The sequence below is a fragment of the Streptomyces sp. NPDC127114 genome (assembly GCF_042677525.1).
Lineage (GTDB): Bacteria > Actinomycetota > Actinomycetes > Streptomycetales > Streptomycetaceae > Streptomyces.
The window spans coordinates 54,341-168,341 of sequence record NZ_JBHXTJ010000011.1 but is presented as its reverse complement, the minus strand read 5'-3'; the positions used below and the strand labels follow the sequence as shown (position 1 = coordinate 168,341).

Genomic DNA, 114,001 nt, shown 5'->3' with positions numbered 1-114,001 from the left:
CAATGCCGGTGGACCGAAGGGGCAGTGGAATGACGGTGCAGCAACTCCCGGCGGAAGTAGCGGCGTTCACCGGCTGGCTGAGCGAGCTGGCCGGCCGGCTCGAACCGGGCCGCGGCTGGTACGGCGTCTTCACCGACCGCGACCCGGAAGGCATGCGCGCCTGCTTCGACGGTGCGGACATCCTGCCCTGGGACGTCGTCGAGTCGCTGCTCCAGGACCTCGGCGAGCCGGCGGACGGGCCCCGGGGCCTGCGGGGCCGGGCACTGCACCGGGCCGCGGCCGCCGTCCACGACCGGGGCCCCGGCGGAACGGCGGCCCTGCGCGAGCGCCGGGACCTGATGGAGCGCGAGGCCCGCCACGCCGAGTCCCGCATCCGCGACCTCGCCCACACCCCCGGCCGTACCGCTGCCCTGTCCTGGGCCCACGACGACCTCGCCCGCGCGAGGGCGAGGATCACCGAGCTCACGGAGCGGCTGGACCGCCTGGGCGGCACCGCTCACCCGCCGCCCACCCCGCCCCCACCGACCGCACCTCCCGCCTCATCTCCCCGGCGGCGTCCGCGCGGGGCCCGCTACGCGTACGTGGAGGAGGCCGAGGCGCTGCCCGCGCCCGAGCCGCTTCCCCTGACCGGACTGCCCACCGGGCCCGCCCTCGCGCCGCGCGGCGCCCGCTTCGGCGGCGCCCCGGCCCCCGCCTCGCCCGCGCCCGCCGCCGGAGCGGCGGCGCCCGCCGGTGATCCCGCGCAGGCCGCCCGTGCCGCGGGCAACGCCGTCTACGCGCTGCGGAGGCTGCGCGCCCAGGGGCGCAGCGGCGAGGCGCACGCGCTGCTCTGCGAGGCCCTGGCCGGGCCGCCCGGGTGGCTTCCCGTGCTCGCCGCGGAGCTGCACGCCGCCGGGCTCGCCGCCGACTGGGCCACGCTGCTCTGGGAGGCGGCCACCCTGCCGCCCGCCCGGCTCGCCGCCGTCGCCGGAGCACTCGCCGACGCGGGGCGGCCGGACGACTGCGAGCAGCTGCTCCGCCAGGGCGTCGCACGCCCGGTCGAGGAGCTGGCCGGCGCGTGCGCGGCCCTGCACGCCGAGGGTCACCGGGCCGAGGCCCAGGCGCTGCTGACCGCCTTCCTCCGGGCCCGTACGCCCGAGGACGCGGCCCGGCTCGCCGCCGCCGACCCGGCCGTCCTCACTCCCGGACTGCTCGCCGCGGCCCGCGCCGTCTCCCCGGCCCGCGAACGGGACCTGGCACACGCGCTACGGGTCGCCGGCCTCGCGTGAGCCGGTCCCGAGGCCGGCCCCGAAGGCGGCCCCGAGGGCGCCCCGAACGCGGTTCCGGACGCACACGGACGTGTCGGTACGTGTCCGACGTGGACCACTCGGGTATGAAACATGATCGACTCCGCCACTTCACGGCGGTGGTCTTGCTCCGGGGTGTGACGGGGCTTACGTTCTCCTCCTACGCATCGCGTCTACGTGCGTAGAGGCTCTCCACGCCGCGCCGAAGGAGCAGCTCATGACCGACGTCGTACGCGCCGCGCTCGTCCAGGCCACCTGGACCGGCGACACCGAATCCATGATCGCCAAGCACGAGGAACACGCCCGTGAGGCGGCCCGGCAGGGGGCGAAGGTCATCGGGTTCCAGGAGGTGTTCAACGCCCCGTACTTCTGCCAGGTGCAGGAGCCCGAGCACTACCGCTGGGCCGAACCCGTACCCGACGGGCCCACCGTGCGCAGGATGCAGGCGCTCGCCCGGGAGACCGGGATGGTGGTCGTCGTGCCCGTCTTCGAGGTCGAGGGCACCGGCTTCTACTACAACACCGCCGCCGTCATCGACGCCGACGGCACCTACCTCGGCAAGTACCGCAAGCACCACATCCCCCAGGTGCGGGGCTTCTGGGAGAAGTACTACTTCCGGCCCGGCAACATCGGCTGGCCCGTCTTCGACACGGCCGTCGGCAAGGTCGGCGTCTACATCTGCTACGACCGGCACTTCCCGGAGGGCTGGCGTCAACTCGGCCTCAACGGAGCCCAGTTGGTATACAACCCCTCTGCCACCCACCGCGGCCTCTCCTCCTACCTCTGGCAGCTGGAACAGCCCGCCGCCGCCGTCGCCAACGAGTACTTCGTCGCCGCCATCAACCGGGTCGGCATCGAGGAGTACGGCGACAACGACTTCTACGGCACCAGCTACTTCGTCGACCCGCGCGGGCAGTTCGTCGGCGACGTCGCCTCCGACAAGGAGGAGGAACTCCTCGTCCGCGACCTCGACTTCGGTCTCATCGAGCAGGTCAGGCAGCAGTGGGCGTTCTACCGCGACCGCCGCCCCGACGCGTACGACGGGCTGGTGCAGCCGTGAGCAGCCTCTACGACCGCCACCGCGCCGTCATCCCCGACTGGGTCGCCCTCTACTACAAGGACCCGATCGAGATCACCCACGGCGAGGGCCGCCACGTCTGGGACGCCGACGGCCGGCGCTACCTCGACTTCTTCGGCGGCATCCTCACCACGATGACCGCCCACGCCCTGCCCGAGGTCACCAAGGCCGTCGCCGAGCAGGCCGGGCGGATCGTCCACTCCTCCACCCTCTACCTCAACCGCCCCATGGTGGAGCTGGCCGAACGGATCGCCTCCCTGTCCGGCATCCCGGACGCCCGCGTCTTCTTCACCACCTCCGGCACCGAGGCCAACGACGCCGCCCTCCTCCTCGCCACCACGTACACGGGCTCCAACCAGCTCCTGGCGATGCGGAACAGCTACCACGGCCGGTCCTTCTCCACCGTCGGCATCACCGGCAACCGCGCCTGGTCCCCGACCAGCCTCTCCCCGCTCCAGACCCTGTACGTGCACGGCGGCGTCCGCACCCGCGGCCCCTTCGCCCAGTACACCGACGAGCGGTTCACCGAGGCCTGCGTCGCCGACCTCGAAGACCTGCTCGGCCAGACCCGCTCGGGAGTCGCCGCCCTCATCGCCGAACCCATCCAGGGCGTCGGCGGCTTCACCTCCCCGCCCGACGGCCTCTACGCGGCCTTCCGCCGGGTCCTCGACCGGCACGGCATCCTCTGGATCGCCGACGAGGTGCAGACCGGCTGGGGCCGCACCGGCGAACACTTCTGGGGCTGGCAGGCCCACGGCCAGGCCGGACCGCCCGACATGCTCACCTTCGCCAAGGGCATCGGCAACGGCATGTCCATCGGCGGCGTCGTCGCCCGCGCCGAGATCATGAACTGCCTCGACGCCAACTCCATCTCCACCTTCGGCGGTTCGCCCGTCACCATGGCCGCCGGCCTCGCCAACCTCTCCTACCTCCTGGAACACGACCTCCAGGGCAACGCCCGCCGGGTCGGCGGCCTCCTCCTCGAACGCCTCCGGGGCATCACCGCGGGCATCGACGCCGTACGCGAGGTGCGCGGACGCGGCCTGATGATCGGCGTCGAGCTCACCGAACCGGGCACCGACCGGGCGAACCCCGACGCGGCGGGCGCCGTCCTGGAGGCCGCCCGCGAGGGAGGCCTGCTCATCGGCAAGGGCGGCGGGCACAACACCTCCGCCCTGCGCATCGCGCCGCCGCTCTCGCTCACCGTCGCCGAGGCCGAGGAAGGCGCGGCGATCCTCGAACAGGCCTTCCAGTCCATCTAGTCGGCAGGGAGAAGTCCCGTGAGCACCCGAACCCTGATCCGCGGCGGGCTCGTGATCACCGCCGCCGACGAACTGCACGCCGACGTGCTGATCGAGGACGGACGGATCGCCGCCCTCGCCGCCCACGGCTCCGACATCGCCGCCGGGTGGACCGCCGCACGGGTGGTCGACGCCACCGACCGCTACGTCATCCCGGGCGGCGTCGACGCCCACACCCACATGGAGCTGCCCTTCGGCGGCACCTCCGCCTCCGACACCTTCGAGACCGGCACCCGCGCCGCCGCCTGGGGCGGCACCACCACCATCGTCGACTTCGCCGTCCAGACCGTCGGGCACACCCTGCGCGAGGGCCTGGACACCTGGTACGCCAAGGCCGACGGCAACTGCGCCGTCGACTACGGCTTCCACATGATCCTCTCCGACGTCAACGAGCACACCCTGAAGGAGATGGACTGGCTCGTCCAGGAGGGAATCTCCTCGTTCAAGCTGTTCATGGCCTATCCGGGAGTCTTCTACAGCGACGACGGACAGATCCTGCGGGCCATGCAGCGCGGGGCCGCCAACGGCGGACTGATCATGATGCACGCGGAGAACGGCATCGCGATCGACGTCCTCGTGGAGCAGGCCCTGGCCCGGGGCGAGACGGACCCCCGCTATCACGGCGAGGTCCGCAAGACCCTGCTGGAGGCGGAGGCGACCCACCGCGCGATCCAGCTCTCCCGCGTGGCCGGCTCCCCGCTGTACGTCGTGCACGTGTCCGCCGAGGAGGCCGTCGCGGAGCTGGCCGCGGCCCGCGACAAGGGCCTGCCGGTCTTCGGCGAGACCTGCCCGCAGTACCTCTTCCTCTCCACCGACAACCTGGCCGAGCCGGACTTCGAGGGCGCCAAGTACGTCTGCTCGACCCCGCTGCGGCCGAAGGAACACCAGGCCGCGCTCTGGCGGGGCCTGCGGACGAACGACCTCCAGGTGGTCTCCACCGACCACTGCCCCTTCTGCTTCAAGGGCCAGAAGGAACTCGGCGTCGGCGACTTCTCCAAGATCCCCAACGGGCTGCCCGGCGTCGAGAACCGCATGGACCTGCTCCACCAGGCCGTCGTCGACGGACACATCAGCCGCCGCCGCTGGATCGAGATCGCCTGCGCGACTCCGGCCCGGATGTTCGGCCTCTACCCGCAGAAGGGCACCATCGCGCCGGGCGCGGACGCCGACGTCGTCATCTACGACCCGCACGCCACCCAGACCCTGTCCGCGGCCACCCACCACATGAACGTCGACTACTCCGCGTACGAGGGGAAGACCGTCACCGGACAGGTCGAGACCGTCCTCTCCCGCGGCGAACCCGTCATCGATCAGCGGAAGTTCACCGGGCGCGCCGGTCACGGCAGCTTCGTGCCCCGCTCCACCTGCCAGTACCTGAACTAGGAGGCCGCCCCTTGGACTTCGGACTCGTCCTGCAGACCGACCCGCCCGCCTCGCAGGTCGTCGGCCTGATGCGCCGGGCGGAGCGCAACGGCTTCCGCTACGGCTGGACCTTCGACTCCGCCGTGCTCTGGCAGGAACCCTTCGTCATCTACAGCCAGATCCTCGCCAACACCACGAAGCTGCACGTCGGCCCGATGGTCACCAACCCCGGCACCCGCACCTGGGAGGTCACCGCCTCCACCTTCGCCACCCTCAACGACATGTACGGCAACCGGACCGTCTGCGGCATCGGCCGCGGCGACTCCGCGATGCGCGTCGCCGGCCGCAGGCCCAACACGCTGGCCCGCCTCGGCGAGGCCATCGACGTCATCCGCGACCTGGCGGAGGGCCGCGAGGCGGTGGTCGACGGCAACCCCATCCGCATCCCGTGGATCAGGAACGGGAAACTGCCGGTCTGGATGGCCGCGTACGGCCCCAAGGCCCTGGCCCTGGCCGGCCGGAAGGCCGACGGCTTCATCCTCCAGCTCGCCGACCCGTTCCTGACCGAGTGGATGGTCAAGGCGGTCCGGCAGGCCGCCGCCGACGCGGGCCGCGACCCGGCCGGGATCACGATCTGCGTCGCCGCCCCGGCGTACGTGGGGGACGACCTGGCCCACGCCCGGGACCAGTGCCGCTGGTTCGGCGGCATGGTCGGCAACCACGTCGCCGACCTGGTCGCCAGGTACGGCGAGCACTCGGCCATGGTCCCGGACGAGCTCACCGCGTACATCAAGGACCGCCACGGCTACGACTACAGCCACCACGGCCGCGCCGGCAACCCGTCCACCGACTTCGTCCCCGACGAGATCGTCGACCGCTTCTGCCTCCTCGGCCCCGCCGAGGCCCACGTCGCGAAGCTGAGGCACCTGCGGGACCTGGGCGTCGACCAGTTCGCCGTGTACGCCATGCACGACAGCCGCGAGGGCACCATCGACGCCTACGGAACCGACATCATCCCCGCGATCAACTCCTGATCCCCGCTGCCGAACCTCCCACGCCCCGCACGGCCTCGTTCCGTCCCCGAACGAAGGGTTCCGCCGCCGCCATGACCGCCACCACCCCCTCCGACAGACCCGCCGACCCCGGCATACCCGCCGCCGGCCGCGTCGAGCTCCCGCCCGGTACGGCCGGCACCGATCCCCGCTTCGTCAACGACGACCTTCTCCCGGTCCCCGTCGCCCAGCGCCGCTGGACCACGTACAACTTCGCCGCGCTCTGGGTCGGCATGGCCCACAACATCCCCTCCTGGCTGCTCGCCTCCGGTCTCGTCACCCTCGGCATGGACGGGAAGCAGGCCGTCCTCACCATCGCGCTCGCCAACGTCATCGTCCTGCTCCCGATGCTGCTGACCGGGCACGCGGGACCCAAGTACGGCATCCCGTTCCCCGTCCTCGCACGAGCCTCCTTCGGACTGCGCGGCGCCAACCTGCCCGCGCTCATCCGCGCCGGCGTCGCCTGCGCCTGGTTCGGCATCCAGACCTGGATCGGCGGACAGGGCATTTTCCTTCTGCTCGACAAGATCTTCGGCGGCTGGGCCGAGGCGGCACGGGTCGGCGGCCAACCGTGGACGCTCTGGCTGAGCTTCGTCCTGTTCTGGATCCTCGAACTCGCCATCATCTACCGGGGCATGGAGGCGTTGCGCCGCTTCGAGAACTGGGCCGCGCCCTTCGTCATCGTCGGCGCCCTCGTGCTGCTCGTATGGATCGCGGTCAAAGCGGGCGGGTTCGGACCGCTGCTCGACCAGCCCTCGAAGCTGGGCTGGGGAGCCGACTTCTGGCCGGTCTTCTTCCCCTCGCTCATGGGGATGATCGCCTTCTGGTCGACGCTGTCGCTGAACATTCCGGACTTCACCCGCTTCGGGGCCGGCCAGCGGGCACAGATCTGGGGGCAGACCCTCGGGCTGCCGACGACGATGACCCTGTTCGCGCTGCTCTCCGTCCTCGTCACCTCCGGCTCCCAGGCCGTGTACGGCGCGCCCGTCTGGGACCCGGTCGCGCTCGCCGCGAAGACGGACAACGTCTTCGGTCTGCTCTTCGCGCTGGTGACCGTGCTCGTCGCCACGATCTCGGTGAACATCGCGGCGAACGTGGTCTCGCCCGCGTACGACCTCGCCAACCTCGCCCCGAAGGTCATCAACTTCCGTACGGGCGCGCTGATCACAGGCGTCGTGGGCGTCCTGATCATGCCGTGGAAGCTCACCGAGACCCCCGAGCTGTACATCTTCACCTGGCTCGGTCTGGTCGGCGGGCTGCTGGGTACGGTGGCGGGCATCCTCATCGCCGACTACTGGATCGTCCGCCGCACCCGGCTCGACCTGGCGGCGCTCTACCGCACGGACGGCCCCTACTGGTATCGGAGCGGATGGAACCCGGCAGCCGTGCTGGCCTTCGCCGTAGGCGGCATCCTGGCGATCGGTGGCTCCCACTCGGCACCCGGCACCGGACCCTTCCCCGAGGACGGACTCATCCCCTTCCTGAAGCCACTCGCCGACTACGGCTGGGCGGTCGGCCTCGCCGCCGCGCTGCTGCTCTACACAGCCCTCATGAAGGGACGGACGGCCATCCTGTCGTCTGACCGACCTCGGTGACGTAGGAACAGACCAGGTTCGCGAGCCGTCAAGGACTGCGCGGAGACCTACACGACCCCCGGTTGCGTCCGCCCCATGATGGTCCTGCCGAACCTCACGGCGGCGCATTGGCTAGCCGTCACGCCGCGCGGGTCGAGGACAGGGCTACGAGGCTGGAGCTGGGCGCGGCCATCGAGGACGGGCACTGACAGAGCTGTGCCAGCTCCTAGACTCCACCGCTCAGACCTAGGAGCGTGGGTCAGTAGACAACTCCTGGAATGCCGCGCCTCGTGGTGGAGCGGGGCTGTCGGGCGCTGCTGTGGAAAAGGCGTGGCTGCCGGGCAGTCGTGATGCGAAAATCGGTCCGCATCTTGATCCACATCCGCATCCCGGAGGTCCGCATGGACGTCGCCTCGCTGCTGCCGTTGACCACGGCCCGGTTGTCGCTGCGTCTGTTCACTCCCGGCGACGCCGACGACCTGTACGCCTACCAGAGCCTGCCGAGCGTGGCGCGCTACTTGTACCGGCCGCCGCACACGCGTGAGCGCAGTGAGCAGGTTGCCGCCGAGCGCGCGGCGCAGACGGTCTGGCGCGCCGACGGGGACAAGCTGTCGCTCGCCGTCTGCCGACGCGACGAGCCCGGCGTCCTTGGCGAGGTGAGCCTCGCCCTGGCCGACGCCCGCGCCGCCCAGGCCGAGATCGGCTGGACTCTCGACCCACGTCACCAGGGGCACGGCTACGCGACCGAGGCGGCCGCGGCGCTGGCCGGGTTTGCCTTCGACACGCTGGGCGTGCACCGGCTCTACGCACGGCTGGACGTGGAGAACGCCGGATCTGTGCGGGTCTGCGAGCGCCTGGGGATGCGTCGGGAGGCGCACCTGGTCGAGAACGACCTCGACGGGGATCGCTGGGGCAGCGAGTACATCTACGCGGCGCTGGCCGCGGACCTCCGCGGTCGGCCCGCGTCGACCTCGCGCGCAACGCCCCGGCAATCCGCGCCGCCCTCCACGAGGGCATCGACGACGCGGACCACGTCACTACGTTGAAGGTGCTTCAGCAGTTGATCCGCAACGCGGGCGGTACGGCCGCCTGACAGGCCCAGGGGCCGGGCAGCGGTCCGGCCCCTGGGGAGTCAGATACTGGCAGGTCAGCCGGCATGGTACGGCTACGCCTGTCCCCGCACCCGGTGCCGTTTCGCATACGACCAGGTCACCGCGGTCATCAGCACAGGTATGGCGAACAGCGGGGCGAAGGCGAGCCACCAGACGGTCAGCGCCGTATCGCTCGACATGTACGTCTGGCTTTCGACGGTGAAAGCGACCACGAGCTGCCACAGCGCGCCCAGGACCAGGGCGCCCGAGGTGATCCAGGCCAGCGTGGCGAGGGCCCGGGGGCGCAGCGGCTGCCACCGGTCGCTGACGAGCAGCAGCGGAAACAGAGCGGCCGCCTCGGCAAGGACGGAGAGGCCGACGACGTACGCGATGCCCCATCCCGGGATGTCGAACACGTCGCGCAGCACCTGGTCGCTGTACCCCACGTAGACACCGGAGGCCATGGCGATACGCCACAGACCGGAGGGGACCGCGCAGAGGGCTATCGCGTGGGCGGCGCGACGAGCCCAGACAGGCGCGGGTACGTAAGGCGGGAAGCGGAGCGGTCTGTGTCGTCATGACGTACATGCTGGGTCCGGACAGGCAGCCCACACATCGTCCGCTACGGCCGGCCGCCTCCCCCTGCCGGGGGATGGTCCGCCCACTGAGGGAGGACCTGACCGGATGGAAGGGCACGCCATGCCGGGGTCGCCGGAACCCGGTTTCGGGTGATCAGGTGCCGCCTCGGACGGACCTGCCGGTCGGCCGGGCCGGATCGTCGTTTTTCGACTTCCTTCTCATGGCACGCCACCGCCGCCGGCCGCCCTGGACCGGGACGGCGTGAATGCCCTAGCCTCGCAGACACCGAGAAGCGGAGCAGCGTCGCTCACATTCGGGTTCGCTCAACCTGCCCGGACGCGTTCGTGACCCCGTAACTCGCCCCCCACGGTGTCGTTTTGCGTTTACACAACGCAACGAAGGCGGTCGTCTAATGTCCGGCACGGAGTCCTCCGACTACACCCAGCGTCTCGCGCGCCTCGAGACCTCGGGAATCAAGCGGTTGCTCCCCACGCAAGCTCCCTACCGATGGAACCTGAAGAGGCTCGGCCTAGGGCGGGTGCTCGACGTCGGCTGCGGTCTCGGCCGGAACCTGCTGAACTGCGGCCCCGACAGCGTCGGCGTCGACCACAACGCCCACTCCGTCGCCACCTGCCGTGAGCGCGGGCTCAACGCCTACACGCCGGACGAGCTCGCCGAGGCCCCGGACTGCGGTCCGGGCTCCTTCGACAGCCTGCTCTGCGCGCACGTCCTGGAACACATGGACGAGACCCTCGGGAACTCGATCCTGGAGCAGTACCTGCCGCTGGTGAAGCGGGGCGGTTCGGTCGTCCTGATCTGTCCGCAGGAGGCCGGCTACAAGACCGACTCCACGCACGTGCGGTTCGTCGACTTCGACGGGATGCGCGCACACGCCGAGAAGGTCGGACTCGGCATCGAGCGCACCTACTCGTTCCCGTTCCCGCGGTCCGTGGGCAAGGTCTTCCCCTACAACGAGTTCGTCCTGGTCGCCCGGATCCCCGCGGAGGCCTGACCGGCCCGGCCCGCGGCCCCTCCCGCGTCAGGGAAGGGGCGGCGGCCGCCAGCCGGGCACGTGCGCCGCCGCGGAACGCTCCCAGGCGGCCACGCCCCCGGCCAGCGGCCAGGCGCGGGTGATCTCCGCGGCCCGTTCGACGGCCCGCAGGGCGGCCGCCAGGTGCCGGCTCGCCGCTCCTGCCTTCACCTGGGCGAAGGGACCGGGTTCCAGAGCGGCCATGCGCTCCTCGTACTCCCGGAGCGGACGCTCGGAGCACATCGCCACATACGCGGCGTCGACCGCCCTGGAGAGCAGCAGCTCGGATGGACGGCCGCCCTCGGCGAGCGCCGCGACCAGCCGGTCGTGGCCGTCGAGGACGACCGGGCAGTTGAGCCCGCTGATCCACCAGAGCAGGACGGGCGGCAGCAGGCCCTCGCGGTACTGCCGCCGGTACGCCTTCACGCGCGGCGCGTCCGGTGCGGACAGCGCCCGCAGCGGCAGCAGGTCGCGGGCGTCCTCGGCCGGGTCGCCGTAGCCGAACCAGGTGAGGTGGCCCCGGTCCGTGTCGTGGGGGAGGAGCCTGGCCCAGTGGGAGTCCACGAACCATCCCGGGGTCATCGGGCCCAGATGCCAGTCGCCCTCGTGCAGCGGCCCCTCGGCGGCCTCGCGCAGCTCCGCCTCCGCGTGCGCGGTCCAGCGGTCGGTCCACGCCTCGGAACCCGGCGGGGCGAAGTCCGCGAAGGCACGGGCGGTGGCGGCGCGCAGCGGTGCGAGCGGGGAGACGTACGTCCCGGTCCGGGCGTAGTGCACCCCGTGGTACGAGGCGCGCTGCCGCGCGAACAGCACCGGCCTGTTCCCCTGCAGCAGGACCAGCCGCCCGCCGTCCGCGCATTCCATACGCAGGCCGGGCATCACCGGGTGATCGATTTCGATCCGCATGCCGAGAGCGTACGAGGCGGAGCGGGACGTTCTCTGGGGACCCCGGCGGCTACGGGACCCGGGCCGTCCAGGCTCGGGTCGCGAACTTGGATTCCGCCAGGTCCTTCGCCAGTGCCAGCTCCTCCTCGGTCACCCGGTCCTCCGTGAGGCCGTAGCGGCCGCGGAAGGAGGCGATCATCCGCTCGATCACCGCCTCGCGCGGCAGACCGGTCTGCCGGCGCAGCGGGTCGACCCGCTTCTTCGCGCTCCTGGTGCCCTTGTCGGAGAGCTTCTCGCGCCCGATCCGCAGCACCTCGGTCATCTTGTCGGCGTCGATGTCGTACGCCATCGTCACGTGGTGCAGCACCGCGCCCTCGCCCGCGACCATGCGCTTCTGGGCGGCGCCCGCGATCTTGCCGGCGTCGGTGGCGATGTCGTTCAGCGGCTGGTACCAGGCCTTCACGCCCATGTCGCCGAGCGCGCCGAGCACCCAGTCGTCGAGGTAGGCGTAGCTGTCGGTGAAGGAGAGGCCCTGGACGAGGGCGTCGGGGACCGACAGCGAGTACGTGATCGTGTTGCCCGGTTCGATGAACATGGCGCCGCCGCCGCTGATCCGGCGGACCACCTCGATGCCGTGCCGCTCGGCCGCCTCCGGGTCCACCTCGTTGCGCAGCGACTGGAAGCTGCCGATCACCACGGCGGGCGAGCCCCACTCCCACACCCGCAGCGTCGGCGGGCGCCGGCCGGCGGCGACCTCGGCGGTCAGCACCTCGTCGAGGGCCATGTGCAGCGCGGGGGACCGGGGCGGCTCGTGGACCAGCTGCCAGTCGTAGTCCGTCCAGTCCGTGGCGTGCGCGAGCGCCCGGCGCACCGCGACCCCGATGCCCTCCGTGGTGAGGCCGAACATCTCCGTGCCCGGCGGCAGCGCCTGGTCGATGCGGGCCGCGAGACCGGCGGCGTCGGTGTCCGCGGGGGCGCCTTCGAGGGCCCGGTCGATGGCCAGGATCGCCTCGTCGGGTTCGAGGAAGAAGTCGCCCGCGACCCGGACCCGGCGCAGCACGCCGTCCTCCACGTCGAGGTCGACGACGACCAGCTTGCCGCCCGGGACCTTGTACTCGCCGTGCACGGGCCCTCCTGGATGGTGAGCACGGAGCCATGGGATGAACTCGACCAAAGCGTACTCGTGGCCGGCAGGTCGTCCGCCGGTTGTCCACAGGTCGTCCGGGAGCCCCCGCCTCGTCAGACGGGTGTGGTGGGATGGACACATGACGGAACACATCGTGACCGAGACCGGAGCCCACGACTTCCTCGCCCATGTCCTCGCCGGTGGCACCACCGAGGTGGAGGAGGCGGTGCGCAAGGCCGCCGCCGCGGAGATCATGCCGCGCTTCCGGCAGCTCGACGCGGACGAGATCGTCGAGAAGAACGGGCCGCACGACCTCGTGACCGTCGCCGACCGGGCCGCCGAGGCCCACCTCACCGCCTCCCTCACCGCGCTGCTGCCCGGCTCCGTAGTGGTCGGCGAGGAGGCCGTGCACGCCGATCCCGCGGTCTACGAGGCGCTGAAGGGCGACGCCCCGGTGTGGATCGTCGACCCGGTGGACGGCACCCGTCAGTTCGTGCGCGGCGAGGCCGGCTTCTGCACGCTCGTGGCCCTCGCCCGGCGCGGCGAGCTCCTCGCCTCCTGGACCTACGCCCCCGCCCTGGACGAGCTCGCCGTCGCGGTGCGCGGCCACGGCGCCACCCTGAACGGCGAGCCGATACGGTCGGGCGCGCCCGCGCCCGGTGCGGTCCTGGAGGTCGCCACCTCCCACCCCGACTACACCACGCCGGACCAGAAGCGCGCCCTGCTCGGACTGCGCACCGAGGGCGTCCGCCCCCGCCCGTGCGGCTCCGCGGGACTGGAGTACCTGGCCGTCGCCCGGGGCCGCCTCGACGCGGTCGCCTTCTCCTGGGAGTACGCCTGGGACCACGCCGCCGGGATGCTGCTGGTCGCGGAGGCCGGTGGCGCGGACCTCACCCTGACCGGCGAGCGCTTCCGGATCACCGGCGGCAACACGCTGCCGTTCACCGCGGCCCGCGACGCCGCCACCGCCGAACGGATCCGGTCACTCCTCGGGGCCCCGTAAGTCCCGTACGGGGCCGGGAATATGCTGGTTCCCCGGCCCGCCGACCGAAGGAGTCCAGGTGCCGTCGATGCTCGATGCCGTCGTCGTGGGGGCGGGACCCAACGGACTGACCGCTGCCGTGGAGCTGGCCCGGCGCGGCTTCTCGGTCGCCGTGTTCGAGGCGAAGCCCACCATCGGCGGCGGCGCCCGTACGGAGGAGCTCACCCTCCCCGGCTTCCGCCATGACCCGTGCTCGGCCGTGCACCCGCTCGGCATCGGCTCGCCCGTGTTCAAGACCATGCCGCTGGAGCGGCACGGCCTGGAGTGGCTGCACGCCGAGCTGCCCATGGCCCACCCCTGGGACGACGGCACCGCGGCCGTGCTCTCCCGCTCCGTCGCCGAGACCGCGGCCTCCTTCGGGCCGCGTGACGCCGGTACCTACCGGCGGCTCGTCGCGCCCTTCCTCGGCAGGTGGGACAGCCTGGTCGCGGACTTCATGCAGCTCCCGCTCACCGCGCTGCCCCGCGACCCGGTCACCCTGGCCCGCTTCGGCCTGGCCGGACTCCCGCCCTCCACGTGGCTGATGCGCCGCTTCCGCGACGAGAAGGCACGCGGCCTGTTCGCCGGACTCGTCGGCCATGTCATCGCCCCGCTCGACGGCTTCGCCACCGGCGCCGTCGGACTGGTCTTCGCGCTCGCCGCGCACGCGGGCGGCTGGCCGCTGCCCCGGGGCGGTTCCCAGTCGATCTCCGACGCGCTCGCCGCGTATCTGAAGGAGCTCGGCGGCGCCGTCCACACCGACTTCGAGGTCAAGCGGCTCGACGACCTGCCCCCGGCCCGCGCCTACGTCTTCGACACCTCGCCCACCGCCCTCGCGAGGATCGCCGGACTCGGCGCCGCCTACGACGGCTACCGCTACGGCGCCAGCTGCTTCAAGATCGACTATGCCCTGTCGGGCCCCGTACCGTGGACCGCCGAGGCCGCGCGCCGGGCCGGCACCGTCCAGATCGGCCCCACCATGGGCGAGATCGACACCGCCCTGAACCAGGCCTCCTCCGGCACCGCCCCGGACACCCCGTTCCTCATCACCGCGCAGCCCAGCCTCGTCGACCCGGGCCGCGCCCCCGAGGGCAAGCACGTCTTCTGGGCCTACGGCCACGTCCCCAACGGCTGGCGCGGTGACCTGACCGACGCCGTCGAGCGGCAGATCGAGCGCTTCGCCCCCGGCTTCCGCGACCTGGTCCTCGCCCGCGCCACCGCCGGACCGCCCGAGCTCGCCGAGCGCAACGCCAACTACGTCGGCGGCGACATCGCCTGCGGCGCCGCCCGCGGCCTGCAGCTCGTGCTCCGGCCGAAGCTCTCCCTCTTTCCTTACAGCACGCCGCACCCGGCGGTCTTCCTCTGCTCCTCCGCCACCCCGCCCGGCCCCGGAGTGCACGGCATGTCCGGCCACAACGCGGCCAAGGCGGTCTGGCGCCGGCTGCGCGTCCCCGCCGGGAGATGAGGCGACGGGAAATCCGGATGTCCGGACCGGCCGTCGACGGGAGGATGGGGACATGACCACCCGACCCGAGATCGTGCTCGTCCGCGGCGACATCACCCGGCAGGACACCGACGTCATCGTCAACGCCGCCAACTCCTCCCTCCTCGGTGGAGGCGGGGTCGACGGGGCGATCCACCGCCGGGGCGGCCCCGCCATCCTCGACGCGTGCCGCAGGCTCCGCGCCGGCCACTACGGCCGTGGCCTGCCCACCGGCCAGGCCGTCGCCACCACGGCCGGAAACCTCGCCGCCCGCTGGGTCGTCCACACCGTCGGCCCGGTCCACAGCGCCCAGGAGGACCGCTCCGAGCTGCTCGCCTCCTGCTACCGCGAGTCCCTGCGGGTCGCCGACGAACTGGGCGCGCGCTCCGTGGCGTTCCCGGCGGTCTCCACCGGCGTCTACGGCTGGCCCATGGACGACGGCGCCCGCATCGCCGTCGAGACGGTGCGGGCGGCGACCACGTCGGTGACCGAGGTCCGCTTCGTGCTCTTCGACGAGAACGCGTACGCGGCCTTCGAGGCCGCCCTGGGCTGACCTCTCCTCCGCCCGCCCACAGGCTGCCCGTCGCGATCCGGCCGCGGTGGCGCGTTTATCAGACATTCAGCGCGCCCTGTGATGCTGGGACGACGGCTCCGGACGGTGCCGTGACGAGAGCGTCGCACCCCCGGGAGAGCGCATGGGCAGAGGCCCCGACTGGCAGGCGGTCCACGGCCGTACGGTTCGTGCGGCCCGCCGGGCACAGGGCGCCGTGGCCGTCCTGGAGGCCGCCGCCACCTCGCTGACCGAGGCCGTGCCCTGCGAGTTCTGGGCCGGGGTGCTGCTCGACCCGGTGACCCTCCTCAACGTCGGCGGCTGCTACCACCACGGCGTCGGCGCCGAGTGGATGCCCCGGCTCCTCGACATCGAGTACCGCGAGGGCGATGCCAACCTCATGCCCGCCGTGGCCCGGCAGGCACAGCCCGTGGGCACCCTCTCCGGGGCGCTCGACGGCCGTCTCGAACGGAGCGTCCGCTACCAGGACGTCTACCGGCCGCTCGGACTCGCCGACGAGATGCGGCTGCTGCTGCGGGACGCCGGCCGCGTGTGGGGTGCGCTGGTGCTCGCGCGCTCCGAGGACCGGCCGGCGTTCTCCGCCGCCGAGACGGAGTTCGCCGCCCGGCTGTCGGCCCCGCTCGGCCGCGCCCTGCGGGACGCCCTGGCGGAACGGCCCGCCGCCCCCGGACCGGGCGCCCGTTCGCTCGTCGTCCTCGACTCCGCGTACGAGGTCGTCACCCGGTCCGCGACCGCCGGCGCCTGGTGCGCCGAGCTCGCCGAGACGTCCGCACGCGGCACGGGCCTCCCGGCCGCCGCGTACGGCGTCGCCGCGTCGGCCCTGAGCAGCCCCACCGGCGGCAGCCGGGTCTGCGTGCCGACCCGGTCGGGCGGCTGGGCCGCCATCGAGGGCTGGCGGCTCGACACGGGGGAGCGGCCCCAGGTGGCCCTTTCCCTGGGGCCCGCCTCGCCGCCCGACCGCATCGCCGCCCTGATGGAGACCTACGCCCTCAGCCCGCGCGAGTGCCAGGTCCTCACCGAGGTGGTCGGCGGCGCGCCGACCTCGGAGATCGCCACCCGGCTCAGGCTGTCCCCGTTCACCGTCCAGGACCACCTCAAGGCGGTCTTCGCCAAGACCGGGGTCCGGTCCCGCCGCGAACTCGTCGCCCAGGTCTTCTTCCCGCACTATCTGCCGGAGCTGCCCCTCCCGGGAGCGGAGGCCGGCCAGGTCGCCGGACGTTGATGTCGTTTTCTCGCCAGCCCGGCACGCTCGCGATCACCGATCCTTGAGGCATGCACACCGACACCGAGCGCTGCGTGCGGGCCGTCCGGTCGAAGGACGCCCGCTTCGACGGCGTCTTCTTCACCGCCGTCCGGACGACTCGGATCTACTGCCGGCCCAGCTGCCCGGCCGTGCCGCCCAAGCCCGAGAACATGGAGTTCCACCCCACGGCGGCCTCCTGCCAGCGCGCCGGCTTCCGCGCCTGCAAGCGCTGCCGGCCCGACACCAGCCCCGGCTCGCCCCACTGGCACGTACGGGCCGACGCCGTCGCCAGGGCCGTGCGGCTGATCCAGGACGGGGTCGTCGACCGCGAGGGCGTGCCCGGCCTCGCCGCGCGGCTCGGGTACTCGACCCGGCAGATCGAGCGGCAGCTGCTCACCGAGCTCGGCGCGAGTCCCCTCGCGCTCGCCCGCGCGCAGCGCGCCCAGACCGCCCGGCTGCTCATCGAGACCACCTCCATGCCCATGGCGCAGATCGCCTTCGCGGCCGGCTTCTCCTCCATCCGCACCTTCAACGACACCGTCCGCGAGGTCTTCGCGCTCACCCCCGGCGAGCTGCGCGCCCGCGCCGGCTCCCACGCCAACCGCTCCCGTGCAGACGGCTCCCACGCCAACCGCTCCCGCCTCAACGGCTCCCGTGCAGACGGCTCCCGCGTGGAAGGCGCCCGCCTCGACGGCTCCCACGCCGGCGGTTCCCCTGCCGACGGATCCCACCTGCCCGCCACACCCGGGACCATCACCCTCCGGCTGCCGTTCCGCGCCCCGCTCAACCCCTCCAACCTCTTCGGGCACCTGGTCGCGACCGCCGTCCCCGGCGTCGAGGAGTGGCGTGACGGCGCCTACCGCAGGACGCTCTCCCTCCCGTACGGCTACGGCATCGTCGCGCTCGCCCCGCGCCCCGACCACGTGCTCTGCCGGCTCTCGCTCACCGACCCCCGCGACCTCACGATCGCCATCAGCCGCTGCCGACGGCTCCTCGACCTCGACGCCGACCCCGTCGCCGTCGACGAGCAGCTGCGCGCCGACCCGCTGCTCGCGCCGCTCGTCGACGCCGGACCCGGCCGGCGGGTGCCCCGCACCGTCGACGCCGCCGAGTTCGCCGTACGGGCCGTGCTCGGCCAGCAGGTGTCCACCGCCGCCGCCCGCACCCACGCGGCCCGCCTTGTCGCCGCGCACGGCATCCCCGTCGACGACCCGGAAGGCGGCCTCACCCACCTCTTCCCGACGCCCGAGGCCCTCGCCGGCCTCGACCCGGAGACCCTCGCCCTGCCACGCAGCCGCCGCACGACCCTGACCACCCTGGTCGCGGCCCTCGCGGACGGAAGCCTGGCCCTCGGACCCGAGAGCGACTGGGCCGAGGCCCGGGCCAGGCTCCTCGCCCTGCCCGGCTTCGGCCCCTGGACCACCGAGGTCATCGCCATGCGGGCGCTCGGCGACCCCGACGCCTTCCTCCCAGGCGACCTCGGCGTCCGCCGCGCCGCCCAGGGCCTCGGGCTGCCCGCCACGCCCGCGGCGCTCACCGACCGCGCGGCCCGCTGGCGGCCCTGGCGGGCCTACGCCGTCCAGTACCTGTGGGCCACCGACGACCACCCGATCAACCACCTGCCCGCGTAAGGAAGTCGCGCCATGCCACCCACCGTCCGGCACACGGTCGTGGACAGCCCCTACGACGCGCTGACCCTGGTCGCCGTCGACGGCGTCCTCAGCCGCATCCACATGACCGGCCAGCGCCACCGCCCGCCGGAGGAGACCTTCGGCAGCCCCGACCCGCGGCCCTTCACCGAGGCGGTGCGGCAGCTCGACGCGTACTTCGCGGGCGAACTCACCGAGTTCGACCTGCCGTTGCACCTCGTCGGCACCGAGTTCCAGCTCCGCGTCTGGGAGCGGCTGCGCAGCATCCCGTTCGGCGAGACCCGGACGTACGGCGAACTCGCCGACGCCCTCGGCAATCCCGCCGCCTCCCGCGCGGTCGGCCTCGCCAACGGCAAGAACCCGGTGAGCATCGTCGTCCCCTGCCACCGTGTGATCGGCGCGGGCGGCGGACTCACCGGGTACGGCGGCGGCCTCGACCGCAAGCAGCGCCTGCTGGCCTTCGAATCGGGCGCGGCCGCCGACGCCCTGTTCTAGCGGAGCCGTTCGAGGAGTGCGGGCAGCGCCGTGCCGATCGGCTCGCGCACGATCTCGTCCGCGATCGGGTCGTACGGCGTCGGCTCGGCGTTCACGATGATCAGCCGGGCGCCGTGCTCGGCCGCGATCCCGGCGAGCGAGGCGGCGGGCTGCACCTGGAGGCTGCTGCCGACGGCGACGAACACCTCCGCGGCCTTCGCGATCGACATCGCGTCGCCCAGCACCTTCGGGTCGAGACGCTGCCCGAACATCACCGTCGCCGCCTTCAGGATCCCGCCGCACGTCCGGCACGCCGGGTCGTCCTCGCCGGCCTTCACCCGCTCCAGCGCCTCGTCCATGGACGAACGGGCGTGACAGGCCGTGCACACCACCGACCGCGCCGAGCCGTGGAGTTCGAGCACCTTCCGCTCGGACACCCCGGCGACCTGGTGCAGCCCGTCGACGTTCTGGGTGATCACCCGCAGCGCGTTGCCGCTCTTCTCGTACGCGGCGATGGCGTGGTGCGCGACGTTCGGCTCGGCGCGGAGGACCGGCGCGTCGAGCCGCATCAGCCACGAGCGGCGCCGGACCTCCGGGTCGGCCATGTACGGCCCGTAGGTGACGAGCCGCTCGGCCTCGGGGTCGCGCCGCCACAACCCGTCGGGCCCGCGGTAGTCGGGTATGCCCGAGTCCGTGGAGATACCGGCCCCGCTGAGAATCGCCACCATCGTCATGCGGCGAGCGTAGGTGGACCGGTGGACCTCCCGCGAGGCCATTTCCTGCTGCTAGGTTCGCCCCCATGGCCAAGGTCAGCATCTCCCTCGACGCCGAACTCGTGGTCGAGGTCATGGTCCTCGCCGGCATCGGCAGCCCGCAGGACGCCGTCGAGGCCGTCGTCCGCGACTACGTCGCCCGCGGCCACCGCACCGAGGCCCGCACCGCCTCGCGCGACGAGGCCGCGCGCACCGGCCGGCTCACCCCGCCCGAGCCCGAGCAGGGCTGACGCCCGTCCAGGTCCTCAGGCGCCAGGGCGTGTCCCGACCCGCACCGGGCGGCCGTTCTCCAGTTCCACCGGGCCGCCGCCGTCCAGTGCGGCCAGGGCCGCGGCCACGCGCAGGGCCAGGCCGCCCGGCAGATACGCGGGCAGCTCCGCCGGGTCCACCAGCTTCCAGGAGATCAGCTCCTCCTCCTGGAGCCGGATCGCCGCGAGCTGCTCGGCGGACAGCACGCCGCCGTCGTACAGGTACGCCACGAGCGGGGGCCGGTCCGGGCCCGGCACCCAGTCGACCGCGAGCAGCGCGCCCAGCTCCACGTCGAGGCCGATCTCCTCGGCCGTCTCGCGCCGGGCGCCCGCGCGGGGCGTCTCGCCCGCGTCGGACTCGATCGTTCCGCCCGGCAGCGCCCAGCCCTCGCGGTAGTTGGGCTCGACGATCAGGACACCGCCGCTCGCGTCCCGGAAGAGGGCCGCGGCGCCGGCCAGGATCCGGGGCAGGCCGGCGATGTACGTGGCGTAGTCGGAGGTCGTCATCCCGTCAGCGTAGCCAGCCGTACCGTCCGCTCCGCCAGCTCGCTGATCCGCGACCCGTCGAAACCCGCCACCGCGCTGCGCACCCGGTCCCGCAGCGGCTCCGACCACTGGGGCGGGATCGCCGCGGCGCCGCACAGCACCCCGGCGACCGAGCCGGCGGTGGCGCCGTTGGAGTCGGTGTCCAGGCCGCCGCGCACGGTCAGCGCGATCGTACGGGTGAAGTCGCCCTCGCCGTACAGGAGTCCGGCGGTCAGCACCGCCGCGTTCGGGATCGTGTGGATCCAGCCGAGCGAGCCGGTCTCCCGGGACAGTTCCGCCAGCGTCTCGGACCACTCCACGCCCGCCTCGTGCAGGGCCATGGTGTGCCGTACGGTCCTGGCGAGACGGCTGCTCGCCGGGACCCGTTCCAGGGCGACGGACAGCGCGGTGCGCGCGTCGGGCGCCGTGAACGCGGCGGCGATCAGGGCCGCCGCCCACATCGCGCCGTACACCCCGTTGCCCGTGTGGGAGAGCACCGCGTCGCGGCGGGCCAGCGAGGCCGCCCGGCGCGGGTCGCCCGGCGAGGTCCAGCCGTACACGTCCGCCCTGATCAGGGCGCCGATCCACTCCTGGTACGGGTTGTCGTAGGTGGCGGTCAGCGGAGGCTTCAGTCCGTTGGCGAGATTGCGGTAGGCCACCCGCTCCGCCGTGAACGTCTGCAGGTACGGCAGCCGCAGCAGCCAGTGCTCGCCGACCTGCTCGGTGCTGAAGGCGAAGCCGCGGGTCTCCAGCAGGTGCAGGCCCAGGATCGTGTAGTCGATGTCGTCGTCCCGGCAGCTGCCGTTGATCCGGCCGCGCACGCACTGCGGCCACTCGGGGCGCAGCTCGAAACCGTCGGCTCCGGCGGCGGGCGGCGGAGGCAGGTAGTCGGTGAGCGGCAGGGCGTCGGTCAGCCGCAGGTAGTCGTCGATCCGCTCGGTCGTCCAGTGGTCGCCTCGCTCGACCGGCTTGCCCAGCATGTTCCCGGCGATCCGGCCCGTCCAGCCGCCGAGGATCCGGTCGGCGAGTTCACTGTGCTTGAGCTGACCCATGACACCGGTCTAACCGACGGGACGCCGGGCCGCGCGCCGACCCGCCCGCGCGGCTCCCGCGATCACTCGTCCCCCGCCGGCCTTTCCCGCCCGCCGACGTGCCGTGCTCGCTCCTTCCCCTCACTCCTCCCCGCCCTCGCCCCTTCCCGCCCGCACCTCTCCCCGCTCCCGTTCCTCGTCACCCACGGCGCGCGACCGCGCCGCCGCACGGCGCAGCCGGTGGTGGCGGGCCGCGCCCGTCCCGGGGCCCTGCTCGCCGACCGCCTCGCCGACCATCGCCCGCACCGCGTCCCGTACGCCGTGCAGCGCGTGGTGCCGGGCCGGGCCCGCGCCCGGGTCCTCGCGCAGCTCCTTCAGGAGCGACCAGCACAGGCCCAGCATGACGAGCACGAAGGGCAGTGCCACCAGGATCGTCGCCGTCTGCAGCGAGTTCAGCCCGCCGGCGAGCAGCAGGACGGCGGCGACCGCGGCCATCAGGACGCCCCAGGTCACCACCAGCCAGGTGGGCGGGTGCAGCGCGCCGTGGCTGGTGAGCGAGCCCATCACCAGCGAGGCCGAGTCCGCGCTGGTGACGAAGTACGTCATGACCAGCAGCATCGCGATGTACGAGGTGACCGTGCCGATCGGCAGGGCGTCCAGCATCGCGAAGAGCGAGGCCTCCGCGCCGTCCTTCACCGCGCCCGCCAGGTCGGCGGCGCCCGTCGAGTCGAGCCGGATCGCCGTGCCGCCCATGACGCAGAACCAGATCACCGTGGCGCCGGAGGGCACGAGCAGCACCCCGAAGAGGAACTCGCGCACGGTACGGCCCCGGGAGATCCGCGCGATGAAGGTGCCCACGAACGGCGCCCAGGACAGCCACCACGCCCAGTAGAAGATCGTCCAGGCCCCGAGCCACGCGCGGTCCGAGAACGCGCCCGTACGGCTCGCCATCGGCAGCAGCTGGTGCAGATAGCCGCCCACCGAGGCGGGGATCGTGTCCAGGACGTACACGGTCGGGCCGAGCAGGAAGACGAACAGCATCAGCGCGGCGGCGAGCACGATGTTCAGCGTCGAGAGCCACTTCACGCCCTTGTGCAGGCCCGAGAAGGCCGACAGGACGAACGCCGCCGAGAGCGACACGATGATGACCAGCTCGGTGGCGGTGGAGTCCTTCACGCCCATGGTGAGGTTCAGGCCCTCCGCCACCTGGAGCGCGCCGAGGCCCAGGCTGGTCGCGGTGCCGAAGACCGTCGCGAACACCGCGAGCAGGTCGATCGCCTTGCCCGGCCAGGACCGCGCCCGGCGCTCGCCCATCAACGGCACGAACGCGGCGCTCAGCGTGTTGCCGCGGCCCTTGCGGAAGCCCGCGTAGGCGAGGGCGAGGCCCGCCATGCCGTAGATGGCCCACGGCGTGAGGGTCCAGTGGAAGAACGAGTACTCCATCGCCGTCCGGGCCGCGGCGCCGGTCCCCGGCTCGACGCCGGTCGCGGGCGGCGGGCTCAGATAGTGCTGGAGCGGTTCGCCCACCCCGTAGAACATCAGGCCGATGCCCATGCCCGCGCTGAACATCATCGCGATCCACGCCAGGTCGGTGAACTCCGGCTCGGAGTCGTCCGCGCCGAGCCGGATCCGGCCGAAGCGGCTCAGCGCGATCACCACGCACAGCACCAGGAAGACGTCCGCCGCGGTCACGAACAGCCAGGCGAAGTTGCCGAGGACCCAGCGGAGCGCGGTGGAGGAGGCGTCGTCGAAGGAGTCCTTGCCGAGCGCCGCCCAGCCGACCACCGCGACGACGGCCGCCATCCCGATGCCGATGACCTTCCGGTCCGGTCCGGGGTCCTGGACGGGGCGCGGTCCGGGGCTCTGATCGATCGGTTCCGTGCTCATGTCGCCCCACTATGGTGCGGAATATCGCCTTATCAGGGGGTGGCACGCCGTCTTCCCGTACGGATAGGGTCGGCCTCGGCGCGACTGCCTGTTCGAAAGCAAGGGATGCAAGGTGACGGACGGAGCAGTAACTGAGGTCGCACGCGTGCTCGTCGCGGCCGACAAGTTCAAGGGTTCGCTCACGGCCGTACAGGTCGCGGAGCGGGTCACAGCAGGACTGCGACGGGTCGTCCCGGAGCTCGAGGTGGAGACCCTGCCCGTCGCGGACGGCGGCGACGGCACCGTGGCGGCGGCCGTCGCGGCCGGGTTCGAGCGGCGCGAGGTCACCGTGACCGGGCCGGTCGGCGAGCCCGTCACGGCCGCTTTCGCGCTGCGCGGGACCACCGCGGTCGTGGAGATGGCGGAGGCCTCCGGCCTCCAGCTGCTCCCGGCCGGAGTCTTCGCCCCGCTCACCGCCACCACGTACGGCTCCGGAGAGCTGCTGCGTGCCGCGCTCGACGCGGGCGCCACCTCGATCGTCTTCGGTGTCGGCGGCAGCGCCACGACCGACGGCGGCGCGGGCATGCTCGCCGCGCTCGGCGCCCGCTTCCTCGACGCCGACGGCAAGCCGGTCGGCCCCGGGGGCGGAGCCCTCGCCGGGCTCGCGTCCGCCGACCTGTCGGACGTCGACCCGCGCTTCGCCGACGTCGACCTCGTCCTCGCCAGCGACGTGGACAACCCGCTGACCGGCCCGAAGGGCTGCGCCGCCGTGTACGGCCCGCAGAAGGGCGCCACCCCGGAGGACGTCGAGACCCTCGACGCGGCCCTCGCGCACTACGCGCGCATCCTGGAGAAGGCGATCGGCCCCAGGGCCGCCGAGCTCGCCGCCTCCCCGGGCGCGGGCGGCGCGGGCGGCATCGGCTACGGCGCGCTGCTGATCGGCGCGAGCTTCCGCCCCGGGATCGAGCTGATGCTGGACGTCCTGGGCTTCGCCCCGGCCCTGGAGCGCGCCACCCTGGTGATCACCGGCGAGGGCTCCCTCGACGAGCAGACCCTGCACGGCAAGGCCCCGGCGGGCGTCGCCGCGGCGGCGCGTGCGGCCGGCAAGGACGTCGTCGCGGTCTGCGGCCGCCTCGCGCTCGCCCCCGAGGCCCTGGGCGCCGCCGGCATCCGCCGCGCCTACCCGCTCTCCGCCCTGGAGCCCGACCCCGCGAAGTCCATCCCGAACGCGGGCCCGCTCCTGGAACAGGTCGCTTCGGACATCGCGCGGGACTTCCTGGCGTAGGCCGTCTCTTCCGGGTCTTGGCAAAATCCGCGGTGGCGGCACACGGGCGAGGACCGTCCGCCGCCCTGCGGACGGCCCGCCCCGCCAGGCCCTCCCGTCGTGTGACCCGCCTCACATCCCGATCCTGTCAGGAATCGCCTCGCTGTCCCGCTCAACCTCCGGGAAGCAAGCGAAACGACAGGAGAAGACGCATGAAGCACCGCATCGTCGTCCTGGGCGCCGGCTACGCCGGGGCCTACGCGGCAGGGAACCTCGGCCGTCGGCTGTCCCCGACGGACGCCGAGATCACTGTGGTCAACGCCGAACCGGACTTCGTGCAGCGGGTGCGGCTGCACCAGTTCGTGGCCGGCCAGGAGATCGACGCTCCGAAGCTCGCCGACATCTTCGCGGGAACCGGGGTACGGCTGCGCGTGGGCCGGGTCACCGCCGTCGACCCCGCACGCCGGGTGGTCGCGGTGACCGGCGCCGACGGAGGCGAGCTCGCCTACGACACGCTCGTCTACACCCTCGGCAGCCGCGTCGCCGACCACGGCGTCCCCGGCGTGGCCGAGCACGCCTTCGACGTCACCGGCCGGGCATCGGCGCTGCGCCTGCGGGAGCACCTGGACGAGCTGGAGCACCGGGCCGGGCGGGGCGAGGACCGGAACGTGCTGGTCGTCGGCGACGGGCTGACCGGCATCGAGACCGCCACCGAGGTCGCCGAGTCCCGGCCCGGCCTGTCGGTGACGCTCGTCGCCCGCGGCGAGCTGGGCGCCCGGCTGTCCGCCGGAGCCCGCGGCCACCTGCGCAGCGCCTGCGACCGACTGGGCATCACCGTCGTCGAGCACACCGTCGTCGAAGCCGTCGAGCCGACCCGGGTGCGCTGCGCCGACGGCACGGTCCTCGCGTCCGACGCGACCGTCTGGACGGCCGGCTTCGCCGTCGACCCCATCGCCGCGGCCGGCGGCCTCGAGGTCACCGACAACGGCCGGATCGTCGTCGACGGCAGCATGCGGTCGGTCTCGCACCCCGACGTCTACGCCGCCGGCGACGCCGCGTACGCCATCGGCGACAACGGCCTGCCGGTGCCGATGTCCTGCGCCTCGGCCGGCTACACCGGCATGAGGGCGACCGAGGCGATCCTCGGGCGCCTGACCGGCCGCAAGATCGGTCACACCAGCCTGACCTACCTCGGCAACCACATCAGCCTCGGACGGCGGGACGGGATCCTGCAGATGGTCGACGGGAAGGGAATCGCGAAGCCGACGTATCTCGGCGGTCGGAACGCCGCCCGGATCAAGGCGGGCATCCTCCGGATGTCGCTGTGGACCACCTCGCACCCCACCTTCGGCATCCCCAAGCGCCAACACCGTGTCGCGGCCCCTGCGTTGACCTCCGCCGAGCAGGCGGCGGCCGCGTAGCCACCCACTAAGGTGATCAACGTGGACAGCACCACCGCGGATCGCTTCGACACCAGCCGGTTCGAGGCCAGCCGGAACCGGCTGGCCTCGCTGGCGTACCGCCTCCTCGGCTCCGCCGTCGACGCGGAAGACGTCGTCCAGGACGCCTTCCTGCACTGGCAGGCCGCCGACCGGCAGCGGATCAAGGTGCCCGAGGCATGGCTGACCAAGGTCGTCACCAACCTGTGCCTCGACCGGCTCCGCTCGGCACAGGCCCGCCGTGAACGCACCGCCGGCGCCTGGCTGCCCGAACCGCTCCTCGACGGCGACCCGATGCTCGGCCCCGCCGAATCGTTCGAGCAGCGCGAATCGGTCTCCCTGGCCGTGCTGACGCTGATGGAGCGCCTGTCGCCCTTCGAGCGGGCCGTCTACGTCCTGCGCGAGGCGTTCTCGTACAGCCACGCCGAGATCGCCGACATCCTCGACGTCAGCGAGGCCGCGAGCCAGCAGCACCTCCACCGGGCCCGGCGGCACGTCGCCACCGCCCGCCGCCGTGGCGGCGACGGCGAGGTCGACCCCGCCGCCGCCCGCAGGATCGTCGAGGAGTTCCTCGCCGCGGCCACCTCGGGCCGTACCGAACGGCTCGTGGCGCTCCTCACCGACGACGTGACCGCGGTCTCCGACGGCGCGGGCCTGACCGCGAAGCTGGTGCGGTTCGACACCCCGGAGCGCGTCGCCGCCGTCGCACGGGCCGGCTTCACCCCCACCGCCGCGAAGCGGCGACTCGCCGGCGGCACGCCCGTCGTCCACTACGCGTTCGTCAACGGCGCGCCCGCCATGCTCTTCGTCGTCGGCGACCAGGTCATCGGTGCCGTCACCTTCGACATCGCCGACGGCAGGATCGCGACCGTACGGGGCATCGCCGCGCCGGCCCGCCTCACCCGCCTCAACGAGGCCTGGCGCCACCACGAACCGGACACGCCGCTCGTCGCCCGGTGGTGACCCGCACGCGGGGACGCGGCGACATACCGCCGTAACACGTGGGTGCGAGCCTCAGGCGCATGAACGACGTACACAGAGAAGAGAAGCGGCCCGGCGGCGAGGCGGAGATCCGGCGACTGACGCCCGCGGAGGTCCGTGAGCGGGCCTCCGACGGCCTGGGCGCGCTCCTGGTGGACGCGGTGGCCGGCGGAGCCTCCATCGGCTTCCTGGCGCCCCTGGACCCGGCCGAGGCCGCCGCCTGGTGGAACGAGGTGGCCGACACGCGCGAGATCTGGGCGGCGTACGGAGCCGAGGGCGGGGTTCTGGGCGTCGTGACCCTCGTGCGCGACGCCAAGGCGAACGGACGGCACCGCGGCGAGATCGCGCGGCTCGTGGTGCACCGCGACGCCCGCGGCCGGGGCATCGGCGCCCGGCTGCTCGCCACCGCCGAGGCGCACGCCGCCGCGACCGGCCTCAGCCTCCTGGTCCTGGACACCGAGACCGACAGCCCCGCGGAGCGGCTCTACCGCGCGGCCGGCTGGACCCCGGCGGGTGTCATCCCGGACTTCGCCGCCGACCCGGGCGGCACCCTCCGCCCCACGACCCTCTACTACAAGCGCCTGGGCCGCTGACGGCCTGCGCGCCGCCCACGGCACAGGAAAGGGCCCCGGACGCGATCCGCGTCCGGGGCCCTTCCCGTCAGTCCTTGCTACGGCAGCTGCGCCGCCTGCGCCTGCCGCGCCTCCCGGCTCTCACGCCGGTTGTCGCGGAAGGTGTTCACTCGCCGGGCCGTCGCGAAGAGGGGGATCACGGCGCCCAGCACCACCTGCAGCGCGCAGCCGGTCTGGAGCAGGAGCTGTCCGCCCGGGGCGTCGAACGCCCAGGCCGCCAGCATGCCCATCGCTCCGACGATCCAGCTGAGCATCGCCACCGCGAGGACACCCCGCGGCTTCGGGTACTCCACCCGGCTCACCATCAGCCACGCCGTGCCGATGATCGCGAGCAGGGTCGGGATGAACGGCAGCTCGAGCAGGATGATCGAGACGACCGTCAGCGCGCCGAAGGGGCTCGGCATGCCCTGGAACATGCCGTCCTTCATCGTCACGCAGGAGAACCGCGCGAGCCTCAGCACCACCGCGAGCAGCACCACGATCGCGGCCACCGCCGAGACCTTCTGGTGCGCGTCGTCCGCGACCATGCCGTACACGAGCACGAAGTAGGCCGGCGCCAGACCGAAGCTGATCAGGTCCGACAGGTTGTCGAGCTCGGCGCCCATCGGGGAGCTGCGCAGCTTGCGCGCGACGATCCCGTCGAACAGGTCGAAGATCGCCGCTCCCAGCATCAGGATCACGGCGGTCGCGGCCGAGTGCCGCGCCATGCCGGTCTCCACGCCGCTGCCCGTGAGGTGCGGGATGAGGATGCCGGTGGTGGTGAAGTACACCGCCATGAAGCCGCACGTGGCGTTACCGAGCGTGAGGGCGTCCGCTATGGACAGCCTCATCGACAGCGGCATCTCCTCGGCCTCGTCGACGCCCTCCGCCTCGGCGACCCATTCGGCCGCCCGTGTGTCGGGATCAATCACGGTCAATGCGAGTCACCCCCGCGGTCGTGGGCTGACCGACCTCGACCGCCACCTCGACACCCTCCGGCAGGTAGATGTCGACGCGCGAACCGAAGCGGATCAGTCCGATCCGGTCACCCTGCTCGACCTTCGTCCCCTGCGGGATGTACGGCACGATCCGCCGGGCCACGGCGCCCGCGATCTGGACCATCTCGATGTCACCGAGCTCGGTGTCGAAGTGCCAGACAACGCGCTCGTTGTTCTCGCTCTCCTTGTTGAACGCCGGCACGAAGCCGCCGGGGACGTGCTCCACGGACGTCACCGTGCCGGCCAGCGGCGCGCGGTTGACGTGGACGTTCAGCGGGCTCATGAAGATGGCGACGCGGGTGCGTCCGTCCTTCCACGGCATGATGCTCTGCACCACGCCGTCGGCGGGCGAGATGACCCGGCCCTGAGCGATCTCGCGCTCGGGGTCGCGGAAGAACCACAGCATGCCGGCCGCGAGAGCGGTGGCCGGCACGGCGATGGCCTTGGCGGCGGTCGACTTGCGCGCGCGCGCGAGGCTCAGCGCCGCGGTGGCGACGGTCGGCAGAAGCCACGGCGATGCTCCGCGTGCGATGCGTGCGCCCTTGAGGCTGTCGCGGTGTGCAGAGGTTTGGCTGTGGGGCATGGATGACCTTCGTAGCGGATGATGCCGCACTGGCAACGGGGGACGGCGGCTTTCCGGCGATGCTATCGGTTGCGGGCCGCAACTGGGCAAGCCAGAAGCCGAGTCGGAGGCCGGAAGCCGAACACAGGGTGTGATCTTCTTCGCGGCCATACCGACCCAAACGCGACAATCAACCCTGGAAGCGGTACTCCTCGAGCAGCCGACGACCAATGATCATTTTCTGGATCTCGGCGGTACCTTCGCCGATGAGCAGCATCGGTGCCTCACGGTAGAGGCGCTCGATCTCGTACTCCTTGGAGAACCCGTAGCCGCCGTGGATACGGAAGGCGTCCTCGACGACCTCCTTGCAGTACTCGGAGGCGAGGTACTTCGCCATCCCTGCTTCAAGGTCGTTTCGTTCCCCGGAGTCCTTTTTGCGTGCTGCGTTCACCATCATGGCATGAGCGGCCTCGACCTTGGTAGCCATCTCGGCCAGCTTGAACTGAATCGCCTGGTGCTGGGCGATCGGCTTTCCGAAAGTGTGACGCTGTTGGGCATACTGGACGCCCAGCTCGAAGGCACGCTGCGCGACGCCGCAACCACGGGCCGCCACGTTCACGCGGCCGACCTCGACGCCGTCCATCATTTGGTAAAACCCTCGGCCGGTGACCCCGCCGAGGACACGATTGGCCGGAATGCGCAGTCCGTCCATGATGAGTTCGGTCGTGTCGACGCCCTTGTAACCCATCTTCTCGATCTTGCCCGGGATGGTGAGGCCGGGACGGACCTCTCCGAAGCCGGGCTCCTTCTCGACGAGGAAGGTCGTCATCGACTTGTGCGGGGCGGTGCCCTCGGGGTGTCCTTCGTCACTTCGGACGAGAACGGCCACCAGCGTTGACGTGCCACCGTTCGTCAGCCACATCTTCTGGCCGTTCAGGACGTACTCGTCGCCGTCCTTCACCGCCTTCGACGTGATCGCCGACACGTCCGAGCCGAGACCCGGCTCCGACATCGAGAACGCGCCGCGCACCTCGCCGGCCGCCATCCGCGGAAGGAAGTACTCCTTCTGCTCCTGGGTGCCGTGCTGCTTCAGCATGTACGCCACGATGAAGTGGGTGTTGATGATGCCGGACACCGACATCCAGCCGCGCGCGATCTCCTCCACGCACAGCGCGTAGGTGAGCAGCGACTCACCCAGGCCCCCGTACTCCTCGGGGATCATCAGACCGAAGACGCCGAGCTCCTTGAGCCCGTCCACGATCTGCTGCGGGTACTCGTCACGGTGCTCGAGCTCCGTGGCGACCGGGATGATCTCCTTGTCCACGAAGTCCCGGACCGTGGAGAGGATCTCCTGCTGGACGTCGGTCAGACCGTGGGTCTGGGCGAGTCGCGCCATGACTACTTCCCCTGTTCCTTCAGCTCGGGGCGGCCGGGCTGCTCGCCGCCGCGCGCGTCGATGTACTCGGCCGTCGGGACCATCACCTTGCGGCGGAAGACGCACACCAGGGTGCCGTCCTGCTTGTAGCCCTTGGTCTCGACGTAGACGATGCCGCGGTCGCTCTTCGACTTCGACGGCGTCTTGTCGAGGACGGTCGTCTCGCCGTAGATGGTGTCGCCGTGGAAGGTCGGCGCCACGTGCCGCAGCGACTCGATCTCCAGGTTGGCGATCGCCTTGCCGGAGACGTCCGGCACGGACATGCCGAGCAGCAGCGAGTAGATGTAGTTGCCGACGACGACGTTCTTCTTGAAGTCCGTCGTGTTCTCCGCGTAATTCACGTCCATGTGCAGCGGATGGTGGTTCATCGTCAGCAGACAGAAGAGATGGTCGTCGTACTCGGTGACCGTCTTTCCGGGCCAGTGCTTGTAGACGGCGCCGATCTCGAACTCTTCGTAGGTGCGGCCGAACTGCATGGGTCTTACGCCTCCGGGATCTCGAACTTCGACGTGCGCTGCATGCCGGCGGCCCGGCCCTTGCCCGAGATGACCAGCGCCATCTTGCGGGAGGCCTCGTCGATCATCTCGTCGCCGAGCATCGCCGAGCCCTTCTTCCCGCCGGCCTCGGACGTGTAGTAGTCGTACGCGTCGAGGATCAGCTCGGCGTGGTCGAAGTCCTCCTGCGAGGGCGAGAAGATCTCGTTCGCCGCGGCGACCTGGTCCGGGTGCAGCACCCACTTGCCGTCGAAGCCCAGGGCGGCGGCGCGCTGCGCGACCGCGCGGTAGCCCTCCTGGTTGCGGATCTGGAGGTACGGGCCGTCGATCGCCTGGAGGTTGTTGGCGCGGGCGGCCATCAGGATGCTCATCAGGATGTGGTGGTACGCGTCCGCCGGGTAGCCGGGCGGCTGCTCGCCGACGACCAGGGACTTCATGTTGATGGAGGCCATGAAGTCGGCCGGGCCGAAGATGATCGTCTCCACGCGCTGCGAGGCCTGGGCGATCGCGTTGACGTTGGTCAGGCCCTGCGCGTTCTCGATCTGCGCCTCGATGCCGATCTTGCCGACCTCGAAGCCCATGGTCTTCTCGATCTGGGTGAGCAGCAGGTCGAGCGCGACGATCTGCTCGGCGCTCTGCACCTTCGGCAGCATGATGCAGTCGAGGTTCTGGCCGGCGCCCTCGACGACCGTGACGACGTCGCGGTACGTCCAGTGGGTCGTCCAGTCGTTGACGCGGACCACGCGGGTCTTGCCGGTCCAGTCACCCTCGTTGAGGAACTTCACGATGGTGTGCCGGGCCTCCGGCTTGGCCAGCGGCGCGCAGGCGTCCTCGAGGTCCAGGAAGACCTGGTCGGCGGCGAGGCCCTGGGCCTTCTCCAGGAACCGCGGGTTGGAGCCGGGCACCGCGAGGCACGAACGACGCGGGCGCAGGCGGTTCACGGGGCTGGTCATGCGGGGACCTCCGTACTTTCAAGGGGGCTGAGCTGGTTGGCTTTGCGGATCTCGTCGACGATACGGCCGATGATCCCGGTGATGCCGAAGTCCTTCGGGGTGAAGACGGCGGCCACGCCCGCCGCCCTGAGCTCCTCGGCGTCGGCGTTCGGGATGATCCCACCGACGACGACCGGGATGTCGGCCGCGCCGGCGGCCTTCAGCCGGTCGAGGACGTCCGGCACGAGCTGGGCGTGCGAGCCGGAGAGGATCGACAGGCCGACCGCGTGCACGTCCTCCTCCAGTGCCGCGTCCACGATCTGCTCCGGCGTCAGCCGGATGCCCTGGTAGACCACCTCGAACCCGGCGTCGCGGGCCCGCACGGCGATCTGCTCGGCGCCGTTGGAGTGCCCGTCGAGGCCCGGCTTGCCGACCAGGAAGCGCAGCTTGCCGACGCCCATGTCCTGGGCGGTGCGGTCCACCTTGCGGCGCACCTCGGCCAGCGGGGAGCCCGCCTCGGCCGGGACGGCCACCGGGGCGGAGGAGACACCGGTCGGGGCCCGGAACTCGCCGAAGACCTCGCGCAGCGCCCCGGCCCACTCGCCGGTGGTGACGCCGGCGCGGGCGCACTCCAGGGTGGCCTCCATGAGGTTGTCGGTCCCCTTGGCGGCCTCCTTCAGCCGCTCCAGGGCCTTGCAGGGCCGCGGATGGTTGAAGGGCGGCTGGTAGCGGGTGTCACGCCACGTCCGCAGGGCGGACACGACGCGGGCCTCGACGGCCGGGTCGACCGTCTGGATCGCGGTGTCCAGGTCGGCGGTGAGCGGGTTGGGCTCGGTCGTCTCGAAGATGTTGACGCCGACGATCTTCTCCTCGCCCGACTCGATGCGGGCACGGCGCTCGGCGTGCGAGGAGACCAGCTGCGCCTTCAGGTAGCCGGACTCGACGGCGGCCATGGCACCGCCCATCTCCTGGATCCGCTCGATCTCCGCCAGGCACTCGGTGACCAGGGCGTCCACCTTGGCCTCGATGACGTGCGAGCCGGCGAAGATGTCCTCGTACTCCAGGAGGTCGGACTCGTGCGCGAGCACCTGCTGGATGCGCAGCGACCACTGCTGGTCCCAGGGGCGCGGCAGTCCGAGCGCCTCGTTCCAGGCCGGCAGCTGGACGGCACGCGCGCGTGCGTCCTTCGACAGCGTCACGGCCAGCATCTCCAGGACGATCCGCTGGACGTTGTTCTCCGGCTGGGCCTCGGTCAGACCGAGCGAGTTGACCTGGACGCCGTAACGGAAGCGGCGCTGCTTGGCGTCCTCGATGCCGTAGCGCTCGCGGGTGATCGTGTCCCAGATGCGGCCGAAGGCGCGCATCTTGCACATCTCCTCGATGAAGCGGACGCCCGCGTTCACGAAGAACGAGATGCGGGCGACGACCTCGCCGAACCGCTCCTCGGGCACCTGGCCCGAGTCGCGGACGGCGTCGAGGACGGCGATCGCGGTGGACATCGCGTACGCGATTTCCTGGACCGGCGTGGCCCCCGCCTCCTGCAGGTGGTAGCTGCAGATGTTGATCGGGTTCCACTTCGGGATGTGGTTGACCGTGTACGCGATCATGTCCGTCGTGAGGCGGAGCGAGGGGCCGGGCGGGAAGACGTGCGTCCCGCGCGACAGGTACTCCTTCACGATGTCGTTCTGGGTGGTGCCCTGGAGCCGGGTGATGTCCGCACCCTGCTCCTCGGCGACCACCTGGTAGAGCGCCAGCAGCCACATGGCGGTGGCGTTGATGGTCATCGAGGTGTTCATCTGCTCCAGGGGGATGTCCTGGAACAGCCGCCGCATGTCACCGACGTGCGAGACGGGCACCCCGACGCGGCCGACCTCGCCGCGGGCGAGGATGTGGTCCGGGTCGTAGCCGGTCTGCGTGGGCAGGTCGAACGCGACCGAGAGGCCGGTCTGGCCCTTGGCGAGGTTCCGCCGGTAGAGCTCGTTCGACGCCTCGGCGGTCGAGTGGCCGGCGTAGGTCCGCATGAGCCACGGCCGATCCTTCTGACGCTCTGTCATCTATGGTCCCTGGGTCAGAGGTTGCGGTGTCAGATGTTGCGGAAGCGGTTGATGGCGTCGATGTGCTTCTCGCGCATCTCCGGGTTGCGGACGCCGAGGCCCTCCTCCGGGGCCAGCGCGAGCACGCCGACCTTGCCCTGGTGCAGGTTGCGGTGGACGTCGTAGGCGGCCTGGCCGGTCTCCTCCAGGGAGTAGACCTTCGACAGGGTGGGGTGGATCTTGCCCTTGGCGATCAGGCGGTTGGCCTCCCACGCCTCGCGGTAGTTGGCGAAGTGCGAGCCGATGATGCGCTTCAGCGACATCCACAGGTAGCGGTTGTCGTACTGGTGCATGTAGCCCGAGGTGGAGGCGCAGGTGGTGATGGTGCCGCCCTTGCGCGTGACGTAGACGCTCGCGCCGAAGGTCTCGCGGCCGGGGTGCTCGAAGACGATGTCGATGTCCTCGCCGCCGGTCAGCTCGCGGATCTTGGAGCCGAAGCGCTTCCACTCGCGCGGGTCCTGGGTCTGCTCGTCCTTCCAGAACTTGTAGCCCTCGGCGTTGCGGTCGATGACCGCCTCGGCGCCCATGGACCGGCAGATGTCGGCCTTCTCGGGGGAGGAGACGACACAGATCGGGTTGGCGCCGCCGGCCAGCGCGAACTGGGTGGCGTACGAGCCGAGGCCGCCGCTCGCGCCCCAGATCAGGACGTTGTCGCCCTGCTTCATGCCGGCGCCGTTGCGGGAGACCAGCTGGCGGTACGCGGTGGAGTTCACCAGGCCCGGGGCCGCGGCCTCCTCCCAGCTCAGGTGCTCCGGCTTCGGCATCAGCTGGTTGGACTTGACCAGGGCGACCTCGGCCAGGCCGCCGAAGTTGGTCTCGAAGCCCCAGATGCGCTGCTCGGGGTCGAGCATCGTGTCGTTGTGGCCGTCCGAGGACTCCAGCTCGACCGAGAGGCAGTGCGCGACGACCTCGTCGCCGGGCTGCCAGGCGTTGACGCCCGGGCCGGTGCGCAGGACGACGCCCGCGAGGTCGGAGCCGATGACGTGGTACGGCAGGTCGTGGCGCTTGGTGAGCTCGGAGAGGCGGCCGTAGCGCTCCAGGAAGCCGAAGGTCGACACGGGCTCGAAGATCGAGGTCCACACCGAGTTGTAGTTCACGGAGCTGGCCATGACGGCGACCAGGGCCTCGCCCGGGCCCAGCTCGGGCAGCGGGACCTCGTCCAGGTGGAGCGACTTGCGCGGGTCCTTGTCGCGGCTGGCCACTCCGGCGAACATCTCCGCCTCGTCCTTGTGGACGGTCACGGCGCGGTACGACTCGGGGAGCTTGATGTTGGCGAAGTCGGCCGAGGTGGACTCGGGCGACTGGATCGCGTCCAGGATGTCCTTCACGGGATGCCTCCGGCGGTGCGGCGTCTGAGGGGGACGCGCTGAGGGTTACGTCGGGGTTGCTGCTGTGGAGGTGTGCCGTCGGTTCGGCGTGGTGGTGCTGTGGCGGCGCCTGGTGGGGCGCGAGGGTGCCTGTGACGCAGGCGTCCGGGCGCACGAGCAGGATCGCTTGTGGGGACAGCCGGCGCACGAGGTGGTCTCTGCGCGCCGGCCGCCCGGACAGCATCAACGTATGGCACGCCGTGTCACCTGACAAGGCACTGCGTGCCAACAATTTCACTCAGATGCAATCTGGTGGTCACGGATGAGCGATGATCGATCGAAAATGCCCCTGAACTGGGCGTATGCGTCTCCGGACACGACGAGGGCCGCCCCCGGAAGCGGGGGCGGCCCTCGTCGTGGAGCGGTTGGCGGGCGGTTCAGCCCTTCTTCAGTGCCTCTTGGATGGTCCGCATGACCTCGTCGAGCGATGCGTCCGTCCGGGCGACGGCGACCACCACGTCGCCCGTGGTGGACGCGGTGGCGGCCGGTACGGGCGCGGCGGCCGGAGCGACCGGGGCGGCCGGCTCGGCGGTGGCCGGGCTGCCGGGCGTCGCCGGCCGCGCGCCTATGCCCGTGCCGAAGGTCTCGCGCACGATCGCGAAGGCATGGTCCAGCTGGGCCTCGACGTCGCCCTGGCCGCCCGCGCGCAGCCAGCGACGCAGCACGTGGTTGTGCGCGGTGACCACCGCGGAGGCGGCCACTTCCGCGAGCAGCGGGTCGTCGTTGCCGTCGTGGTGGTCGCGCTCGTCGAAGTGGCCGAGCAGATAGCGGGTGAAGAGGCGTTCGTAGCGGGCCACAGAAGCGATCTCGCGCTCCCGCAGCGTCGGCACCTCACGGGTGAGCCGGTACCGCGCCACGGAGACCGCGGGCGAGCCCGCGTACATCTTCATGACCTCCTTGATGCCCCGGCACACCGTGTCGAGCGGGTGCTCGTGCGGCGGGGCCGCGTTCAGCACCGCCTCGGCCCGCACCAGGGTGTCGTCGTGGTCCGGGAAGATCGCCTCTTCCTTGGAGCGGAAGTGCCGGAAGAAGGTGCGCCGCGCCACCCCGGCCGCGGCCGCGATCTCGTCGACGGTCGTGGCCTCGTAGCCCTTGGTGGCGAACAGCTCCATGGCCGCGGCGGCCAGCTCCCGGCGCATTTTCAGCCGCTGCGCGGCGGCACGGGTCCCCGCCGCGCTCTCCGGGGAGTCGGGCGTGGACGTGGCACGGGGTGTCTTCGCGGCCTTGGACATGTCCCGAACGTACTGCATCGGAGCGGGAGTGTGCCCAGGTGGGGGAGGGGAGCCCGGCCCGGCACCCGCGGTGCCCGGCGGGCTGAGCAGCCCTCCCCATCCCCCGTACGACCCGTCGGCGGCCTCAGCGGCGGGCATATTCGCGGAAGCCACGCCCCGTCTTCCGGCCCAGGCAGCCCGCGGCCACCAGGTGCTCGAGCAGCGGCGCCGGGGCCAGACCCGGGTCGCGGAACTCGCGGTGCAGCACCTTCTCGATGGCGAGCGAGACGTCCAGGCCGACCACGTCCAGGAGCTCGAACGGGCCCATCGGGTAGCCGCCGCCCAGCTTCATCGCGGCGTCGATGTCGTCCAGGCTCGCGTAGTGCTCCTGGACCATCTTGATCGCGTTGTTCAGGTACGGGAAGAGCAGCGCGTTGACGATGAAGCCGGCCCGGTCGCCGCAGTCCACGCCGTGCTTCTTGATCTTCGCCGTCACCTCGCGGACGGTCGCGTGGACGTCGTCCGAGGTCAGGACGGTACGGACGATCTCCACCAGCTTCATGGCCGGCGCCGGGTTGAAGAAGTGCATCCCGATGACGTCCTGCGGGCGCGAGGTGGCCTTCGCGCACGCGACGACCGGCAGCGAGGAGGTGGTGGTGGCGAGCACCGCGCCCGGCTTGCAGATCTTGTCCAGGCGGGCGAACAGGTCCTGCTTGATCTCCAGGTCCTCGGCGACCGCCTCGACCGCCAGGTCGACCTGGGCGAAGGCGTCGAGCGAGCCGGCCGGCAGGATCCGCGCCAGCGTCTCGTCGCGGGCCTCGCCGGTCATCCGGCCCTTGTCCACGGAGCGGGCCAGGGACTTGGCGATCCGGGCCTTGGCGGTGTCGGCCTTCTCCTGCGAGCGGGCCGCAAGGACGACCTCGTAACCGGCCTTCGCGAAGACCTCGGCGATGCCGGAAGCCATGGTGCCCGAGCCGGCCACGCCGACGGAGCGGACCTCACGGCCGCCGGCGGCGGCGACCGAGTCGAGCGGGGTGAGCGCGTCGCGCACCACGGTGGCCGAGCCGGGAGCCTCGTAGGTGTAGAAGCCGCGGCCGGACTTGCGGCCGGTCAGGCCCGCCTCGCTGAGCTGCTTGAGGATCGGGGCCGGGGCGTGCAGCCGGTCCCGCGAGGAGGCGTACATCGCCTCCAGGACGGTACGGGCGGTGTCGATGCCGATCAGGTCGAGCAGCGCCAGCGGGCCCATCGGCAGACCGCAGCCGAGCCGCATGGCCGCGTCGATGTCCTCGCGCGAGGCGTACTTGGCCTCGTACATGGCGGCGGCCTGGTTGAGGTAGCCGAAGAGCAGGCCGTCGGCGACGAAGCCGGGGCGGTCGCCGACCGCGACGGGCTCCTTGCCGAGCTCCTGCGCGAGGCGGGTGACGGCGTCGACGGCCCGGGGGTCGGTCAGCACCGAGGAGACGACCTCGACCAGCTTCATCGCCTGGACCGGCGTGAAGAAGTGGAGTCCGAGGACGCGCTCCGGGTGCGCGGAGTCGGCGGCGAGCCGGGTCACCGAGAGCGCGTTGGTGCCGGTGGCGAGGATGGTGCCGGGCCGGACGATGCCGTCCAGGGTCCGGAAGACCTCCTGCTTGGTCTCGTACGACTCGGGAACGACCTCGATCACGAGGTCGGCGTCCGCGGCGGCCTGGAGCTCGGAGTAGGTACGGAACCGGGCGAGGACGTCCTGCCGCTCCTCCTCCGTGATGCGCTCACGGGCCACCGCGCGGGCGGTGGAGGCCTCCAGGGCGGCGACGGCCTTGGCTGCCGCGGTCTCGTCGATGTCGATGCCGATGACCTCGCGGCCGGCCCGGGCCAGGACATCGGCGATGCCCGTGCCCATGGTGCCGAGACCGACGACGGCGATGGTGGAGAGAGGGGTGTCCATCAGGGGACTCCTGGGAGGAAGAGTGACGACTGAAGGCAGCGCGCGGAAAAAGAGGAAGGCGCGATGAGCCCGGAGGGCGGAAGAGAGCCCGGAGGGCGCGGGAAATCAGGAGACGGACCCTGTCCCGGAGTCACGTCGAAAACTGCCGAACCGAACGAACACCCACGGCGGCTGCGTCACCAGGCCGTCGTGAGAAGTGCGGGGGGTGGCCCGCTCACCCGAGATTAACTGCCCGGTAACGAGCACGCCAGTCCTGGCAAGTTGGGAAAGTGTGATCTGGATCGCGGATAGCCTCGGATTCATGGAAATCGCTGCGGAACTCCCCGAGGATCCCGAATTCTGCTCGATGATCGATCGTTTGCGTGAAGAGATCGGGAATGCCGAAGGGGCCGTTCCCGCCGCATTCGAAGAACTCGCCGGGCCACTCGGTGCGGAGGAACTCCACCGCGTGCTCACCGCGCCCGGGCAGCCGCTCTGGGCCCGCGAGATCGCTGCCTTCCGGCTCGGCCTGGCGGGTGACCCGCGCGCCTTCGAGGCGCTCGTGCTGCTCCTCAACCACCGCGACCCGGAACGCTGCGTCTCCGCCGCCCACGCCCTGACCCGCCTCGGCGACCCCCGCACCGCGCGGGCCGCCGCGGCACTCGCCACCAACGAACTCCGCGTCGCCTACGCCCTCCTGCCCGTCCGCCTCCTCGCCGGCCTGCGGGCTCCGGAGAGCGTCCCGGCCCTCGTCACGGTCCTCCGGCGCAGGCTCGCGCCCGGCGACCCGCACTGGCGGGTCGGCCTGGCCTGCGTCGAGGGCCTCGGCACGCTGGGCGACCCGGCCGCCCGCGAGGTCCTGGAGGCGGCTCTGCCGCACCCGAGGTTCGGGGGAGCGGCACGGGAGGCGCTGGGGCGTGTCGGCGGCAGGCCTTAAGTGGCCTGTCGGGCCGGATCATGGCCGGGACCCCGGCTATCCGGCCCTGATCCGCCGTCCAGGACCCTAGGCCGTCTCTTCCGGATCTTGGCCGGGTCCGCGGCGTCTGGCACGGCACCTCGCCGCGTTGCCGAAACGCCCCGATAGCTCCGCTATCGCGACGCTCCGGCGCCTTGCGATGCACCGCACCAGACGCCGCGGCCTATCCGGCCCTGATCCGGAAGAAACGGCCTAGACGGTCCGCCGGTCCTCGGGTATCAGCGCGAACGCCTCGATCTCGAGGAGCAGTTCCGGCCGCACCAGGGCGGTCACCTGGACCGCCGAGCTCGCCGGGAGGGGAAGAGTGCCGAAAGCGGCGTCGCGGGCCGCGCGGACCGCGGGCAGGTGCGCCATGTCGGTGACGAAGTACGTCAGCTTCACGACGTCCCCGAAGTGCGCGCCGGCAGCGGCCAGACAGCGGCCGAGGTTCGCGAACACCTGGCGGGCCTGAGCGGCCGCGTCCCCGGCGCCGACGACCGCGCCCTCCGTGTCGAGGGCGATCTGGCCGGACACGGCCACGAACCGGCCTGTGCCCCACACGACGTGGCTGTACTGCGGGCTGGGGGCGAGGCCGTCGGGGGCGGGGACATGGGTCAGGTGCGTGCTCATGGCGCACATCCTCACCCACGCCACTGACAATCCCGCTGCCGCCGGCCGTCGACGATTCCCGGGGGAGTCTCAGCGCACGTGCCCGAGCATCCCGTGCAGGGTGGCGCCGGCGTCCGCGGCGTTCCCACGGGCCGCCTTGGCCTTGGCCTTGGCGGGCTCCGGCTCCGGCAGGGTCTCGCAGACCGCGTCCGCCTCCGAGCCCTCCGTCCCGCGCGGCACCTTTCCGGTGGAGAGGTAGGCGGCGAGGTGCTCGTCCATGCAGTCGTTCCCGGCGAGCGTCACGCCGTGGTTGCCACCGCCCTCCTCGACGACCAGGCTGGAGCCGCGGACCATCCGGTGCAGGGCGACCCCGCCCTCGTACGGAGTGGCCGCGTCGTCGGTGGCCTGGAGGACGAGCACCGGCGGCAGCCGGTCGTTCGTGACGTCCGGCGGGGTCAGCGACTCGACCGGCCAGAACGCGCACGGCGCGTTGTACCAGGCGTTGTTCCAGGTGGAGAACGGCGCCTTGGCGTGGGTGTCCCAGTTGTCCTTGCGCCAGACGTTCCAGTCCCGCGGCCAGGCCGCGTCGCGGCACTGGACGCTCGCGTAGACCGAGTAGCCGTTCTCGGCGGCGGCGTCCGACGCGGCGAAGTCCTCGTAGGCCTTCACCAGCGGAGCGCCGTCCCGCTCGTTGACGTACGCCGAGAACGCGGCGGCGAGCTTCGGCCAGTAACCGTTGTAGTAGCCGCCCGGCAGGAACGTGTCCTCCAGCTCGCCGGGGCCGACCTTGCCGCTCGCGGGCCTGGTGCGCAGTTCCTCCCGCATCCCGTACCAGGCGGCCTCGACGGCGGCCGGGTCGGTCCCGAGCCGGTAGGCGTCGTCGTTGCGGGCCACCCAGGCGGCGAAGTCCTTGTGCCGGGTGTCGAAGGCGTAGTCCTGGGCGAGGTTGTCCTCGTACCAGACGCCGTGCGGGTTGACGACGGAGTCCAGCGCCATGCGCCGCACCCGCTCCGGGTGGAGCCGCGCGTACACGGCGCCGAGGTACGTGCCGTAGGAGTAGCCGAGGTAGTTGAGCCGCGGCGCGCCGAGCGCCGCGCGGATCGCGTCCATGTCGCGGGCGGTGGAGACGGTGTCGATGTACGGCAGGACGTCGGCGTACTTCTCGCCGCAGGCCTTGGCGAAGGCCTGGGCGCGCTCGACGCCCGCCCGCTCGCCGTCGGCGCCGCCGGGCACGGAGTCGGGGCGCACCGGGTCGAAGTGGCCGGGGAGGCAGTTCAGGGCGGGTTCGCTCTTGCCGACGCCACGCGGGTCGAAGCCGATGACGTCGTACTGCGCGGCCACCTTCGCGGGCAGCGCGGCGGCGACGTAACCCGCCAGGCCGCGCCCGCTGCCGCCGGGGCCGCCGGGATTGACCAGGAGCGGGCCCTGGAAGGTCTTCGCGGTGTGCGCGACGCGGGTCAGGGCGAGCGCGATGCTCCGCCCGGCCGGGTCGTCGTGGTTCAGCGGCACCTTCAGGGTGGCGCACTGGAGCTTCGGATAGGCCTTGGTCGGACAGTCCGTCCAGGTGAGCGGGGTCAGGGGGCGGGCGGCCGGCCCGGTTCCTGTCGCGGCGGTGGCCGTGGCGGTGGCGGGCAGGACGGTGACCGTCCCGGCGACCAGCGCCCCAGCGGCGATCAGCATTCCTGCGCGGGGTCTCATACGGCGTCCGTGCCCCGTGCGCGGCGCATCAGGACCTTTTCCGGCGAGAGTTGACCCGTTCGGCGGACGTGACGCACCGTCAAGGGGAGTGGCACTTACAGGAGGGTGAGCTGCTCCGGACCGGGGGAGGGTTCCGGCACGCGCGCGTGGTGGTCGGGCAGGGGCGTCCCGCGGTGCGACCTTGAGGCCTCCCGCCTGCCGGGCCCTATGCCGAACTCGTCGGCGAACTCGTGCACCTGACGGGTGATCCGGCGCTGGTACCAGGTCGGCGCGTAGGCCCCGCCCGCGTACATGCGCTCGTAGCGGCCGACCAGACCGGGGTGGTGACGGCCCAGCCAGGTCATGAACCACTCGCGGGCGCCGGGCCGCAGATGGAGCACCAGCGGGGTGACGGAGGTGGCGCCGGCTTCGGCGATGGCGCGCACGGTGGCGCGCAGCTGCTCGGGCCGGTCGCCGAGGAAGGGGATGACCGGGGCCATCAGGACCCCGCAGCCGATGCCGTGCCCGGCGAGGGTGCGCACGACGTCCAGGCGGCGCTCGGGGGCCGGGGTGCCGGGCTCGACCGTCCGCCACAGCTCGTGGTCGGTGAAGCCGACGGAGACGGAGACGCCGACCTCGGTGACGTCGGCGGCCTGCCGGATCAGCTCCAGGTCGCGCAGGATCAGCGTCCCCTTGGTGAGGATCGAGAACGGGTTGGCGTGGTCGCGCAGCGCCTCCAGGATGCCCGGCATGAGCCGGTAGCGGCCCTCCGCCCGCTGGTAGCAGTCGACGTTGGTGCCCATCGCGATGTGCGCGCCCTGCCAGCGCCGGGAGGCGAGCTGGGTGCGCAGCAGCTCGGGCGCGTTCACCTTGACGACGATCTGCGAGTCGAAGCCGATGCCGGTGTCGAGGTCCAGATAGCTGTGCGTCTTGCGGGCGAAGCAGTACACGCACGCGTGCGTGCAGCCGCGGTACGGGTTGACCGTCCACTCGAACGGCATGCGGGAGGCGCCGGGCACGCGGTTGACGATGGACCGGGCCCGCACCTCGTGGAACGTGATGCCGCGGAACTCGGGTGTGTCGAACGTACGGGTGGTGACCGCGTCCGTGCCGAACAGCGCGATGTCGGCGGGAGCGGCGGGGGCCGCGGGAGTGTCGGCCAGATGGTCCCAGCGCATGGACGCCTCCTCGGTGACGGGTGGTCCCAGATTAGAACACATGTTCCCTTGATCGCCGCAACCCGGATTTCGCGCCCCGGCCCCCAGGTGATTGGCTTGGGGCACATCCCCGAGATACCAAGCTGGAGGAAGTGCAATGGCGCAGGTCGAGGCCACGACGGAGCGGATCATCGCCGCCGACGCGGAGACGGTGTTCGACACCCTCGCCGACTACTCCGGGACGCGCGCGAAGCTGCTCCCCGAGCACTTCAGCGAGTACGAGGTGCGCGAGGGCGGCGACGGCGAGGGCACCCTCGTCCACTGGAAGCTCCAGGCCACCAGCAAGCGCGTCCGCGACTGCCTCCTGGAGGTCACCGAGCCCACCGACGGGCAGCTGGTCGAGAAGGACCGCAACTCCTCCATGGTCACCACCTGGACCGTCACGCCGGCCGGCGAGGGCAGGTCCAAGGCCGTCGTCAGCACCGTCTGGAACGGCGCCGGCGGCATCGGCGGCTTCTTCGAGAGGACCTTCGCCCCCAAGGGCCTCGGCCGCATCTACGACGCGGTGCTCGACAAGCTCGCCGCCGAAGTCGAGAAGTAGGCCGGGGAGACCCTCCCGGGAAGTGGCTCGGGAGCCCCTTCCGTGAAGCAGCCCGGGAGACCCTTCCGGCAAGTGGCCCGGGAGCCCCTTCCGCGAAGCAGCCCTGGCCTTCCGTGAAGCAGCCCGGGAAAACCTCCCGGGAAGTAGCCTCGGGAAACCGGAACCGGGAAGTAACGCCCGGATCCTCACCGATTCGAGTGGTTTCCGCGCGACCTCCGCAAGAGTGCCCGGCGCACTCGGGGGTCGCGCGCCACTCGGCAAATGCCCTGATGAGCGCCCCAAGTGCGCCTCTCCCCAGGCCTGTTCGGCCCAGGACGGCTCACCCTCCTCCCGTACCGTCCGACTTGCTCCCCCTTCGCGCCCAATGCGAAGAATGACGCGCGCAGACGCCGCGACGAGGGGAGCAGCACATGGGTGCGATCACGCTGGCCGAGCACACCGAGGGCACGGCGGCCGCAGAGGGCGCCGCTCCGCTCCTCGCCGACGACCTGCCCGGCCACCCGACGCCACCTCCCGAGGAGCCTCCGGCCGCCCTCGACCCGCGCCGCGTCCGCCTCGTCTTCTGCGGCCTCATGCTCGCCCTGCTGCTCGCCGCGCTCGAGCAGATGATCGTCGCCACCGCCCTGCCGAAGATCGTCGGCGAACTACAGGGCCTGGACCGGATGTCCTGGGCGATCACCGCCTACCTGCTCACCGCCACCATCGGCCTGCCCGTCTACGGCAAGCTCGGCGACCTCCTCGGCCGCAAGGGCGTCTTCCTCTTCGCGATCGTCGTCTTCGTCATCGGCTCCGGCCTCGCCGGCTGGTCGCGCACCATGGACGAGCTCATCGCCTTCCGCGCCGTCCAGGGCGTCGGCGCCGGCGGACTGATGATCGGCGTCCAGGCGATCATCGCCGACATCGTCCCGTCCCGCGAACGCGGCCGCTACATGGGTCTCATCGGTGCGGCGTTCGGACTCGCCTCCGTCGCCGGACCCCTGCTCGGCGGCTTCTTCACCGACCACGTCTCCTGGCGCTGGTGCTTCTACTTCAACGTGCCCTTCGGCCTCGTCACCCTCGCCGTCGTCGCCGCCGTCCTCAAGCTGCCCAAGCCCGTCACCCGCGCCCGCTTCGACGTGCTGGGCGCGCTGCTGCTCGCCGCCGCCTCGACCTGCCTGGTGCTGCTGACCAGTTGGGGCGGCACCGCGTACGCGTGGGACTCCCGGGTCGTCCTCGGACTCGGCGCGGGCGCCGCCGCGGCCGCCGTCCTCTTCCTCGTCGTCGAGCGCTTCGCACCCGAACCCCTCATCCCGCTACGGCTGTTCCGCGACTCCGTCTTCACCGTCACGAGCCTGGTCGGGGCCGTCGTCGGCATCGCGCTGTTCGGCGCGGCCAGTTATCTGCCCACCTTCCTGCAGATGGTCGAGGGCGCCACCGCCACCGAGTCCGGTCTGCTGATGCTCCCGCTCATGGGCGGCATCGTCGTCGCCTCCGTCGTCTCCGGCCGGCTCATCAGCCGTACCGGCCGCTACAAGGCCTATCCGATCGCCGGCGGCGCCGTCTCCACCCTGGGCATGTGGCTCCTCTCCCGCATGGACACCGACACCCCGCGCCTCCAGCACAGCCTCTGGCAGGCCGTCCTCGGCGTCGGCATCGGCCTGGTCATGCCCGTGCTCGTGCTCGCCGTGCAGAACTCCGTGCGCCCCTCCGACCTCGGCACCGCGACCAGCGCCCACAACTACTTCCGGCAGATCGGCGGCAGCGTCGGCGCCGCGGTCTTCGGCACCCTCTTCGCCGCCCGCCTCGACGACGCCCTCGCCGAACGGCTGCCCGCCGGCGGCGCCGCGGCGCTGCCGCCCGCCGACTCGATCACCCCGCAGACGGTCCACGCGCTGCCGCCGGCCCTGCGCGACGCCTTCGTCGAGGCCTACGCCGACGCGATGCCCCGGATCTTCCTCTACCTCGTGCCGGTCCTCGCGCTCGGTCTCGTCCTCGCCTTCCTTCTCAAGGAGAAACCGCTGGTGTCCCACCACACCCCCGCCACTGAGGCCCCCGCCCCTCCCGTCCCGCACGCCCGCGCCGCGACGACCACCGCCACCGGCCGGCCCGCCGCCCCGCCGACCGCCGGCGTCCCCGTCTGCGGCACCGTCCAGCACCACGACGGCAGCTGCGTCCCGCGCGCCGCGCTCACCCTCATCGACGTCCAGGGTCGCCAGATCGGCCGCGGCGGGAGCGGTGACGACGGGCGGTACGCGCTCAGCGCGCCGGGCCCCGGCCCGTACGTCCTGATCGCCGCCGCGGGCGGCCACCAGCCGCAGGCGGTCTCGGTCACCGTGGGGGAGCGCCCCGTCGAGCTCGACGTCGTCCTCGGCGGCGCGGGACGGCTCGCCGGCACCGTCGTCACCGCCGACGGCACACCCGTACGGGACGCGGCGGTCACCCTCACCGACGTGCGCGGCGAGGTCGTCGCCTCCACGCGCAGCGGGCGCGAGGGCGGCTACGTGATCGGCGACCTGGTCGCGGGCGAGTACACCCTGGCGGCCGGCGCCCCCGCCTTCTGGCCCGCCGCGCTCCCGGTCAGCGTGCAGTCCTCCCGCGAGACCCGCCAGGACATCGAACTGTCGGGCGGCGCGGTGCTCCGCGGCACGGTACGGGCGGGCGGCGGGCGCCCCGTCGAGGACGCCCGGGTCACCCTCCTCGACGCGGCGGGCAACGTCGTCGACACCCTCACCACCGGCGCCGACGGCACCTTCCGCTTCGTGGACCTCTCCTCCGGCGAGTACACGGTGATCGCCGCCGGCTACCCGCCCATGGCCACGGTCCTCCAGCTCGCGGGCGGCGGCCGCACCGAACGCGACCTCCAGCTCGGCCACGAGGACCAGGGCCTGTCCGGCGGATCATGGCCGGACAGGCCCTGAGCCCCTCGACGGGCGGGTCAGGAGGAGGCGGTCGCCTTGCGCAGCGCGCTGATGCACGCGCCGATCGCCTCCTGGAGGGCCTCCAGGCGCTGGAGCATGTCCTCCTCGACGACGTCCTCCTCCAGGACCTCGTCCAGGGTCAGCTCCTCGAAGACCTTCGTCGCCTTCTGCAGGCTGTTGTAGAACTTCGTCCGGCGCTCCTGGACGCGCAGCTCCGGATCCGCCTCGACGGCCCGGGCGACCATCGTCCGTACCGTGTCGTAGGCCTCGCCGGCCCACTCGCCGGCCTCCTCCGAGTCGTCCAGCTCGTCGATCAGCGACAGGTGCCGCTCGGCCTCGGCGCGCAGCTCCGCCGGCGCCGCCACGGTCTGCCCCGCGGGCGTCCTGATCTGCCCGCCCTCGGCGATCTGCCGGACGTACTCGATCCGGTCCGCCGCCTTCGCCTCCTGCGCCACCGCCTTCTTCAGGTCGCCGGTGCGGGCGATGGCCCGGGCCATCTCGGTCTGCAGCGCCGGGTCCTGCTTCATCCGGTCGAGCAGCGCGCCCCGCGCGGCCTCGGCGGTGCCCGGGTCGGCGAGGATCGCGGCGCGCAGCGCGGTCGGGTTCTCCGCCACCTCCAGCGCCTTGGTCGCCTTGATGCCCTCGGCCTCGGCGGCCGCGGTGATCGCGTGGCCCCGTACGGAGGTCGCGCTGTTGCGGGAGGAGTAGTACGACAGCCAGACGTCGGCGTCCGGCAGTTCGACGTCCTCGCCGGGCAGCAGCGCCTCGAACTGCGGCACCAGTCCGTCGTCCGCGGCCATGTCCCAGGCCTTGTAGTAGCGCATGACCCGCTCGGCGGAGCAGCCGGCGAGCTCGGCGAAGGCCTTCGCCGAGACCTTCTCGGAGCCCTCGGCCGGCTGGCCGCCGGGCCGCACGCTGCGGGCCACCTTGAGCGCGAAGGCCCAGCCGCCGGTCCGCGCGTACACCCCGAAGTCACGGGCGTCGCGCACCACGGCCTCGGCGACGGACTGCGCGGCGGGTTCGACCCATTCGCCGGTGTCGACGGGAGCGGGGATGCCGGACGGGGCGATCGAGGTGGTCACCGAGGGGTCTCCTGGGGTACGCGGGACGACGAAAACTGCGGCCGTCAGCCTATACGTACGTGATGAAAGGATTCGCCCGAATCACCGGCGTCCGTCACCGCCACCGGTCCACGCCTCCGACACTTTTCCACAGGGGTGGTGGGGGTCACGGCACGGCGCGTACGGTGCCAGGCATGAAGATCCTCATCAGCGCCGACATGGAAGGGGCCACGGGCGTGACGTGGCCCGCCGACGTGCTGCCCGGCACCCCGCAGTGGGAGCGGTGCCGCTCGATGTTCACCTCGGACGTGAACGCGGCGGTGCTCGGCTTCTTCGACGGCGGCGCGGACGAGGTGCTCATCAACGAGGCCCACTGGTCCATGCGCAACCTGCTCCTGGAACGGCTCGACGAGCGGGCCGAGATGCTCACCGGCCGCCACAAGTCGCTCTCCATGGTCGAGGGCGTGCAGCACGGTGACGTCGACGGCATCGCCTTCGTCGGCTACCACACCGGCGCGGGCGCCGAGGGCGTCCTCGCCCACACCTATCTCGCCAACTCCATCACCGGCGTCTGGCTCGACGGGGTGCGCGCAAGCGAGGGCCTGCTCAACGCGCGGGTGGTGGCCGAGTTCGGGGTCCCCGTCATCCTCGTCACCGGCGACGACCTGACCTGCGAGGACGCCCTCGGATACGCGCCGGAGGCACACAAGGTCGCCGTCAAGGACCACGTGTCGCGGTACGCGGCGGTGTGCCGCACACCCGCCAGGACCGCCGCCGACATCCGCGCCGCCGCCAAGGAGGCCACCGCGCTGGCCGTGCGGCACGAGCCGGTGCGGGGCGGGCCGTTCACGGTGGAGCTGGAGTTCGACGCCGAACACCTCGCCGCCGCCGCCACGGTGGTCCCCGGCGCCGAGCGGAGTGGCGAGCGGCGGGCGGCCTACACCAGCGAGACCATGTACGAGGCAATCCGCACGTTCAAGGCGGTGACCACCATCGTGTCCGCCGCCGTGGAGGAACAGTATGGCTGAGCAGCACCACGGCCCGGACGGGACGGCCCTCGACGAGGTCGTCACCTTCACCTCCGAGCTGATCCGGATCGACACCACCAACCGGGGCGGCGGCGACTGCCGCGAGCGGCCCGCCGCCGAGTACGTCGCGGAGCGGCTCGCCGACGCCGGGATCGAGCCCACCCTCCTGGAGCGCGCCCCGGGCCGCACCAACGTCGTCGCCCGCATCCCCGGCACCGACCCGACCGCCGACGCCCTCCTCGTCCACGGCCACCTCGACGTCGTGCCCGCCGAGCCCGCCGACTGGAGCGTGCACCCCTTCTCCGGGGAGGTCAGCGACGGGATCGTCTGGGGGCGTGGCGCCGTCGACATGAAGAACATGGACGCGATGGTGCTCGCCGTCGTCCGCTCCTGGGCCAGGCAGGGCCTCCGGCCGCGCCGTGACATCGTCCTCGCCTACACCGCGGACGAGGAGGCCAGCGCCGAGGACGGCTCCGGCTTCCTCGCCGACCGCCACGCGGCCCTCTTCGAGGGATGCACGGAAGGCATCAGCGAGTCCGGCGCCTTCAGCTTCCACCCCGACCCGGCCACCAGGCTCTACCCGATCGCCGCCGGCGAGCGCGGCACGGCCTGGGTCAAGCTGACCGCCCGCGGCCGGGCCGGCCACGGCTCCAAGGTCAACACGGCCAACGCGGTGACCCGCCTCGCCTCGGCCGTCGCCCGCATCGGCGCCCATGAATGGCCGGTCCGGATCACCCCGACCGTGCGGGCCGCGCTCACCCGACTGGCATCGCTGTACGGCATCGACGCCGACCTCGACGCCCCCGAGTTCGACGCCGACCGGCTCCTGGAGAAGCTCGGACCGGCCGCCGCGCTCGTCGAACCCACCCTGCGCAACAGCAGCAACCCGACGATGCTGGACGCCGGTTACAAGGTCAACGTCATCCCGGGCCAGGCCGTCGCCTACATCGACGGACGCATGGTGCCCGGCGGCGAGGAGGAGTTCGCCGAGACCATGGACCTGCTCACCGGACCGGACGTCGACTGGGAGTTCCACCACCGCGAAGTACCGCTGGAGGCCCCGGTGGACTCGCCGACCTTCGCCAGGCTGCGAGCGGCCGTCGAGCACTTCGACCCGGACGGACACGTCATCCCCTTCTCCATGTCCGGCGGCACCGACGCCAAGCAGTTCTCCCGCCTCGGCATCACCGGCTACGGCTTCTCGCCCCTGAAGCTCCCGCCCGGCCTCGACTACGGCGCGCTGTTCCACGGCGTCGACGAACGCGTCCCCGTCGACGCCCTGCACTTCGGCGTCCGCGTCCTCGACCACTACCTGAGGGACGCCTGACGGCACCCCGCCCCGCTCCACCCGTCACACCCGCACGACCCGTACAGGGGGGATCCTGATGGCACCCACGGCCACCTACGGCAGCTGGCCGTCACCCATCGGCGCCGCGCTCGCCGCCGCACACGACGGACGGCCCGAGTACGTCGGCTTCGTCGGCGACGAGGTGTGGTGGACCGCCCCGCGACCCGCCGAGGGCGGGCGGCGCGCGCTGGTGCGCCGCCGCCCCGACGGCACCGAGGAGTCGGTGCTGCCCGCCCCGTGGAACGTCCGCAGCCGCGTCATCGAGTACGGCGGACAGCCCTGGGCCGGCACGGTACGGGCCGACGGCACCCCGCTCGTCGTCTTCTGCCACCACCCCGACCAGCGGCTCTACGTCTGCGAGCCCGACGCGCCGGGCGGCCCGGTGCCGCGCCCGCTCACGCCCGTCTCCGCCACCGGCGAGGGACTGCGCTGGGCCGACCCCGTGCTGCTGCCCGAGCGCGGTGAGGTCTGGTGCGTCCTGGAGGAGTTCACCGGACCCGCCCCCACCGACGTGCGCCGCGTCATCGCCGCCGTGCCGCTCGACGGCTCCGCCGCCGACGACCGCTCGCGCGTCCGCGAACTCACCGACGACGCCCACCGGTTCGTCACCGCGCCACGCGTCTCGCCGGACGGCCGGCGGGCCGCGTGGATCGCCTGGGACCATCCGCGCATGCCCTGGGACGGCACCGAGGTCCTGCTCGCCGAGGTCACCGCCGAAGGCGCCTTCAAGGCACCGCGCGTCGTCGCCGGCGGCCCCGACGAGTCCGTGCCCCAGATCGCCTGGACCGCCGACGGACAGCTCCTCCACCTCGGCGACCGCACCGGCTGGTGGAACCTCTACCGCACCACCGGCGAGGACGGCGAGCCCGCCGCCGCACCGGTCCCGCTCTGTCCCCGGCCCGAGGAGTTCGGCGGGCCGCTGTGGAAGATCGGCCTCGCCTGGTTCCAGCCCCTGGACAGCGGACTCGTCGCCGTCGTCCACGGCAAGGGCACCACCGCCCTCGGCATACTCGACCCCGACAGCGGCGAACTCGTCGACGCCGCCGGACCCTGGACCGAATGGGCCGCCACCCTCGCCGTCCACGGCACCCGGATCGTCGGCGTCGCCGCGAGCCCGCGCAGCGCCTACGAAGTCGTCGAGCTGGACACCCGCACCGGCCGCGCCCGCGTCATCGGCTCCCCGCACCACGACCCGGTCGACCCCGCCTACTACCCCGAACCCCAGATCCGCACCTTCACCGGACCCGACGACCGCGAGATCCACGCCCACGTCTACCCGCCGCACAACCCCGACCGCACCCCGCCCGGCGACGAACTCCCGCCCTACGTCATCTGGGCCCACGGCGGCCCCACCGGCCACGCACCGCTCGTCCTCGACCTGGAGATCGCCTACTTCACCTCCCGGGGCATCGGCGTCGCCGAGGTCAACTACGGCGGCTCCACCGGCTACGGCCGGGAGTACCGCGAGCGACTGCGCGAGCAGTGGGGCGTGGTCGACGTCGAGGACTGCGCCGCCGTCGCCCGCGCCCTCGCCGACGAGGGCACCGCCGACCCCGCGCGGCTCGCCATCCGCGGCGGCAGCGCGGGCGGCTGGACCACCGCCGCCTCCCTCACCCACAACGACGTCTACGCCTGCGGCACCATCATCTACCCGATCCTCGACCCCACCGCCTGGGCCACCGACGAGACCCACGACTTCGAGTCGCAGTACATGCGCTCCCTCATCGGACCGCTCGACGAGGTCCCCGCCCGCTACCGGGACCGCTCCCCGCTGGAGCACGCCGAGAAGATCACCGCGCCGTTCCTCCTGCTCCAGGGACTCGACGACGTCATCTGCCCGCCCGCCCAGGCCGAGCGGTTCCTCGCCCGCATGGCCGGGCGCGGCGTCCCGCACGCGTACCTCGCCTTCGACGGCGAAGGCCACGGCTTCCGCCGGGCCGACACCATGACCCGCGCCCTCGAAGCCGAACTCGCCCTGTACGTACGGACCTTCGGCATCGACCGGGCCGACGTCGCCGAACTGGAGCTCAGGTCATGACCCGCGGACTTCCGCCCCACGGACTCGTCCGGCCGCCCCGGCTGCGCCCCGGCGCCCGCGTCGCCGTCGTGGCGCCCAGCGGACCCGTACCGGAGGACCGCCTCCAGGCCGGTCTCGACATCCTGCGCGGCTGGGACCTCGACCCGGTCGTGGCCCCACACGTCCTCGACACCCATCCCACCCTCGCCCACCTGGCCGGCACCGACGCCGACCGGGCCCGCGACCTCACCGAGGCCTGGTGCGACCCGGACGTCTCCGCCGTGCTCTGCGCCCGCGGCGGCTACGGAGCCCAGCGCATGGTCGACCTGCTCGACTGGACCGCGATACGGGCCGCCGGCCCCAAGGTGTTCGTCGGCTACAGCGACGTCACCGCCCTCCACGAGGCCTTCGCCGTCCGCCTCGGTCTCGCCACCCTGCACGGCCCGATGGTCGCCGCCGCGGCCTTCCTCAAGGACGCCCGCACCCAGGAGTCCCTGCGGGCCACCCTCTTCGAGCCCGAGTCGGTCCGCACCCTCGTCCTGGACACCGCCACCGCCCTGGCGCCGGGCCGCGCCCATGGCGTCACCCTCGGCGGCTGCCTCGCCCTGCTCGCCGCCGACATCGGCACCCCGCACGCCCGGCCCTCCGCGCGAGGCGGGCTGCTCCTCCTGGAGGACGTGGACGAGGAGCCGTACCGCCTGGACCGGATGCTCACCCAACTGCTGCGCTCCGGCCGGCTGGACGGGGTCGCCGGAATCGGCCTCGGCTCCTGGGAGGAGTGCGGGCCGTACGAGGAGGTCCGCGCGGTGCTCGCCGACCGCCTGGGCGGCCTCGGCGTCCCGGTCCTGGAGAACATGGGCTTCGGTCACCACGAGAGCGCGCCGACCGTGCCGCTGGGGATACCTGCGGTGCTCGACGCGTCCGCCGGGACGCTCACCCTGGACGTGCCGGCACTGACCTGATCCCGGGCCGTCCGGGCGGGGCGGACGACCACGCCCCAGGCCCAACTGCCGGGTGGAGGCACCTTCACTGAATCTCCGTCAACAACGTTCGTCCTGCGCGTTGACGGCTCCCTGACACGTGTCACACCATGAGCGCGGCCCATACCTACCAGTAGGTAGGTCGTTCGCGCGTCCTCGGTGTGGAGGTCTCCGTGTCCCGTACCCGTGCCCTGCCCAGAACCTGTGGATCCCGCAGATCCCGCAAGGTCCTCGCGCTCGCGGCCGGGGTCGCGCTCGCGGCACCGCTCGCCTTCGCCGCACCCGCGCAGGGCGCCGAACCCGCCCCGTACACCGTCACCCCGCTCCGCTTCACCGTGCAGGCGGGCGGCAGGACCTGCGCCGTCGACGCCGACCTCTACCGCCCGGCGGGGGTGGACGCCGGTCACCCGGCGCCCGCCGTCCTCGCCACCAACGGCTTCGGCGGCAGCAAGAACGACGGCTCCACCGACGCCATCGGCAAGGCCGTCGCCGCGCGCGGCTACGTCGGACTCGTCTACTCCGGGCTCGGCTTCGGCGGGAGCGGCTGCCTGATCTCCCTCGACGACCCGCGGATCGACGGCCAGGCCGCCGCCCGGCTCGTCGACTTCCTCGCCGGCACCCGCGCCGCCGACGACGGTACCCGCGCCGACTTCGTCATCAGCGACGGCGCCGGCGACCCCCGGGTCGGCATGATCGGCGGCTCCTACGGCGGAGCCGTCCAGCTCGCCACCGCCGCCACCGATCCCCGCCTGGACGCCCTCGTCCCCCTGATCACCTGGAACGACCTCGCCTACTCCCTCGCGCCGAACAGCGCCGACCGCGCCACGCCCGGCGTCTTCAAATGGCAGTGGGCGAACGGCTTCTACCTGATGGGCGAGGGACAGCCGCTGCTCGTGCCGTCCCTCGACCCCAGCCGCATCAACTCGCTCGGCTGTCTGCACTTCGTCACCGACGCCTGCGACACCGTCCGGCTGCTCAACTCCGGCCGCTACCCCCAGGCCGGCACCGAGAAGCTGCTCGCCTACGCCCGCAGCGTCTCGCCCGTCTCCTACCTCGACCGGGTCACGGCACCCACCCTCGTCGTCCAGGGCCAGTCCGACAGCCTGTTCAACCTCAACGAGGCCACGGACACCTACCGGCGGCTCCAGGCCCAGGGCACCGAGACCAAGATGATCTGGCAGTCCTGGGGCCACAGCGGCGGCTTCGTCCCGGGCGAACTGGACCTGGGCGGCGGCGACCTGGAGGCGAGCTACGTCGGCCGCCGCGTCCTCGCCTGGTTCGACCGGCACCTGCGCGGCGACACGACGGCCGACACCGGCCCCGAGTTCGCCTACTACCGCTCGTGGCAGAGCGGCTACGGCACCGCCGACGCCGTGCCCGCGCACCACCGGAAGCTCTACCTGTCCGGCGACGGCAAGCTCGTCGACAACCGCGCCAAGGTCGCCCGCGGCAGCCGCTCCTACGCCAACTGGCTGGTCCCCACGAGCCATTCGAGCAGCTCGCTCGCCGGCCTGATCGGCCTGCCCGACCCGCAGCCGTACGACACCCCCGGCACCTACGCCGCCTGGACCAGCGGCCCGCTGAGCGAGCCGGTCGACGTCGTCGGCGCGCCGAAGGCCCGGCTGCGGGTGGAGTCCCCCCGCACCGAGGCCGTCCAGGACTCCGGTGACGCCGCCGACAAGCTGGTCCTCTTCGCCAAGGTCTACGACGTCGCCCCGGACGGCACGAAGACCCTGGTCAACCGGCTCGTGGCACCGGTACGGGTGCCCGACGTCACCCGGCCGTTCACGGTCGAGCTGCCCGGCATCGTGCACCGGTACGAGACCGGCCACCGGCTCCAGCTCGTCATCGCCGGCAGCGACACCGCGTACTTCGGCAACCGCGGCATCAAGCCGGTGACCATCACCAGCGCCCCCGAGGACACGGGGACGCTGGAGCTGCCCGTCGTGGACTGACGCCGTCGTCAGAGCGCGGCGTAACCCGGGCGGACGACGTCGTCGATCAGTCGCTGCCGCTCCGGCAGCGGCAGGAACGCGGCCTCCAGGGCGGCGACCGTGAACTCCTCGAAGACCTCAGGGCCGTAACCGAAGGCGTCCGCCATGTGCTGGAACTCCTCGCTCATGGTGGTGCCGGAGACCAGCCGGTTGTCCGTGTTGAGCGTGATTCGGAAGCCGAGCCGGCGCAGCTCGTCGATCGGGTGCGAGGCGTAGTCCTTGGCCGCGCCCGTCTGGAGGTTGGAGGTCGGGCAGACCTCCAGGGCGATGCGGTTGTCACGGACGTACGAGGCGAGGCGGCCCAGCGTGCCGTCCTCGGCGATGTCGTCCGTGATCCGCACGCCGTGCCCGATCCGCTCGGTGCCGCAGACCTGCACCGCCTCGTGGATCGACTCCGCGCCGACGGCCTCGCCCGCGTGGATGGTGAAGTGGCAGTTCTCCCGCTTCAGGTGCTGGAAGGCGGGGAGGTGGCGGGCCGGCGGGTTGCCGATCTCGCCGCCGGCGATGTCGAAGCCGGCCACGCCGTTGTCCCGGTGGGCGACGGTCAGCTGCGCGATCTCGAGGGAGCGGTCGGTGTGCCGCATGCCGGTGAGCAGGGCGCGGACGGTGATCCGGCCGCCGGTGCGGCGCTCGCCCTCGCGGAAGCCCGCGTTCACGGCCTCGACGACCTCGTCGAGGGTGAGGCCGGCCTCGAGGTGCTGCTCGGGGGCGTAACGCACCTCGGCGTAGACGACCCCGTCGGCGGCCAGGTCCTCGGCGCACTCGGCCGCGATCCGCTCCAGCGCCTCGCGGGTCTGCATCACCGCGCAGGTGTGGGCGAAGGTCTCCAGGTACCGCTCGAGCGAGCCGGAGTCCGCGGCGTCCCGGAACCAGACGCCCAGTTCGGCCGGGTCCTCGGTGGGAAGCGCGGTGTAGCCGCACGCGCGGGCCAGCTCGATGATCGTGGCGGGGCGCAGCCCACCGTCGAGGTGGTCGTGCAGGACGGCCTTGGGAGCCTTGCGGATCCAGTCGGCGACGGCAGGGGAGGCAGGGTTGTCAGACAAGTGCATGGCGGGGAAGTGTACGCCACCGCGGGCACCCGATGGTGTGACGGTGGCGACAGGCCCTGCGGCCGGCGAGAGAGGCCACGCCTCCTGCCCGGCCGGCCCGACGGGACGGGGGCCCGATGAGGCGAGGCCGGGTCCCCGCGCCGCGGAGGCCGGGGTTCCCACGCCGCAGAGGCTTGGGCCCCCGTGCCGCGAGGCCCAGGTCCCCACGCCGTAGAGGATCCCCATGCCGCGGATGCCCGGCCCTCGGGGCCCCCGTGCTGCGGAGGTCCGGGCCCCCACGCCGTAGAGGGTCCCCATGCCGCGGATGCCCGGGCCTCGGGCATCGGGCATCGGGCATCGGGCCCGGGCCCCCCGCGCCGCCGGAGGCCCGATCCCCCGCGCCGCCCGTCGCCTGGATGCCCTCCCGGCTCAGTTGGACTGCAGCACCGCCAGTGCGGGCGCCCCCGTCGGGAGCATGTGCTTGGCCGCCAGGACCGGCGTCTCCTCGACCCGCACCACCTGCGTGACCAGCACCGCCGGCGTGTCCGCGGGCCGCCCCAGCTGCTCACCCCTGCGCCGCCCGAGCAACGTCGCCGTCACCGCGCTGTGGCCGGCCAGCGGCACGCCCCGCGACGCCGCCGCCAGGATGCCCAGCAGCGACGTCCGCTCGGGCGCGACCGTCGCCCGCAGGGCCTCCGCGAAGGCCGGATGCGCCCGCTCCAGGACCTCGTCGGCCGCCGCCCACTCGTGGCTCAGGGCCGCCGGACCCGCCTCGCCCACCAGCACGGATTCCCAGAAGCGCAGCTCCGCGCCGGCCGGGGCGAGCAGGTGCTGCGTCGTGAAGTCGGTGGGCTCCTCGACGGTGCGCAGCAGGCCCCGTACCCGCAGCGGGGCGGCGGTGCCCAGCAGCTCCTCCAGCGCCTGGATCTGCTCGAAGCCGCGTCGCGGCGGATGGGCGTTGACCGTGCGGCCCACCCCGCGCCGCACCGTCAGCAGCCCGTCCTCCTGGAGCAGCAGCAGCGCCTCGCGCAGCGCGGGCCGGCTCACGCCGAGTTCGCCCGCGAGCCTGGGCTCGGAGGGGAGTGTGGAGCCCGGGGGATAGGTGCCGTCGTGGATGGCGTCCGCGATCCGTTCGTAGAGTGCGACGACGGGCCGTCGTCGCTGTCCGCCGGCTGCCACGGATCGGTCCTCCTCGTGCTGGTGCGCGCACCCGCGAGGTGCGCGGTCACGTCCGCCGTGACTACGGTAGCCGCCCGTTCTTGTCTGACAAGTCACTCGTACGGCTGCCTTCGCCGCCGCCGAACCCGCGGAATCGGCCCATCCTGGGGGGACGCACGACGGAGGAGAGGGCCGGCCATGAGTCGCAGGGAGACATCGAGTACGGACGGGACCGGCGAGTGAGGCGGGCGGCGCTGCTCGGCGCGGGTGCCGTGCTCGCGCTCGCGGCGATGGCCGTGAGTTCGGCGGAGCCGGTGGCGGTCGAGGAGGAGGGCGCGGAGCGCACGGGCGGACGGCAGCCGATGCCCGACCTGCTGGGCCGGGGCCTGTGGCGGGTCTTCACCGTGCTGGCACCGCGCACGCGGCTGGACGTCCACGACGTCGGCGGGCAGGACCGGCGCGTGCTCTGGCCGCCGAACTGGTTCGTGTGCACCCAGTACCCGGCGCCGGGGGCGGAGCGTGCGGCGCGGGGACGGGTGGTGGTGGGCGTGGTGAAGAAGGGCGAGACCTGCCCGGCCCGCGTGACGGCGGCCCGACGCTGAGCCCCCGGGCCCGTGTGACGGCGTCCCGACGCTGAGCCCCCGGGCCCGCGCGATCGAGGCCCGACGCTGAGCCCCCCCGGCTCTCGCCCCGACCCGTCCGGGGCCTTCGACCGGTGGACCCGCCCGGGGCCGGGCCTTCGCTCGGTGGAGCTGCCCGGCCCGCGCGACGGAGGCCCGAGGCTGGGGCCCTGTCTTCTCCCGCCGCCGTCGTCTGCCGGCCCGGCCCGGTCTGGCCTGGGCCAGCCGGCGCGTGCCGAGGCTGAGGCCCTGTCTTCCCCCGCCGTCGCCGTCGCCGTCGCCGTCCGGCCCGGCCCGGCCTGGGCCGGCCGGCCCGTGCGGCGGTAGCCTGGCTCCATGTCCGACGATCTTGGTCCGTATCTCGTCAGCGGGGCCCGCGTCGGCCTGCGGCACTTCCGTTACGAGGACGCCGACGAGTTCACCGCTCGCGCCCGGGAGAGCCGCGCGCTGCACGCGCCCTGGCTGTTCCCGCCGCAGACGGCGGAGGCGTACGAGGCGTACGCGCGGCCGCTGATCGAGGATCCGGCCAGGGCCGGATTCCTGGTGTGCGAGCGGGACGGCGGCGGCATCGCCGGCTTCGTCAACATCAACAACATCGTCCGCGGCTCGTTCCTCTCCGGGGCCCTCGGCTACGGCGCCTTCGCGCACGCCGCGGGGCGCGGGCTGCTCTCCGAAGGGCTCGGACTCGTCCTCGCGTACGCCTTCGGGCCGCTCGGGCTGCACCGCCTGGAGGCGAACATCCAGCCCCGCAACACCGCGTCCCGCGCCCTGGTCCGGCGCGCCGGCTTCCGTCTGGAGGGCTTCTCGCCCGCGATGCTGTTCATCGACGGCGCCTGGCGCGACCACGAGCGGTGGGCCAGGACCGCCGATCGCCCGGGCCCGTCAGCCGGGGTTCAGCGCTTGTAGTTGATCTTCATGGTGTCCATGTCGGTGACCGAACTCCGCAGCCCGGCGAAGCCGTGGCCCTGCTCCTTCAGGGCCCGCTCCACCCGGTCCTCCGCGATCGCCCCGGCCATCTCCTCGCCGTCCTGCGCGTCGGACACGACGATCACGCGGTACGAGAAGTGCTTGAGGGTCCGGTCGTAGGCGAGCGAGCCCTCCTCCGTGAACCGCATCGCCGCCATGCCGTGCTCGTCGGCCTCGGCGAGCAGCCGGCTCCGGCTCTCCTCCGACAGTCCGTCGAACGTGCCCCGCACGATCACCCGGTACGTATGCTGCGTGCCCATCCCTGGCGCCCTTCCTCGATGACGACACCACCCTAGGGCGACCGGTGCAGGATGCAACGGAATTTCCCCGGTCCGCCCTCCACAGCTGTTGTCCACCCTCTGGCCAGGGATGGTTCCGGCGTGTTCCATGGTCGACATGACGACCGTACGACGTGCCGTACTCACCCTGCCCGCGGCGCAGTTGGGCCCGGACAACCCCCTGCCCGCACTCCACCACATCGGTGGGCCCGGAACCCCCGCGGTCGACGAGCGGGACCGGGCCGGGCTGCCCCGTGACATGGCCCGGCAGCTCGGCCACGCGCCGCTGCGCACCCTGCTGCCCACCCGGATGCGCGACGGATACGTGCGCGAGCGCACCCCCACCGCCCTCGAAGCGATCGAGATCGAGAACGACCGGCTGCGCGTCACCGTGCTCCCCGGCCTCGGCGGTCGCGTGCACTCGCTGCTCCACAAGCCGACCGGCCGTGAACTCCTCTACCGCAACCCGGTGCTGCAGCCCGCCGCCTTCGCCCTCAACGGCGCCTGGTTCTCCGGCGGCATCGAGTGGAACATCGGCGCCCGCGGCCACACCACCCTGGCCTGCGCGCCGCTGCACGCGGCGGTCGTCCCCGCGCCCGACGGAGGCGAGATGCTCCGGCTGTGGGAGTGGGAGCGGCTGCGCGACCTGCCCTTCCAGGTCGACCTGTGGCTGCCCTCGGACGCCGACCACCTGCGCGTGGGGATCAGGATCCGCAACCCGCACGAGCGGGCCGTCCCCTGCTCCTGGTGGTCGAACACGGCCGTTCCCGAGGACCGCAGGATCCTCGCACCCGCCGACACCGCCTGGCACTTCGGCTACACCCACGCCCTGCGCCGGGTCCCGGTGCCGCGCACCGACGACGGCACCGACCGCACGTACCCGCTCGAGAGCACCCACGCCGGCGACTACTTCTACGCGCTGCCGGACGGGCAGCGGCGCTGGATCGCCGCGCTCGACGAGCACGGTGCCGGTCTGGTGCAGACCTCCACCGACGGCCTGCTCGGCCGCAAGCTCTTCGTGTGGGGCACCGGGCGCGGCGGGCGCCGCTGGCAGGAGTGGCTGACCGAGCCCGGCACACCCGGCTACGCCGAGATCCAGGCCGGCCTCGCCCGCACCCAGCTGGAGCACCCGACGCTGGAGGCCGGGGAGGAGGTGTCCTGGCTGGAGGTGTACGGGCCGCTGACCGCCGACCCCGCCACGGTGCACGGCGAGGACTGGGCCGCCGCCCGCGGGAGCGTCGAGCAGGCCCTCGACTCGGCCGTGCCGCGCGCCGAGGTCGACGCGGCCTACGAGCGGTGGCGCGCCGTCGCCGACACCGAGCCGGGCCGGCGGCTCGCGATCGGCTCCGGGTGGGGCGCGCTGGAAGTGCTGCGCGGGCACTACGAGTTGCCGGGCACGCCGTTCGAACCCTCGCTGCTCGGCGAGGAGCAGCGGCCGTGGCTCGACCTGCTCCGTACGGGCGCCCTGCCCGCCCCGGAACCGGGCGCCGCACCCGTACCCACGCCGGTCTCCGACGCGTGGCGGGACATGCTGGAGACCGCCCCGGCCGACCCGGTGACCGAGTACCACCTGGGCGTCGCCCAGTGGGCGGCGGGGGACCTGGCCCAGGCGGTACGGAGCTGGGAGCGCGGCCTGAAGAACGCGGCCGAGCGCTGGCCGCTGCTCTACTGCCTGGCCGTGGCCGACCGGGAGGACGGGCACCTGGAGCGGGCCGCCGAGCGCTGTGCCGAGGCGTTCGACGACCAGTACGGAGGCGACCCGCTGGTGACCGCCGCCCTCGGGCGCGAGACCGTCACCGTCCTGCTCGCCGCCTCCCGGCCCGCCGAGGCCCGCGCCGTGCTGTCCCGGCTGCCGGAGGACGTCCGGTCGCGCGGCGCCTTCCGCTACCTGGAGGCGCGCCTGCTGCTCGCGGAGGGCCGCGCCGCCGAGGCCCGCGCGGTCTTCGACGAGGGCTTCGAGGTGGCCGACCTGAAGGAGGGCGCGGAGGAGCTGGGCGAGCTGTGGTCCCAGCTGACGGACGAACCCCTGCCGTACGCCTACGACTTCCGCATGCGCCCGAGCTGAGCAGGGGCACCCCGAGGGCCGGGGACCGGGCACCCCGAGGGGCCGGGGGCCGGGCACGCCGAGGGCCGGGACCCTGGTGGGCCGTGGGGCCGGGACCGGCGCCCCGGCCCTCAGCGCCGTCCGGCGCGTCCCCCGCGACGGCGCCGCCTCACGCCCGGCACAGGATCTCGCCGTGCGGCACCATGAACCAGGCGTCGTCCTCCTTGCCCCAGGCACGCCATGCCTCGGCGATCTCCGTCAGTTCCTCACGGCCGGCGTGACCGCCCTCGACCGCCAGCTCCGCGTAGACCGAGTCGGTGGTGCGGTCCGCCCACAGGCCGCTCCACCAAGCGCGCTCGTCCGGGCTCGCGAAACACCACACGCCGGCGGAGGAGGTGACGTCGGTGAACCCGGCCCGGCGGGCCCAGGACAGCAGCCGGCGGCCCGCGTCGGGCTCGCCGCCGTTGGCACGGGCCACGCGCCGGTACAGGTCCTGCCAGCGGTCCAGGACGGGCGTTGCCGGGAACCAGGTGAAGGCGCCGTAGTCGCTGTCCCGGGCCGCCACCACGCCGCCCGGGCGGCACACGCGCCGCATCTCGCGCAGCGCCTGCACCGGGTCCCCCACGTGCTGCAGCACCTGATGGGCGTGGACGACGTCGAAGGAGTCGTCGGGGAAGTCCAGGGCGTGGACGTCGGCCACCGCGAACTCCACGTTCTCCAGGCCTCGTTCGGCGGCCGCCGCCCGGGCCTTCGCCAGCACGCCCTCGGCCGCGTCCACCGCGGTCACCCGGCCGGGCGCCACCCGTTCCGCCAGATCGGCGGAGATCGTGCCCGGCCCGCAGCCGACGTCCAGGACGGCCAGCCCGGACCGCAGTTCGGGGATCAGGTAGGCGGCGGAGTTCTCGACGGTGCGCCAACTGTGCGACCGCAGCACGGACTCGTGGTGGCCGTGGGTGTAGGTGGCGGTCTCGCGCGGAGGCGTGGACGACGGCATGACCGGACTCCTTCGTATGAGCGGGTGCGGCATTCGTGTTCACCGTACGCCGATCATTCGCATTCTGAGACTCTGTTCTCATGATGTGGACAACAAGGTGAACGAGCCCCGCGACCTGACGAATGCTCATATGACAGGCCGGTGAACGGGCGGTCGCCGCCCGCTCCCCACGCCTAGGGTGTGGCCGACCCGCCACCGACGTGCCGAGGAGACCCGCCCGTGCCCGACCGCCGCACCCTGCTGAAGGCGCTCGCCGCCGCCCCCGTGCTCTCCGCCGTCGGGACGCCGTCCGCCGCGGCTGCCACCCCTCTCGCTCACGCCGGAGCCACGCCCGCGGCCGCCGGCGCGCCCGGCATCGTCAAGCCGCTCCCGCCCGAGTACTTCACCCTTCGCGGTACCAACGCCGAGGCGCGCTACGAGACGCTCCGGGACACCGGTCTCCTCACCCCCGCCGACCGCTTCTTCGTCCGCAACCACACCTCCACCCCCGTCCTCGGCGCCGACGACTGGCGGCTCACCGTCTGGGGCGACGGCCTGCACGGCCGCGAGCCCGTCCACTTCACCCACGGGCAGCTGCGCGACCTTCCGCCCGTCACCCGGACGGCCCTGATCGAGTGCGCCGGAAACGGCCGCAGCCTCTACACCACCCAGCAGGGCGAGCCCGTCAGCGGCACCCCCTGGACCCTCGGCGCCGTCGGGGCCGCCCGCTGGCGCGGCGCGCGCCTCTCCGACGTGCTGCGTCTGGCCGGCCTCGCCTCCGACGCCGTCGACGTGATGCCGCGCGGCCTCGACGACCCGTACGTCACCGCGGGCGTGGACCTCGGCCGGGTGCGCCGTCCGCTGCCCGTCGCCAAGGCCCTGGACGACGTGATCCTCGCGTACGAGATGAACGGCGAGCCCCTGCCGTACGACCACGGCTTCCCCGTCCGGCTCGTCGTGCCGTCCTGGGTCGGCATCGCCTCGATCAAGTGGCTCGGCGACATCCAGGTCTCCCGCACCCCGCTGTCCTCGCCCTGGTCCACCGACTACTACCGGCTGTTCGGCGCGGCCCACCCGCCCGGCGGCAGCGCCCCGCTCACCCTCCAGACCCTCAAGAGCGTCTACGAGCTGCCCTTCGGCGCCACCCTGGAGGCGGACACCACGCACCGGCTCGACGGCCGCGCCTGGTCCGCGCACGCGTCCGTACGGAAGGTCGAGGTCTCCACCGACGGCGGCGCCCACTGGCGGCTCGCCCGGATCGTCGACCGCCCCGCGCCTCACCGCTGGGTGCGCTGGACGACGTTGTGGCGGCCGCGCGACACCGGGCCCGCCACCCTGCTCTCCCGGGTCACCGACGCGGCCGGGAACGTCCAGCCCGAGCGGGCCGTGCACAACACCCAGGGATACCTCTTCGACGCGGTCGTCCGGCACCCCGTCACCGTCGCGTGAGGGGCGGAAACCAGCAAACCTCCGTATAAAGGACACCGGGGCGCCGCTCCTGCGCGCCCCGGTGCCCGCGCGCGGCCAGGAGGAGGTTCCGGACATGCGGCAGACGGCCCCGGAGAGCCGAGGACCGGTGCGCTACGGGCCGCCCGCGCCGGAACCGGGCCTGCCCGTGCTGCCCGGCCTGACCGCGCTCCTCGCCGCGGCCGTCGACCGCACCGGACCCGAACCGCCCGGCGGCGGGCCCGTCCTGCGCGAGGCCGCCGCCGGCTACTGGTGGCGCCGCGGACTGCGCACCCACGCCGAGGACGTCGTCGCCGCACCCGGCGCGCAGCCCCTGCTGCTCGCCCTGATCGCCGCGCACGGCGGCGACGTGCTGCTGCCCCGCCCCTGCCCCGCCTGGTGGACCCCGCAGGCCCGGCTCATCGGCCGCCCCGCCTACCACGTGCCCACCCCCGCCGAATGCGGCGGCATCCCCGACCCGTACGCCCTCCTGGAGACCGTCCGCCGGATCCGCGCCGAGGGCGGCAGCCCCCGGCTGCTGCTGCTCTCCGTCGCCGACGACCCCACCGCGACCGTCGCCCCGCCCGAACTCGTCCGCGAGGCCTGCGAGGCCGCCGTCGCCGAGGGCCTCCACATCATCAGCGACGAGACCTGGCGCGACACCCTCCACCGGCCCCAGGACACCGTGCTGCTCAGCCCGGCCGAGATGTGCCCCGACGACGTCACCGTCCTCACCGACCTCGCCGGCGCCCTCGCACCCGCCGCCTGGCCCTGCGCCGTCGCCCGCTTCCCGCCCTCCGCCCCCTCGCGCGCCGACCGCTACGCCGACCACCGGGCCCGCACCCTCGACATCCTCACCGCGCTCGGCGCCCTGGTCCCGGGCCCCCTCGCGCCCGCCGCCGCCCACGCCCTCGACGAACCCGAGGACGTCACCGTACGGGCCCGCCGCACCGCCGCCCTGCACGGCCGGGTCGCCGCCGCCGCCCATCGCGCGGTGCTCGCGGCCGGCGCCCTCGCCCGGCCGCCGCAGGCCGGCCGGCACCTCTACGCCGACCTCGGTCCCTTGCGCGCCGGCCTCGCCGACCGCGGCGTCACCGACTCCCTCGAACTGGAGAACCACCTCACCGCCCGGCTCGGCACCCCGGTGCCCGGCGGCCACCGCTTCGGCGACGAACTCGGCGCGCTGCGCGCCCGCTTCGACACCGCCGCCTTCCTGGGAAGCACCGAAGAGGAACGCACCGAAGCCCTCGCGTCACCCACTCCCGAGGAACTGCCCCACGTGGCACAGGCGTTGACGTCGTTCGGGGAGGCGCTCGACGAACTGGCACGCTGACGGAACAGGCCGGTCGACGGTACGGACCGGTTGACGGAGAGGCCGGTCGGCGGAAGAGACCGGCTGACGGACAGGCCGGTCGACGGAACGGACCGGCAGACGGAACAGACGGTTGACGGAACAGACGGAGGCCGCAGAGATGACGGAACAGACGGCCCGGCCGGCCCGGGCCCCGCACTCCGCCCGTACCCATCACGCCCCGCACCCCGTGCCCGCGCTCCAGCCCCTCGGCCGGCTGCGGCACGACTGGCCGCGCAGCTTCGCCGACCGGCTCACCGCGCCGCTGCCCGGCGTCCGCGCGATGGCCAGGCTCGCCCGCGAAGGCGCCGTCCGCCCCGGCCCCGAAGGACTCCGTGACATCCCGCGACTGCCCTTCGCCCCCGGGCCGCTGCCCGATGCGGGGCCCGACACGCTCGCCGTCACCTGGGCCGGACACGCCAGCTGGGTGCTGCGCATCGGCGGGCTCACCGTCCTCACCGACCCGGTCTGGTCCCGCCGCATCCTCGGCACCCCGGCCCGCCTCACCCCTGTCGGCGTCCGGTGGGAGGACCTGCCGCCGGTGGACGCCGTCGTCATCAGCCACAACCACTTCGACCACCTGGACGCGCCGACCCTGAAACGGCTGCCCCGCCACACGCCCGTCCTCGTCCCCGCCGGACTCGGCCGCTGGTTCACCCGGCGCCGCTTCACCCGGGTCACCGAGCTCGACTGGTGGGAGGCGGCCGAACTCGGCGGCGTGCGCTTCGACTTCGTCCCCGCCCACCACTGGTCCAAGCGCACCCTGTTCGACACCTGCCGCTCCCTGTGGGGCGGCTGGGTGCTCACCGACCGCGCCGGGCGACGGGTCCACTTCGCCGGCGACACCGGCTACGGCCACTGGTTCACCGAGATCGGCCGCCGCCACCCGGGCATCGACCTCACCCTGCTGCCGATCGGCGCGTACGACCCGCGCTGGTGGCTCAGCGACGTCCACACCGACCCCGAGGAGGCCGTCCGCGCCTTCCAGGACCTGGGGGCCCGGCGCATGGCCCCCATGCACTGGGCCACCTTCGTGCTCTCCTCCGAGCCCGTCCTCGAACCGCTCACCCGTGTCCGGGCCGCCTGGGAGGCCGCCGGCCTGCCCCGCGAGGACCTGTGGGACCTGCCGGTCGGCGGCTCACGGGTGCTCGTCACCTGAGCGAGGCGAGCGCGGCGAGGGCGCGAGTGCGGCGAGGGCACGAGTGCGGCGAGCGCGAAAAGGGGGCGGGCGAGGCGCACGCCCAGAGCGAGGTGGGCACGACGAGCGCTAAGACCCCCGCAGCCGCCGCCACAGCGCCGGCACGGCGCTGATCAGCACCGTGAGCGCCACCGCGGCCACCACGCCCTGCCAGGGCTCAGGGAAGAGCGAACCGCCGAGGATGCCGATGAGCTGGTACGTGGCCGCCCACGCCAGACAGGCCGGCAGATCGCCCCGGGCGAACCGCCGCAGCGGCATCCCGGCGAGCAGACAGGCCAGCATCACCGGGATCCGCCCGGCCGGCACCAGACGCGAGAGCACGAGCACCGGCACCTGGTGACTGTCGAGCCGCTCCTGGGCGTGGGCGAGCCGGTCGGGCGCGGCCCGGGAGCGCAGGGCGGCGAGCCAGCGCGAGCCGTTGCGCGAGCGGACCCCGCGCTGCCCCAGCCAGTACAGCGACAGGTCGCCGAGGAACGCGGCGGACGACGCCACGAGGAACACGAAGAGGAGCGCGAACGGATCCGTCTGGTGGAAGGCCACCACGGCCGCCGAGCTCACGATCGCGCCCGTCGGCACCACCGGCACGAGCGCGCCGAGCGCCACGAGCAGGAACAGCGACGGATAGCCGACCGCCTGCTGCGTCGACTCCGGCGGCAGTTCCCGCACCGCCGTGATCAGCCGGTCGATCACCGGGCGCCCTCCGGCCGCGCGGGGCGGGCCCGCCTCACCGCGCCACCTCCGGCCGCACCCGCTCGCCGTGGCCCAGCAGGTGCACGGCCACCTTAGGGGCCAGCCGGGCCGCGTGGCGGACGAACTCGTCGCCCGGCGCGTGGAACTCGTGCGGCCGGATCGCGTCCATGCCGATCGGCCAGTACGTGCCGTAGTGCACCGGGACGGCGGCGGCCGGCGACAGCGCGGCCAGCGCCTGCGCGGCCCGGCCCGCGTCCAGGTGCCCGTGGCCCAGGTACGGGCCCCAGCCGCCGACCGGGAGCAGCGCCACGTCGACCGGGCCGACCGCCTCCGCCATGCCGTCGAACAGGCCGGTGTCACCCGCGAAGTAGGTACGGGCCTCGCCCTCCACGACGTACCCGAGCGCGGGGGACCGGTGCGGGCCGAGCGGCAGTCGCCGGCCGTCGTGCAGGGCGGGCACGGCCCGTACCGTCACGCCCGCCACGGGCACCTCCTCGCCCGGCGCGAGCTCAGCGAGCCGCAGCCCTCGGCTGCGGAGGCGGCGCAGCGCCGGAACGGCCGCGGGCGCGCCGGCCGGCACGACCAGCAGCGTTCCGGGCGCCAGCCCGGCGAGCGAGGGCAGGTGGAGGTGGTCGGCGTGCAGGTGCGAGACCAGGACGGCCTCGGCCCGCGCGGCCTCCGGCGGCGGCAGCGCGCCGCGCCGGCGCCGCAGGTGCGCGAGCCGGCGCGCGAAGAGCGGATCGGTCAGGAGGCGGACACCGGAGTCCTCGACCGTGCACGTGGCATGACCCCACCAGGTGATTTCCACCGGCCCGCCGCCCCTCTCCTGTCGTGGCCCGGCCGGACGGCCGGGCCCGGCGGCCAGGACCAGCGGCCCGGCCCGACGTCCCGGCCGGACGGCCGTCCGCGCCGTTTCCATCCGTTCCCCATCCGTAACGAGGGTAAATGTCCGGGGTCGCAGGTGTGGCCGGACTTCGCCGGACCGTCCTCCTTGGTATACCGAACCCCTCCTCGGTGCGCCCCGGACACAGTAGGGTCGGTCCATGGACGACGTTCGGGTGGCGGCGATCGCCAGCCTCACCCCGCTCGAAGAACTCGACGACGACCCCTTCCTGGTCGACACCCGCAGCCAGCACGCGATGTGCGTCCGCTGGGCCCGTGACAAGGGCTACGTGGTGACGCGCCAGCTGTTCTGTTACGGCATCAGGCCGGACCACGACGCGCTGTGGGCCGACGTCGACGAGGGCGCCGTGGACCTCTTCGTCGCGCCGAACGACCGGGTGCTCGCCCGCGCGCTGACCGACGTACCCGCCTTCCACGCCGAGTGCGAGCGGCGCGGCGTACGACTCGAGACCGCCGGCTTCGACGAACCGGCTTACGACGCGCCGATGAAGGCCGGGGTGCACCGCAGACTCTCCATGCCGACCGCCGGATACGACGGCTCCTGAGCGCCCGGCCCGGGCCGTCCGTGGCTCCCGGGCGTGACCATCCGGCTTCCCGGGCGTGAAGATCCGGTCTCCCGGGCGTGACCATCCGGCGGACCTGCGTCGAACACCTGTCGCCGCCTTCCGCTCCGGCGCCGTTGTGCCACGCTTGAGGCAGGAAACGGGTGAAAGGTGAACCAGGCGTGGGCGAACGGCGAGGAAGGATCCCCGCCCGCTGGCGGAGCGCGGCCCGCGCCCTGCTGCGGGTGATCACCGTCTGGGCGGTCTCCACGCTCACCCTGCTCCTCCTCGCCGGCCTCCTGCCCGACTTCCAGCTCCAGTCCGCCGACGGCGACAGCCTCACCACGATCGCCTTCACCGCGGCCCTGGGCGCGGGCGCCTTCGGCCTGCTGAGCGCGCTCGTGTGGCCGCTGATCGTGCGCGCCCTGCTGCTCGTACCGGCCCTGGTGCTCGGCCTGTTGGTGTTCTTCCTCAACGGCTCGCTGCTGATCGTCGCGCTCTGGCTGATCCCCGACGGACGGGGCGCCGCCGCGCCCGAGACCGCCGTGGTCGTCGCCGCCGTGATGTCCGCCGTCGCCTCCGCCACCTCCACCGCGCTCGCCGTGCGCGACGACGACGCGTACCGGCGCCGGCTCTACCGCCTCACCGACCGCACACGGCCGCGGACCGCCCGGGCCGGCGCCGAGCCCGTACCCGGCACCGTCTTCCTCCAACTCGACGGCGTGGGCCACCGGGTGCTGTCCGACGCCGTCGCGGACGGACTGATGCCCACGGTCGCCGACTGGCTCGCCACCACCCACACCCTCACCCCCTGGCGCACCGACTGGTCGAGCCAGACCGGCGCCAGCCAGCTCGGCATCCTGCACGGCTCCAACGAGGACGTGCCCGCCTTCCGCTGGTACGAGAAGGACACCGGCCGGCTCATGGTGTCCAACCGGCCCGCGAGCGCCGTGGAACTCCAGCGCCGCGCCGTCGAGCGCACCGGCGACGGCGGACTGCTCACCCTCGACGGGGCCTCGCGCGGCAACCTGTTCAGCGGCGGCGCCGACCAGCTCGCGCTCGTCCTGTCGGTGGCCGCCCGGCGCGGTCGCCGCAACCGCTCGCGCTCCGGCTACTTCGCGTACTTCTCCGACCCCGCCAACGCGGTCCGCACCGCGGGATCCTTCGTCGCCGAGGTCCTGCGCGAGATGCGGCAGTCGACCGGAGCCCGGCTGCGCCGCGAGTCCCCGCGGGTCTCGCGCGGCGGCCTCTACCCCTTCGTGCGGGCCTTCGCCACCGTCGTCGAGCGGGACGTGGTGGTCGCCGCCGTCATGGGCGACATGCTCGCCGGGCGTACCGCCGTCTACGCCGACCTGGTCGCCTACGACGAGGTCGCCCACCACTCGGGTCCGCAGGGACGCGACACCGACCAGGTCCTGGCCCGCCTCGACCGGTCGGTCGCGCTGATCGCGAAGGTCGCCGAGCACGCGCCCCGCCCGTACCGGATCGTGCTGCTCTCCGACCACGGGCAGAGCCCGGGGGAGACCTTCGAGTCCGCGTACGGGCTCACGCTGCGCGATCTGGTGCGGGCCGGCTGCGGACTGCCGGTGTCCCGCCGGGTACGGCGGACCCGCAGCGGCTCGGAGGCGAGGGACGCGGCCCGGGACGCGCTGCGCAGCGCGCTGCACCGGCCCGTCGACGAGGCGGAGGAGGCCGGGAAGGACGGCGCGGAGGCGGCGGCGGTCGCCGCGGCCCGCGCGCCCGAGCCGGTCGTCCTGGCCTCGGGAAACCTCGGCCTGGTCTCCTTCCCCGGCGTGCCGCACCGGATGACCCGCGAGGAGATCGACCGGCTCCACCCGGCGCTGCTGCGCACCCTCGCCCACCACCCCGGGATCGGCTTCCTGCTGGTCGCGAGCGAGGAGCACGGCTCGGTGGTCCTGGCCCGCGACGGGGTCGAGGTGCCGATCGCCGAACTCGCCGAACTCGCCGAACCGGCCGACCTCTCCGGACTCGCCGAACCGGCCGACCGGGCTGACGGCCCTGACGCGGCAGACGGCACGGACGCCACGGGCGGCACCGGCGCCACGGGCGCCACAGACCACACCAGCGCCACTCCCCACGGCCCCCTCGCGGTCTTCGGTCCGGGCGCGGCCGCGGCCGTACGGCGCACCGACGGCTTCCCGCACGTCGCCGACATCATGGTCAACTCGATGTACGACCCGGCGACCGGCAACGTCCACGCCTTCGAGGAGCAGATCGGCTCGCACGGAGGTCTGGGCGGGGACCAGGCGCTTCCCTTCCTGCTGTGGCCGCGCGACCTGCCGGCGCCGCCCGACGGTCTGGTCGGCGCGGAGGCGGTGCACCAGGTGCTGCGCGGCTGGCTGCGGGAGGGCGACGGGCCGCAGGTGCCGCTGGAGATTTCTCCGTCGAAACGCCATGTGGAAGCGTTTCTTCCGGTCGACGAGCCCGTCGTGCGGGACAAACTTGGGTGATTTGGAAGGGCGTCTCGGAATCCGGACCATGGTGGCGTTTGTACGACGAGAGGCGCACCACCCCCCATGAGCACGGCCCCCACCGCGACCCCCGCGCAGGCTCCCGCACCCACCCCCGCACCCACCGTGGCGCCCGGCCCCGCCCACGCCCAGGAGCAGGACCCGCAGCCCACCAGGCACGCCCGCCGCTTCGGGCTCCCCATCGCCACCGCCCTCGTCATGGGCAACATCATCGGCGGCGGCATCTTCCTCCTGCCCGCCTCCGTCGCCCCGTTCGGCACCATCAGCCTGGTCGCCTTCGGCATCCTCACCCTCGGCGCGATCGCCCTGGCCCTGGTCTTCGGCCGGCTCGCCCACCGCCTGCCGCAGACCGGCGGACCCTACGTCTACGCCCGCGCCGCCTTCGGCGACTTCGCCGGCTTCCTCGCCGCCTGGTCGTACTGGATCACGGCCTGGGTCTCCAACGCGGCCCTCGCCGTCGCCGCCGTCGGCTACCTCGACGTGCTCGTCCCGGTCCACGAGTCCAAGGCCGCCACCATCGCCGCCGCCCTGCTCATCCAGTGGCTGCCGGCCCTCGCCAACCTCGCCGGCACCCGCTACGTCGGCGCGGTGCAGATCGTCGCCACCGTGCTCAAGTTCGTCCCGCTGATCCTCGTCGCCGTCGGCGGCCTGTTCTTCTTCGACAGCGCCAACCTGGGGCCCTTCCACGCGAGCGGCGGCAGCGCGCTCGGTGCCGTGTCCGCGTCGGCCGCGATCCTGCTCTTCAGCTACCTCGGCGTCGAGTCCGCCGCCGTCAGCGCCGGCGAGGTCCGCGACCCGCGCCGCAACGTCGGCCGCGCCACCGTCCTCGGCACCCTCGGCGCCGCCGCGGTCTACCTGCTCGGCACGCTGGCGGTTTTCGGCACCGTCGCCCACGACAGGCTCGTCGACTCCACCGCGCCCTTCTCCGACGCCGTGGACGTCATGTTCGGCGGCTCGTGGGGCGGGGCCGCGGTCGCCTGCATGGCCCTGGTGTCCATGGTCGGCGCGCTCAACGGCTGGACCCTGCTCAGCGCCCAGGCTCCCTACGCCGCCGCCCGCGACGGCCTGTTCCCGAAGGTGTTCACGGCCAAGCGGCGCGGTGTCCCGACGGCCGGCGTGCTCGTCACCGTGGTGCTCGCCTCGCTCCTGACGGTCTACAACTACACGGCCGGCACCGAGGGCGTCTTCGAGATCCTGGTCCTCGTCACCACCTTCACCGCCACCGTGCCGTACCTGCTCTCCACCGCCGCCCAGATCTACTTCCTGCTCTCCGGCCGCTCGGACCAGGTCTCGCGGGCCCGCCTCGCCCGCGACGGAGTCCTCGCCCTCGCCGCCTTCGGCTTCTCGCTGTGGCTGGTCGCGGGATCCGGTTACGCGGCCGTCTACCAGGGCGTGCTCTTCCTCTTCGCCGGCGTGCTCGTGTACGCGGCGATGGCGGCCCGCAAGGGACGCGCCGCCGGGCCCGCCGCCTGACACCCGGTGCGGTGAAAAGCAGCCCGGGAGCGTAGGCCGGGCGGGCGGATCTCCCGCCCGGGCCGGAGCACCGGTGCCCCGGCGGGGCAGTACGGATCTCCATGAGGCCCCCCGCCCGGTTCGCGCTCGCGGTGCTGCTCGTGCTCGCCGCGCTGCTCGGCGTGGGCGCCGGCGGCGGGCTCGCGGCCGCCGAGGCCGAGGGCCGGTCCGTCTCCGCCGCGGCCGACCTCTGCGCGGAGACGTACGAGGCGGCCGAGGGCGAGGCGACCTCGCCCGTGCGCGGCGAACGACGGCCCGCGCCGCCCCGCCGCACCCGCCCCGCGCCACCCGCGGGCGAACCCGCGCCCGCGCCCGCGTCCGTGCCGGCGGCACCCGGCGCGGCTCCCCGGTCGGCGGTGATGCGGTGCTGAGAGGCCCTGCCTCTCCGTACCCCTTCACCCCCCACCGCAAGGAGCATCACCATGCCCGTCGACCACTTCGCCGTGCTCAACGCCCTGCTGCGCGCCGAGGCCGCCCGCGACCGCGCCGCCGAACACCGCACCCCGCGTCGCGAGACGGAACGCGCACCGGAACGGTCCGCCAGGCCGGCGACCCCGCCGAGGACCACCGAGCAGGAGCCCCGCACGGAGTGACCTGACCCGCCCGGAACCGCGCCGGTGGACCGGCGCGCGGAGGACCGCGCGGGCGCGAGGCGCCCGACGCCCCCGCCCGGTCCACCGGCCCCCGGTACCCCTGCCCGGCCTCACGCCGTGACCGGCAGCTCCCCGGTCGTGGCCGGCCGCTCGCGCTCGGGACCGCGCCGGCCGTGCGCCACCACCAGGCCGAGCACCGCCACCGCGAGCAGCCCGAGGGCGAGGAGGGCCGGGATCCGGGCGACCAGAGGGCCCGCGAAGAGACAGCACGCGCCGCCCACCAGGAGCGCCGTGGGCCGCGGCCCGGCGGACCGCAGCACGATCGCCGCCGAACCGAGCAGGAACACGCCCACCCCGCCCGTCAGGGACCACGCCACCGTGCCGTGCAGCGGCTCCGCCAGGCCGTAGTGACCGGTGTCGGCGACCTGGGTGAGCACCTTCTTCATGCCGAGCGCGGACAGCACGACGCCCGCCACCAGCGGCAGGTGGAGGAAGGTGTACACGTCCCGGGCGAAGCGGGTCCGCGCGTCGCCGTCGAGGGCCGCGAGCCGGTGTTCGGCGGGCGTGCCGAAGCGGCGGAAGTACAGCGCCCACAGCCCGGCCGAGAGCAGCAGCCCGGCCGCGCACGCCCCGAGCACGGCCACGGTCAGCGGGAAGCCCTGCATGCCCACGCCCATGGCGACGATGGACTCGCCGAGCGCGATGATGACGATGAGTCCGTACCGTTCGGAGAAGTGGCCGGGCGAGTTGACCCGCCACCCGGACGCACCGGTGACGTAGATCGCGCCGTAGTCCACGGCCACGGCGCCCAGCCACAGCAGCAGCCGGGGCGTGCCGTCGTAGGCACAGCCCGCGAGCAGCAGCGCGAACGGCGGCAGGACCGAGAGCAGCGCCGTGCGCCGCAGGGTGCGGTGCAGCACCGTGTCGCCGGGGCTGGCGAGGCGGTACGCGGCGAGGTGCAGCACCCGGACGACGCCGTAGCTGAGCACGAAGACCAGCGGAGCGGGCAGCCCGCCCGGCGCGTCGGCCAGTACGTCCGGCACCGCGAGCGACACCACGAACACCACGGCCATGACCGTGACGAGCACCCCGAACAGCGCGGCCGAGTCCGCCCGTACGACGTTGCCCAGCCACGAGAAGGCGCACCAGCACCACCACAGCAGCGCGAGCACCGCCATCGCCCCGACCACCCGCACCGGCGACGGGTCCGCCGCCATCAGGGCCGTCACCTGCGTGATCGCATAGACGAAGACCAGGTCGAAGAACAGCTCCGCCGGCGTGACCTTGTGGTCGTCCTCGGTCGCCACCATGCGCGACCGCCCCTTGCCCCCCACGGCAACCCCCTGAAACGCACGGGCCGGCGTCATCCGGCCACCCGGCCATCCGGTTCGCGACCCTACCCCGGCCCCGCATTACCTGCGACGTAACCGGGGCACTTCCGTGGCCTCATTCAGAGGTCTCTGCGCGTGCTGGGTCGCCTAGTCTCGGTAGTTCGCCGACCGTGCGGCGGCCCCTACGCGAGGAGGCAGTGATGGCCACCGATGGCCCGATGACATGGGACGAGCTGCTGGCCGAGCCATTCAATATTCATTCAGTCACAACCCACAACAGCGTCGTCCTCGAAGCGATGCGGGACATGCTTGACCTGACCGACGGGGCGTTGCATCGCATCCTGCGTGCCGATCACCTCAGGCTCACCCAAGCCCTGGACGAGTTCGGCATCGTCTATAGCAGCCTCGCGAAGGCGCTGGTGCCGGATCACCGCCGCAAAGAGATCGCTCTCCTCTTCGACTCCGCTGTGGCCTCTCTGAGTTCCAACGGCTGGTACGCCATTGACGTGGCGGAGGCTTGGATGGCCGGTTTGCCGCGACCGCGAAAAGGAGTTCCGGTCAACTCCATCCTGCGCGGCGACATTCTCTACGGTACCCGCGATCAATTGCAGGCGGTCATGGATGAGACCGTCGTCTACCACCAGCCGTTCACGGTCATTCACCCATCGCAGGTGTACTGCGTGTACATCACGAACCTGTCCAAGCAGCAGGCCAGCACTCTCATTTCCACCGCGGCAGAACACCCCGCCTACATCGGGCATGCCGACTGCACCGACCGCAGTGTCCTCAAGGAGATTCTCGGTCGATCCCTGCCGAACTCTGGCCTTCGTGTGGGCGACATGATCCTGGAAGGCGTGGCCGAACCCGACGACCCGCCCAACGGCGCAAGGCTGCCGTTTGAGGCGCACGGCTTCACGCCTACGCCAGTGATCCACACGCTGTTCCTGCCGTTCCTCGGCTATCGCATCAACAGCCAACTCACCGGACGGAACCGGGAGGACAACCGCTCAGCGCTCACCGCACTCAGCCCTGATGCCGCACGCCTAGAAGCCCCCGACGTTTGGATGACGCTGGCTCGCTACGGATACCTACAGGACGGCAAGCACCGCGACTCCCTGCATCAGGCCGGCCTACTCAACCTGAGCCAGCCTGCATTGGAGGCCGCGGTAAGCGGCCTGGTAGCCCAGGGATACCTATACAACCTGCGCCTCAACGAGTACGGGAATCTGCTTTACACGGCACTCGTGGACGTCAAGGTGGAGGACGGTCGGTACCGGACCTTCACGATCGGGCTCAAGTTCAACCCGCAGGACAAGCGCGTCGAGCTGACGACGTTCTTCTAACCCTCCAGCTGTCGCTCGACTCGGCGTGATGCATCCATGCGATGGCCTCCACGGTTCCACGCTGGGTCGGCCCATCGTCGGCGCGGACTGGATCGGCAGGTATCTACGGCTCGACCCGGTCCCCCCCGTCAGTGATCACTAATTGGGCGAACCTATCCGATCAACCGATGGGTTGATCTAGAAGACGCTCACGCCGGGCCGTCTCCGGGCCGCGCGAGGGGGCTCGCCGACAGCTGACATCACGTGACTCCAGCGCAGGTCACCATGCGTCGGAGTCGGCTCAACATAGTTCCTTCTGCAGATTTGACGGGCCACGCTCAAGCAAGCAGTGGTGCGCGCTCGGCCCTCTGACGCGACACCCGGCAGCGGCGCTGACGTGCAGCATCGCTGGCTCCCCTCTGACTAGGGAGCCAAACGGGGAGCCACGAACGGCGAGATCCAGCGGACCAGGCGGACGCTGGCGTACTGAGTGGCCCGCATCAGCCGGAGCGCCTGAGCCCTTGAACGAGCTCCCCGGTTGCCCCGCATTACCTGGGACGTAATCGACGCCCGCGACGGCCCCCGGCATTCTCGAATCACCGGGTCCCGGGCGGCGCACTCCGCCCGGGCGCCGGCTCCCTCGCATCCGTCAGAACGTCAGAAACGCCTTTCAGAAGGGTGATCCGCCATGTCCCAGGCCCTGCTCACCGGTCTCTCCCGTACCACCCGGCCGCGGTCCATGGTGCGCCGGTTCCTCGCTCTCGACGCCGTCGTGACCGGCGCCAACGGGCTCGCGTACGCCGTCGCCTCTGGACCGCTCGGTGAGCTCCTCGGTGTGGAGCGCGGGCTGCTGTTCGAGCTCGGGCTCTTCCTCACCGTGTACGCCGCCGGCGTGGGCCTGCTCGCGAGCAGGCCGCAGCCCCCGGTCCTCGGCGTGAAGGCCGTCGTCGACGTCAACCTGCTGTGGACCGTCCTCAGCGTCGTCGCGCTCGTCGCCTGGCTGGAGCCCACCACCGCGGGCGCGGTGTGGACCCTGCTCCAGGCCGGCACCGTCGCCGGCTTCGCCGCGCTCCAGTGGGCCGCCCTGCGCGCCGGCGCCCGTTGAGCGACCCCCTGGAGCCCGCCGGGCCCTACGCCTTGAGCGACTGGAGGTACGCGACCGTCGCCGGGTCGGCCGGGAGCAGCGTCTCGATGGCCAGCTCGGCGACCGTCACGTCCATCGGCGTGTTGAACGTCGAGATCGACGACACGAAGGACAGCACGTGCCCGTCGTGCTCGATCCGCAGCGGCAGCGCGAAGTACGGGTACGGCTCGGGGTCCTCCCGGTCGTCCGGGTCCGTCGTCCCCTCCGGCAGCGGATAGGCCGCCACCTCCTCGTACAGCGCGCGCAGCGACTCCGAACGGGCCAGCCCGATCTGACGCTCCATCTGGGCGAGCAGATGACCGCGCCACTCCCGCAGGTTGCGGATCCGCGGCGCGAGACCCTCTGGGTGCAGGGTGATCCGCATGACGTTCAGCGGCGGCGTCAGCAGATGCTCCGGAAGCCCCGCGAGCAGCATCTGGACCGCCCGGTTGGCCGCCACCACCGTGTACGAGCCGTCCACGACCGTCGCCGGATACGGCTCGTAGCCGAGCAGGAGCTGCTCGATGCCCTCGCGCAGCGTCTCCAGTTCGGGCGCGTCCAGCGGCGACTCGGCGTAGCGCGGGGCGTAACCGGCCGCCAGGAGAAGGGCGTTGCGCTCCCGGACCGGCACGTCCAGGTGCTCGGCCAGCCGGAGGATCATCTCCTCGCTCGGCCGTGAGCGGCCCGTCTCGATGAAGGAGATGTGCCGCGCGGACGAGTCCGCCCGCAGGGCCAGCTCCAGCTGGCTCAGCCGCCGCTGCTCGCGCCAGCCGCGCAGCAGCGGACCCACACCCGTGTCGGTCACGACAGTTGTCATGGCCAGACGGTATCCCAGAGGAGGACCCGGGTACCTTCTCCCCGGGACCGCTCCGTCATCACGCACCACCCCCGCCACCAGCCGTACGACCGGAGGGAGCACCACGTGCCCACTGACCCCTTGTCGCAGAAGGAGATCGAGGACCGCCTGCGGGAGCTTCCCGGCTGGTCCGTCGACGGCGACCGCCTCACCCGGGACTACCGTCTCGCCGACCACTTCGCCGCCACCGCACTCGTCGTGCACATCGCCCAGATCCAGCAGGAGCTGGACCACCACAGCGATCTGACGCTCGGTTACAACACGGTGGGCCTCGCCGTGAACACCCACTCGGCGGGCGGTGCCGTCACCGACAAGGACTTCGAACTGGCCGAGCGGGTCCAGGCGGTGGCACCCGGTCACGGGGCGGAGTGACCTCGGCCGGCCGGGACGTGACCCGCGGACCGGATCCCCGCCCCGGCCGGCGGACGCTCCGGCAGGGGGCCGCACGGGTCCCCGCATAGGATTCCCGCATGGGGGACACGCTGCTCGACTACGACGCCGAGGCCGCGCACTACGACGAGACCCGCGGCGGCGTCCCGCGGGCGGCCGCGGCGGCCGCCGCCGTCCTGCGGCTGCTGCCGCCCGGCACCCGCACCCTGCTCGACGTCGCCTGCGGCACCGGCCTCGTCACCGAACGGATCACCCGGCCCGGACTCACCGTCCACGGCGCCGACGCGGCCCACGGGATGCTGCGCACCGCCGCCGCCCGCCTGCCCGGGCGGGCGGTGCGCGCGGACGCCCGCCGGCTGCCGCTGCCCGACGCGGCGGTCGACGCCGTCAGCGCGGTCTGGCTGCTGCACCTCGTGCCGTTCGCCGAGGAGATCGTCGCCGAGGCGGCGCGGGTGCTCCGGCCCGGCGGCGTGTTCGTGACCACCGTCGACAAGGACGCCTGCCACGACGTCGGCAGCGACATCGACGCCGTCCTCCGCCCGCACCGCGCGCCCGAGGCCGGCTCCGACCGCGCCGCGCTGGTCACCGCGTACGCCGCCGGCCACGGCCTCGACCCGGCACCCGGCACCGTGTTCACCGGCCACGGCCAGGGCGCCACCCCGCGCGGCACGGCCGAGAAGCTGCGCCGCGGCTCCTACGCGTCCTGGTTCCACGGCACCCCCGCGACCGTGGAGACCCTCGTCCGGTCCCTCGCCGCCCTACCGGAACAGGACCGCCCCCGCGCCGACCCGTCCTACCGCCTGGCCTGCTACGTCAGACGTCCCGCCGCCCGCGGCTGAACTCCATCCCCCAAGTCGGCCGGCCGGCGGTTGCGGACGGTCCACCAGCCGTCCGGGAAGCCGAGGCCGTCGCCCCTCACAGGCCCGCCCCCGTCGTCCCGGTCGCCAGCGCGTCCCCGAGGTAGCCGTCCAGGTCGGGGACGTCCGGCGTCAGCACGTGCCGCACCCAGGCGTCCCGCTCGTACGTCAGCGGCGCCAGCTCCCAGACACAGCCGATCCAGTTCCGCTCGCCCGGCGGGATCCGGACGAAGTGCGCCGGATCCAGGTCCGGGCAGTCGAGCGCCGGCTGGCCCGCCGCCGCGCCCGCGAAGTGGAGCACGTTGTCCCACACCCAGCTGTACGCGTTCAGGTACGCGCCGGTGTCGCCGCCCCGGTGCAGCACCACGAAACCCGCCGCAGGCGTACCGTCCGGCTCCGGAAGGAGCTCCGGGAGCAGCGCGTACGCCGCCTTCTCCACCTCCGGCTCGATTCCCGCCGGGTCGTCGGTGACGTGGTAGCGCTTCAACCGCCGGCCGGCCACGGCGACCGGCGGGAGCGCGAGGAGGTACTTCTCGTCGAAAGCCATGGCTGGACTGTAGGAACACTTCACTGACATCGTGTGTCAGTGAAATCCAGCCGGCTCCTGTCGATCCTGCTGCTCCTCCAGACCCACGGCCGGATGACCGCCGCCCGGCTCGCCGAGGAGCTCGAGGTGTCCGTCCGCACCGTCTACCGCGACGTCGAGGCGCTGCACGCCGCCGGAGTCCCGCTCTACGGGGACGCCGGGCACCGCGGCGGCTACCAGCTGCTCGCCGGACACCGCTCGAAGCTCACCGGCCTGTACGCGCGGGAGGCCGAGGCCCTGGTCCTCGCCGGGCTGCCGGCCGCCGCCGACGAGCTCGGACTCGGCGGCCACTTCGCCGACGCCCAGCTCAAGCTGCGGGCCGCGCTGCCCGCCCCGCTGCGCGAACACGTGGACCGGCTGCGGACCCGCTTCCACATCGACGCGCCCGGCTGGTACGCGGAGGACACCGAGGCGCCGTTCCTGCCGCAGGTCGCCGAGGCCGTCCGCACCGGGCGCGTCCTCGCCGTCCGCTACCGGCGCTGGAAGGAGCCCACCGACGTCGACCGGCGGCTCGAACCGTACGGCCTGGTGCTCAAGGCGGGCCGCTGGTACCTGGTCGCCGGGCCGGGACCGCGCACCTACCGGGTCGACCAGATCCTCGACCTCACGGTCACCGACGAGGACGCCGTGATCCCCGAGGACTTCGACCTCGCCGCCCACTGGCGGGCAGGACAGGCGGACTTCCACCGGCGGCTCCACCAGGGCGAGGCCGTCGTACGGATCTCCCCGCGCGGCGCCGCCAGGCTCACCGGCGCCGCCGCCAGGGCGCTCGCCGAGAACGGCACCCCGGAGCCCGACGGCTGGACCCGGGCGACACTGCCCGTCGAGGGACCCGACCACGCCCACGACACCCTGCTCGCCCTCGGCACGGAGGTGGAGGTCCTCGCACCCGAGGACCTCCGCACGCGGATCGCCGCGACCGTCCGCACCCTCGCCGCCCGCTACGCCTGAGGGTCCTCGGTCCGCGCGGCCACCACGCCCGGCGCTCGCCGTCCATCGGGCGTTCCGGCGGGGCTTGCCGGACCGGCAAGTTTTCTCGCCTTTCCGGCAGAGGCGTCGCACGCTGAGCCCATGAGCGCACACCAGCATTACGGACACGGACACGGACAGGGCCACGGGCACGCACAGGGCCACGGGCACGGGAGCGAGAACGGCACCCACGCCGGCAAGGGCCAGGGCCAGGGCCAGGGCCACGGACACCGCCACGGCCACGATCACACCCACCTCGACTGGGCGGAGATGGCCCCGCTGCTGACCCGGCAGGCGGAGACCCAGAGCCCCCTCTACGCGGAGGCGGCAGCCTGGCTCGCCTCCCTCGTACCGGCGGGTTCGGTCCGCCGCGTCCTCGACGTCGGCAGCGGCCCCGGCGTCGTCACCGCGCTGCTCGCCGAGGCCTTCCCCGAGGCCGAGGTGGTCGCCGTGGACGCCACGCCGGAACTCCTCGCGCTCGCCCGGGAACGCGCCGAAGCACGCGGCCTCGGCGACCGGGTCGCCACCCTGCGCGCCGAACTCCCCGAGGACTTCGGCGAACTCGGCACCGCCGACCTCGTCTGGGCCAGCAACTCCCTGCACCACATCGGCGACCAGCGGGCCGCCCTCGCGTCCTTCGCCGAACTGCTCAGCCCCGGCGGTCTGATCGCCCTCGCCGAGGGCGGCCTTCCGCAGCGTCATCTGCCGTGGAACGCGGGCGTCGGCCGGCCCGGCCTGGAGGCCCGGATCGACGCCGTCAACGCGGAGTGGTTCGGCGAGATGCGGGCGTCGCTGCCCGACAGCAAGGAGGAGATCGACGACTGGGCTGCTCTCCTCACGGACGCCGGGCTCGCTCCCAGCGGCACCCGCAGCTTCCTCTCCGACATCCCCGCGCCGCTGCCGGACTCCGTGCGCGAGCAGATCGTCGCCCACTACGAGCGGCTGCGGGAGGGCCTGGCGGAGCGCCTCGCGGACGACGACCGCGCCGCCGTCGAACGGCTGCTCGACCCGGCGGACCCGCTGTCCTTCCACCGGCGTCCGGACGCCTACCTGCTGACCGCCCGCACCGTGCACACGGCGCGCAAGGTCTGACGGGGCGCCCCGGGCGGCCGGGCGCCCGGCGAGGAACGCGGGCGGGGCACGGCGGTCGGTCCGACCACCGTGCCCCGCTTCCCCTTCGCCCCCCGTTCCCCGCCCAGGTGCTGCCCGCCGGGTGGGGTCGGCCCAGGGGTGCGCGCCGCTCAGGCGCCGGCGTTGAACTCCGCCGGGTTCGGGCCGAGGCGGCGGCCCTCGTCGAGCGCGGCGACGCCCGCCAGGTCCTCGGCGTCCAGCTCGAAGTCGAAGACGTCGATGTTCTCGCGGATGCGGGACGGGGTCACCGACTTCGGGATCACCACGTTCCCCGTCTGGAGGTGCCAGCGCAGCACCACCTGGGCGGGCGTGCGGCCGTGCTTCTGCGCGATCGCCACGATCGCCGGGACCTCCAGGAGGCCCTTGCCCTGGCCGAGCGGCGACCAGGCCTCCGTCGCGATGCCGTGCCTGGCGTGCGCCTCGCGGGACCCGGCCTGCTGGAGCTGCGGGTGCAGCTCGATCTGGTTGACGGCGGGCACGACCGAGGTCTCGCCGATCAGCCGGTCCAGGTGCTCGGGCAGGAAGTTCGACACGCCGATGGCGCGGGCCCGGCCGTCGGCCAGGATCTTCTCGAAGGCCCGGTAGGTGTCGACGTAGGCGTCCTTGGCCGGGACCGGCCAGTGGATCAGATACAGGTCGACGTGGTCCAGGCCCAGCTTGTCGAGCGAGGCGTCGAAGGCGCGGAGCGTCGAGTCGTAGCCCTGCTCGCTGTTCCACAGCTTGGTCGTGACGAAGAGCTCCTCGCGGGGGAGCCCCGAGGCGGCGAGTGCCTTGCCGGTGCCGGTCTCGTTCTCGTAGATCGCGGCGGTGTCGATCGAGCGGTAGCCCGCCTCCAGGGCCGTGCTCACGGCCGCCTCCGCCTCGTCGTCCGGCACCTGCCAGACGCCGAAGCCCAGCTGAGGCATGCGGACGCCGTTGTTGAGGGTGAGGGAGGGGACCTTGCTGTCCGTGCTCACGAGAGGTGGATCCTTACGTCGTCGGGAGTACTCCTCACAGCGTCAACGATCACGGGTCCGATCGCATTCCGTCCGGCCCGGAACCGTTCGCGGCGGACCCGCGGGTCCCCAGATAGGCGGCCCGGACCCGGGGGTCGGCGCGTACCTCGTCCGCCGGTCCCTCGGCGAGCACCCGGCCCAGGTCGAGCACGACGACCCGGGCGCACAACTCCGTCACGAAGGAGACGTGGTGCTCGACGAGCAGCACCGCGCACCCTTCCTCACCGGCCATGTACCGCACCACGGCCGCCAGTTGGCCGCGCTCCTCGGCCGACATGCCGGACGCCGGCTCGTCGAGGAGGAGCAGCCGCGGCGGATCGGCGAGCGCCCTCGCCAGCTCCGCCATCCGCGCCCGCCCGACCGGCAGCACGCCCGCGTACGTCGCGGCGAGCGGGTCGAGCCCGCAGGAGCGCAGCACCTCGGCGGCCCGTGCCCGGCGGGCGGCGGTGACGGCCCGGCCGCCGCCCCGTCGCCACTCCTGGGCGACGACCAGGTTGTCCTCGACGGTCAGCTGCCCGAAGAGCTGCTGCCGTTGGAAGGTACGGCGCAGCCCGTGCCGGGCCCGCCACACGGGGGAGCGGCGGGTGATGTCGGCGCCGTCCAGCAGGATCCGGCCCCGGTCCGGGCGGCGGATGCCGGACACCACGTCGAACAGGGTCGTCTTGCCCGCGCCGTTGGGCCCGATGAGCCCGCAGATCTCCCCGGGCCGTACCGCGACCGTCACGTCGTCCAGCGCGCGGACCCCGCCGAAGCGGACCCCGATCCCGCGCGCCTCCAGAAGAACCTCGCCTGTCACGTCCGCACCCCCGTCCCCAGATAGGCGTCGGCCAGCCGGTCGGCGTCCGCCTCCGCGCGCGGTCCGCTCCACACGATCCGTCCCTCCGCCAGATACGCGACGGTGTCCGCGATCCCCAGCGCCTCGGCCGCCTTCTCCTCCACCAGGAGCAGTGCCGTGCCCCGCGCCCTGAGCTCCGACAGGAGCGCGAAGACCTCGTCCACCACGCGCGGCGCGAGCCCCAGGGACGGCTCGTCGGCGACCAGCACCGCCGGCGGGCGCTGGAGCAGCGGGGCGAGCGCGAGGAGCTGCTGCTCCCCGCCGGAGAGGGAGCCGGCGGCCACCGTACGGCGGGCGGCGAGCGCCGGGAAGCGGCCGTACACGGCCTCCCGGTCCCCGGCCGAGGGCAGCTGCAGAGCCAGGTTCTCCTCGATCGAGAGCCCGGCGAAGATGCCCCGCCCCTCGGGCGCGAGCCGCACCCCGCGGCGCGCCCTCGCGACCACGGAGTCCCCTCGCGCTTCGGCTCCGCCCACCCGTACGGAGCCGTCCCGGACCGGCACCAGCCCGCCCGCGACCCGGCACAGCGTCGACTTCCCGGCCCCGTTGGCCCCGAGCACGGCCACGATCTCCCCACGGCGCACCCCGAGCCGGACCCCGTGCAGCACGTCCGCACCGCCGCCGTACCCGGCGCGTACACCGTCGAACTCCAGGGCGAGAGCGAGGGACGGGGCCGCCGGTCCGTCACCGGCCGCCGCCCCAGCCATGGCCGTCGCCCCGGCCAGGGCCGCCGCCCCAGCCAGGGCCTCCGCTGCGGCCGCGGGCTCCGCTCCGGCACGGGGCTCCGCCTGGGCCCGGGAGTCCGAGCGGGCTCCCGGCCCTGGCCCCGGCCCTGACTCTGGCCTTGGCCCTGACCCCGGCCCTGACCCTGACCCCGGCCCTGACCCTGACCCCGGCTCTGGCCCTGACCCCGGCCTTGGCCCTGACCCCGGCTCTGGGCCTGACCCCGGCCCTGCCCCTGACCCCGGCCCCGGCTCTGGCCCTGACCCTGACCCCGGTCCCGGCCCCGCCACGGCCCCGGGTCCCGCCCCCGCCGCGGAAGCGGCACCCGTGACGTCGCCAGGAGCGTGGGGAACCCGCCCCTGGGGTGCCGCTGCGGGAGGCCGGGGGCCCGCCCCCGGTTCCGGAACGGCGCGGGGCCCGGGAACGACCGGCACCGGCCGGCCGCGCCGCCGCGCCCACCGCGTCGGCAGCGCCGCCACATACCCGTCCGGGTCGTTCGCCAGGGCCAGGCCCGCGAGGCCGAACAGGACGACCGGCAGGTGCGCCGAGTCCGTGACGTACGTCGCGAGCAGGTGGGGCGCGACCGCGAAGACCAGCCCGGCCACCACCGCGTACTGCGGCCTGCGGACGCCCGCCGCGACCACCACCGCCAGCCACACCAGGCCCGCCATCGCCGGGAAGTCGGTCGCGGTGATCCGCGTGTTGTACGAGGCGTAGAGCACCCCGCCGAAGCCCGCGAGGCCCGCCGAGACGGCGAACACCAGCAGCTTCGTCCGTACCACCGACACCCCGGAGGCCGCCGCCGCGGCCGGTGCCGAGCGGACCGCGAGCATCGCGCGGCCGCGCCGCGAGCCGCGCAGCCGGCTCAGGCCCGCCACGCCCGCCGCGCACAGCACGACCAGCGTGACGCCCATCGCCCGGTCGTCGGACAGGTCGAGCGGGCCGAGGACGGGCCGCGGGATCTCCCAGCCGGTGTCGCCGTTGCGCAGCCATCCCACCTGGAACAGGACCTGGTCGGCGAGGAAGGCGAGGGCGAGGGTCGCCAGCGCCAGCGAACGGCCCCCGAGCCGCAGCGCCGGCAGCGCCACCACCGCGCCGAGCAGCGCCGCCACGACCGTACCGGCGAGCGCCGCCGCCGCGAACGGCCAGCCGCGGCTCATCAGCAGCCCGGCGACCAGCGCAGCGCCGGTCACGAACGTGGACTGGGCGAGCGACACCATCGCCCCGAGCCCGGTGACCACGGAGAAGGACAGGAAGACGAGCCCGACGGCCAGGCCCTGCGTGAGGATGCCGCTCCAGAACGGCGTGGTGAGGGTGTAGAAGGCGACGGCGAGCAGCACCGCCGCCACCGCCCACGGCCCCCACCGCCGCGCCGGTCCGAGGCCGGCGAGCCGGTCGTCGGGCGGCGGGTCGGCGGCCGCGGTGCCCGCGACCCGTTCCCGGCGGGCGAGCAGCACGAGCCCGGCGAAGAGGATCAGGAAGGGCACGGCGGTACGGAAGCCGGTGACGCCCTCGGCGAAGCTCGCGTACCCGGCCACCAGGTTCTGCACCACGCCGAGCCCGAGTCCGCCCGCGAAGGCCAGCGGCACGGAGGCGAAGCGGCCCAGCACCGCCGCCGTCGCCGACACGAAGAGGAACAGCGTGTAGTCGTGCGCGGAGAGCCCGAGCAGGGGGGTGGCGAGGACACCGGCGAGTCCGGCGAGTCCGGAGGACAGCATCCACGCGACGGACGACAGCCGGTCGGCGTCCACGCCCCGGAGTTCGGCGAGCGAGCGGTTGTCGACGGCGGCCCGCAGCCGCAGCCCGAGCCGGGTGTGCCGGAGCAGCGCCCAGAGGCCGGCCGCCACGGCGGCGGTGACCAGCCAGGTGATCAGCTGGTCGGAGTCGACGCCGACGCCGACGCCGTCGATGCCGAGGCTTGCGAACGGCTGCCAGGAAACGGCCGGACTGGGCCCGACACCCGGCAGTCCGAACTGGTTCTCGGCCGGCTTCACCGGTGCCCCGGCCCGCTCCAGGACCTCGACCACCCACAGCCCGGCCGCGGGCAGCGCGACGAGCAGACCGATCGTGGCCGTGATCTGGGCGGTCTCGCCGACCCGGGCCAGCTTGCGGAACATCAGCCGGTCCAGGACCCAGCCGAGACCGGGCGCGACGAGCAGCACGAGCAGCAGCGCCGTCGGCACGGCGGGCCAGCCGAAGCCGGAGTGGAGTTCGTAGAAGGCGAGCGCGCACAGATAGGCGGTCGCCCCGTGCGCGAAGTTGAAGAGCCCGGAGGCGGCGGACGAGAGCACGAGTCCGGTCGCGAGCAGCGCGTACAGCGCACCCGACACCAGACCGCTCAGGACGAAGCCGAGCAGGTCACCCACGGCACCGCGCTCCTCACCGGAACGGGATCGGCGGATAGCAGCGGAACGGTACGGCCACCTCGTACCGCCCGCCGGTCAGCCGGACGAGCGCGCCGCAGCCGAAGCTCTCCTTCTGGCCCTTGGGCTCGGCCCGGTCGCCGACGAGGGTCCCGGTGTCGGAGAAGCCGTTCGCCGCCTTCTGGAACGACTCGACGGTGAGGTCCTTGCCGGCCTTGGCGGCGACGGCGAGGAAGAGGTCGGCCGACATGTATCCGGTCAGCATGTGCATGTTCAGGGGGACCTCTTTGCCCGCCGCCTTCCTGATGTCCGCCTTGAACTGCCGCATCGCCGGGCTGTCCGCCTCGAAGGGCTGGAACTGGAGCAGCACGAGCACACCGTCGAGGGCCTGCCGCGTGGCGTCCTTGGCGAGCAGTCCGGGGTCGTAGTCGGTCGGGTCGGACAGCACGCCCTGGTACCCGGCCCGCTTGAGGGCGGTGAACAGGCCGATGTTGTACGGGGTCTGCATCACGGACACCACGGCGACGGGCGCCTTGCCGCCGGGCCCGGAGCGCAGGATCTCCTTCGTGTACGCGGACCAGTCGCTCGGCACGGAACCGGCGGGCACGGACGCCTTGGCGTACGCGAGGTCGAAACCGGCCGCCTTGAAGCCCTGGGTGAAGGTGCGAATGCCGAACTTGCCGGCGTCGTTGTCGCCCGCGATGAGGGCGACCGAGCGGCCCTTCGCGCCGCCGAGGACGGTGGCCAGGCCCTCGGGCCAGGTCTGGTTGAGGGTGCCGCCGGGGGTGGGGACCAGACAGCCGTTGAAGCCGTAGATGTGCTTCGGTCCGCAGAAGGAGGGCAGGGTGCCCCAGCCGACGGTGGGCACCGCCTGCGAGTCGAGGAAGTCGGCGCCCGCGAAGGTCACCGAGCTCATCGGGGCGACGGCGAAGACCTTCTCCTGCTGGACGAGTCTGCGGGCGGCGGCGAGGTTGCGCGCCGGGTCCTGGCCGTCGTCCTCGGCGCCGAGGTACTCGATCCGGCGGCCGTTGATCCCGCCTTCGGCGTTCGCCCGGTCGTAGCGGGCCCGGGCGCCGAGGTCGGTGTCCTTCTTGGAGTAGCCGCTGGCGCTCGTCATGGAGACGATCCCGCCCACCTTGACCGTGTCGGCGGTCACTCCCCGTACCGTGCCGCCCGAGATGCCGGGCTTGGCCGAAGTGCCGCCTGTGGAGGCGGAGTTGCAGGCGGTGGCGAGGAAGAGCGCCGCTGCCGCTGCGGCGAGGGTGCGGAGCGTTCTGGACACGGTCGGTCATCCCTCCGTCGGGTGACCGCATTCTGTGACCGGCCTGATGAACCGTCAATAACTGATGCACCGTCACTTGATGGTGCGTCAGGAGGCTTGGGAGTGGCGGCTGTCAGGGGTACAGCGCCTCGACCTCGCCCGCGTACGCCTGCTCGATCGCCTTCCGCTTCAGCTTCAGGGACGGCGTGAGCAGCCCGTGCTCCTCGCTGAACGGATGCGCCAGGATCCGGAAGGTGCGGATCGACTCCGCCTGCGAGACCTTGGTGTTCGCCGCCACCACCGCCCGCCGGATCTCGGTCTCCAGAGCCGCGTCGTGCACCAGCTCCGCGGGCGGCAGCGGCGGCCGGTTCTGCATCGCCAGCCAGTGCTCCACCGCCTCCTGGTCCAGGGTGACGAGCGCGGCGACGTACGGCCGGTCGTTGCCGACCACGATGCACTGCGCCACCAGCGGATGCGCCCGCACCCGCTCCTCCAGGCCGGCCGGCGCCACGCTCTTGCCGCCCGAGGTCACCAGGATCTCCTTCTTCCGCCCGGTGATCGTCAGATAGCCGTCCTCGTCGAGCATCCCGAGGTCCCCGGTCGCCAGCCACCCGTCGTTCAGGACCGCGCTCGTGGCCTGCGGATTGTTCAGATAGCCGGAGAAGACGTGGTCGCCGTGCAGCCACACCTCCCCGTCCTCCGCGATGTGCACCGTCGTGCCGGGCACCGGCTGACCCACCGTGCCGTACTTGGTGCGCTCCGGCGGGTTCGCCGTCGCCGCCGCCGAGGACTCCGTCAGGCCGTAACCCTCGAAGATCGTCACGCCCGCGCCCTCGAAGAACAGCCCGAGCCGCCGGTCCATCCCCGAACCGCCCGACATGGCGTGCCGCACCCGGCCGCCCAGCGCCTCCCGCACCTTCGCGTACACCGTCTTCTCGAAGAACTGGTGCTGCATCCGCAGGCCCGCCGACGGACCCGGGCCGATGCCGAAGGCCTTGTGTTCCATGGCCTCCGCGTACCGGACCGCCACCTCCACCGCCTTGTCGAACGGCCCCCGCTTCCCCTCCGACTCGGCCCTGCGGCGCGCGGCGTTGAAGACCTTCTCGAAGACGTACGGCACGGCGAGCACGAAACTCGGCCGGAAGGCCTGCAGATCGGGCAGCAGCTCGGAGGCGGCGAGCACCGGCTGGTGCCCCAGCTTCACCCCGGTCCGCACCGCGGCCACCTCCACCATCCGCCCGAAGACGTGCGCGAGCGGAAGGAAGAGCAGGGTGGACGCCTCGTCGCCCGGCCGGGAGTGGAAGACCGACTCCCACCGGCCGACCAGCATCTCCGTCTCGAACATGAAGTTGGCGTGGGTGATCACACAGCCCTTCGGGCGGCCGGTGGTCCCCGACGTGTAGATCACCGTCGCCACCGACTCGGGCGTCACCGCCCTGCGGTGCCGGTGCACCACGTCCTCGTCGATGTCCGCACCCGCCGCCATCAGCTCGGCGACCGCCCCCTCGCCCGCGTCCAGCTGCCACAGCCGCTGGAGCCGGGGCAGCCGGTCGATCACCGAACCGATCGTCATCGCGTGGTCCTCGTGCTCCACCACGCAGGCCGTGACCTCGGCGTCGTGCAGCATCCACAGCACCTGGTCGGCCGAGGACGTCGGGTAGACGGGCACCGGCTGGGCGCCGAGCGTCCACAGCGCGAAGTCGAACAGCGTCCACTCGTAGCGGGTCCGCGACATGATCGCGACCCGGTCGCCGAACCGCACACCCTGCGCGATCAGCCCCTTCGCGAGCGCGAGCACCTCGTCGCGGAACCCGGCCGCGGACACGTCCCGCCACTGCCCGTCCGCGCCCTTGCGGCCCAGCGTGATCCGGTCGGGATCCTTCTCGGCGAGGTCGAACACGGCGTCGGCCAGACCGCCGACCTGAGGCGCCGCCGCGACGGGCGGCACGGTGAACTCACGCACTGACCTGCTCCCTCGCCCGCTCGACGTCGCGCTCGTACGGCGCGGGTGAAACTACCCCACCGCGCAGCCGGGCGGGAGGGCCTTCACCAAGCCGGGACATTGGGCATATGCACAGGTCAGCGACAGGAGAGGAGGCAAGTGCGAGCCTCCCGGCCGCCGTTGCCGAACCGCCGGTAAGCCACGGTGGCCGGAATCTCCACGGAATCTGTACGAGGCGATCACGGCGGCGGCGCGATCGGGAGGGCCGGTCACGACCGATCGGAGGGTCCGCCGTGGCCCGCGCGAAGACCCACAGGCCGGCCCACGGACCGGCCCGCAGGGAGCCCCGCAAGCATCGTCAGCCCCGCACGGCCCCGCGCGGCCGGTGCAACCGGTCGCCGCCCGCCAGGATCGCCGCGGCGAGCGCGTCGGCCGCGTCCTGGGTCGCCCCGCGCCGCCGCCCCTTGCGCAGCACGAAGTCCACCGCGCCCAGCTCAGGCAGCCCGGCCCTGGCCGGTACCTCGACGAGTCCGGGCGGGATCAGGCCGCGGGTGTGCGCCATCACGCCGAGCCCGGCCCGGGCCGCCGCCACGTTCGCGCTCAGGCTCGTGCTCGTGCACGCGATCCGCCACGGCCGGCCCTGCGCCTGGAGCGCCTCCAGGGCCCGCGCCCTGGTGATGCCCGGCGGCGGGAAGACGATCAGCGGCACCGGTCGGTCCGGGTCGAGCCGCAGCCGCGGCGCGCCGATCCACACGAGGACGTCCTGCCAGACGAGCTCGCCGCCCCCGTCCGGACCGCCACCGTCCCTGCCCTCTCGGCCGTCCCTGCCCTCTCGACCGCCCCGGTCCTCTCGGCTGCTCCCGCCTTCTCGCACGCCCCCGCCCGCTCGGCCGTTCTCGCCTGCTTTTCCTTCTCCGCCTTCTCCGCTTTCTCCGCCGTCCGTGCCTTCTCCGCCGGACCGCTCCCCGCCCTCCCGGCCGCGCCGCTTCGCCAGGATCAGGTCGAGCCGACCCGCCTCCAGGCGCGCCTGCAGCGTGCCGGACAGCTCGACCGTGAGCTCCAGGTCCACCTCGGGATGCTCTCGCCGGAAGGCCTCCAGGATCTCCGGCAGCCGGGTGGTGACGAAGTCCTCCGACGCGCCGAAGCGGAGCCTGCCGCGCAGCCGGGTGCCGGTGAAGAAGGCCGCCGCCCGCTCGTGCGCCTCCAGGATCGAGCGGGCGAAGCCGAGCATCGCCTCGCCGTCCTCGGTCAGCTCGACGCCGTGGGTGTCCCGGGTGAACAGCGGCCGGCCGGTCGCCTCCTCCAGCCGCCGCACGTGCTGGCTGACGGTGGACTGCCGCAGTCCGAGCCGCCGCGCGGCCTGGGTGAAGCTCAGGGTCTGCGCGACCGCGAGGAAGGTCCGCAGCTGGCTCGGCTCGTACAACGGGGCGGGCATGGTGACGACGTTATCGCGATTCGTGATGACAGTCAGTGCGCTGTACGGGATTCCCGATCGCCGGGCCGTGCACCAGGATGGACGCATGAGTTCCCGCGCGTCCCGCACGTCCCGGCCGTCTCGCACGGCGCGCACATTCCGTGCGAGCCGTGGCCCCCGCAGGCCCCTCCTGCCGGCCTGGCTGCCGATCGACCCGTACATCCTGGCGCTGCTCGCCACGGTCGGCCTCGCCGCGCTGCTGCCCGCTTCCGGGGCGGCGGCGACGGTCGCGAACGGGGCGGCGACGGGAGCCGTCGCGCTCCTCTTCTTCCTCTACGGGGCGCGCCTCTCCACCCGGGAGGCGCTGGACGGACTGAAGCACTGGCGGCTCCACGTCACCGTCCTGGCCTGCACGTTCCTGCTGTTACCGCTGCTCGGTCTCGCGGCGCGCGGCCTCGTGCCGACGGTCCTCACGCCGGACCTCTACAGCGGTTTCCTCTTCCTGTGCCTGGTGCCGTCGACCATCCAGTCCTCGATCGCCTTCACGTCGATCGCCCGGGGCAACGTGCCCGCCGCGATCTGCGCCGGCTCCTTCTCCTCCCTGGCCGGCATCGTCCTCACCCCGCTGCTCGCCGCGCTGCTGCTCGGCAACAGCGCGGGGGGCCTGTCGGCCGGCTCGCTGGGCAAGATCGTGCTCCAGCTGCTCGTCCCGTTCCTCGCCGGACAGCTGCTGCGCCGCTGGCTGGGCGGATTCCTGCTCCGCCACAAGAAGGTGCTCGGTTACGTCGACCGCGGCTCGATCCTTCTCGTCGTCTACACGGCCTTCAGCGCGGGCATGAACCGCGGCGTCTGGCAGCTCGTGACGCCGGCCCGGCTGGGGCTGCTGATGGTGGTCGAGGCGATGTTGCTCGCGGCGATGCTGAGCCTGACCTGGTACGGCGCGAAGCGGCTCGGCTTCGGCCGGTCGGACCGGATCGCGATCCAGTTCGCGGGCTCCAAGAAGAGCCTGGCCGCCGGGCTGCCCATGGCGAGCGTCCTCTTCGGCGCGCACGCCTCGCTGGCGGTGCTGCCGCTGATGCTGTTCCACCAGATGCAGCTGATGGTGTGTGCCGTGATCGCCCGTCGACGTGCCGGGGACCCGGAGGCGGAGGCGGAGGCGGAGGGGGTCGCGGTCGCGGAGCAGTCCGCAGCGGCGGCGCCGTCGCCGGTCGCCGTCACGGCACCAGGACGACCTTCCCCAGGTTCTCCCGCCGCTCGATGATCGCGTGCGCCTCGGCCGCCTGCGCCAGCGGCACGCGCGCGTGAATCGCGGGCCGCAACCGCCCGGCGGCGTGCAGCGCCCACAGTTCGTCGCGCCAGGCCGCGTAGTCGGCGGCCCGGGTCCGTGCCAGGTGGGCCATCTGGAAGCCGATGACCGACTTGCCGCCGGACAGCAGGTCGTGCGCCTGGATCGTGCCGCCGCCCGAGCTGTACGCCACGAGCCGGCCGCCCGGATCGAGTGCGGCCACGACGCGGGGGAGCAGGTCGCCGCCGACCGCGTCGACGGCGACGTCCACCGGTTCGCCCCAGGATTCCTGGCCGTAGGAGACCACCTCGTCCGCGCCGAGCGCGCGCAGGAACGCGGCCTTCTCGGGTGCGCTCGCCGCCGCGACGACCCGCCGCGCGCCCAGCAGTCTCGCCAGCGGGACGGCGAGCTGCCCCACGCCACTGGCCGCGCCCGTGACCAGGACCGATTCGCTGGGCCTGAGCTCGGCGGCGGCCAGCGTGCCGCGTGCTACCAGGCCGCTCCGGACCAGGGCGACCGCGTCCTCGGAGGTCGCGCCGTCCGGCACGCGCGAGGCCATCGTGGTGCGCAGCAGGGCCTGTTCCGCGTAGCCGTGGCCGAAGCAGATCCCGGTGACCCGGTCGCCCGGGGCGAACCCGGCATCGGAGGTCCGGGGGCCGAGCGCCGTCACGACGCCGGCCACCTCGCCGCCGAGCGGCCGGGCCTCACCGTCCGAGCGCACCCGCCGTACACCGGGCAGGCTGACGCCGATCGCCTCGACCCGGACGAGGAGCTCGCCGGGGCCGGGTTCGGGAGCGGGCACGTCCTCGACGAAGAGGACCTCGGGACCGCCGTTGACCGTATGACGCACACGCCGCACGCGCGACACCTCCAGAAGCCGGGAGAACCATCGGATTCGACGAATTCATGGGGAACACCAACGATCTGAACCCTAGAGCGCGACCGTGGGGGTGTCCAACGATTTCCTCGGATCCGGCGTAGACTTCCGGTCATGGCCGCCCATACCCCGCCCGCCCCGCGGCTCATCGCCGACCTTCCCAGCTGGGTCCTCGGCCGCGCCGCCGCCCGGGGCCGCGGCCTCGTCGCCGCCGCACTCGCGGACGAGGGCATGCGCATGTGGCACCACGCGGTGCTCGCCGCCGTCGCCGAACGCGGCCCGGTCGCACAGGCCGAACTCGGCCGCAGCCTCGCCATCGACCCCAAGGACATGGTCGGCGTGCTCAACGAGCTCCAGACCGAGGGCTACATCAGCCGCGAGCCCGACCCCGCCGACCGGCGCAAGAACGCGATCACGGCCACCGCCGAAGGCCGCCGCCTCCTGGCCCGCTGCCGCCGCCTCGCCGACCGCGCCAACGAGGAACTCCTCGCGCCGCTGTCCTCCGACGAACGCGTCCAGTTCCTCGCCCTGCTCCGCCGTGTCGCCTTCACTCCCGACGAGCCCGCGACCCAGGAGGCCACTCCGCGGCAGTGACGCGCCGCCCGGGGGTCCGCGCGGCGGATCACGGGAGACGGGCCCCTCGACCCGTTGGCGGGATCACATCCCCGACCGCCCCGCGATGATCAACCGGGCCGATACGGTGCTCCCATGCCCGCACTCGATCCCGGCCGCACCGCGCTCGTCCTCGTCGACCTGATGGAACGCATCGTCGCCCTGCCCCTCGCGCCCCGCTCCGGCGCCGACGTCCTCGGCACCGCCGGCCGCCTCGCCGCCGCGTTCCGCGACGCCGGCGCGCCCGTCGTCCACATCCGTGTCGAACGCCCGGGCGTCGAGACCCAGCCGCCCGGCAGCGAACTCGTCGCCGGCCTCGTGCACCCCGGCGACGAGACCGTCGTCAAGAACACCATCGGCGGCTTCCAGGGCACCGGCCTCCACGACCTGCTCCAGAAGCACGGCGCGACCACCCTCGTGTTCGGCGGGATCGCCACCAACCTCGGCGTCGAGTCCACCGCCCGCGCCGCCGCCGACCTCGGCTACGAGCTCGTCTTCGCCGAGGACGCCATGACCGCCCTCACCGCCGACGAGCACCGCGCCTCCGTCCAGCTGGACTTCCCGCGCCTCGGCACCGTCGCACCGGCCGCCGCGATCACCCTGGGCGGCGCCGAGTGAACCGGGTGCCGATACGGTACGGGGCCCGCCCCTGCTCCCTCGTCGTCTGCCGCGGCTGCTGCTGCGGCGACGCCCGCAAGAACCCCGGCCAGGACCACGACGGACAGCTCACCCGGCTCCGTGAGGCCGCCGCGGCCTCCGGCGGCCGGCTGCTCCTCCGTACCAGCGACTGCCTCGGGCCCTGCGCGCAGGCGAACGTCCTCGTCGTCCAGCCCTCCACCGAAGGCCGCCGCCGCGGCGGCCGGGCCGCCTGGATCGGCTGGAGCGCCGACGACGACTGCCTCGACGACATCCTCGCCTGGACCGCCGCCGGCGGCCCCGGCATCGCCCCGCCGCCGGCCACGCTCGAACTCCAGATGATCGACCCGCCGAAGAACTAGCCGCAGCACCAGGGCCCGTCTCCGGCGGCCCGCACCGGCGACGAGCGGCCGCCGGACAGCCCTGGTGGGCGTCTTCCGGATCACGGCCGGGTCCGGCACACCTGCCGGACGCCGCTCCTTCACCCGGCCCGGTCCCGTGCAGACGCCCTAGCCGGGCGTCCCCAGCGCGATCCGGTGCTCACCCGCGTACACGTTCATGTCCTGCCCCCGCAGGAAGCCGACCAGCGTCAGACCCGACTCGAGCGCCAGGTCCACCGCGAGCGAGGACGGCGCCGACACCGCCGCGAGCACCGGGACGCCCGCCATCACCGCCTTCTGCGCCAGCTCGAACGAGGCCCGCCCCGACACGAGCAGCACCGACCGCTCCAGCGGCAGCCGCCCTTCCCGCAGGGCGAGGCCCACCAGCTTGTCGACCGCGTTGTGCCGGCCCACGTCCTCCCGTACGTCGACCAGTTCACCGTCCTCCGAGAACAGCGCCGCCGCGTGCAGCCCACCTGTCCGGTCGAACACCCGCTGCGCCGCCCGCAGCCGCTCCGGCAGCGCCGCGAGCAGTCCGGGCGTCAGCCGCAGCGGAGGGTTGTCGGCGATCGGGAAGCGGGCCGTCGTCCGCACCGCGTCCAGGCTCGCCTTGCCGCACAGCCCGCACGACGAGGTCGTGTAGACGTTCCGCTCCAGCGTGATGTCGGGGACGGCCACCCCCGGCGCCAGCTGCACGTCCACCACGTTGTACGTGTTCGAGCCGTCCGCCGTCGCGCCCGCGCAGTACACGACGTTCCGCACGTCCGAGGCCGCGGCGAGCACGCCCTCGCTCACCAGGAAGCCGACCGCGAGCGCGAAGTCGTCGCCGGGCGTGCGCATGGTGACGGCGATCGGGCGTCCGTTCAGCCGGATCTCCAGCGGCTCCTCCGCCACCAGCGTGTCCGGCCGCGTGTTCACCGCCGCGCCCCGCACGCGCACCACACGCCGTCGCTCCGTGACCCGTCCCATGGTCGCTGCACCGTTTCTGTCCGTGCGGGACGCATCTGTCCCCGTGGAACGCCCCCCAGGGGGCCTGACCGGCCCATTCTCCTCTTGTCACGGTCGAACAGGCACTTCGGGTGAATCTTGGTGGTTTACGTCACCGGTTACCCATCAGTCGCTGACAAGACTGGGTCCTCCTGCCGCAATCGAACCACCGAGGGGGTCCCCGGGATGACGGGCACTCGCATCGCCGCGCTCGGGCACTACCAGCCCGCCAAGGTGCTCACCAACGACGACCTGGCCGCCCTCGTGGAGACCAGCGACGAATGGATCACCAGCCGGGTCGGCATCCGCACCCGGCACGTCGCAGGACCCGAGGAGCCGGTCGACGAACTCGCCGCGCAGGCCGCCGGCAAGGCCCTCGCCGCCGCCGGGCTCGCCGCCGCCGACATCGACCTCGTCCTCGTCGCCACCTCCACCGCGATCGACCGCTCGCCGAACACCGCCGCCCGCGTCGCCGCCCGCCTCGGCATGGGCTCGCCCGCCACCATGGACCTCAACGTGGTCTGCGCCGGCTTCACCCACGCCCTGGCCACCGCCGACCACGCGATCCGCGCCGGTGCCGCCCGCCGCGCGCTCGTCATCGGCGCCGACAAGATGACCGACGTGACGGACTGGACCGACCGCACCACCTGCGTCCTGGTCGGCGACGGCGCGGGCGCCGCCGTCGTCGAGGCCACCGACACCGACACCGGCGCCATCGGCCCCGTCCTGTGGGGCTCGGTCCCGGAGATGGGCCACGCCGTCCGCATCGAGGGCACCCCGCCGCGCTTCGCGCAGGAGGGCCAGACCGTCTACCGCTGGGCCACCCAGCAGCTCCCGTCCCTCGCCCGGCAGGTCTGCGAGCGCTCCGGCATCCGCCCCGAGGACCTGGCCGGAGTCGTGCTCCACCAGGCCAACCTGCGGATCGTGGAGCCGCTCGCCGCGAAGATCGGCGCGGTCAACGCCGTCGTCGCCCGGGACGTCGTCGACTCCGGCAACACCTCCGCCGCCTCCGTACCGCTCGCCCTCGCCAAGCTCGTCGAACGCGGCGAACTCCCGTCCGGAGCGCCGGTACTGCTCTTCGGCTTCGGCGGAAACCTGTCGTACGCGGGCCAGGTCGTCCTGATCCCGTAGCACGGCCCGGGCCGCCACGGCGGCGTCCCCTATACTCCAGCGCGTCGCGGAGCCGCCGGACGGGGGAGAGATGGTCAAGGCTGCGGAAGAGGCGTCCACGTCAGGGACCGCCTGGCTCGTCCTCGTCGTCGGCGCGCTGGTCGTCCGGCTGGCCCTGCTGCCCCTGTTGCTGCGCACGCAGCGCGCGGTCAGACAACGCGAGGCGGCGGCCTTCTCGGGCGCCCGGTCCGGCGGCGCGGACTGGGCGGCGCCGTTCTTCGAGCGGGCGCTGATGGTGACGTTCGGCGCCGGCCTGCTGACCCTCCTCGCCAACGTCGCCGAGCCGATCGACTTCCAGCACGAGCTGTCGGTGGCGCTCTGGCCCGGGGCCGCCGGCAACCCCGTCGACCTCGGCAGTCTGTTCCTGGAGTTCGCGAGTTCGGGCCACCACGGCCTGTCCTACGACGCGCTCTACGTGGGGCTCGCCTTCTGCGTCCTGTCCACCGTCCTGTGGGTGCTGACGCAGAAGAACCTGCTGACCGCCGGCATGCCCGAGGAGCTGTGGCTCTCCTCCCGGACCCGCCTGCGGGTGATCGGCGGGTTCCTGCTGCAGCTGGTGCTGACGGTGGTGGTGCTGCCGGTCGGGGCGACGGCCGCGTTCCTGGTGTTCCATGCCGTCGCGCTCCTGACGAGCCGCCGTCATCCGCCCGTCGAAGCGGCCCGGCCCGCGCCGCCGATGCCCGCCTTCGCCCCGGCCGCCGCCGCGGCGCACGCCGCCCCGACGGCCGCCGCCGCCCCGCCCGTCACATCGGCAGTCGCCCCGGCCGCTCCCGGGTTCGTGCCGGCCGCCTGCCCCGCGCCGGGAGCGCCCGACGCGCCGGGAGCGCCCCCCGCGCCGGCCGTCGTACGGGATCTCGCCGCGCACGAACCGCGGAGGATCGGCACGTACCAGCTCCTGGGCCGGATCGGGGCAGGCGGCATGGGCACCGTCTACCTCGCCCGGCGGGACGGCTCCGCCACCCAGGTCGCCCTCAAGACCATCCACCCGGAACTCCTCGGGAACACCGAGCTGTTGAGCCGCTTCGAACGCGAGTCCGAGGTGCTGTCCATGGTGTCCGGCGCCTACACCGCGCGGGTGCTCGACTCGGGCGTGGACGAGGGACGGCCGTACCTCGCCATGGAACTGCTCGACGGCCGGCCGCTCGACCGCCACCTGCGCGAACGCGGCCCGCTCCGAGGCCCCGAGGCGCTCCGCTCCCTCGCGCTCGCGCTCGCCGCGGCACTGGCCGCGGTGCACCGGCTCGGACTCGTCCACCGCGACCTCAAGCCGGGCAACGTCATGCTCACCAGCGCCGGGCCGCGCCTGCTCGACTTCGGCATCGCGACGATCGTCGACCGCACGCGGCTCACGGCGACCGGTGCCGCCCCGGGCACGCTGGGCTACATGGCACCGGAACAGTTCGAGGACGGACCCGCGGGACCGGCCGCCGACGTGTGGGCGTGGGCCTGCTGCGTCGTCTGCGCCGCCCACGGCGACAGCCCCTTCGCCGCGACCGGCATCGGCGCCGCGTACCGACGGATCACGGAGGGCACCCCGGACCCGGCCGCACTCGCCGCCGTCGACGCCGTCGCTCCGGCCCTCGGAGCGGCCGTACGGCAGGCCCTCCGCACCCGCCCCGCGGACCGCCCCGCCGACGGCACGGCCCTCCTCGCCCTCCTCACCGAGGGCCCCGGCCACACGGTGCCGGACGCGCGCTCGCTCCACGAGGAGATCACCCGCGGCTGGAACACGCTTCCGCCGACGACCTGACGCGGGAGGGAACGGCGCTTCCGCCCCCCGGCCCGCGGTGCTCCCGGCCCCGGGTGTGACCCGATCGGCGGAGCCCGGTGGCGGGGGCGTCGGGGCGGGCCTAGCTTCGAACGCGGCGAGGGTCTGCAGCCCGGACGTCCGCGGAAACCCTCCGCGTCCGCCCTCGCGTGATCTGGAGGACCGCCATGCGCCGCGCGATACGCGTAGCTACCGCAGCCACGATCGCCGCCGTCCCGCTCTTCCTGGCGGCGCCCTCGGCCCTGGCGGACGACGACGGCCTCCCGGACGGCGGCGGCTTCCCGAAGCAGGACACCGGCTTCCCCGAGGAAGTCACCGAGTTCCCGAGGGACGGCGACTCCGGGAAGGACGCCGACGGCTTCCCGAAGGACGGCGGCGACTTCCCGAAGGACGGCACCGGGCACGGCATCACGTCCTTCGGCTTCTCCGTGACGCCCCGGACCGTCGCCCCCGGCGGCACCGTGACGCTCAAGTCCGACGGCTGTGAAGTGCCCACCGTGACCGTCGAGTCGGGGGTCTTCGACACCGTCACCCTGAGCGAAGGCCACGAGGGCACCGCCACCGTCGACCTCGACGCCAAGGTCGGCGCCCAGTACGAGGTCACCTTCGACTGCAAGGGCGAGCGCGGCACCACCACGCTCACCATCGCGGGCGGCGGCGGCCACCACACCGACCCCACCACCGGCGCCCACAAGGGCGTGAAGGCCGGCTTCGGCTCCGACGGCGTCGGCACCACCGAGATGGTCACCGGAGCGGTGCTCATCGCCGGGGCGCTCGGCTCGGCCGTCGCCCTGATGCGCCGCCGCGAACCCGCCGACACCACGCAGCGCTGACGGGGCGCCCAGGGGGACCGAGACAGCCCCTCCGCCCCGGTGTGACGAGGTCCGGGTCGGAGGGGCGCCACACGACCGCGGGCCGGGCCGGCGGGGACGAACAGCCGGGTCGGCGGGACGAGGAGAGGGCGGGACGCACGTGGAGGGGTCGTACGGGCACGGGCGGCGCGGCGCCTGGGGCGTGATCGCCGTGGTCCTCCTGGTGGGCGTGCACCTGGTCCGCGACGGGACCGGTGACCTGCGGGCCGACGGCCCTCCCCAGCCCCTCGCGGCCGCCGCGCCCGCCCTGTCGCATGCCGCCACCGGTGCGGTGCCCGCCCCGCTGAACGCCTCGCCGCCGGTACGGGTCCGCGTGCCGGCCGTCCGGATCGACGCCCCGGTGACCCGCGTGGGCCTGGACGCCGAGGGCTGGATCGACGCCCCGTCGCCCGACGACCGCAACCTGACGGGCTGGTTCACCGGCGCGGTCACGCCGGGGGAGCGGGGCACCGCCGTCGTCGTCGGCCACGTCGACACGCCCGGCGGCAGGGCCGTCTTCTACGACCTCGGTGCGCTGGCCCGGGGCAAGCGGGTCGAGGTCGCCCGCGCCGACGGGCGGACGGCGGTGTTCACCGTGTACGGAGTCGAGGTCGTCCCCAAGGGGACCGGCTTCCCCGCCGAGCGGGTCTACGGCTCCACGGGCAGCCCGGAACTGCGGCTGATCACCTGCGGCGGCCGCTACTCACCGGACGGCGGCTACGAGAGCAACGTCGTCGTCTTCGCCCGCCTGACCGAGGTCCGTTGAGTGGCCCCGCCCCCGCACCTGCCCCCGCCCCTGCTGCCGTACCGGGCCCTTTCCCGAACCCGAACCCTTCTTTGTCCACTTCCGGGAAAAAGTCGGCGCGGATTCGTGCACGACTTCTTCCCACCCCGGGACCCCGCTGCTACGTTCCCCTCGAAAGCCCGACGCGGAGCTTCCGCGAAGACGGTCAAGGGAGGGGCGCGTGAGACGCATGACGGCACGACCTGCCAACGCCCACCAGGCGCGACTCCTACGGCTGTTGCGCGACGGGGGGCCCAACTCCCGTGCGCAGCTGGGCGATCAGATCGACCTCTCGCGCTCCAAGCTCGCCGTCGAGGTCGACCGTCTGCTCGACACCGGACTCGTCGTCGCGGACGGGCTCGCCGCCTCGCGTGGCGGGCGGCGCTCGCACAACATCCGGCTCGCGCCCGAACTCCGCTTCCTCGGCATCGACATCGGCGCCACCTCCATCGATGTCGCCGTCACCAACGCCGAGTTGGAGGTGCTCGGGCACCTCAACCACCCGATGGACGTCCGCGAGGGGCCCGTCGCGGTCTTCGAACAGGCCCTCGCCATGGCGGCGAAGCTGCGCGCGTCGGGCCTCGCCGAGGGCTTCGACGGCGCCGGGATCGGCGTCCCCGGGCCCGTCCGCTTCCCCGAGGGCGTCCCGGTCGCCCCGCCGATCATGCCCGGCTGGGACGGCTTCCCCGTGCGGGAGGCACTCAGCCAGGAACTCGGCTGCCCGGTCATGGTCGACAACGACGTGAACCTGATGGCCATGGGTGAGCAGCACGCGGGCGTCGCCCGCTCCGTCGGCGACTTCCTGTGCGTCAAGATCGGCACCGGTATCGGCTGCGGCATCGTCGTCGGCGGAGACGTCTACCGCGGTACGACGGGCAGCGCCGGGGACATCGGCCACATCCAGGTCGATCCCCACGGCCGCCCCTGCGCCTGCGGCAACACCGGCTGTCTGGAGGCCCACTTCGGCGGTGCCGCCCTGGCCCGCGACGCCGAGGAGGCGGCACGGGCCGGCCGGTCGGACGAACTCGCCGGCCGCCTCGCCGAGGCCGGCCGGCTCACCGCCGTCGACGTCGCCACGGCCGCGGCCGCCGGTGACGCCACCTCGCTCGCCCTCATCCGTGAGGGCGGCAACCGGGTCGGGCAGGTCATCGCCGGACTCGTCAGCTTCTTCAACCCCGGTCTGGTGGTGATCGGCGGCGGTGTCACCGGCCTCGGTCACAACCTCCTCGCCAGTGTCCGCACCCAGGTCTACCGCCAGTCCCTCCCGCTGGCCACCGGCAACCTGCCCATCGTCCTCGGTGAACTGGGACCCGCCGCCGGCGTGATCGGCGCGGCCCGCCTCATCAGCGACCACGTCTTCTCACCGGCGTAATCCCGCGTCCCCCGTACCCCGTAAGCCCGTAAGCGGCAAACCTGCAATCCCTGTAGACCCGTCTTCGCCGGCGTAAATCCGCCTTCACCGGCGTCCACCTTCTCCACCGGCGTACGCCCTCACCGCCGTCCGCATCGCCGATGGTCACGGGCACCGGCCCGGACCGGCCCGTGTCCATGCCCGTGACACCCGTACACGCACCCGCGCACGCTCCTGTACGCCCACCCCCCTGGTCCCACCACGCCCGCGCACGGTCACACCCGCCGAGGGGATCCCCGTCATGCCCCCAGACCAGCCACCCCTGTCCCCCCTGTCACCCTTGTCCCCTCCGTCACCCCTGCTCACCATGTCCGGCATCACCAAGTCGTTCCCCGGAGTCCGCGCCCTCGACGGCGTCGACCTGGAGGTGCGGCCCGGCGAGGTGCACTGCCTCCTCGGGCAGAACGGGGCCGGGAAGTCCACGCTCATCAAGGTCCTCGCCGGCGCCCACCAGCCCGACACCGGCACCATCACCTGGCGTGGCGAAACCGTGCGCCTGCGCTCCCCGAGCGCCGCCGTACGGCTCGGGATCGCCACCATCTACCAGGAACTCGACCTGGTCGAAGGCCTCTCGGTCGCCGAGAACGTCCACCTCGGGCACGAGCCCACCACCGCCGGATTCGTCGTCCGCGCCCGGACCGCGCGGGCGAGGACCGCCGCACTCCTCGCCCGGCTCGGCCACCCCGAGATCGACCCCGCCCGTCGCGTCGGCGAACTCTCCGCCGCCCAGCGGCAGATCGTGTCCATGGCCCGCGCCCTCTCCCACGACGTCCGGCTCATCGTCATGGACGAGCCGTCCGCGGCGCTCGACCCCGACGAGGTCGCCAACCTCTTCCGCATCGTCGAGGCGCTCACCGCCGACGGCGTCGCCGTCGTCTACATCTCCCACCGCCTGGAGGAGATCCGGCGCATCGGCGACCGGGTCACCGTGCTGAAGGACGGCCGGGCCGTCGCCGCCGGACTGCCCGCCGCCGACACGCCGACCCCGGAGATCGTCGCCCTCATGACCGGCCGGGACGTCCCGTACGTGTTCCCCGACCGTCCCGCCTCGCCGCCCCGCACCGAACCCGTGCTCCGCGTCCGAGGGCTCGCGCGCACAGGCGAGTTCGCCCCGCTCGACCTCGACGTCCGGCCCGGCCAGATCGTCGGACTCGCGGGACTCGTCGGCTCCGGGCGCTCCGAGATCCTGGAGACGATCTACGGTGCCCGCCGGGCCACCGCCGGACAGGTGCTCGTCGACGGCGCCCCGCTGCGACCCGGCAGCGTCCGTGCCGCCGTCCGTGCCGGACTCGGCCTCGCCCCCGAGGAACGCAAGGCCCAGGGCCTGCTCCTCCTGGAGTCCGTCACCCGCAACGTCTCCGTCTCCTCCCTCGGCCGCTTCTCCCGGGCCGGCTGGATCGACCGCCGCGCCGAACGGGACGCCGCCCGCGCCGCGACCCGCGAGCTGTCCCTGCGCCCCGACCGGCCCGAGGCCCGGATCCGCACCCTGTCCGGCGGCAACCAGCAGAAGGCCGTCCTCGCCCGCTGGCTGCTGCGCGGCTGCCGGGTGCTGCTCCTGGACGAGCCGACCCGCGGCGTGGACGTCGGCGCCCGCGCCGAGCTGTACGCGGTGATCCGCCGCCTCGCCGACGAAGGGCTCGCGGTGCTCCTCGTCTCCAGCGAGGTCCCCGAGGTCCTCGGCCTCGCCGACCGCGTCCTGGTCCTGCGCGAGGGCCGGGTCGTGCACACCGCGCCCGCCCGTGACCTCGACGAACACCGCGTACTCGACCTCGTGATGGAAGGGAGCCCCGCGGCATGACGCTGTCCACCGCCAAGTCCCCGGCACAGGAGCACCGCCGCCCCGCCCTCGGCTTCACGCCCGACGTGCGCAACCTCTCCCTGCTCGGTGTGCTCGCCGCGCTCGTCGTGGTCGGCGGCGTGACCAGACCGGCGGAGTTCCTGACCACCTCCAACCTCCAGCTGGTGCTCACCCAGGCCTCCGTCATCGGTGTCGTCACCGTCGGCATGACCTTCGTCATCACCAGCGGCGGCATCGACCTGTCCGTCGGCGCGATCGTCGCGCTCGCCTCCGTCTGGGCCACCACCGTCGCCACCCAGGAGTACGGCTTCGCGGGCATCCTCTTCACCGCGGTCGTCGTCGGACTCGGCTGCGGCCTGGTCAACGGACTGCTCGTGGCGTACGGCGGGATGGTGCCCTTCATCGCCACGCTGGCCATGCTCGCCTCGGCCCGCGGGCTCGCCCTGCAGATCACCGACGGCCGCACCCAGATCGTCACCGTGCCGTCGGTGCTCGACCTCGGCGTCCCCGACGCGTACGTCCTCGGCGTCCCGCCACTGGTGCTTGTCTTCGCCGCCGTGACCGTCGCCGGCTGGCTGGTCCTCAACCGCACCACCTTCGGCCGCCGCACCGTGGCCGTCGGCGGCAACGCGGAGGCCGCCCGGCTCGCCGGCATCGACGTACGCCGCCAGCGCCTCTACCTCTACCTGCTCTCCGGCCTGTGCTGCGGGATCGCCGCCTTCCTGCTGATCGTGCTGTCCGGCTCGGGACAGAACACCAACGGCAACCTGTACGAGCTCGACGCCATCGCCGCCGCCATCATCGGCGGGACGCTGCTCAGCGGCGGCCGCGGCACCATCGTCGGCTCGGTCCTCGGCGTCCTCGTCTTCACCACCATCACCGACATCTTCGCCCTCAACAACCTGCAGAGCGACGTCCAGCAGATCGCCAAGGGCGCGATCATCGTCGCCGCCGTCCTGGTCCAGCGCCGCACCGCCCGCGACACCGACGCCTGACCTCCCCGTCGCCGACGCCTGACCTTCCCGCCGGCGACCGCGCACCTCCCTGTCACCGACGGTGGACCTCTCCGCCACCGGCGCCGCACCGTCCGCACGCTCCCGCACCGCCCGCCCACGCCCGAAGGGTCGATCCGCCATGCCCGAGAACATCGCCGCGACCAGCCGCAGATCCCTCCTCCTCGGCGGCGCCGCCGTCTCCGCCGGAGCCCTGCTCACCGCCTGCACCAGCAACGAGCCGAAGAACGCGGGCGGCGCGGGCCCGGCCGCGAGCAACGCGCCCGCCGCCGACGACAGGCCCGGCACCCCGGTCACCATCGGCTTCGCCGGGCCCCAGGCCGACCACGGCTGGCTCAACGCCATCAACCAGAACGCCAAGGACCGCGCCAGGAAGTACGCCGACGTCACCCTGGAGATCACCGAGGGCTCCAACGACACCGCCACCCAGATCGGCCAGATCCAGACCCTCATCAACAAGAAGGTCGACGTCCTCGTCATCCTGCCCGCCGACGGCAAGGCGCTCACCCAGGTCGGCCTCCAGGCCATGAAGGCCGGGATCCCCGTCATCAACCTCGACCGGATCTTCGCCTCCCCGCAGGCCTACCGCTGCTGGATCGGCGGCGACAACTACGGCATGGGACTCAACGCCGGCCGCTACATCGGCGAGAAGCTCAAGGACAAGCCCGGCGCCAAGGTGATCGAACTCGCCGGCATGGACAGCCTGGAGCTCACCAGGCAGCGCACGCAGGGCTTCGACGACGCGCTCAGGAACTACCCCAACATCACCAAGGTGGCCCGCCAGGCCGCCGACTTCACCGTCGAGTCCGGCCAGGCCAAGATGGCCCAGCTCCTGCAGGCCCAGCCGCAGTTCGACGCGCTGTGGAACCACGACGACGACCAGGGCGTGGGCGCCCTGCGGGCCATCGCGCAGGCCGGCCGCAAGGACTTCCTCATGGTCGGCGGCGCCGGCGCGAAGTCCGCGATGGACGCCATCAAGGCCGACGACAGCGTGCTCAAGGCGACCGTGCTCTACCCGCCGACCATGGCCGCGTCCGCGATCGACCTGGCCCGCGCCCTCGGCCAGAAGAAGGGCGTCGGCGGCATGTCGGAGCTGGAGATCCCCGCGTCCGTCACCCTCTACTCGGCCGTCGTCACCAAGGACAACGTCGACGAGTACCTGCCCACCGGCTTCAACTGACCAGCGTCGCCGGCAGCCGCACCACCCAACGGGAGGAACACCAATGGAAGAGACGCTTGGCGTCGGCATGGTCGGCTACGCCTTCATGGGCGCGGCCCACTCACAGGGCTGGCGCACCGCGGGGCGCGTCTTCGACCTGCCGCTGCGTCCGGTCCTCGCCGCGATAGCCGGACGGGACGGCGCCGCCGTCCGGGCCGCGGCCGACCGGCACGGCTGGGCGGCCGCGGAGACCGACTGGCGGGCCCTGATCGCCCGTGACGACGTCGACCTCGTCGACGTGTGCACGCCCGGCGACAGCCACGCCGAGATCGCGGTCGCCGCCCTGGAGGCCGGCAAGCACGTGCTGTGCGAGAAGCCGCTCGCCAACTCGGTCGCCGAGGCGGAGCTGATGGCCGCCGCCGCCGAGGCCGCCGCAGCCCGCGGCCAGGTCGCCATGGTCGGCTTCAACTACCGCCGCGTGCCCGCTCTTTCGTACGCCCGGACCCTCGTCGCGGACGGCCGGCTCGGCGAGCTGCGGCACGTGCGGGTCACGTATCTCCAGGACTGGCTCGTCGATCCGGACTTCCCGCTCACCTGGCGCCTGGAGCGCGAGCACGCCGGCTCGGGCGCGCTCGGTGACCTCGGCGCGCACGCCGTGGACCTCGCCCAGTACCTGGCCGGGGAGCACCTGGTGGGTGTGTCGGCGCTCACCGAGACCTTCGTACGGGAGCGGCCGCTGCTCACCGGGGCCGCGGCCGGGCTCTCGGCGGGGCCGGGCTCGGACGCGTACGGAACCGTCACGGTCGACGACGCGGCCCTGTTCACCGGGCGGCTCGCCTCGGGTGCGCTCGCCTCGTTCGAGGCGACCCGGATGGCCGCCGGACGCAAGAACGCCCTGCGCCTGGAGATCAACGGGGAGAAGGGCTCGCTCGCCTTCGACCTGGAACGGCTCAACGAACTGTCCTTCCACGACCACACCGAGCCGGCCGTCTCGGCCGGCTTCCGCCGCATCCTCGTGACCGAGCCGGCCCACCCGTACCTGGAGGGCTGGTGGCCGCCCGGGCACGCGCTCGGCTACGAGCACACCTTCGTCCACCAGGCCCGCGACCTCGTCCTGGCCGTCGCGTCCGGGACCGCCCCGGCGCCGTCCTTCGCGGACGGCCTCCAGGTCCAGCGCGTGCTGGCCGCGGTGGAGGAGAGCGCGGAGAAGAACGCCGTGTACACCCCCGTACCCCGACAGGAGGCGTGACGTGCCCCGTCCCTTCACCCTGTTCACCGGCCAGTGGGCCGACCTGCCGCTGGAGGAGGTCTGCCGGCTGGCCCGCGACTTCGGTTACGACGGCCTCGAACTGGCCTGCTGGGGCGACCACTTCGAGGTCGACAAGGCCCTCGCCGATCCCGCGTACGTCAAGGGCAGGCGTGAACTCCTGGACCGGTACGGACTGAAGTGCTGGGCGATCTCCAACCACCTGGTGGGGCAGGCCGTCTGTGACGACCCCATCGACGAGCGGCACCGCGCGATCGTGCCGGCCCGGATCTGGGGCGACGGCGACGCCGAGGGCGTACGGAGGCGGGCGGCCCGCGAGCTGGCCGACACGGCGCGGGCGGCGGCGGCCCTCGGCGTCGACACCGTCGTCGGTTTCACCGGCTCGTCGATCTGGCACCTGGTGGCGATGTTCCCGCCGGTGCCGGAGCGGATGATCGAGCGGGGCTTCGAGGACTTCGCGGAGCGCTGGAACCCGGTCCTCGACGTCTTCGACGCCGAGGGAGTGCGATTCGCGCACGAGGTGCATCCCAGCGAGATCGCCTACGACTACTGGACCACGCAGCGGGCCCTGGAGGCGGTCGGCAACCGGCCGGCCTTCGGGCTCAACTTCGACCCCAGCCACTTCGTGTGGCAGGACCTGGATCCGGTGGGCTTCCTGTGGGACTTCCGGGACCGGATCTACCACGTGGACTGCAAGGAGGCCCGCAAGCGGCTCGACGGCCGCAACGGGCGGCTCGGCTCGCACCTGCCCTGGGGCGACCCGCGGCGCGGCTGGGACTTCGTCTCCGCCGGGCACGGCGACGTGCCGTGGGAGGACGTGTTCCGGATGCTGCGCTCCATCGGGTACGGCGGGCCGGTCTCGGTGGAGTGGGAGGACGCCGGCATGGACCGGCTGACCGGCGCTCCCGAGGCGCTCGCCCATCTCAGGCGGTTCGACTTCGACCCGCCGGCGGCCTCGTTCGACGCGGCCTTCGGCGGCAGCGACTGACGTCGTCGCGGCGGGCGGCTGCCCGTCTTCTCCCGTCACCGCGAGGGGCTTTGTCCTCTCGCGGTGGAAAGTTCGAAGGATCCGTGCACAAGGGGTTCACGACATGGACGAACCTCGCTACGGTCCTGATGTGTACATGACGTAAGTGGACGAACCGACCAGCGTGACGGCGCACGCCGGTCCCCGGACATCCGCACACCCGGCCCGACTCCGGAGGACATCCGTGCACAGACAACGACTCCGAGCCAGTCTCCGAGCCAGTCTCCGAGCCAGTCTCCGAGGCAGTCTCCGAGCCAGACTCCGAGCCACTCTCCGACCCAGGTCGTCACTCGCCCTGCTCACGGTCGGACTGCTCGCCCTCGGCACGCCCCAGGCACTCGCAGCGGACCCCGACACCACCGCGCCCGCGCCCGCCGCCGCCGAGGAGTTCCAGCAGGTCACCCTCGCCAAGGGCGCAGCCGAGGTCGGCGAACCCATGTCCCTCGCCGTGCTGCCCGACCGCAGCGTCCTGCACACCTCGCGCAACGGGGAACTGCGCCGCACCGACGCCGCCGGCAACACCACCGTCGTCGGCAAGGTCCCCGTCTACACCCACGACGAAGAAGGCCTCCAAGGCATCGGCCTCGACCCGGACTTCGCCCGCAACCGCGCCGTCTACCTCTACTACGCGCCGCCGCTCGACACCCCGGCCGGCGACGCGCCCAACGACGGCACCGCCGCCGACTTCGCCCCGTTCGACGGCGTCAACCGGCTCTCCCGCTTCACCCTCAACACCGACTTCACGCTCGACAACGCCAGCGAGAAGAAGGTCATCGACATCCCGGCGACCCGCGGCATCTGCTGCCACGTCGGCGGCGACATCGACTTCGACGCGCAGGGCAACCTCTACCTGTCGACAGGCGACGACTCCAACCCCTTCGCCTCCGACGGCTTCACCCCGATCGACGAACGCCCCGGCCGCAACCCCGCCTACGACGCCCGCCGCACCTCCGGCAACACCAACGACCTGCGCGGCAAGATCCTGCGCATCAAGGTCGCCGAGGACGGCTCGTACACCATCCCCGAAGGCAACCTCTTCGCGCCGGGCACCGACCGGACCCGGCCCGAGATCTACGCCATGGGCTTCCGCAACCCCTTCCGCTTCAGCGTCGACAAGGCCACCGGCATCGTCTACGTCGGCGACTACGGCCCCGACGCCGGCGCCGCCGACCCCCTGCGCGGCCCCGCCGGACAGGTCGAGTTCGCCCGCGTCACCAAGCCCGGCAACTACGGATGGCCCTTCTGCACCGGCGCCAACGACCCGTACGTCGACTACGACTTCGCGACCAAGGTCTCCGGCGCCGCCTTCGACTGCGCCGCCCCGAAGAACGACTCCCCGCACAACACCGGACTCGTCGACCTGCCGCCCGCCGAACCCGCCTGGATCCCCTACAACGGCGGCTCCGTGCCCGAGTTCGGGAACGGCTCCGAGTCCCCCATGGGCGGCCCCGTCTACCGCTACGACCCGGCCAGCACCTCACCGGTGAAGTTCCCCGAGGCGTACGACGGCGACTTCTTCGCCGGCGAGTTCGGCCGGCGCTGGATCAAGCGCATCGACCAGGACACCGACGGCACCGTCCGCTCCGTCAACCCGGTCCCGTGGACCGGCACCCAGGTGATGGACATGGCCTTCGGCCCCGACGGCGCCCTCTACGTCCTCGACTACGGCACCGCCTGGTTCGGCGGCGACGACAACTCCGGCCTCTACCGCATCGAGAACGCCACCGGCGGCCGCTCGCCGTCCGCCGAAGCGAGCGCCAACAGGACCTCCGGCACCGCACCCCTCAAGGTCGCGTTCTCCTCCGCCGGAACCACCGACCCCGAAGGCGAAGCCCTCACCTACAGCTGGGACTTCGGCGACGGCGCCACCTCCACCGCGGCCAACCCCACCCACACCTACCGAACCAACGGCACCTACACCGCCACCGTCACCGCCAAGGACCCGACAGGGCGCACCGGTTCCGCCTCCGTCCGCGTCGTCGTCGGCAACACCGAACCCAAGGTCGACCTCCAACTCCCCGCCGACGGAGCACTCTTCACCTTCGGCGACGACATCCCGTTCAAGGTGACCGTCACCGACCCGGAGGACGGCGCCACCGCGCCGATCGACTGCGCCAAGATCAAGGTCACCTACGTCCTCGGCCACGACAGCCACGGCCACCCCGTCACCTCCGCCAACGGCTGCACCGGCACCATCAAGACCGACGCCGACGGAGGCCACGACGACGACGCGAACATCTTCGCCGTCTTCAGCGCCGAATACACCGACAACGGTGGCGGCGGCCAGGCCCCGCTCACCGGCCGTGACCAGGCCAAACTCCAGCCACGGCACCGCCAGGCCGAGCACTTCGACCGCCAGTCCGGCATCTCCGTGATCGACAAGGCCCCCGCCAACGGCGGCCGCACCGTCGGCGACGTCCACGACGGCGACTGGATCTCCTTCACCCCGTACCACCTCAGCGGCTCCACCAAGCTCACCGCCCGCGTCTCCTCCGGCGGAAGCGGAGGCTTCCTCGAGGTCCGCACCGGATCGCCCACCGGCACCCTGCTCGGCTCCGCACCCGTCCCCGTCACCGGCGGCTGGGAGACCTTCCAGGACGTCGACGTGCCGCTGCGCAACGTCCCGCGCCGCACCACCGAACTCTTCCTCGTCTTCAAGGGCGGCACCGGAGCCCTCTACGACGTCGACGACTTCACGATCACCGACCGGCCCGTCGACCGCACCGCGAAGCGCGTCCTCGTCTTCTCGAAGACCGCCGGCTTCCGCCACGACTCCATCCCGGCCGGCATCACCGCCCTCAGGGAACTCGGCGCCGACAGCGGCATCACCGTGGACACCACCGAGGAGCCGCGCCAGTTCACCACCGCCAACCTCGCCCGCTACGACGCCGTCGTCTTCCTCTCCACCACCGGCGACGTCCTGAACACCGAGCAGCAGACCGCCTTCGAGAACTACGTTTCCACCGGCGGCGGCTACATGGGTGTCCACGCAGCCGCCGACACCGAGTACGACTGGGGCTTCTACGGCGGACTCGTCGGCGCCTACTTCCAGTCCCACCCGCAGATCCAGCCCGCGACCGTCCGCGTCGAGGACCACACGCACCCCGCCACCGCCCACCTCGGCGGCACCTGGCAACGCACCGACGAGTGGTACAACTACCGCACCAACCCGCGCGGCCAGGCCCGGATCCTCGCCACCCTCGACGAGACGAGCTACGAGGGCGGCACCATGAAGGGCGACCACCCCATCGCCTGGTGCCAGAGCTACGGCGGCGGCCGCTCCTTCTACACCGGCGGCGGCCACACCAAGGAGTCCTACGCCGAACCCGCCTTCCGGCAGCACCTGCTCGGCGGACTGCGCTACGCCACCGGACAGGTCACCGCCGACTGCCGGCCGCAGACCGGCTACCGCTCCCTCTTCAACGGGGAGACGAAGGACGGCTGGAAGCAGGCCGGCCCCGGCGGCTTCGACGTCGCCGACGGCGAGCTCAGGTCGGTGGGCGGCATGGGACTGCTCTGGTACCAGGCCAAGGAGTTCGGCGCGTACTCCCTCACCCTCGACTGGAAGCTCGACGGCGACGACAACTCCGGGATCTTCGTCGGCTTCCCCGCCTCCGACGACCCGTGGTCGGCGGTGAACAAGGGCTACGAGATCCAGATCGACGCCACCGACGCCGCCGACCGCACCACCGGCGCCGTCTACGGCTTCAAGTCCGCCGACCTCAAGGCCCGCGACCAGGCACTGCGACCCCCGGGCCAGTGGAACAGCTACGAGATCCGCGTCCAGGGCGAACGCCTCCAGGTCTTCCTCAACGGCGTGAAGATCAACGACTTCACCAACACCGACCCCGCCCGCAGCCTGGCCGACGGCCACATCGGCATCCAGAACCACGGAGCCGACGACCAGGTGTCCTTCCGCAACATCCGGATCAAGGAGCTCGCCCCCTAGCGGCTCCCCACCGGCCGACGGCGGGCGGGGAGGCGCCGTACCCCTCGCCCGCCGTCACCCCACTCGTACGCACGGGACTCCAGAGGCTCTCCCATAACTTCCGTGACGCCCGTATTCCCGCAACCCCCTAACCCCCTAACCCCCTAACTCTCGGAACTCCCAGCAACTCCCGCAAGGAGGGCAGTCGTGACCAGCGAAGCGCGCACCGGAGTCTGGCTCGTCGGAGCGAGGGGCTCCGTCGCCACCACGGCCGTGGCCGGCTGTGCCGCCGTCACCGCGGGCCTCCACCCGCCGACCGGCATGGTGACGGAGACGGCCCCCTTCGCCGCGGCGACGCTGCCTCCCCTCGCCTCCCTCGTCTTCGGCGGGCACGACACGGCCGACTGCCCCCTGCCCAAACGCGCCGAGGCACTGACCGCCGCCGGGGTGCTCCCGCCCGGCCTGGCCGCCGCCGTCGCCGCGGAACTGGAGGCCGCCGACGCCCGCATCCGCCCCGGCGGCCCGCAGCCCGGCGACACCCGCACCGAGGACGAAATCGTCGCCGCCCTCGCCGCCGACCTGACGGACTTCCGCGTTGGACTGGACCTGGAACGGGTCGTAGTGGTGAATGTGGCCTCCACGGAGCCGGCGTCGGGGGGCGTCGGGCTCCCGCCCAGCTCGCTGTACGCCGCGGCGGCGCTGCGCACCGGCTGCCCGTACGTCAACTTCACACCGTCCACCGGCCTGCGCCATCCCCGCCTGTCGGCCGCGCTCGAGGCCAGCGGCCTGCCCCACGCGGGCCGCGACGGCAAGACCGGCCAGACCCTGCTCCGGTCGGTGCTCGCCCCGATGTTCCGCGAACGGGCCCTCACCGTACGCGCCTGGTCCGGCAGCAACCTCCTCGGCGGCGGCGACGGCGCGGCCCTCGCCGACCCGGCGGCCGCCGCGGCCAAGAACGCCGGCAAGGAACGCGTCCTCGACGACATCCTCGGCCCCGACGTCGAGGGACAGGTCCACATCGACGACGTCCCGGCCCTGGGGGAGTGGAAGACCGCCTGGGACCACGTCGCCTTCGACGGCTTCCTCGGCTCCCGCATGATCCTCCAGACCATCTGGCAGGGCTGCGACTCCGCCCTGGCCGCACCTCTCGTCCTCGACCTCGCCCGCCTCACGGCCAAGGCCCACGCCCGCGGCCTGACCGGCCCCCTGGAGGACCTCGCCTTCTACTTCAAGGACCCGGACGGCACCCCACCGGCGAGTCTTGCGGAGCAGTACACCCGGCTTGTGGCGTTCGCGGCGCGGCTGGGGGAGGGCGAGCGGTGAGGAGGGACGGGACGTTCAAGAGCGCGGTGGGCGGGCGCTGGTCAGCCGGGCGCGGGTCGGCTGGGCGCGGGTCGGTCGGGCGCGGGTCGGTCGGGCGCGGGTCGGTCGGGCGCGGGTCGGCTGGACGTGGGTCGGTCGGGCACGCGTCAGTCGGAGGCGGGTCGGTCGGCCACGGGGCAGCCGGGTACGGGCCGGGGGGCTACGGGTCAGCCGGGTACGGGCCGGGGGGCTACGCCGGGGCCGCGGCGCGAGGGCTCCGGCTGCGACGGGGCGGCCGGATCGGTGCCTGGGCCGAGCTGCTGCGGGTGTCGGCCCTCGCGACCGTGCCGGGCGACGCGCTCGCCGGAGCCGCCGCACTCGGCACGCGCCCCAACCGCGGGACACTGCTCGCCCTCGGCTCCTCCCTGTGCCTGTACGAGGCGGGCATGGCCCTCAACGACTGGGCCGACCGGGCCGAGGACGCCCTCGACCGCCCCCACCGCCCGCTGCCCTCCGGCCGGATCCGCCCCGGCGCCGCACTCGCCGCCTCCACCGCCCTGACCGCGGCCGGTCTCGCCCTCGCCGCCCGCGCCGGCCGCGCCCCACTGGCCGTGGCCGGTGCGCTCGCGGCGACCGTCTGGTCGTACGACCTCCACCTCAAGCACACCCGCCTCGGCCCGGCCGCGATGGCCACCGCCCGCGCCCTGGACCTGCTCCTGGGAGCCACGGCCACCTCGGCGCGACACACCGGGCCCGCCACCCGTGGCGCCGACCTCCCGGCGCGCCTCCCGCACACCGTCCCGAGCCCCGCGGCATGGCGGCGGACCGCGGCGTCCGCCGGACTCCTCGGTGCGCACACCTACGCCGTCACCGTGGTCTCCCGCCACGAGACGCAGGGCGGCGCGGCCACCGCGCCGCTCGTGGCGCTCGCGGTCGCCGCCGGGGTCGCCGCGGCGGCGGGCAGAGGCGGTGGGGCACCGCTCGCCACCGTGCTG

General features: G+C 73.1%; 97 protein-coding genes and 2 pseudogenes (1 of these 99 only partly in view). 62 read left to right on the top strand and 37 right to left on the bottom strand.

Translation table 11 applies throughout. The features are described from left to right. Positions 1-29 precede the first annotated feature (29 nt). From ACFVGS_RS14705 to ACFVGS_RS14670, 8 genes and pseudogenes are all read left to right on the top strand, one after another. Positions 30-1,268, top strand: a complete 1,239-nt coding sequence (locus ACFVGS_RS14705; RefSeq protein ID WP_385692643.1) for a UL36 very large tegument protein — start codon at positions 30-32, stop codon at positions 1,266-1,268. Positions 1,269-1,503: 235 nt separating this feature from the next. Continuing rightward, complete coding sequence (locus ACFVGS_RS14700; RefSeq protein ID WP_384419635.1) at positions 1,504-2,346, top strand: nitrilase-related carbon-nitrogen hydrolase; 843 nt, start codon at positions 1,504-1,506, stop codon at positions 2,344-2,346. Beyond that, on the top strand, positions 2,343-3,626 hold the full coding sequence (locus ACFVGS_RS14695; protein WP_384419637.1) for an aspartate aminotransferase family protein: 1,284 nt from the start codon (positions 2,343-2,345) through the stop codon (positions 3,624-3,626). The genes ACFVGS_RS14700 and ACFVGS_RS14695 overlap by 4 nt, the downstream gene beginning before the upstream one ends. 18 nt (positions 3,627-3,644) lie before the next feature. Continuing rightward, positions 3,645-5,048 carry a dihydropyrimidinase gene (gene hydA / locus ACFVGS_RS14690; protein ID WP_385692642.1) on the top strand — a complete coding sequence of 468 codons (1,404 nt, stop codon included), beginning with the start codon at positions 3,645-3,647 and terminating at the stop codon, positions 5,046-5,048. A gap of 11 nt (positions 5,049-5,059) precedes the next feature. Then, positions 5,060-6,061, top strand: a complete 1,002-nt coding sequence (locus ACFVGS_RS14685) for a TIGR03842 family LLM class F420-dependent oxidoreductase (protein ID WP_385692641.1) — start codon at positions 5,060-5,062, stop codon at positions 6,059-6,061. 71 nt (positions 6,062-6,132) lie between these two features. Then, positions 6,133-7,674 carry an NCS1 family nucleobase:cation symporter-1 gene (locus tag ACFVGS_RS14680; RefSeq protein WP_384419646.1) on the top strand — a complete coding sequence of 514 codons (1,542 nt, stop codon included), beginning with the start codon at positions 6,133-6,135 and terminating at the stop codon, positions 7,672-7,674. Between the two features lie 380 nt (positions 7,675-8,054). Beyond that, positions 8,055-8,603, top strand: a pseudogene (locus tag ACFVGS_RS14675) (GNAT family N-acetyltransferase); the annotation flags it as partial. An 8-nt stretch (positions 8,604-8,611) separates the two neighbouring features. Then, positions 8,612-8,746, top strand: a pseudogene (locus tag ACFVGS_RS14670) (MarR family transcriptional regulator); the annotation flags it as partial. A 72-nt stretch (positions 8,747-8,818) separates the two neighbouring features. Here ACFVGS_RS14670 and ACFVGS_RS14665 read toward each other — a convergent pair. After that, positions 8,819-9,208 carry a hypothetical protein gene (locus tag ACFVGS_RS14665; protein ID WP_385692640.1) on the bottom strand — a complete coding sequence of 130 codons (390 nt, stop codon included), beginning with the start codon at positions 9,206-9,208 and terminating at the stop codon, positions 8,819-8,821. A gap of 527 nt (positions 9,209-9,735) precedes the next feature. Between ACFVGS_RS14665 and ACFVGS_RS14660 the strand changes: the two genes are divergently transcribed. Further along, positions 9,736-10,335 (top strand): class I SAM-dependent methyltransferase, encoded by a 600-nt coding sequence (locus ACFVGS_RS14660; RefSeq protein WP_384419652.1) that lies wholly within the window; start codon positions 9,736-9,738, stop codon positions 10,333-10,335. A gap of 27 nt (positions 10,336-10,362) precedes the next feature. Here the strand turns inward: ACFVGS_RS14660 and ACFVGS_RS14655 are convergent, their stop codons facing one another. Then, complete coding sequence (locus ACFVGS_RS14655; RefSeq protein WP_385692639.1) at positions 10,363-11,256, bottom strand: hypothetical protein; 894 nt, start codon at positions 11,254-11,256, stop codon at positions 10,363-10,365. A gap of 49 nt (positions 11,257-11,305) precedes the next feature. After that, positions 11,306-12,361, bottom strand: coding sequence for a biotin/lipoate A/B protein ligase family protein (locus ACFVGS_RS14650; RefSeq protein ID WP_385692638.1), 1,056 nt, complete (start codon positions 12,359-12,361; stop codon positions 11,306-11,308). 139 nt (positions 12,362-12,500) lie between these two features. On the opposite strand from ACFVGS_RS14650, the gene ACFVGS_RS14645 reads away from it, so the two are divergent. The 6 genes from ACFVGS_RS14645 (at position 12,501) to ACFVGS_RS14620 (ending at position 18,823) form a co-directional block, all read left to right on the top strand. Further along, positions 12,501-13,364, top strand: a complete 864-nt coding sequence (locus ACFVGS_RS14645; RefSeq protein WP_384419658.1) for an inositol monophosphatase family protein — start codon at positions 12,501-12,503, stop codon at positions 13,362-13,364. Positions 13,365-13,422: 58 nt separating this feature from the next. Beyond that, the gene (locus ACFVGS_RS14640) at positions 13,423-14,847 is read left to right on the top strand and encodes a phytoene desaturase family protein (RefSeq protein ID WP_385692637.1); all 1,425 of its coding nucleotides are present in this window, start codon (positions 13,423-13,425) and stop codon (positions 14,845-14,847) included. A gap of 52 nt (positions 14,848-14,899) precedes the next feature. Further along, complete coding sequence (locus ACFVGS_RS14635; protein WP_384419663.1) at positions 14,900-15,418, top strand: O-acetyl-ADP-ribose deacetylase; 519 nt, start codon at positions 14,900-14,902, stop codon at positions 15,416-15,418. A gap of 142 nt (positions 15,419-15,560) precedes the next feature. Further along, positions 15,561-16,658 carry a LuxR C-terminal-related transcriptional regulator gene (locus ACFVGS_RS14630; protein ID WP_385692636.1) on the top strand — a complete coding sequence of 366 codons (1,098 nt, stop codon included), beginning with the start codon at positions 15,561-15,563 and terminating at the stop codon, positions 16,656-16,658. 50 nt (positions 16,659-16,708) lie between these two features. Continuing rightward, entirely contained in the window at positions 16,709-18,310 is a 1,602-nt protein-coding gene (locus ACFVGS_RS14625) for an AlkA N-terminal domain-containing protein (RefSeq protein WP_385692635.1), read from the top strand. A 12-nt stretch (positions 18,311-18,322) separates the two neighbouring features. Continuing rightward, the gene (locus tag ACFVGS_RS14620; RefSeq protein ID WP_385692634.1) at positions 18,323-18,823 is read left to right on the top strand and encodes a methylated-DNA--[protein]-cysteine S-methyltransferase; all 501 of its coding nucleotides are present in this window, start codon (positions 18,323-18,325) and stop codon (positions 18,821-18,823) included. Here ACFVGS_RS14620 and ACFVGS_RS14615 read toward each other — a convergent pair. Beyond that, a complete protein-coding gene (locus ACFVGS_RS14615; RefSeq protein ID WP_385692633.1) occupies positions 18,820-19,536 on the bottom strand; it encodes an NAD-dependent deacetylase in 717 nt (238 codons plus the stop codon). The genes ACFVGS_RS14620 and ACFVGS_RS14615 overlap by 4 nt on opposite strands. A gap of 65 nt (positions 19,537-19,601) precedes the next feature. On the opposite strand from ACFVGS_RS14615, the gene ACFVGS_RS14610 reads away from it, so the two are divergent. Further along, the gene (locus ACFVGS_RS14610) at positions 19,602-19,805 is read left to right on the top strand and encodes a DUF2191 domain-containing protein (protein ID WP_384419674.1); all 204 of its coding nucleotides are present in this window, start codon (positions 19,602-19,604) and stop codon (positions 19,803-19,805) included. Between the two features lie 15 nt (positions 19,806-19,820). On the opposite strand, the gene ACFVGS_RS14605 is transcribed toward ACFVGS_RS14610, so the two are convergent. From ACFVGS_RS14605 to ACFVGS_RS14595, 3 genes are all read right to left on the bottom strand, one after another. Beyond that, complete coding sequence (locus ACFVGS_RS14605; protein ID WP_385692632.1) at positions 19,821-20,330, bottom strand: NUDIX domain-containing protein; 510 nt, start codon at positions 20,328-20,330, stop codon at positions 19,821-19,823. Then, entirely contained in the window at positions 20,327-21,400 is a 1,074-nt protein-coding gene (locus tag ACFVGS_RS14600) for an ADP-ribosylglycohydrolase family protein (RefSeq protein WP_384419679.1), read from the bottom strand. Before ACFVGS_RS14600 ends, ACFVGS_RS14605 begins: the two co-directional genes overlap by 4 nt. 120 nt (positions 21,401-21,520) lie before the next feature. Further along, on the bottom strand, positions 21,521-23,266 hold the full coding sequence (locus tag ACFVGS_RS14595) for a BCCT family transporter (protein WP_385692631.1): 1,746 nt from the start codon (positions 23,264-23,266) through the stop codon (positions 21,521-21,523). A gap of 112 nt (positions 23,267-23,378) precedes the next feature. Between ACFVGS_RS14595 and ACFVGS_RS14590 the strand changes: the two genes are divergently transcribed. The 4 genes from ACFVGS_RS14590 to ACFVGS_RS14575 all read left to right on the top strand — a co-directional run bounded on the left by ACFVGS_RS14590 (position 23,379) and on the right by ACFVGS_RS14575 (position 27,522). After that, a complete protein-coding gene (locus tag ACFVGS_RS14590) occupies positions 23,379-24,530 on the top strand; it encodes a glycerate kinase (protein WP_384419685.1) in 1,152 nt (383 codons plus the stop codon). Between the two features lie 191 nt (positions 24,531-24,721). Then, a complete protein-coding gene (locus ACFVGS_RS14585; protein ID WP_385692630.1) occupies positions 24,722-25,930 on the top strand; it encodes an NAD(P)/FAD-dependent oxidoreductase in 1,209 nt (402 codons plus the stop codon). 21 nt (positions 25,931-25,951) lie between these two features. Continuing rightward, positions 25,952-26,911, top strand: a complete 960-nt coding sequence (locus ACFVGS_RS14580; RefSeq protein WP_384419692.1) for a sigma-70 family RNA polymerase sigma factor — start codon at positions 25,952-25,954, stop codon at positions 26,909-26,911. 59 nt (positions 26,912-26,970) lie between these two features. After that, positions 26,971-27,522: a GNAT family N-acetyltransferase gene (locus tag ACFVGS_RS14575; RefSeq protein ID WP_385692629.1), complete on the top strand. Its 552-nt coding sequence runs from the start codon at positions 26,971-26,973 to the stop codon at positions 27,520-27,522. A gap of 77 nt (positions 27,523-27,599) precedes the next feature. On the opposite strand, the gene pssA is transcribed toward ACFVGS_RS14575, so the two are convergent. From pssA to ACFVGS_RS14530, 9 genes are all read right to left on the bottom strand, one after another. Next, positions 27,600-28,472: a CDP-diacylglycerol--serine O-phosphatidyltransferase gene (gene pssA, locus ACFVGS_RS14570; RefSeq protein WP_384419719.1), complete on the bottom strand. Its 873-nt coding sequence runs from the start codon at positions 28,470-28,472 to the stop codon at positions 27,600-27,602. Next, positions 28,465-29,121, bottom strand: coding sequence for a phosphatidylserine decarboxylase (locus tag ACFVGS_RS14565; protein ID WP_384419698.1), 657 nt, complete (start codon positions 29,119-29,121; stop codon positions 28,465-28,467). The genes pssA and ACFVGS_RS14565 overlap by 8 nt, the downstream gene beginning before the upstream one ends. Positions 29,122-29,290: 169 nt before the next feature. Then, complete coding sequence (locus tag ACFVGS_RS14560) at positions 29,291-30,496, bottom strand: acyl-CoA dehydrogenase family protein (protein WP_384419701.1); 1,206 nt, start codon at positions 30,494-30,496, stop codon at positions 29,291-29,293. 2 nt (positions 30,497-30,498) lie between these two features. Further along, the gene (locus ACFVGS_RS14555; protein ID WP_128981445.1) at positions 30,499-31,011 is read right to left on the bottom strand and encodes a MaoC family dehydratase; all 513 of its coding nucleotides are present in this window, start codon (positions 31,009-31,011) and stop codon (positions 30,499-30,501) included. Between the two features lie 5 nt (positions 31,012-31,016). After that, positions 31,017-31,982, bottom strand: coding sequence for an HpcH/HpaI aldolase/citrate lyase family protein (locus tag ACFVGS_RS14550; protein ID WP_384419704.1), 966 nt, complete (start codon positions 31,980-31,982; stop codon positions 31,017-31,019). Then, a complete protein-coding gene (locus ACFVGS_RS14545) occupies positions 31,979-34,015 on the bottom strand; it encodes a protein meaA (RefSeq protein WP_384419707.1) in 2,037 nt (678 codons plus the stop codon). Before ACFVGS_RS14545 ends, ACFVGS_RS14550 begins: the two co-directional genes overlap by 4 nt. Before the next feature lie 29 nt (positions 34,016-34,044). Further along, on the bottom strand, positions 34,045-35,382 hold the full coding sequence (gene ccrA / locus ACFVGS_RS14540) for a crotonyl-CoA carboxylase/reductase (protein ID WP_384419710.1): 1,338 nt from the start codon (positions 35,380-35,382) through the stop codon (positions 34,045-34,047). A gap of 416 nt (positions 35,383-35,798) precedes the next feature. Then, a complete protein-coding gene (locus ACFVGS_RS14535) occupies positions 35,799-36,653 on the bottom strand; it encodes a TetR family transcriptional regulator (RefSeq protein ID WP_384412152.1) in 855 nt (284 codons plus the stop codon). 124 nt (positions 36,654-36,777) lie between these two features. Next, positions 36,778-38,559 carry a 3-hydroxyacyl-CoA dehydrogenase family protein gene (locus ACFVGS_RS14530; RefSeq protein ID WP_385692628.1) on the bottom strand — a complete coding sequence of 594 codons (1,782 nt, stop codon included), beginning with the start codon at positions 38,557-38,559 and terminating at the stop codon, positions 36,778-36,780. A gap of 301 nt (positions 38,560-38,860) precedes the next feature. On the opposite strand from ACFVGS_RS14530, the gene ACFVGS_RS14525 reads away from it, so the two are divergent. Continuing rightward, positions 38,861-39,475: a HEAT repeat domain-containing protein gene (locus ACFVGS_RS14525; protein ID WP_384412156.1), complete on the top strand. Its 615-nt coding sequence runs from the start codon at positions 38,861-38,863 to the stop codon at positions 39,473-39,475. Positions 39,476-39,706: 231 nt separating this feature from the next. Here the strand turns inward: ACFVGS_RS14525 and ACFVGS_RS14520 are convergent, their stop codons facing one another. The 3 genes from ACFVGS_RS14520 to ACFVGS_RS14510 all read right to left on the bottom strand — a co-directional run bounded on the left by ACFVGS_RS14520 (position 39,707) and on the right by ACFVGS_RS14510 (position 42,957). Further along, on the bottom strand, positions 39,707-40,123 hold the full coding sequence (locus ACFVGS_RS14520; protein WP_385692627.1) for a RidA family protein: 417 nt from the start codon (positions 40,121-40,123) through the stop codon (positions 39,707-39,709). 69 nt (positions 40,124-40,192) lie between these two features. Beyond that, a complete protein-coding gene (locus ACFVGS_RS14515) occupies positions 40,193-41,800 on the bottom strand; it encodes an alpha/beta hydrolase (RefSeq protein ID WP_385692626.1) in 1,608 nt (535 codons plus the stop codon). 95 nt (positions 41,801-41,895) lie between these two features. Next, a complete protein-coding gene (locus ACFVGS_RS14510) occupies positions 41,896-42,957 on the bottom strand; it encodes an Rv2578c family radical SAM protein (protein ID WP_384412161.1) in 1,062 nt (353 codons plus the stop codon). Positions 42,958-43,093: 136 nt separating this feature from the next. On the opposite strand from ACFVGS_RS14510, the gene ACFVGS_RS14505 reads away from it, so the two are divergent. Further along, complete coding sequence (locus ACFVGS_RS14505) at positions 43,094-43,537, top strand: SRPBCC family protein (protein ID WP_384412163.1); 444 nt, start codon at positions 43,094-43,096, stop codon at positions 43,535-43,537. A gap of 410 nt (positions 43,538-43,947) precedes the next feature. Then, positions 43,948-46,434: an MFS transporter gene (locus ACFVGS_RS14500; RefSeq protein WP_385692625.1), complete on the top strand. Its 2,487-nt coding sequence runs from the start codon at positions 43,948-43,950 to the stop codon at positions 46,432-46,434. Positions 46,435-46,451: 17 nt separating this feature from the next. Here the strand turns inward: ACFVGS_RS14500 and ACFVGS_RS14495 are convergent, their stop codons facing one another. Then, positions 46,452-47,516, bottom strand: coding sequence for a hypothetical protein (locus ACFVGS_RS14495; protein WP_384412167.1), 1,065 nt, complete (start codon positions 47,514-47,516; stop codon positions 46,452-46,454). A gap of 173 nt (positions 47,517-47,689) precedes the next feature. On the opposite strand from ACFVGS_RS14495, the gene ACFVGS_RS14490 reads away from it, so the two are divergent. The 5 genes from ACFVGS_RS14490 (at position 47,690) to ACFVGS_RS14470 (ending at position 54,823) form a co-directional block, all read left to right on the top strand. Then, a complete protein-coding gene (locus ACFVGS_RS14490; protein ID WP_384412168.1) occupies positions 47,690-48,523 on the top strand; it encodes a M55 family metallopeptidase in 834 nt (277 codons plus the stop codon). After that, entirely contained in the window at positions 48,516-49,850 is a 1,335-nt protein-coding gene (locus ACFVGS_RS14485) for a M20/M25/M40 family metallo-hydrolase (RefSeq protein WP_384412170.1), read from the top strand. The genes ACFVGS_RS14490 and ACFVGS_RS14485 overlap by 8 nt, the downstream gene beginning before the upstream one ends. A 58-nt stretch (positions 49,851-49,908) precedes the next feature. After that, complete coding sequence (locus ACFVGS_RS14480; protein WP_385692624.1) at positions 49,909-51,909, top strand: LpqB family beta-propeller domain-containing protein; 2,001 nt, start codon at positions 49,909-49,911, stop codon at positions 51,907-51,909. After that, positions 51,906-52,850 carry an LD-carboxypeptidase gene (locus ACFVGS_RS14475; protein WP_385692623.1) on the top strand — a complete coding sequence of 315 codons (945 nt, stop codon included), beginning with the start codon at positions 51,906-51,908 and terminating at the stop codon, positions 52,848-52,850. Before ACFVGS_RS14480 ends, ACFVGS_RS14475 begins: the two co-directional genes overlap by 4 nt. A gap of 209 nt (positions 52,851-53,059) precedes the next feature. Continuing rightward, entirely contained in the window at positions 53,060-54,823 is a 1,764-nt protein-coding gene (locus ACFVGS_RS14470) for a CocE/NonD family hydrolase (RefSeq protein ID WP_385692658.1), read from the top strand. Positions 54,824-54,831: 8 nt separating this feature from the next. Here ACFVGS_RS14470 and ACFVGS_RS14465 read toward each other — a convergent pair whose 3' ends face one another. Then, on the bottom strand, positions 54,832-55,911 hold the full coding sequence (locus tag ACFVGS_RS14465; protein WP_385692622.1) for an adenosine deaminase: 1,080 nt from the start codon (positions 55,909-55,911) through the stop codon (positions 54,832-54,834). Positions 55,912-56,319: 408 nt separating this feature from the next. Continuing rightward, positions 56,320-57,069, bottom strand: a complete 750-nt coding sequence (locus ACFVGS_RS14460; RefSeq protein ID WP_385692621.1) for a GntR family transcriptional regulator — start codon at positions 57,067-57,069, stop codon at positions 56,320-56,322. Positions 57,070-57,287: 218 nt separating this feature from the next. Between ACFVGS_RS14460 and ACFVGS_RS14455 the strand changes: the two genes are divergently transcribed. Continuing rightward, on the top strand, positions 57,288-57,650 hold the full coding sequence (locus ACFVGS_RS14455; protein WP_384412179.1) for a hypothetical protein: 363 nt from the start codon (positions 57,288-57,290) through the stop codon (positions 57,648-57,650). A gap of 354 nt (positions 57,651-58,004) precedes the next feature. Next, complete coding sequence (locus tag ACFVGS_RS14450) at positions 58,005-58,574, top strand: GNAT family N-acetyltransferase (RefSeq protein ID WP_384412181.1); 570 nt, start codon at positions 58,005-58,007, stop codon at positions 58,572-58,574. Here the strand turns inward: ACFVGS_RS14450 and ACFVGS_RS14445 are convergent. Further along, on the bottom strand, positions 58,562-58,894 hold the full coding sequence (locus ACFVGS_RS14445) for a DUF6204 family protein (RefSeq protein ID WP_384412184.1): 333 nt from the start codon (positions 58,892-58,894) through the stop codon (positions 58,562-58,564). The genes ACFVGS_RS14450 and ACFVGS_RS14445 overlap by 13 nt on opposite strands. Before the next feature lie 136 nt (positions 58,895-59,030). Between ACFVGS_RS14445 and ACFVGS_RS14440 the strand changes: the two genes are divergently transcribed. Next, entirely contained in the window at positions 59,031-60,977 is a 1,947-nt protein-coding gene (locus ACFVGS_RS14440; RefSeq protein WP_385692620.1) for a DUF5107 domain-containing protein, read from the top strand. 148 nt (positions 60,978-61,125) lie between these two features. Here ACFVGS_RS14440 and ACFVGS_RS14435 read toward each other — a convergent pair whose 3' ends face one another. After that, the gene (locus tag ACFVGS_RS14435; RefSeq protein ID WP_385692619.1) at positions 61,126-61,950 is read right to left on the bottom strand and encodes a methyltransferase domain-containing protein; all 825 of its coding nucleotides are present in this window, start codon (positions 61,948-61,950) and stop codon (positions 61,126-61,128) included. Between the two features lie 219 nt (positions 61,951-62,169). Here ACFVGS_RS14435 and ACFVGS_RS14430 point away from each other — a divergent pair, with 219 nt between their 5' ends. The 3 genes from ACFVGS_RS14430 to ACFVGS_RS14420 all read left to right on the top strand — a co-directional run bounded on the left by ACFVGS_RS14430 (position 62,170) and on the right by ACFVGS_RS14420 (position 65,885). After that, positions 62,170-63,378: a sulfite oxidase gene (locus ACFVGS_RS14430; protein ID WP_385692618.1), complete on the top strand. Its 1,209-nt coding sequence runs from the start codon at positions 62,170-62,172 to the stop codon at positions 63,376-63,378. Positions 63,379-63,472: 94 nt separating this feature from the next. Then, positions 63,473-64,708, top strand: coding sequence for an aminotransferase class I/II-fold pyridoxal phosphate-dependent enzyme (locus ACFVGS_RS14425; protein WP_384412192.1), 1,236 nt, complete (start codon positions 63,473-63,475; stop codon positions 64,706-64,708). Positions 64,709-64,847: 139 nt separating this feature from the next. Next, entirely contained in the window at positions 64,848-65,885 is a 1,038-nt protein-coding gene (locus ACFVGS_RS14420) for an MBL fold metallo-hydrolase (RefSeq protein ID WP_384412194.1), read from the top strand. Between the two features lie 108 nt (positions 65,886-65,993). Here the strand turns inward: ACFVGS_RS14420 and ACFVGS_RS14415 are convergent, their stop codons facing one another. Then, positions 65,994-66,614 (bottom strand): DedA family protein, encoded by a 621-nt coding sequence (locus ACFVGS_RS14415; protein ID WP_385692617.1) that lies wholly within the window; start codon positions 66,612-66,614, stop codon positions 65,994-65,996. 34 nt (positions 66,615-66,648) lie between these two features. Then, a complete protein-coding gene (locus ACFVGS_RS14410) occupies positions 66,649-67,422 on the bottom strand; it encodes an MBL fold metallo-hydrolase (protein WP_385692616.1) in 774 nt (257 codons plus the stop codon). Between the two features lie 235 nt (positions 67,423-67,657). Here ACFVGS_RS14410 and ACFVGS_RS14405 point away from each other — a divergent pair, with 235 nt between their 5' ends. From ACFVGS_RS14405 to ACFVGS_RS14385, 5 genes are all read left to right on the top strand, one after another. Then, positions 67,658-68,062, top strand: coding sequence for a hypothetical protein (locus ACFVGS_RS14405; RefSeq protein WP_385692615.1), 405 nt, complete (start codon positions 67,658-67,660; stop codon positions 68,060-68,062). 179 nt (positions 68,063-68,241) lie between these two features. After that, entirely contained in the window at positions 68,242-70,530 is a 2,289-nt protein-coding gene (locus ACFVGS_RS14400; protein ID WP_385692614.1) for a phage holin family protein, read from the top strand. 66 nt (positions 70,531-70,596) lie between these two features. Beyond that, entirely contained in the window at positions 70,597-72,024 is a 1,428-nt protein-coding gene (locus ACFVGS_RS14395; protein WP_385692613.1) for an amino acid permease, read from the top strand. Between the two features lie 101 nt (positions 72,025-72,125). Beyond that, a complete protein-coding gene (locus tag ACFVGS_RS14390; protein WP_385692612.1) occupies positions 72,126-72,434 on the top strand; it encodes a hypothetical protein in 309 nt (102 codons plus the stop codon). A 51-nt stretch (positions 72,435-72,485) separates the two neighbouring features. Further along, complete coding sequence (locus tag ACFVGS_RS14385) at positions 72,486-72,656, top strand: hypothetical protein (protein WP_385692611.1); 171 nt, start codon at positions 72,486-72,488, stop codon at positions 72,654-72,656. A gap of 110 nt (positions 72,657-72,766) precedes the next feature. On the opposite strand, the gene ACFVGS_RS14380 is transcribed toward ACFVGS_RS14385, so the two are convergent. After that, positions 72,767-73,966, bottom strand: coding sequence for a low temperature requirement protein A (locus ACFVGS_RS14380; protein WP_385692610.1), 1,200 nt, complete (start codon positions 73,964-73,966; stop codon positions 72,767-72,769). A gap of 221 nt (positions 73,967-74,187) precedes the next feature. Here ACFVGS_RS14380 and ACFVGS_RS14375 point away from each other — a divergent pair, with 221 nt between their 5' ends. Both ACFVGS_RS14375 and ACFVGS_RS14370 read left to right on the top strand, forming a co-directional pair. Further along, positions 74,188-75,330, top strand: a complete 1,143-nt coding sequence (locus ACFVGS_RS14375) for a hypothetical protein (RefSeq protein ID WP_384412213.1) — start codon at positions 74,188-74,190, stop codon at positions 75,328-75,330. Positions 75,331-75,997: 667 nt separating this feature from the next. Further along, complete coding sequence (locus tag ACFVGS_RS14370) at positions 75,998-76,414, top strand: hypothetical protein (RefSeq protein WP_384412215.1); 417 nt, start codon at positions 75,998-76,000, stop codon at positions 76,412-76,414. A 25-nt stretch (positions 76,415-76,439) separates the two neighbouring features. Here the strand turns inward: ACFVGS_RS14370 and ACFVGS_RS14365 are convergent, their stop codons facing one another. After that, a complete protein-coding gene (locus ACFVGS_RS14365) occupies positions 76,440-77,249 on the bottom strand; it encodes a helix-turn-helix domain-containing protein (protein WP_384412217.1) in 810 nt (269 codons plus the stop codon). A gap of 105 nt (positions 77,250-77,354) precedes the next feature. On the opposite strand from ACFVGS_RS14365, the gene ACFVGS_RS14360 reads away from it, so the two are divergent. Beyond that, positions 77,355-77,660, top strand: coding sequence for a 4a-hydroxytetrahydrobiopterin dehydratase (locus tag ACFVGS_RS14360; RefSeq protein WP_384412220.1), 306 nt, complete (start codon positions 77,355-77,357; stop codon positions 77,658-77,660). A 98-nt stretch (positions 77,661-77,758) separates the two neighbouring features. After that, complete coding sequence (locus ACFVGS_RS14355; protein WP_385692609.1) at positions 77,759-78,517, top strand: class I SAM-dependent methyltransferase; 759 nt, start codon at positions 77,759-77,761, stop codon at positions 78,515-78,517. A gap of 76 nt (positions 78,518-78,593) precedes the next feature. On the opposite strand, the gene ACFVGS_RS14350 is transcribed toward ACFVGS_RS14355, so the two are convergent. Then, positions 78,594-79,082, bottom strand: coding sequence for a hypothetical protein (locus ACFVGS_RS14350; RefSeq protein WP_385692608.1), 489 nt, complete (start codon positions 79,080-79,082; stop codon positions 78,594-78,596). Positions 79,083-79,121: 39 nt separating this feature from the next. On the opposite strand from ACFVGS_RS14350, the gene ACFVGS_RS14345 reads away from it, so the two are divergent. Beyond that, positions 79,122-80,072, top strand: a complete 951-nt coding sequence (locus tag ACFVGS_RS14345) for a helix-turn-helix transcriptional regulator (RefSeq protein WP_385692607.1) — start codon at positions 79,122-79,124, stop codon at positions 80,070-80,072. Positions 80,073-80,192: 120 nt separating this feature from the next. Further along, positions 80,193-81,182, top strand: a complete 990-nt coding sequence (locus tag ACFVGS_RS14340) for a class I SAM-dependent methyltransferase (protein ID WP_385692606.1) — start codon at positions 80,193-80,195, stop codon at positions 81,180-81,182. Between the two features lie 149 nt (positions 81,183-81,331). Here ACFVGS_RS14340 and ACFVGS_RS14335 read toward each other — a convergent pair whose 3' ends face one another. The 6 genes from ACFVGS_RS14335 to ACFVGS_RS14310 all read right to left on the bottom strand — a co-directional run bounded on the left by ACFVGS_RS14335 (position 81,332) and on the right by ACFVGS_RS14310 (position 90,760). Next, the gene (locus tag ACFVGS_RS14335; protein ID WP_385692657.1) at positions 81,332-82,126 is read right to left on the bottom strand and encodes an aldo/keto reductase; all 795 of its coding nucleotides are present in this window, start codon (positions 82,124-82,126) and stop codon (positions 81,332-81,334) included. Positions 82,127-82,226: 100 nt separating this feature from the next. After that, positions 82,227-83,012 (bottom strand): ABC transporter ATP-binding protein, encoded by a 786-nt coding sequence (locus ACFVGS_RS14330; protein WP_384412236.1) that lies wholly within the window; start codon positions 83,010-83,012, stop codon positions 82,227-82,229. Next, a complete protein-coding gene (locus ACFVGS_RS14325; protein WP_385692605.1) occupies positions 83,009-86,137 on the bottom strand; it encodes an ATP-binding cassette domain-containing protein in 3,129 nt (1,042 codons plus the stop codon). Before ACFVGS_RS14325 ends, ACFVGS_RS14330 begins: the two co-directional genes overlap by 4 nt. Positions 86,138-86,150: 13 nt before the next feature. Further along, positions 86,151-87,416: an ABC transporter substrate-binding protein gene (locus tag ACFVGS_RS14320; protein ID WP_385692604.1), complete on the bottom strand. Its 1,266-nt coding sequence runs from the start codon at positions 87,414-87,416 to the stop codon at positions 86,151-86,153. Positions 87,417-87,528: 112 nt separating this feature from the next. Next, entirely contained in the window at positions 87,529-89,358 is a 1,830-nt protein-coding gene (locus ACFVGS_RS14315) for an AMP-dependent synthetase/ligase (RefSeq protein WP_385692603.1), read from the bottom strand. Positions 89,359-89,695: 337 nt separating this feature from the next. Beyond that, entirely contained in the window at positions 89,696-90,760 is a 1,065-nt protein-coding gene (locus ACFVGS_RS14310) for a LysR family transcriptional regulator (RefSeq protein WP_384412442.1), read from the bottom strand. Positions 90,761-90,857: 97 nt separating this feature from the next. Here ACFVGS_RS14310 and ACFVGS_RS14305 point away from each other — a divergent pair, with 97 nt between their 5' ends. Then, positions 90,858-92,012, top strand: a complete 1,155-nt coding sequence (locus ACFVGS_RS14305) for a bile acid:sodium symporter family protein (protein ID WP_385692602.1) — start codon at positions 90,858-90,860, stop codon at positions 92,010-92,012. Here the strand turns inward: ACFVGS_RS14305 and ACFVGS_RS14300 are convergent. Further along, on the bottom strand, positions 91,966-92,895 hold the full coding sequence (locus tag ACFVGS_RS14300) for a zinc-binding alcohol dehydrogenase family protein (protein WP_385692601.1): 930 nt from the start codon (positions 92,893-92,895) through the stop codon (positions 91,966-91,968). The genes ACFVGS_RS14305 and ACFVGS_RS14300 overlap by 47 nt on opposite strands. A 132-nt stretch (positions 92,896-93,027) precedes the next feature. Here ACFVGS_RS14300 and ACFVGS_RS14295 point away from each other — a divergent pair, with 132 nt between their 5' ends. From ACFVGS_RS14295 to ACFVGS_RS14285, 3 genes are all read left to right on the top strand, one after another. Then, positions 93,028-93,507 carry a MarR family winged helix-turn-helix transcriptional regulator gene (locus ACFVGS_RS14295; RefSeq protein WP_385692600.1) on the top strand — a complete coding sequence of 160 codons (480 nt, stop codon included), beginning with the start codon at positions 93,028-93,030 and terminating at the stop codon, positions 93,505-93,507. Positions 93,508-93,621: 114 nt separating this feature from the next. Further along, positions 93,622-94,143, top strand: coding sequence for an isochorismatase family protein (locus tag ACFVGS_RS14290; protein ID WP_384412256.1), 522 nt, complete (start codon positions 93,622-93,624; stop codon positions 94,141-94,143). Then, positions 94,140-94,523, top strand: coding sequence for a (2Fe-2S) ferredoxin domain-containing protein (locus tag ACFVGS_RS14285; protein WP_384412259.1), 384 nt, complete (start codon positions 94,140-94,142; stop codon positions 94,521-94,523). The genes ACFVGS_RS14290 and ACFVGS_RS14285 overlap by 4 nt, the downstream gene beginning before the upstream one ends. 147 nt (positions 94,524-94,670) lie before the next feature. Here ACFVGS_RS14285 and fdhD read toward each other — a convergent pair whose 3' ends face one another. Continuing rightward, positions 94,671-95,510 carry a formate dehydrogenase accessory sulfurtransferase FdhD gene (gene fdhD, locus ACFVGS_RS14280; RefSeq protein ID WP_384412262.1) on the bottom strand — a complete coding sequence of 280 codons (840 nt, stop codon included), beginning with the start codon at positions 95,508-95,510 and terminating at the stop codon, positions 94,671-94,673. A gap of 204 nt (positions 95,511-95,714) precedes the next feature. Here fdhD and ACFVGS_RS14275 point away from each other — a divergent pair, with 204 nt between their 5' ends. The 13 genes from ACFVGS_RS14275 to ACFVGS_RS14215 all read left to right on the top strand — a co-directional run. Further along, the gene (locus ACFVGS_RS14275) at positions 95,715-96,659 is read left to right on the top strand and encodes a beta-ketoacyl-ACP synthase III (protein WP_384412265.1); all 945 of its coding nucleotides are present in this window, start codon (positions 95,715-95,717) and stop codon (positions 96,657-96,659) included. Positions 96,660-96,729: 70 nt separating this feature from the next. Beyond that, entirely contained in the window at positions 96,730-98,448 is a 1,719-nt protein-coding gene (locus ACFVGS_RS14270; protein WP_385692599.1) for a serine/threonine-protein kinase, read from the top strand. A gap of 185 nt (positions 98,449-98,633) precedes the next feature. After that, entirely contained in the window at positions 98,634-99,299 is a 666-nt protein-coding gene (locus tag ACFVGS_RS14265) for a hypothetical protein (RefSeq protein ID WP_384412270.1), read from the top strand. A 139-nt stretch (positions 99,300-99,438) separates the two neighbouring features. Further along, positions 99,439-100,083 carry a class F sortase gene (locus ACFVGS_RS14260; protein WP_384412273.1) on the top strand — a complete coding sequence of 215 codons (645 nt, stop codon included), beginning with the start codon at positions 99,439-99,441 and terminating at the stop codon, positions 100,081-100,083. Between the two features lie 208 nt (positions 100,084-100,291). Continuing rightward, the gene (locus ACFVGS_RS14255) at positions 100,292-101,473 is read left to right on the top strand and encodes an ROK family protein (protein ID WP_384412445.1); all 1,182 of its coding nucleotides are present in this window, start codon (positions 100,292-100,294) and stop codon (positions 101,471-101,473) included. 346 nt (positions 101,474-101,819) lie between these two features. Continuing rightward, positions 101,820-103,310: a sugar ABC transporter ATP-binding protein gene (locus tag ACFVGS_RS14250; protein WP_385692598.1), complete on the top strand. Its 1,491-nt coding sequence runs from the start codon at positions 101,820-101,822 to the stop codon at positions 103,308-103,310. Beyond that, positions 103,307-104,305 (top strand): ABC transporter permease, encoded by a 999-nt coding sequence (locus ACFVGS_RS14245; protein ID WP_384412279.1) that lies wholly within the window; start codon positions 103,307-103,309, stop codon positions 104,303-104,305. The genes ACFVGS_RS14250 and ACFVGS_RS14245 overlap by 4 nt, the downstream gene beginning before the upstream one ends. A gap of 139 nt (positions 104,306-104,444) precedes the next feature. Next, complete coding sequence (locus ACFVGS_RS14240) at positions 104,445-105,503, top strand: substrate-binding domain-containing protein (protein ID WP_384412281.1); 1,059 nt, start codon at positions 104,445-104,447, stop codon at positions 105,501-105,503. Positions 105,504-105,546: 43 nt separating this feature from the next. Then, entirely contained in the window at positions 105,547-106,731 is a 1,185-nt protein-coding gene (locus ACFVGS_RS14235) for a Gfo/Idh/MocA family protein (protein ID WP_384412283.1), read from the top strand. Position 106,732: 1 nt separating this feature from the next. Beyond that, positions 106,733-107,737, top strand: coding sequence for a sugar phosphate isomerase/epimerase family protein (locus tag ACFVGS_RS14230; RefSeq protein WP_384412286.1), 1,005 nt, complete (start codon positions 106,733-106,735; stop codon positions 107,735-107,737). Positions 107,738-108,212: 475 nt separating this feature from the next. Next, positions 108,213-111,725 carry a ThuA domain-containing protein gene (locus tag ACFVGS_RS14225; RefSeq protein ID WP_385692597.1) on the top strand — a complete coding sequence of 1,171 codons (3,513 nt, stop codon included), beginning with the start codon at positions 108,213-108,215 and terminating at the stop codon, positions 111,723-111,725. A gap of 186 nt (positions 111,726-111,911) precedes the next feature. Then, the gene (locus ACFVGS_RS14220; RefSeq protein WP_385692596.1) at positions 111,912-113,027 is read left to right on the top strand and encodes an inositol-3-phosphate synthase; all 1,116 of its coding nucleotides are present in this window, start codon (positions 111,912-111,914) and stop codon (positions 113,025-113,027) included. Positions 113,028-113,287: 260 nt separating this feature from the next. Beyond that, positions 113,288-114,001 carry the 5' portion of an SCO3242 family prenyltransferase gene (locus ACFVGS_RS14215; protein ID WP_385692656.1) on the top strand. 219 nt of this gene lie beyond the right edge of the window, so only the first 714 of its 933 coding nucleotides appear in the window; the start codon lies at positions 113,288-113,290; its stop codon lies off the right edge, out of view.

Bases quoted from the DNA above. Each gene is read 5' to 3' on its own strand.
- ACFVGS_RS14705 (WP_385692643.1), top strand. From the start codon at position 30: ATGACGGTGCAGCAACTCCCGGCGGAAGTAGCGGCGTTCACCGGCTGG.
- ACFVGS_RS14700 (WP_384419635.1), top strand. From the start codon at position 1,504: ATGACCGACGTCGTACGCGCCGCGCTCGTCCAGGCCACCTGGACCGGC.
- ACFVGS_RS14680 (WP_384419646.1), top strand. From the start codon at position 6,133: ATGACCGCCACCACCCCCTCCGACAGACCCGCCGACCCCGGCATACCC.
- ACFVGS_RS14665 (WP_385692640.1), bottom strand. From the start codon at position 9,208: ATGGCCTCCGGTGTCTACGTGGGGTACAGCGACCAGGTGCTGCGCGAC.
- ACFVGS_RS14660 (WP_384419652.1), top strand. From the start codon at position 9,736: ATGTCCGGCACGGAGTCCTCCGACTACACCCAGCGTCTCGCGCGCCTC.
- ACFVGS_RS14655 (WP_385692639.1), bottom strand. From the start codon at position 11,256: ATGCGGATCGAAATCGATCACCCGGTGATGCCCGGCCTGCGTATGGAA.
- ACFVGS_RS14645 (WP_384419658.1), top strand. From the start codon at position 12,501: ATGACGGAACACATCGTGACCGAGACCGGAGCCCACGACTTCCTCGCC.
- ACFVGS_RS14635 (WP_384419663.1), top strand. From the start codon at position 14,900: ATGACCACCCGACCCGAGATCGTGCTCGTCCGCGGCGACATCACCCGG.
- ACFVGS_RS14630 (WP_385692636.1), top strand. From the start codon at position 15,561: ATGGGCAGAGGCCCCGACTGGCAGGCGGTCCACGGCCGTACGGTTCGT.
- ACFVGS_RS14625 (WP_385692635.1), top strand. From the start codon at position 16,709: ATGCACACCGACACCGAGCGCTGCGTGCGGGCCGTCCGGTCGAAGGAC.
- ACFVGS_RS14620 (WP_385692634.1), top strand. From the start codon at position 18,323: ATGCCACCCACCGTCCGGCACACGGTCGTGGACAGCCCCTACGACGCG.
- ACFVGS_RS14615 (WP_385692633.1), bottom strand. From the start codon at position 19,536: ATGACGATGGTGGCGATTCTCAGCGGGGCCGGTATCTCCACGGACTCG.
- ACFVGS_RS14610 (WP_384419674.1), top strand. From the start codon at position 19,602: ATGGCCAAGGTCAGCATCTCCCTCGACGCCGAACTCGTGGTCGAGGTC.
- ACFVGS_RS14605 (WP_385692632.1), bottom strand. From the start codon at position 20,330: ATGACGACCTCCGACTACGCCACGTACATCGCCGGCCTGCCCCGGATC.
- ACFVGS_RS14600 (WP_384419679.1), bottom strand. From the start codon at position 21,400: ATGGGTCAGCTCAAGCACAGTGAACTCGCCGACCGGATCCTCGGCGGC.
- ACFVGS_RS14595 (WP_385692631.1), bottom strand. From the start codon at position 23,266: ATGAGCACGGAACCGATCGATCAGAGCCCCGGACCGCGCCCCGTCCAG.
- ACFVGS_RS14585 (WP_385692630.1), top strand. From the start codon at position 24,722: ATGAAGCACCGCATCGTCGTCCTGGGCGCCGGCTACGCCGGGGCCTAC.
- ACFVGS_RS14575 (WP_385692629.1), top strand. From the start codon at position 26,971: ATGAACGACGTACACAGAGAAGAGAAGCGGCCCGGCGGCGAGGCGGAG.
- ACFVGS_RS14565 (WP_384419698.1), bottom strand. From the start codon at position 29,121: ATGCCCCACAGCCAAACCTCTGCACACCGCGACAGCCTCAAGGGCGCA.
- ACFVGS_RS14560 (WP_384419701.1), bottom strand. From the start codon at position 30,496: ATGGCGCGACTCGCCCAGACCCACGGTCTGACCGACGTCCAGCAGGAG.
- ACFVGS_RS14555 (WP_128981445.1), bottom strand. From the start codon at position 31,011: ATGCAGTTCGGCCGCACCTACGAAGAGTTCGAGATCGGCGCCGTCTAC.
- ACFVGS_RS14550 (WP_384419704.1), bottom strand. From the start codon at position 31,982: ATGACCAGCCCCGTGAACCGCCTGCGCCCGCGTCGTTCGTGCCTCGCG.
- ACFVGS_RS14545 (WP_384419707.1), bottom strand. From the start codon at position 34,015: ATGACAGAGCGTCAGAAGGATCGGCCGTGGCTCATGCGGACCTACGCC.
- ACFVGS_RS14535 (WP_384412152.1), bottom strand. From the start codon at position 36,653: ATGTCCAAGGCCGCGAAGACACCCCGTGCCACGTCCACGCCCGACTCC.
- ACFVGS_RS14530 (WP_385692628.1), bottom strand. From the start codon at position 38,559: ATGGACACCCCTCTCTCCACCATCGCCGTCGTCGGTCTCGGCACCATG.
- ACFVGS_RS14525 (WP_384412156.1), top strand. From the start codon at position 38,861: ATGGAAATCGCTGCGGAACTCCCCGAGGATCCCGAATTCTGCTCGATG.
- ACFVGS_RS14520 (WP_385692627.1), bottom strand. From the start codon at position 40,123: ATGAGCACGCACCTGACCCATGTCCCCGCCCCCGACGGCCTCGCCCCC.
- ACFVGS_RS14515 (WP_385692626.1), bottom strand. From the start codon at position 41,800: ATGAGACCCCGCGCAGGAATGCTGATCGCCGCTGGGGCGCTGGTCGCC.
- ACFVGS_RS14510 (WP_384412161.1), bottom strand. From the start codon at position 42,957: ATGCGCTGGGACCATCTGGCCGACACTCCCGCGGCCCCCGCCGCTCCC.
- ACFVGS_RS14505 (WP_384412163.1), top strand. From the start codon at position 43,094: ATGGCGCAGGTCGAGGCCACGACGGAGCGGATCATCGCCGCCGACGCG.
- ACFVGS_RS14500 (WP_385692625.1), top strand. From the start codon at position 43,948: ATGGGTGCGATCACGCTGGCCGAGCACACCGAGGGCACGGCGGCCGCA.
- ACFVGS_RS14490 (WP_384412168.1), top strand. From the start codon at position 47,690: ATGAAGATCCTCATCAGCGCCGACATGGAAGGGGCCACGGGCGTGACG.
- ACFVGS_RS14485 (WP_384412170.1), top strand. From the start codon at position 48,516: ATGGCTGAGCAGCACCACGGCCCGGACGGGACGGCCCTCGACGAGGTC.
- ACFVGS_RS14480 (WP_385692624.1), top strand. From the start codon at position 49,909: ATGGCACCCACGGCCACCTACGGCAGCTGGCCGTCACCCATCGGCGCC.
- ACFVGS_RS14475 (WP_385692623.1), top strand. From the start codon at position 51,906: ATGACCCGCGGACTTCCGCCCCACGGACTCGTCCGGCCGCCCCGGCTG.
- ACFVGS_RS14465 (WP_385692622.1), bottom strand. From the start codon at position 55,911: ATGCACTTGTCTGACAACCCTGCCTCCCCTGCCGTCGCCGACTGGATC.
- ACFVGS_RS14450 (WP_384412181.1), top strand. From the start codon at position 58,005: ATGTCCGACGATCTTGGTCCGTATCTCGTCAGCGGGGCCCGCGTCGGC.
- ACFVGS_RS14445 (WP_384412184.1), bottom strand. From the start codon at position 58,894: ATGGGCACGCAGCATACGTACCGGGTGATCGTGCGGGGCACGTTCGAC.
- ACFVGS_RS14440 (WP_385692620.1), top strand. From the start codon at position 59,031: ATGACGACCGTACGACGTGCCGTACTCACCCTGCCCGCGGCGCAGTTG.
- ACFVGS_RS14435 (WP_385692619.1), bottom strand. From the start codon at position 61,950: ATGCCGTCGTCCACGCCTCCGCGCGAGACCGCCACCTACACCCACGGC.
- ACFVGS_RS14425 (WP_384412192.1), top strand. From the start codon at position 63,473: ATGCGGCAGACGGCCCCGGAGAGCCGAGGACCGGTGCGCTACGGGCCG.
- ACFVGS_RS14420 (WP_384412194.1), top strand. From the start codon at position 64,848: ATGACGGAACAGACGGCCCGGCCGGCCCGGGCCCCGCACTCCGCCCGT.
- ACFVGS_RS14405 (WP_385692615.1), top strand. From the start codon at position 67,658: ATGGACGACGTTCGGGTGGCGGCGATCGCCAGCCTCACCCCGCTCGAA.
- ACFVGS_RS14395 (WP_385692613.1), top strand. From the start codon at position 70,597: ATGAGCACGGCCCCCACCGCGACCCCCGCGCAGGCTCCCGCACCCACC.
- ACFVGS_RS14390 (WP_385692612.1), top strand. From the start codon at position 72,126: ATGAGGCCCCCCGCCCGGTTCGCGCTCGCGGTGCTGCTCGTGCTCGCC.
- ACFVGS_RS14385 (WP_385692611.1), top strand. From the start codon at position 72,486: ATGCCCGTCGACCACTTCGCCGTGCTCAACGCCCTGCTGCGCGCCGAG.
- ACFVGS_RS14380 (WP_385692610.1), bottom strand. From the start codon at position 73,966: ATGGTGGCGACCGAGGACGACCACAAGGTCACGCCGGCGGAGCTGTTC.
- ACFVGS_RS14375 (WP_384412213.1), top strand. From the start codon at position 74,188: ATGGCCACCGATGGCCCGATGACATGGGACGAGCTGCTGGCCGAGCCA.
- ACFVGS_RS14370 (WP_384412215.1), top strand. From the start codon at position 75,998: ATGTCCCAGGCCCTGCTCACCGGTCTCTCCCGTACCACCCGGCCGCGG.
- ACFVGS_RS14365 (WP_384412217.1), bottom strand. From the start codon at position 77,249: ATGACAACTGTCGTGACCGACACGGGTGTGGGTCCGCTGCTGCGCGGC.
- ACFVGS_RS14355 (WP_385692609.1), top strand. From the start codon at position 77,759: ATGGGGGACACGCTGCTCGACTACGACGCCGAGGCCGCGCACTACGAC.
- ACFVGS_RS14350 (WP_385692608.1), bottom strand. From the start codon at position 79,082: ATGGCTTTCGACGAGAAGTACCTCCTCGCGCTCCCGCCGGTCGCCGTG.
- ACFVGS_RS14340 (WP_385692606.1), top strand. From the start codon at position 80,193: ATGAGCGCACACCAGCATTACGGACACGGACACGGACAGGGCCACGGG.
- ACFVGS_RS14335 (WP_385692657.1), bottom strand. From the start codon at position 82,126: ATGCCTCAGCTGGGCTTCGGCGTCTGGCAGGTGCCGGACGACGAGGCG.
- ACFVGS_RS14305 (WP_385692602.1), top strand. From the start codon at position 90,858: ATGAGTTCCCGCGCGTCCCGCACGTCCCGGCCGTCTCGCACGGCGCGC.
- ACFVGS_RS14295 (WP_385692600.1), top strand. From the start codon at position 93,028: ATGGCCGCCCATACCCCGCCCGCCCCGCGGCTCATCGCCGACCTTCCC.
- ACFVGS_RS14290 (WP_384412256.1), top strand. From the start codon at position 93,622: ATGCCCGCACTCGATCCCGGCCGCACCGCGCTCGTCCTCGTCGACCTG.
- fdhD (WP_384412262.1), bottom strand. From the start codon at position 95,510: ATGGGACGGGTCACGGAGCGACGGCGTGTGGTGCGCGTGCGGGGCGCG.
- ACFVGS_RS14275 (WP_384412265.1), top strand. From the start codon at position 95,715: ATGACGGGCACTCGCATCGCCGCGCTCGGGCACTACCAGCCCGCCAAG.
- ACFVGS_RS14270 (WP_385692599.1), top strand. From the start codon at position 96,730: ATGGTCAAGGCTGCGGAAGAGGCGTCCACGTCAGGGACCGCCTGGCTC.
- ACFVGS_RS14265 (WP_384412270.1), top strand. From the start codon at position 98,634: ATGCGCCGCGCGATACGCGTAGCTACCGCAGCCACGATCGCCGCCGTC.
- ACFVGS_RS14255 (WP_384412445.1), top strand. From the start codon at position 100,292: ATGACGGCACGACCTGCCAACGCCCACCAGGCGCGACTCCTACGGCTG.
- ACFVGS_RS14250 (WP_385692598.1), top strand. From the start codon at position 101,820: ATGTCCGGCATCACCAAGTCGTTCCCCGGAGTCCGCGCCCTCGACGGC.
- ACFVGS_RS14245 (WP_384412279.1), top strand. From the start codon at position 103,307: ATGACGCTGTCCACCGCCAAGTCCCCGGCACAGGAGCACCGCCGCCCC.
- ACFVGS_RS14240 (WP_384412281.1), top strand. From the start codon at position 104,445: ATGCCCGAGAACATCGCCGCGACCAGCCGCAGATCCCTCCTCCTCGGC.
- ACFVGS_RS14235 (WP_384412283.1), top strand. From the start codon at position 105,547: ATGGAAGAGACGCTTGGCGTCGGCATGGTCGGCTACGCCTTCATGGGC.
- ACFVGS_RS14225 (WP_385692597.1), top strand. From the start codon at position 108,213: ATGTCCCTCGCCGTGCTGCCCGACCGCAGCGTCCTGCACACCTCGCGC.